The organism is Photobacterium profundum (genome assembly GCF_003026285.1).
Lineage (GTDB): Bacteria > Pseudomonadota > Gammaproteobacteria > Enterobacterales > Vibrionaceae > Photobacterium > Photobacterium profundum.
The window spans coordinates 922,744-1,038,086 of sequence record NZ_PYOD01000001.1; the positions used below are offsets into that span (position 1 = coordinate 922,744).

Genomic DNA, 115,343 nt, shown 5'->3' on the forward strand with positions numbered 1-115,343 from the left:
GATGCAGCAGTGATTGCTTCCAGTGTCTCGAAGTGATTAGCCAAATTAGCCGCAGTTGCTTCACCGACTTCACGAATACCCAATGAATAGATAAAGCGTGGCAAAGTGGTTTCTTTTGAATTCGCGAGTGAGTCAACCAGCTTCTGAGCCGATTTAGGTCCCATGCGATCGAGCACAGTTACAACCCCTGCTGATAGTTTGAATAACCCTGCAGGTGTTGTGACCATTTCGCGATCAACCAATTGCTCAATGACTTTTTCACCACAGCCGTCAACATCTAACGCTTTGCGCGAAACAAAGTGCTTCAATGCTTCTTTACGCTGTGCTTGGCAGAATAATCCCCCAGAACAACGCGCAACGGCTTCGCCTTCGACACGCTCAACGTTAGATTTACAAACAGGACAAGTCTCTGGGAAGATTATTGATAGTGCGTTAGCAGGCCGGCGAGATTCAACAACAGATACAATTTGTGGAATCACGTCACCTGCCCGGCGGATTATCACGGTATCGCCAATCATAACGCCCAAACGAGCAACTTCATCGGCATTGTGTAGCGTGGCATTACTCACTGTAACCCCACCAACAAAAATCGGCTCTAGTTTGGCGACAGGTGTAATAGCCCCTGTACGCCCCACTTGAAACTCGACATTGTTAAGTAAGGTCATTTCTTCTTGTGCAGGGAATTTATACGCTATAGCCCAACGAGGAGCACGAGCGACAAAGCCCAATTGTTCTTGAGTTTCAACATCATCTACTTTAATCACAACACCATCGATTTCATAAGATAGTGATTGACGACGCTCACCAATATCTTGGTAATAAGCAATAACATCTTTAATTGTTTTTAACTGGCGGATCTCAGGACACATTGGAATGCCCCAGCCTTTAAGCTGAACTAAGCGATCATATTGGCTATCAGCTAGATCCATTCCCTCAACAACGCCAACAGAGTATGCATAAAAACTCAGAGGGCGCGTTGCTGCAATTTTAGAATCAAGCTGGCGTAAGCTACCAGCTGCAGCATTACGTGGGTTGGCAAACGCCTTGTCTCCCTTTTTCAAAGCTCTTGCATTCAGCTCATCAAACCCTTTTTTGGGCATAAAGACTTCACCACGAACCTCTAACCGTAAAGGCCAGCCTTCACCCTGAAGCTTCAGTGGGATCGAACGAATGGTACGTACATTGGTCGTGATGTTCTCACCTGTCGCACCATCGCCACGGGTAGCTGCTTGAACCAGTACACCATTTTCATACATTAAGCTGACAGCTAACCCATCTAATTTAGGTTCACAACAGTAAGAAACTTGACCTGCAGTTATAAGACGATCTAACAGGCGTTTTTCAAATGCATGTAACTCTTCATCATTAAATGCATTGTCTAACGATAACATTGGCAGTTCGTGTTTTACCTGCGTAAAGCTGTCTAATGGCATACCGCCCACGCGTTGGCTTGGTGAATCTACACTCATTAATTCTGGATGATCAGCTTCTAATGCTAATAACTGCTGCATCATACGATCATATTCAGCATCAGGTATTTCAGGGTTATCTTCGACATAATAACGATGCCCATGATAGGCAAGTTGTTCACGCAAGGTATCAAGTTGCTGCTGAATATCGGTACTCATTTCACTACCTACCAAAACTGTCTTTGTTAAAATTGATCTTTTAGGTTTACCATTTCTGAATCCTGAATCAGTAAACACAAAAAAATAAGGCCCCTCAGAAGGAGCCTCATTACATTATTTGTCGATTAAGAATTACGCTTGAGAATACAGCTTTGCTTTATCTCGATATTGGGCAATACGATTAGGTGTTACCATCGCACGCTCATGATCGAGTACATCTGCATTCAAGTCATCCGCAATACGCTGCACGGTTTGTAACATCAAATTGAAGTTACTCGCCGCACTACCGTAGCATGGCAGCATCAAATAGAAAGACACACCAGGGGTTTCAAAATTATATCCACCATCTTCAGGGAAATTACCTGGTTGAACCATGTTTGTTGCAGAGAACAATACAGGCTCTGTTCCTGCTAAATCAGCATGTCGGTGATATACGGCGTTTTCACCAAAAATAAGATGATGTTGTTCAAGGCACTGGAATAGTTTAGCTCCTTGCAACATCTCACCATTACGAGCATGTACACTTAGTGCTATATAGCTTGGTGCTAAAACTGGCTCTGGCTCTGGCTCTGGCTCTGGCTCTGGCTCTGGCTCTGGCTCTGGCTCTGGCTCTGGCTCTGGCTCTGGCTCTGGCTCTGGCACAACATTCGCGATAACAGGCTCAGGCGCTAGAACTTTATTCTCTTCAGGTTTCACCTTTAGTTCTGATACTTCTGGAATATCAGAAATAGGGGTATTGAGTACTTCTGTGTAATCAGACACCACCGAAGCAGGCTCTGACTGAATAGGCAACTCAACGTGAATAGGTTGATCAGCAGCAATACGAACGGGTTCTTCTATTTCGACAGCCGCTGTAACCTGATCTGAAACAACACTATCGCTGCTAAACTTCGGTTCAATTTTTTCAGATGTGGCAGACATTTTAGGCAAATCAGCCATATCATCTATCACTTGAACTGAAGCAGGGCTATCCATTAAAGGATCGGCCTGAATTTTTTCACCAAAATGAAGTTCTGGTTCTTTTCTTTGTGAAGTATGTGCTGTTACTTCCTTTTCAGGTGCATTATTTATAATACGAACAGACCCCACACCATCATGATCAAAACCTTCGGTATCACGGTTAGAATCACCTAACTTACCGAGTGGCTTTTCACCAAATTTAGCGGGTTTTTCTTTTCTACTGGTCCACAATCCGTGCAAAAGAAGCGCAGAAATAGCTAGTGCACCAACAATAATAAGGACCAAACGCAATTCCTGCATATGAATACTCTAAATTAACTCGTTATCCCTGACGGGGTTAATGATAGTAAGATCTACCAGAGCTTACAAAATCAACATTGCTGATTTATAGCTGAATACTAACTAATGTACCAAAACTCAATTAATAATGAGAACACGAATGTCGCGATTCATGCAAGATAGTGCGGCTGAGCACAGAATCGGGCAAAAAATAAGCTAAAAAGACGTCATTTGCCTTCTCTTATTTTTCAGACAACGTGTTTGGTATTTGATTCCATACCGTACTGCCCGTTAACATGTCTCATAACCATGCCATCAAAACAACAATAATGTGGTGTTTTGAATGATGTATTTAGTAAGGAGAAATAAATGCCACAACCACAAATCACTCAATCTCCAGCAAGCGGAGCTGGATATTTTTTCCGTGGAATGTCGTTAGCAATACAACCGGGAACCCGTCGCTTTGTTATTTTCCCATTATTTATCAATATACTATTATTCGGTAGCGCATTTGGATTTGTTTTAAGCCAGCTGGGTGATTGGATAAATGGCTGGATAGCAGCATTGCCATCTTGGTTAGATTGGTTGTCGTACCTATTGTGGCCATTATTGGCAATTGCCACCTTAGTCATCTTTTCTTATATATTTAGTACGATCGCTAACTGGATAGCCGCCCCTTTTAATGGTTTATTGGCTGAACATCTAGAAGCTAAGTTAACCGGAGAACCCGCGCCAGATACCGGATTAAAAGATATTCTTAAAGATCTTCCCCGCATCATGAACAGAGAATGGATGAAGCTAAAATATTACCTGCCTAAAGCATTAGGGCTATTGATATTGCTTTGGATCCCTGCGATTGGCCAAACGGTAGGCCCAGTATTATGGTTTTTATTCAGTGCATGGATGATGACGATTCAATATGCCGATTATCCATTCGATAACCACAAAGTACCCTTTCCAACAATGCGCGATGCATTAAAAGTAAAACGTGGTAAGTCATTAAGCTTTGGTAGCTTAGTAATGGTTTTCACCATGACACCAATTCTAAATTTATTTGTTATGCCCATTGCCGTATGTGGTGCTACTGCAATGTGGGTTGATCATTACCGTGATCAACATAAGTTAAACTAAGTATCCATCATTAAGTATCATCATATTGACGAGGAGCTTTTCCTCTCCTCGTCTTTCTTCTTACGTCAAAATACCTACTCTTCAGCATAACTCCTCTTCATCACTCACTTGATTCAGCGTTATTCTCATTTTCAAACATTTTTTCTCCTCTTTATAACAATAAGATATAACCATTAATTACTTTCCAAAATGCTATTCGTGTATATGCTTAATTAGTCTTAGGTTATAACGCGTAGCGAAGGAACGAAAAGTATGAGCAAGATTTACGAAGATAATTCACTAACGATTGGCAACACTCCCTTAGTACGTCTTAACCGTGTTAGTAACGGTAATGTACTGGCAAAAATTGAAGCTCGTAATCCTAGCTTCAGCGTAAAGTGCCGCATCGGTTCAAACATGATTTGGGATGCTGAAAAGAACGGTACACTAAAAGAAGGCGTTGAACTTGTAGAGCCAACCAGTGGTAATACTGGTATTGCTTTAGCCTTCGTTGCAGCAGCTCGCGGATATAAATTAACGTTAACGATGCCTGAAAGCATGAGCTTAGAGCGTCGTAAGCTGCTTAAAGCCCTGGGTGCCAATTTGGTACTTACCGAAGCGCCTAAGGGTATGAAAGGCGCGATAGAAAAAGCAGAAGAAATTGTTGCATCAGATCCGAGCAAATATCTACTCCTACAACAATTTAATAACCCTGCAAACCCTGAAATTCACGAGAAAACCACAGGACCTGAAATTTGGGACGCAACTGATGGCGAAATCGATGTACTCGTTTCAGGTGTAGGTACAGGTGGAACACTAACGGGTGTAAGCCGCTTCATTAAACACCAGAAAGGCAAAGCAATTACAACGGTTGCAGTAGAGCCTTCTGAATCACCGGTTATCACTCAAACGCTTAATGGCGATGATGTAAAACCAGCACCACACAAAATTCAAGGTATTGGTGCAGGCTTCATTCCTGGAAACCTAGACTTAACATTGATTGATGAGGTCGAATTAGTTAGCTCAGAAGAAGCTATCGCTATGACACGCCGCTTAATGGAAGAAGAAGGTATTCTTGCTGGTATTTCCTCTGGCGCTGCTGTCGTTGCTGCAAATAAAATAGCTGCTCGACCTGAGTTTGCAGGAAAAAATATTGTCGTAGTGTTACCTAGCTCAGGTGAAAGGTACCTATCAACAGCACTTTTTGCAGGCATCTTCACAGAAAAAGAAAACCAACAGTGATCACATTTTAATGTGATCTATACCAAGTTGACGTTCGAAAAAGCTCCTTCAAGGGGCTTTTTTGTTGCATTTTGTTCTCAGCTTGATTATAAAACCGAAGCGCTTTATTTTAAGCATCGAAATAAAAGGGTCTTTAGACCTACATTAGTGCGACCCAAGTCAAAATATTTCATGAAAAATTGACTTGGATTAAGCTAAGACAGCGAACTGTTGGGTAGTTTATACTCCTAGATTAGCAAGCTAATGTAGCTCACGTTAAACTAACTTTCAGTTACAACGTTATTAAATAATTATTATATCGATAATCGGGGTGAAAAAATGTATCAGAAACAAGTTGAGATCACTGCAGAAAACGGCCTACACACTCGTCCAGCAGCTCAGTTCGTAAAAGAAGCAAAAGCATTTGACGCAGACATTACTGTTACTTCTAACGGTAAAAGCGCTAGCGCAAAGAGCCTATTCAAACTACAAACTCTAGGTCTTGTTAAAGGTACACTAGTAACTATCTCTGCAGAAGGCGCTCAGGCTCAAGCTGCTGTAGATCACCTAGTTGCTCTAATGGACACACTACACTAATACGTAGTTTGTTTATTACTTCCCCTAGTTTTTAGTTAATGTAAGGTAAGGCTATGATTTCAGGTATCCTGGCATCTCCGGGTATTGCTTTTGGTAAAGCACTACTATTGCAAGAAGAAGAGATTGTTCTTAGCAAAACTCCAATCTCAGCAGATCAGATCGACAACGAAATTCAGTGTTTTTTCGATGCGCGAAAGAAATCTGCAGAGCAACTAGAAGTAATCAAAGAAAAAGCACGTATCACCTTCGGTGAAGAGAAGGAAGCGATCTTTGAAGGTCACATCATGTTGCTTGAAGATGAAGAGCTTGAAGAGGAAATCATAGCTTTCATTAAAGATAATAAAGCGACAGCTGCTCTTGCTATTCATTCAATTATTGAAGAACAAGCAATGACGCTAGAGTCATTAGATGACGAATACTTGAAAGAACGTGCTACTGATATCCGCGATATCTGCAACCGTTTTGTTAAAAATGCACTTGGCATTAGTATCGTTAATCTTAGTGCTATCAGCGAAGAAGTGATTTTGGTTGCTAACGACCTTACACCTTCTGAAACAGCACAAATCAACCTAGATTACGTACTTGGCTTCATTACTGATATTGGTGGTCGTACATCACACACCTCTATCATGGCTCGTTCTCTAGAGTTACCTGCTATCGTTGGTACCAATGATATTACAACTCGTGTTCAAAACGGTGACATGCTGGTTCTTGATGCAATCAATAACCAAGTCGTGGTTAACCCAACTGAAGGCGAGCTAGCTAAATTCAAAGCTATCCGTGACAAGCACCAAGCTGAAGTTGAAGAACTTGCGAAGCTGAAAGATCTTCCTGCAATTACCCTTGATGGTAAGCAAGTAGAAGTCTGCGGTAACATAGGTACTGTTAAAGATTGTGACGGTATCAACCGTAACGGCGGTGAAGGTGTTGGTCTGTACCGTACAGAATTCCTATTTATGGATCGTGACGCACTGCCAACAGAAGAAGAACAGTACAAAGCTTACAAAGATGTTGCAGAAGCAATGCACGGCGAAACCGTCATTATCCGTACAATGGATATTGGTGGCGACAAAGATCTTCCTTACTTAGATCTTCCTAAAGAAATGAACCCGTTCTTAGGCTGGCGTGCAATTCGCATCAGCCTAGATCGTCGTGAAATTCTTCGTGATCAACTACGTGGTATTCTACGAGCTTCAGCGCATGGCAAGATTCGTATCATGTTCCCGATGATTATCTCTGTTGAAGAAATCCGTGAACTGAAAGCGGCGATTGAAGAATACAAAGCTGAATTACGCACTGAAGGTTTAGCTTTTGACGAGCAAATCGAAATCGGTGTAATGGTTGAGACGCCAGCTGCAGCAGCTATCGCACACCACCTTGCTAAAGAAGTATCATTTTTTAGCATTGGTACAAACGACTTAACCCAGTATACTCTTGCAGTTGACCGCGGAAATGAGCTTATTTCTCATCTATATAACCCGCTATCTCCAGCAGTACTGTTAGTGATCAAGCAAGTTATCGATGCTTCTCACAAAGAAGGTAAGTGGACTGGTATGTGTGGCGAGTTAGCTGGTGACGAACGTGCTACCCTATTACTATTAGGTATGGGTCTGGACGAGTTCAGCATGAGCGGAATTTCAATTCCACGTATTAAAAAAGTTATCCGTAACGCTAACTTTGCTGATGTTAAAGCTATGGCCGAGCAAGCACTTGCTATGCCAACAGCAGCTGAAATCGAAGCACACGTAGAAAAATTCATCGCAGAAAAAACTATCTGCTAATATAGCTTCAGATAGAATAATAACGCTTAGGAGCAATGACATGGGTTTGTTTGACAAGTTAAAGAAGCTGGTTTCTGACGACAGCAGCGAAGCTGGTGCTATTGAAATCATCGCACCAATTTCTGGCGAAATCGTAAACATCGAAGATGTGCCAGATGTTGTTTTTGCAGAAAAAATTGTTGGTGACGGTATTGCTATCAAGCCTTCTGGCAACAAAATGGTTGCACCTGTAAACGGTACAATTGGCAAAATTTTTGAAACTAACCACGCTTTCTCTATCGAGTCTGACGATGGTATTGAGCTTTTCGTTCACTTTGGCATCGACACTGTTGAGCTTAAAGGTGAAGGCTTTACTCGTATCGCAGAAGAAGGTCAAACTGTTAAAGTTGGCGACACTGTAATCGAATTCGATCTTGCACTTCTTGAAGAGAAAGCTAAGTCAACTCTGACTCCAGTTGTTATCTCTAACATGGACGAGATCAAAGAGCTAAACAAACTTTCTGGCGCTGTAACTGTGGGTGAAACTCCAGTACTACGCATCAAAAAGTAAGATTGTTTGACGCTTAAAAAACGCTGCCTTCGGGTGGCGTTTTTTGTTTGTGGAAATAAAAAAAGCGAGAAGTCTTCACCTCTCGCCGATACCTATTCATGTACTTCTCTTATTAAAAAATCATGAGAAATAACGCATCGTTATTTTTTTTCCCGCTTTATAAGCTATCTAACATCTCAACTGATGGTGCAAAGAAGTAAGCGCCTGTTACCGCTTTAGTAAAACGCAACATCTGATCTGACTTACCGTCAGATTCACCGTACATACTCTCTAACATCACATTGAAGTTATGTTGGCCAGAACAATAGGCAATGAAAAGTAAACCATGCTCACCTGTTACAGAGCCATATGGCAGGCTATGACGAACAATTTTTAACCCTTTACCTTCTTCTTTAATATCAACACGGCCAACATGTGACGCTGCTGGTACATCATCAAGTTCAATCGAATCAGGTTTAGTACGGCCAATCACTTTTTCTTGCGCTTGAATACTTAAGCGATTCCATGCAGGAAGGTTATGGATGAAACGCTGAACCATAACAAAGCTACCACCTGCAAACTCACCTTCTTTAATTAAGGCAACATCACTTCGCGCTTCAATTGTTTTTGGATTCTCAGTACCATCAACAAATTCCGTCATATCACGTGAATCTAGATATTTGAAACCATACGTTTCATCCAGTACTTCTATCTCTTTTGCCATAGGTTCAATAAAACGACGAAGCAGATAAAAATTCAAATCATGACGGCTAGAGTTAACATGCAAAAGAACATCACCACCCGTTGCAGGTGCAGTAATATCCCCTTTGCCTAATTCACGAAAATCAGAAAATTCAGCAGGGCAACCTTTTTCTAGCGACGTCCAAAACGATTGGCCAAAAGCAATGCTCGCACGAAGTTCGGCACCCGGTTGTTGTTCATTTAATACCGCTAGGGTTTGATGCAACGATTTACATTGCTCAATAACCGTATCTTTATTTCCTACAACTTTCATAACAACATAAAGGGAAAAAGGGCCAGCGTCTGGCAAGATTGCAGGTTGTGAGGTAGCCATTAAGTTCTCCTAAATACAAAGTATGACGAATCTAATTAATCAACTAGCGATTATAACTCGATTTAACCATTCTGCGTTGATCATTGTCAGCCACATAGTTAAGCAAAGCGATTCTAAATGGAAAGAGAATATGTCTCTGGCCAAATGACCTCAAGATAGTCGAATAATTTTAACCGGCAAGGATGAATAACGACTTATCTAAGTAGGTATAAAAAAACGCCCCACTTATGGAGCGTTATATAGATAGTGGGCCGTGAGTGACATTACACAGAGGTTACTTCAACTTGTAACTTTACTTGTTCTTTCGAAGCATCATTCGTACTTACAAACGATGTTGGCCCATTAAGACCCGTCGATAGAACTGGCGAAATAATCGTGCGCCATGCACCATCATCTAAACGTTCTTTGACAGTAAATGCGATTTTAACTTCTTCTGCAGAGTATTCTAATAACTCAGCACTACCGACCAATTCACGGTTGCTATTTCCTTCTTCTGACGACGTGCCAAAAATAACAGTCTCTTCACCAGGAAGTAATGACAGTGATGTGTTGACGCTTTGTTTTGTATTTTCGCTAGTCAACTCAAAGTTAACATCCAATAGCCAATCAGCCATTGCTAGCGGGCTTAAAAGTGCACTAAATAGTACTAAACCTTTACCCCATTCATTCATTTGGTTTACCTCTCTACAGGCTTATCTGCAAATGTATTCTGAACCCTTGTGCTTCTTATCAGGTATACGCTAAACCATAGCGTTAATAACATGATAATTGCCCTCGTCCAGCTGAATGCACCATGTGTGAGCGACAGGTGATACAGTTGCAATAAACAATCAGTTAAATAGGCAGCGAGTAATAATATTTTGCCGTGCTGCCATAATATATTCATTATTTTTTTATTTTTATATCGCTGGCCCGATAACCACATCAATAATATTGCGGGTAAACCCATTGCCATTCCGATATATAAACTATCTCTATATGGATAGAATATTGTCAATATTTGCGCACCTTGCTCGCGACTGGCACCAGCCATCACAAAAACAAACCATGCTTTAGCACTGAATGTTAGTGCCAGCCATAACATTTTCGATGGCTTCAATGTACCGTGTTTGTCATAAGCATCTATTGGATAAAGCAAAACAATTCCTCACACATTCTCTCTCTTATGAGCAATGGTGCCGAATAACCTTAAATTCAACCAAAGTCTGAAATGCACAATGTATTTATTACCCGCTCACAATAATCTATATTGCTAAATGAAGAACTTAATAGTGGTTAATTCTGTGGTACACCGCACTGTTCAATTTTTAATCTTGCTGTTTTGATCACACTTTTGTAAGAAAAACGCCAATATCATCTTTTATTCAGGCAACAAACAGAATGTAACACGTATTTTTCAGGCCAGGCAAACCCAACACAAAAACACTACAAATCAAACTGTTAACTACAAACTCAAACACATAGACACTTATGGCTTTATTTAATACTTGTTGAAATATTACTACATACCTATTCATTCTGATCGTTCAGATACACTCACACACAAGATACAGACAAGGTATAATGTCGCTTAAACAATCAAGGTATCAAACGATTGACCTTTAGGTGGAATGAGAATGAATATTCAAAAAGCAAGTAACGCTCCATCAGCAGAAACGCAAGCCGAAGCAATGCAAATAGCCAAAGCAACTCAAAAACCCGGCCAAACTAAAGAACAAACGCGTTTAGTGGCACAAGGGATCCAAAAAGGGATTGAGTTATATAAAAAACAACAAAAAGTAAAATCACGTGAGCGTGACAAGCTCAGAAAAAAAGACCTTAAAGAAAAACAACAACCCGTAGAGCCCTCTGAAACGCCTCCAGAGCAGATTGTTGAATACAAGCAACATTGGTTGCCTTGGGCATTACTTATTGCGTCATGGTTAGGTTTTGCTGCGTATATTGCGCTATAAATAAAAAACGTTTCCATTCAGTGAATACTTGCATGAACAAAGGATTGAACATGACCCCTCGTTCCTTATTACTCACAATAACTATTGCCATGGCTGGTTGTTCAAATGCTAACGGTGAAAACACCACTGCTGCCGACCGGTCACTACAAATGTGTGGTGATAAACCCAACTGTGTTTCAACACGTGACAAACGTGATGACTTTCAACTGACTGAATTTATACTCAATGAAAAAGGCCTCGCCCATTGGGCTGATATAGAGCAGCTCGCACTTTCTTTATCTGGTGCTAGTCTTGCTAAAAAAGCCCCTAATTACCTTCATATTGAATGCCGTAGTGCTGTCTTTGGTTTTGTCGATGATTTTGAATTACGCCTTCAAGGCAATGAAATCATTGTTCGATCTGAATCGCGAACAGGCTATTCTGATTTTGGTGTAAACCGAGAACGAGCAGAAGCATTCCGCACTATGTTATTAGAAAGCCACTACCTCACATCAGAGTAAAGTTCGAAGTTTAATTAAAAAACGCGCTTGATAATAATTATCATTTAGATTACCTTGTTCACTAATGAATAAGGAGCAACCAGATGGATAGACCTTCTTTTTTAGTCATCAGCTTTATTGGCTTAATCAGTATGGTGGCACTCCACCTTGGTGAAGTATGGTTAGAGGGCACGGCACTAATCGGTGTACCTTTCTTCATCGAATGGCTTCCACTCTATATTGCCTGGACAGTGATGATGCTAATCGGCTTATTTCAACGCACCTCCCAGTCAAACAACACGCATTAAAAAAGCCACGTCTTATCGACGTGGCTTTGACTTTATAACCGTTTTTGAATAACGATATGATGTATTTACACGTTTTTGTCTTTACCTAACGATAAAAGCCAAATTGAAACGGCAGCTACAGCAGCAAAGCCAGACAAGATAATAACGGGCATTGCGGCATAACCTAATACATGCCAAATCACAGATTCTAATGTACTCATACTCTACTTACCTTAGTTATTACCAGCCTTCCACACCTTGCATGTCAGGCAGTTTGTGTGCAATACCCTTGTGACAATCTACACAGGTTTTATCACCCGATGCTAACGCCGTTGAGTGTTGTTTCACACTGCGTGGACCTTGCTCAGAGAAATCCATGTACTCGAAGTTATGACAATTACGACATTCTTGAGAGTTATTCTCTTTCATTCGATGCCATTCTCGTTCCGCTAAATGACCTCGACGCTCTTTGAACTTCTCTTCTGTATCAATCGTCTTCGTTACATAATGAGCAAACAATTCTTTTGATGCTTGAACTTTACGTACAATTTTATCTGTCCAATTATGAGGTACGTGACAATCTGAACAAATAGCTCGTACACCAGAACGGTTAGAGAAGTGAACTGTTTCACGGATCTCTTTAACGATAGGTGCGTGACAACCTGAACAGAATTCCTCGGTATTGGTTGCTTCCATTCCGGTGTTAAATGCACCCCAGAATAATAAGCCACCCATGAACCCCATAAGTAAAACAACGCCAACGGCCACTTTACTCGGTGATCTCAACCTTTTCCAGAACGCTTTTATAATGTTCATATATAGCCTCTCTTATGATTGCGGCTATAACTAGCGCAGCGCGTCAACACGTTGGAAATCATTACCGACTAATGGTTTAGCATCAGCTTGAGGTACGTGACATTGCTGACAGAAGTAACGGCGTGGTGATACATCTGAAAGCACTTGGCCTTCACGTGTTTCATAGTGCGTTACACTGATTTTGGTTGCGCCCATTTCTTTCGCATTTTTCCAGCTGTGGCAAGCTAAACATTTATTGGCGTTTAATGACACTTCGTAATTGCGAATAGTGTGCGGAATCAAAGGTGGCTGATAAACGTAATCGCTATCAATTGTACCTTGGTCACGAGGGTAACGTTTAAATGCATCTGCAGGGCGCGTTGTTTCTAGCTCGCTTGCACCACGTAATGATTCAACACCACCAATACCGCCTGGATTCATCGTGATTTGATCTAAAACTTTGTGATTTTCTGTTGCTGGTGCGCTAGTTTCTTCAGCACTTTGCACCGCTCCAGCTAACAACATGCCAACAGTCATAACTGCTAAAACTAATCGTTTCATTGCTTTCTCCGCCTAATGGCTAAATTCGAGTCAAGCAGATGATTACCTATATGGGTTACAGGCAATCAACTACTAATATCATCCGATTATTTAAACTTTGGTGATTTTAATTGGGCACTTTTTGAAATCTGTCTGTTTCGACAGTGGGTCAGTAGCATCCAAAATCAGTTTATTAACCAAAACACGAGCATCGAAGAACGGTACAAATACCAATCCAGCAGGTGGACGGTTACGACCTCGCGTTTCTACTCGACAACGAACTTCACCACGGCGAGATTCCAATAGCACTTCATCACCACGGCGTAAACCGCGTTCTTGCGCATCATCAGGGTGGATAAAGCAAAGTGCATCAGGCACTGCTTTATACAACTCAGGAACACGACGTGTCATTGTACCTGTGTGCCAATGTTCAAGTACACGACCTGTACATAGCCACATATCATATTCTTGATCAGGCTCTTCTGGTGCTGGTTCAAACGGAGCAAAAATGATATTCGCTTTACCATCTGGCTTACCGTAGAAACGGAAACCTTCACCTTCCGGTACATATGGGTCAGAGCCTTCAACAAAACGCCAAAGTGTTTCTTTACCATCAACAACCGGCCAACGTAGACCACGTACTTGATGATAAACATCGTACGGTGCTAAATCGTGACCATGGCCGCGACCAAATGCTGCGTACTCTTCAAACAAACCTTTCTGTAAGTAGAAGCCTTGTGCTTTAGCATCATCGTTAAGCTCTTGTGCTTCTGAAAGCGGGAACTTATCAACCTGACCATTACGGAACAGTACTTCGTACATTGTTTTACCACGGTACTCAGGCATTTGTGCTAATAGATCTTCACCCCATACTTCTTCAATCTTGAAGCGCTTAGAGAATTCCATTAACTGCCATAAATCAGACTTTGAATCACCTTGTGATTCAACTTGCTGATACCAAGCTTGAGTACGACGTTCTGCATTACCGTAAGCACCTTCTTTTTCTACCCACATTGCTGTTGGTAAAATCAAATCAGATGCTTGTGCCGTTGCTGTTGGGTACGGGTCTGAACATACGATAAAGTTTTCTGGGTTACGGTAACCCGGTAAACGTTCTTCATTAATGTTAGGACCAGCCTGCATATTGTTATTACACATTACCCAGTAGGCATTTAGCTTACCGTCTTTCAACATGCGATCTTGAACAACGGCATGATAGCCAGGCTTTGGTGGAATCGTACCGTCAGGCAATTTCCAGATTTTTTCTGCAATAGCACGGTGCTTAGGGTTTGCTACAACCATATCGGCAGGCAGACGGTGTGAGAATGTACCCACTTCACGTGCTGTACCACAAGCTGATGGCTGACCTGTTAATGAAAATGGGCTATTACCTGGTTGAGAAATTTTACCGGTTAACAAGTGAATGTTATAAACCAGGCTGTTCATCCAAACGCCACGAGTATGTTGGTTCATACCCATTGTCCAAAGTGACATTACTTTCACTTTTGGATCCGCGTATTGCTTCGCCATTTCTATTAGTTTTTCTTCAGATACACCCGACATCTGCGATGCTTTTTCAACAGTGTACTCAGCAACAGATGCTTTGTACTGTTCGAAATCCATTGGGTGAAGCGCACCTGAGTTAGGGTGTTTTGCTTTCATCTGAAGAGGGTTATCGTCACGTAGACCATAACCGATGTCTGTTTCAGCACGTTTAAAGTGGGTATGTTTTGTAACGAAATCCCAGTTCACTGCATCGTTTTGGATGATGTAGTTTGCGATAAAGTTAGCAATAGCTAGATCGGTTTGAGGTTCAAAAATCATACCGTTATCAGCCAGTTCAAACGAACGGTGATAATACGTTGATAACACGTTTACTTTAACATGGGGGTGACTTAAACGACGGTCAGTAATACGTGTCCACAATACTGGGTGCATTTCTGCCATGTTAGAGCCCCACAGTACGAATGAATCTGCGTGCTCGAAATCATCGTAACAACCCATTGGCTCATCAATACCGAAAGAACGCATAAATCCACCTACAGCCGAAGCCATACAGTGACGAGCATTAGGATCGATGTTATTTGAACGGAAACCCGCTTTCATCATTTTTGATGCTGCGTAGCCTTCCATAACAGTCCACTGACCAGAGCCGAACATACCAACACTTGTTGGCCCCTTCTCTTTCAGTGCTGTTTTGAATTTCTCGGCCATCACATCAAATGCTTGATCCCAAGAAACAGGGGCAAAATCCCCTTCTTTATTATACTCGCCGTTTTTCATACGCAGCATTGGCGTTTGCAGACGATCTTTGCCGTACATGATCTTAGAAAGGAAATAACCTTTTATACAGTTAAGACCTTTATTTACCGGGGCTTCAGGATCACCCTGCGTTGCCACTACACGACCGTTCTGTGTACCAACGAGCACTGAACAACCTGTGCCACAAAAACGACAAGGCGCTTTATCCCACTTAATTTTTGTTTCATCAGAGCTAACAATTAAATTAGCCGCAGATGCTGGCAGGGTAATACCCGCAACAGCAGCTGCTGATGCTGCCGCGTTTGCTTTCACAAACGCACGTCTTGTCATTTTCATGAATCATCCTCAGATTGCGAATCAAAGTGTTCAATTTGGTGATACACTAAAAAAGTTATTAAAACATGTTCTAAATTATTTATTTTATCTATAGTATCAGTTACATAGCCTTGATTTTCAGTTTCCAAAACTACAATAACTTTTCCCTCAGGACTGTCGCCAGGTATTTCAGTATTCGGCATTTCCAGAATCTGAGCTTTTACCTCTTCTAAATATTCAGGTTTTACATGAACAACTAGGCTTGATATGTGTACTTCTTCTTGCGCCATAAGCTATTTCTCTTCTAATTTTTCGTGGTCATACTGATGGCAGATGCAGGGCAAACTGATAAGCAAGCGCCACAACCGTTACAAACGTCCGTATCCAATTCTGGTAATGCCACACCACCAGCTTGTAATTTGAAACGAATCGCCTGCACTTCACACATATCACCGCAGCTCCTGCACTCTATTTTGTTATGAGCAAAACAGTTGGAGGTAATCTGCGCCTTTAAATCCCAAGGCAGCTCCGTTGTAGGGCGGAACAATCTCTCAGGACATGCTTCAGCACATTGTGTACAAAAAGTACACTCACCACGATTAAAGTCGATAATGGGGAACCCACCATCGCCCTTTACAATAATCTGTGTTTCACACGCATTCATACACTTGTTGCAGCGGGTACAACTGTCTACAAATGTATCTTCATCTACAACCCATGGCATTCGCGGCAATGCTGGAGTACGACGCCGAGAAAGTAGATTTCGGCGGGAACGATCAAACATTTGCTAATACCTTTAGTAAACTAATATGAATGAAAATACATACTACGGACTATAAATGTGTGTATCGACGGTAAACACCTTAAAATGCTGTTCATAACCCGTCATTTTTTTACACAGTAAGTGTAAATATAGTCACAAATGCTTAAATACCCACTTAGGGCTAATTTGTGGGGTTAATTGTTTTGGATCAATAAAATAAAACGTCAACCCTCACACTATTCATCTACGGGATACAGCATCAAGTATGGTGTAATAGAAAATATTACCCAACTATTCTTAATGATTACATTGCCTTTCACTCAAAAAGGAAAGACTGTGCAAAACCGACCACTCAAACCAGTCACATCCACTATTGCCCGTGCGATGCTGGTTATACTGCTATTATCCGTCGCGACGACCAGCTTTGCGCTTTTAACATTAGCCTCGAGTTTAAACGATGCAGAAGCCATTAATGTTTCTGGTTCGTTACGTATGCAGAGCTACCGATTAGCTTATGATATCAATACAAACTCTACCGAATTAACTCACCATCTAGACCAATTTGAACAATCACTCTTTTCTCCCTCGATGGCAGCATTAGAGCATTGGACCGTTCCCACTAATATTAAAAAGCATTACTACGGATTGATCGATCGTTGGGAAAATTTACACCCTTTAATGCATACCCCTGAACAAGATCAATACTTGCAAGAAGTGGCTGAGTTTGTTCACCTCATTGATCGCTTTGTTTTTGAGTTGCAAGAATTCTCTGTGATCAAATTGCAGGTATTATCTGTAGCAGGCGGGATCGGCTTAAGCCTTATCTTAATAGTGGCACTATTTACTATTCACTTTACGCAGCGCAAAATTGTGTCGCCGTTAAACCAATTAGTTGCTGCAAGCGGAAAAGTACAAAGCGGTCATTTTGATATAAAGATTGATATTAAAAGTGATAACGAGATTGGTATTTTAGCTGACAATTTCAGCAAGATGTCGTCTGAGCTGGGTAAATTATACCGTGGTTTAGAAAAGAGTGTCGATGAAAAAACCCGTCGATTACAGCATGCAAACGAATCATTGCAGGTACTCTATAACTGCTCACAAGAATTGTCGGTTAGTCGTCTAACATCTCAAAATTTTTCAACCATGCTTGAAACATTGGTTGCGATAGAAGGGCTTACGGCTGCTAAACTAATCATAGATGAAACGAAGGTTGGCAATACAGAGATCATGGTTGGCACTGAAATAGATCAGCGTTGGCATTATCAAGATCTCAATATTGATGGACAAAATTTAGGGCAATTATGCTGGCAATATACACTACCCTGTCCAGATCAAACCCTTATAGATAACATTTCAAACATTTTGGCTCGGGGAATTTATTATAACCGCGCTCAAAAACAAAGTGAGCAGTTACTACTATTAGAAGAACGTGCAACAATTGCACGCGAGTTACATGACTCATTAGCTCAATCATTGTCATACCTTAAGATTCAAATGACGCTATTGAAACGTCAGTTAAAAGAAAAAGATAATGGCTGTGATAATACCAATAACATTGTGACAGATATAGATAGCGGCTTATCCGGTGCTTATACTCAATTACGTGAATTATTGAGCACGTTCCGCTTAACCATTAAAGAGGCGGATTTTGGTGAAGCATTAGTCGAAATGCTAGAACCACTCGATAATCAAACCGATGCCATACTGGTTATTGATAACCATTTGTCGTCGTTGAGCCTAGATGCACATCATCAAATACATGTTCTTCAAGTCATTCGAGAAGCGGTGTTGAATGCGATAAAACATGCTCAAGCTGACGAGATAATTGTCACTTGTAGTCAAAAAGATGAACAGGTTGATATCAAAATTTCCGATGATGGATTAGGCTTCGACCCTAAAAATGAAAAACTGAACCATTACGGCTTAGCCATAATGGCTGAAAGGGCTTCGCGCTTACATGGCAATATTAAGATTACAACAATGCTAGGCGATGGTTGTGAAGTTAACTTAACCTTTTCGCTTGAAATTTGAGGACAAAGTATGACGTGTTGGAAAATAATGATAGTGGACGATCATCCACTTATGCGACGTGGTATTGGTCAATTATTAAGCTTTGAACCAGATTTTGAAATGATTGGCGAAGCAAGCAACGGAACAGATGCTGTTGCTATGGCACATGAAAAAAACCCCGATCTTATTTTGCTTGATTTGAATATGAAAGGCATGTCTGGTCTTGATACGTTAAATGTAATGCGTGCTGAAGGTATTCTTGCCAGCATCGTAGTACTAACGGTTTCAGATAGTCGCTCTGATGTGAAAGCGCTGGTCGCTGCAGGTGCTGATGGGTACTTATTGAAAGATACTGAACCCGATGAATTAATTAGCCTGCTGAAGCAAGCGTTATGTGGGGGTAAAGCCTACAGTAATATCGTTCGAGAACACTTAGAAAGTAATACAGAGCAAGATTGCCTATTAAGCTCACTTACTGATAGAGAAACTCAAATATTACAAGAGGTTGCTAAAGGCTACCGTAATAAACAAATTGCAGATGCACTGTTTATTTCAGAAGCAACAGTTAAAGTACATATGAAAAGTTTACTGAAAAAGCTACAAGTAAAATCACGTACAGCAGCCACTGTTTTGTATTTAGAAGCACAAGGGCAGTAATGAAGAAAATATACTTTATTGGCTTACTTTCTTTTTTATTAGTGGGTTGTGAAACAACCGCCTTACACCACGATGGTAAGTCAGTTCAGGTTACATGGAATGACACTCAGCATATGAGTGAATGTGAACCCAAAGGCACCATAGTGGCCTCTCAGGGTACGTGGTACAACTACTGGTTATTGAACGATGGTGATCTAACAGAAGCCGTATTGAATAATCTCAGAAATAAAGCAGGGAAACTGGGTGCAAATACTATCCATCTATACGCCCCACAAACCTTTGGCACATCCGTCACGATGACTGCAAATGCTTACTTATGCCCTAAAACGTAACTCTTAAATTTTTATCAACACGTTTTAAAGAAAAACCGCAGTAACTGCGGTTTTCTTTTAGCAAGCAACTGAGGTGATGAGATCCTTTTCTCGATTTTCAACCCATTGCAGATCGAAAGGCCCCCAATCACTTAGCTTATAATACCCATCATTGTGTCGTTTACCATCTTGAATAAACGTAAGTTCGATACCAATACCCGGCAAAGCTTTCAATACATCTTGAATCGTACGGCGTGGCCAACCAGTTTGTTCAATCAACCTTGGTACATTTGGGCGTTCGGTATGCTCTACAAGTAATGCCAAATAAAGACGGCGAGCAAAAACTGGATTCAGTTCCATTGAGACCTCCATAATACAGAGGCTTCATTATTCCGAGATCCACAACTGGCATGTTGAGTTTGATCAATTAGATATTTAGTTTTCACCCTATACAAAGTCAAAAGTGAGACTTAGATCTCACTTGAATACGAATAGGAGTAAAAAAGTGGCATCTCAAACATCAGCCATACCACTTTATTAAGATCTAGCCTGTTTAACGATATTCAATGATATTTAAAACTTATAACCACCAGAAATCATAAACACCCAAGGGTCGATATCAGTTTTAATTGTCACATCATCAGTACCCGCTTTGAATTTCACATCAGTGCTGATGTCGGCGTACCATACCGACGCCCCAACAAACCAATCATCGTTGATCATATAATCAAGACCTGCATTGGCAGCCAACCCCCATGAATCTTCCAGTTTCAAATCACTCAGACCTGCATTTTTACCAGCAGCATTAAACTCTTCATTAAAGAACGTGGTGTAGTTGATACCTGCACCTACGTATGGACGCAGTTTACTGCCGCTGTCCATGAAGTAATACTGCAACATGAACGTCGGTGGTAACTGCTCTACTTCTGCGATTTCACCTAGTGGGCCTAAAGAGACTTTGTGCTTAAAAGGGGTAGCCGCTAGTACTTCAAAACTAATGTTATCAGTGATCATGTAACCAAACGTTAGGCCTAGTTGAGTATTTGAATCAATCTTGAATTCACCTAACCCCAGCACGTCATCACTACTCTCATTGGGTACAACCGATGCAATACCGGCACGCACAAGAAAATCACCTTTCTTATGTGCTAAAGCTTGAGGGGCTGCTGCGATACTGGCTATTACTGCTAATGTACAAAGGGTCTTTTTCATTATTATTATCTCCATTCCTTTTGAGCTGAATTTATTTTATTCAGGCTTATTTGGGGCTTCATGTTTGAACGGAGCAGAATGTAACCATTTATGAGTAGATTGTTATTGATTGAAATCAAATTATAAAAATTCGTCAAATTAAATAACTTTTGATTCGAATCAATAACTTAAAGTTGCATTTATCAGTAGTGTTTTTTCTCTCTAAAAGTGGGGTGGCATCCACCCTTAATGAGTTACCTGTGTCACATCAGTAACGTGTTAGCCTGACTCTTTTAAACGTTACTCCTATCTTCTTGAACTTAATTAACCATAAAAATAAAATGGTTAATTAAGCATCAATCAATATTCTGTGCTTAACATCAAAGAAACAAATGCAATTTCATTGGCTTGATAGTCTAAAGTTTGACTACAACACGTTAAAATTTTTCTTATTCTTGTTCAAAGGAATCATCATGACACCTGCTTTCTGGTGCATTATTATCTCGATCATTGTTAACTATCTTTGGGCTGGATTAGGAGGCTGGCTAACGATAAAACAAACGGGTAGATTCGATATTAACCAACCTCGAGTTCAAGAACGTGAATTGACGGGAACCGCAGCTCGAATGAAATCAGCGCAAGCGAACGGCTGGGAAATCATTCCTGTTTTTGCTATTTGTATTTTTATTGCCCACTTTGCTGGAGTGCCCGAAGAACAAGCCGCCCTGCCCGCTTACCTATTTGTAGCAACTCGCCTACTTTATATTCTTTGTTATGCATTCAAATTGAGCCCTTGGCGTTCGTTAATCTTCTTCACCAATATCATTGCGTGTGGTTGGCTTATTAAAATGGCTATTGCCTTTAGTTGATAAGTAGCAGCCAGACACTATCAATAGTAATATCAGTGCTTTTTATACCGACTACTAAGGTCATATTATGAGCGGTGCACAAAAGTTACTTAAAGCCACACAAGATGCAATCAAACAGAAACCAGTATTACTTGATGTATTAACTGAAAAAGAAAGGCAAAGCATTCATCAAGCCTTTACCAATGGAACACCGCTAGAACTTAATGCCGCATCGTTATTAATCATTTTTCAAGCTCCGCAGCGTTTAATCGAAGACGAACTAATACTGGCAAACGGTGTGTTGTCTGTCTATTCATGGCAAAACGAAAACAATGCAATCAGCCTCTTTACCTATTTCGATGAAACTCGCTGTCTCGTCACAATAGAAAATAACGCTATTATCGCTCAGCCAGTCACTCTAGATTCTGAAATCAGTGGGGATAGTTTTACACCTTTTACACTCACAGACGGCGAAGCAAAAAAAGTAGAGCATTTCTATCAAGAGTTTCGTCAAGATGCGAATGATGAATGGTTAAACGAATCAAAATAAGTCTGTTTTAAAAAGTGACCGCCATCACCCATTGCGAAGGTTAGCTATTCTCGCTATAAAGGAAAGCTAACAAATAACAAAAGAAAGTCAGCATTATTATGAACACAATCGCCTACGGCATTAAAAACTGCGAGACAGTTTAGATACATGAGCTGTACAAGCATTCCAAAGCTGCTGTAGCTTACCTACTGACTTACACTTCGCATCACGCTGAAGGCCAATCAGGTTAAGTAGCTTATTTGTAAAGCGATAGAAGTTACGACCTAACAGAGCACCACCATCCTTAACACCACGCACCTCACGGCCAATTACTTCTAGCCAATCTTCACGTATGAACATGGCAATAGCACGCTTAACTGTACGTATGTGAAGCCCTAGCTCTTTAGCAATGGCCGTCTGGTTGCGATAGCAAGACCAATCCTTCGACTTATCAGCATGTTTTGCAATGCTAGTCAGGACTTTCTTGTAGTTTTGGTGACGCTTAAAACGCAGGAATGAGAAATCATCGCGTAAAAATGCGACTAACTGAGTGTGTTTATGAAGAGTTTGTAGTGTATTCGCTTGTTTAGTGATCATATGTCTTCTTTTCACTAGAACACCCCGATCTGACTTTGCTACAATCACGCTCTACGCAGGTTTGATCATAGCTTGCGTATCGGTTCTTCCTGCGCTAACAGGTTTTACCGTTCGGATGTACGAGCTGCGTCAACAGTTCATCATCAAGTCTTTGGGTGTTGCTTCCGTCTTATGGCGCACCCGAAGGCGAACCCCAATAGCATCTGATTCTACTTCCCTGCAAAGCCCTATTCCAGACATACCCGTGCTTTACGCACCAATTGATCAAAATCTGATCGAATGCCTTTCTTCTCTTCTTTCAATGCATTAAAAACAAGCATTATTATTGGCTTTTTGAACAGTTCTTATTTAGGTAATTTAATAAGACGGTGTTTATTGGATCTTGCTTTGTTTAATGCTCTATTCTGTATTGTTTTATATGTCTTGTTTATGAGGGGACACTTCACGAGGGGACACTTTAGCTGTACCGAGGTGACACTTTAATTGTTATTTTCAATTTATTCAGCAACTTATCCACATACCCAGAGAGTAAAGGTAGCTGCACATATCTTTCATCCACTATACCGCACACAACGACCCGTATCCGCTATGACCTATAAATTAGGAATACTCAACTTAGACGCTAGAATGAAGAATGAACGAGCTAAAGTACCTGCATCATTCATTGTCATCATAGCGATAGCCTTAGCATCACGAAGAGAAACATAATAACGAGTAATCCACTTGCCGCCTTCACCTGTCATTTCTCGTGTCGGAACAACTACTTTAATGTTGTTCTCATCCACAACACGATTTCGCCACTTATTAAAGTCTTCTGTAATCTCAAGCTCTCCGTGCAAATCACGCAGCTCTACCACGTCTGAGCCGAAAGTTTCCTCTATAGAAAAGCTAGTAAACTTATCGTAAAAGTGTCCGATCAGAACCATATTTTCATCATTGACGTCGATAAGTCGTAAGTCTTTATTGTTAATTTTTAGTTCTGCATTTTTCATTTAAGTCTCTTTTATACAGACGTGCGAAAGCCGACCGGGGCAATTAACGACAGTCATAAGGGATTTAACACGTCTGTATTTATTTAATATTGTTTTGGGGATAGACCAGTAGATAGGTCAGGTTGTGGTGGGGTTGGCTGCGACTTTGTACATTGGCGTTCTGCCATGGTTTCCCATTCAAACGCACACCGAGCATTGAACCAGACATCTTTGTAGACGGCAGGTAGGGAACGGCTAATACCTATCGAGAGGCTGTAATCGCTGTCTTCAGTGTACCCAAGTAAGCGATTAACAAACTCTCTTTCACGTACCGCGTATTTATCAGGGAACAACGCCAGTAGTTTAGTTTCAGTATCGAGGATCGTGTACGTCTTTTCGTAAAGCTCTTTCTTATGCTCACCCCAGTAGGCCGCAATGTAAGACAAGGGAACTGTACGCTCTCGCTGCTCAATCTCGAAAGGTGTTAGAGGTCGTTTATTCCTAGCCAGCATCACGAACCTTTGCAGCTTGCTTTGTACATCTTGGCCTGTGTATCCAATGAACCATAGTTACCGTAGATAAGATCCTCTCCAATGAGGTGCATGTTCCCGCCTTCAGTTACCCATTGATAAAAGTCGTTAACCTGTTCGGGAGACATACCATGCTGTGTCATGCAACGATTACCAGCAGAATAAGACAAGGCATCCATTACGCTGTTAGCTTCTTCAATGACATTATTGGCATCATAGCTATCAGTACTTAAACCAAGTGAGCTATGGATACTGCGCAAGGTGCTCTCGTTAACTTCACCAGTAAGAGCCATATCAATTACTGAAGTTGCCATGCCACGATAACCATCGTCATTACCATTATGTATTGTGCTTAAGATGTCGGTAATCTCGCTATCAACATCGGATATATTATCGCTATGTGAGGCTAGGTTATCTTCAGCTTCACCACCTGCGTCTTCATCCACGTTAGCTTCGGGCTTATTTGGCTCTCGATACCCAGAGTCAATAAGATGTTGTTTCTCTTCCTTAGACATATTCACACCCATAAACGTTACTGGGGAATCATCAGCCATAATATTACAAGGCTCATGACTATTTGGTGTGCTGCTTGAAACCGTAGAGACAACACCTGTTGCGTCTGTTTCATTGCTTAAAGTTACTGAGTAGTACTCGCTCATTTGTATTTAACATCCTGTTCTTGGATCATCTGGTTAACTTGATTCTGTGTGTCAATTTCCATTGCTGAAGTTGCATTGGAGCTAACTATCTTCTTCAAAATCTGCTCCTGCTTAGCTGTATCTTTTAAGACACGCTCTCGTCGTTCGGCTTCTTCTGCTGCCTTCTCAGAATCCCGTTCAATAATCTGCGCCAGCTCTAGATCAAGACACTCAACGTTACACGCAAGCTGCTTCTCCAAGGCCAAAGCTGCACGGCTAATACCTGCTGCAATCTGAGGGGTAAAGACAAAGCCACGCATGTAATTAGAGAAGAGGTACGCGCTGTCTTTATGGCCTAGCGGTGCGTTCATTCCTCGCTTAAGTACGTCAAGACCGCGCTCAATTTCCTGAGTTAAATCTACTGGGTACAATGGGTAAGAGGCTGGGTCTACATCAGGATAATTCTCACTGATAAATGCCATTCCATACGCTCGCCGTTCTTGGTCTGTGGTGAAGACATTGGTGGTATTACAGTGATAGTTTGCGGCTTCTAATGCTGCTGCTCCACGTTCAGCCTTTGCCTTTGCCTTAGCTGCTTCATTATCTCGACGGGCTTGCTCTTCCTTAGCCTTCTCAGCTTCGATTAATGGCTTCGTATATTTAGACAAGGCTGCTAGTTGCTCAGCGTGTTCTGCTGTTTGCTTACGTTCAGCAGCTATGTCTTTCTCTAGTTGTTGGATTAGTTCTTTTTGGGTCATAGGTTTCTTCTTTGCTTCTTCTTTTATTTGTTTTGGTTCTTTCATTTGGAATGTCATTAGGTTTATTTCTCTTCTGTTGTTTCGTTCTGGCATGTACTAACACCAGTCATATTAAGATTTTCCATTAATTCAAAACGTACTCGGTGTCCTTTATCATCTTCTGGGTAGACGGCACGGAAGTATAAATGCTTGGCTTCAGGGCTAATCTTGTACGTTACATTGGGTTCAATGTCGTAACACTTAAGTACAAGGCGATCATTAACCGACTCTACCAAGTGGACGACACAAGGCGCTGTTGAACTTAGTGCTTGGTAGAACGACGTTACCTTTCGGCATACTGAGTATTTCAAACTTCGATTGGCGTCTACTTTGAAGCTGTAGCTAGGGTCTTTATAGATGTAAGGCTTGTTTTCCATTCGTTATTATCCTTGTTCAATTAGTTGGTTAATCGCAAGTGATACCGTTGCGTTCTCGCCGTATCTACGCTTGAACTCTTCACGGTACTCGTCAATCTTCACCAGTGTCTCTGCGCTTAGATTTACTCGCTGTCGTAGTTTTACTTCGCCATTGGTTAACTGGCGGGTCTTGATTGTTAGTGGATTATCTGTGGTCATAAAGTGGGTTCTCTGGTGTACCTTGTTGTAAAAAAATTAGTAATTAAAGATTTGTAACGGGGGTAAGACGGTATTAATAGACGTAGTGATAAGGGAGTACATCTAGACATACCGTCTCTAAATTCATCTGTAATCTTTGGCGAGGACAGATTGAACTCATTTGGTTTGCTGTGGCGAGTAGCTTAAGACACCGCAGGTTCGACGAAGCACAAGGAATGGAAAGAACCTTGGAGCAACCTGCGTCTACGTCCTGCGATGTCTTTGGAATAGTTGGAGTAGGTAGTTGGTCTACGGTACAGTTTTATTATCATCAGGATACCTTCTGACCTTAGCAGGCAACCTAATTACAAACCCGCGCCAACACTGGGCTGAGACGGTGTGGAATATTACGTGGTATGTTGAACATTATTCTGTGGTGTGGAATTGACAGACATACCTGCTTTTAATCCATTTAATTGGGAGGTAGTTAATCTCTGGAGCAACCTAATTAAAAGTGTGATGTACGTATCGTTTACAATATTCTAAATCAGTAGTGCAACCCAATTAAAATCCCCTTGATAATCCACCGCTCCCTGTGAAGAAAAACCCGCTCCTTAGATTCAAGCATGTGATAACACCGTACCTTCATCATTAGACTCATCAAAAAGTAATATCATCCGGTGAGTACCAGTATTTAAGCCCCATCACACCAATATTTAAAATCAATAACTTACCAAGGTACTCTGGTAACGTAACCTCTTCGTAAATGAGTACCTTTACAGGAAAGAGCCGATAGCTGCGCAGAGAACGCAGCCTGAAGATCACTTTAGTACCAAAGCACACAACTCACGACGAACCAAGGCTGGCCGCTAGATTATTCAAGTTAGCCTTAAGCTCATCCCGAACACGCTTACGCATCAAAGATTCACGAGTAGACATAGCTCGAATCTCTCGCTTATCACTCTTAGTCAATCCAGCGATAGGTACAGCACCACTTTGACCTTTAGCTTTATGTCTAACATATCGCTGCTGGTACTCAAGCAAGGTTTCCGCCTTAGCCTTTATTCCCGTTCTTTTATCTGTCTTACCATCCTGCTCAAACTGCTTACTTAAGACATAGAACTCCTTATCACTCTGGTGCTCAATACCTCGCATGATGTCGATAAAGATTGCAGCTATAGGCTTGATTGTCCGGTAGCCGTGGAAGCCATAGTCAGATCCCATACGGCTTCTAGTCAGGTTCTTATAGACAAAGTACAGCTCACGTCTTGCTGTCCAGTTCCAGCCTTCACGCTTTCGCAGGTAATGGCACAAGCTCCAGACTCCCATGAAGAGCTCTAAGGCTCCTTGCTCGCCCACTCTTCCCACTATGGACGAGATAATAATTCTTGCCTGTTTCTCTGGTGATAACGGTTTAACGTTCTTCCAAGATTCAGGTATGGGTGTGTTCTCGTGGATGTTCTTTAGTGTTTCCGTGTGCTTAAACAGTATGTTCTTGTACGTTTTCGCCCAGTAAACACCTGCATTGAAGTAAGCCTTATGCGTTTTCGTCGTCCACTTGTTAGGGTTTTTATGTGCAGGGTCTCCATGTGTAACTAAATGAAGCCCATGCTTGGTACAAAGATTACTTCTCACCCTTCCTTTCTTGTCTTTACGCTTAGGTTCAAAGCAATCGAAGACGGTACATATAAACTCACTCCCGTCGGTGTTCTGGTGGCTCTTTTCATATCTATCGAGAGCATCACCAAAGTGCATTGGTTTGCTCACGTCTATCTTGGTGTCAGTCATAGTTATTCTTAGTTTTAGTTAGTTGTTTAGACAGGGGGATTTCGTGTTAAAATATCTTTAGTGCGCATTGGTAGCACGGAAGAGTGGTTTGCGAATCTCGTTTTAATTGTTAACACTGTAATCATCAGCACAACAGCAATTGATCTTTACCGCACATTTAAAAACCACTTCGGAGTTCGAATCTCCACAGACAAGAAGGAACAGCTTATGAATCTAAAATGTCTTAAAGCAACGTTTATTCGTTTCATCGACAGCCTATGGTTCCGCTTACCTCTCTTTCTGCTAGGTGTGGGCGTTGCCTTCGTGCCACCAATGCGTATTAACTTATTTATTCTTAAAGCTTTTCCTTAAGAACGATTCTAATTCTTCTTAAGCGATATAAATGCTCACTTTTTACCCTTTCATATATAGCAACCGAGAGACACAGAAATACTCAGCCACAGTTTTATTCTGCGTCTGTTCTTCGGTGTTCTCGGGCATTCTTAGAGTGTTTGCGATAGGCTATACGACGTTCTCAGCACTGTTCTCGCAAAAGACGATACATTATTCGCATCTTTCTTAAGTGTTATCACAATGCTTTACAGAGACTGTCCGAGGGCGTAATTTTGAAGTGGAATCTAGGGCTGATTACTTTGATAAAGCACTAGGCAAAGACAAGATAGACAAAGGGTTATAAATTAGTCTCCGGCTCAACCTGAGATTAAGTTGAATAAGACCAAAGCTATTACTCCCTTTCTGTCTTCCCATTAAAAACCCCTCTTTGTTAGATGGTTTGTTGTAATGGTTTGTTCTATGGTTTGTTGGTGTGCATCTGGTGCACCACCCTAGTGAATCTGGTGCACTACCTCTAGTGAACGTAATGCACTAGCTGGTGAATCTGGTGCACAGGCTGGTGAACGACATGCACCAGCTAAAAGTCTCCATCATCGCAACTCAAAGCAGGAATCTTGGCTGTCTTTGTCTCCTGCCGTATCTTAACCTGAGTTAAATCCAACTTATTCATGTCTAGCTTGTACTCATTGGCCTTACCGCTTATCTGTGATCCTTTCTTGTAAGTAAGCCATGTCTTCTCTACTAGGGACTTGATAGCCTTCTTTGCTGTTCTATCAGCTATTCCAGCTTCCTTACTGATACGAGCATAAGACGGGAAGCAGACGCCATGCTTATCCATACGTGAATAGAGCGTCCACAGTACAAGCCGTTCTATTCCTGTTAGGTCTGATACTGTCATAGCGTCTCTTAAGGGAGCCATGAGATCGAAGTGGGTAGTTCTGGGCTTCTTCTTAATAGCGCTTGAATTACTGTGCGGTCTTGGGCTACTGCTTTTATTGTGCATTTTGGATGGGCTGAAAGGTTTAAAGCCTCCCTTTGGTCTTGGTTCATAATCGTAGTCGTAATCTTGCATTGGTAGGTCTCTGATTGGTCTGTTGTGGCATTGGAATTAGCCACGGAAGGAAAGACAGTCGTTTTATTGGTTCTTGACGTGTTTTATGTACAAAAAAGACGGAGCATTGCACTCCGCCTGGTCAAACATGTGAAGCCTTACTTTTCTACTTGCCCTGTTGCTTCAGGTTCCATGCAAAGGTAAAGATATCTTCCTCTGCAACTAAATAGTCAGTACCTTCCAACGTGACAACGTATAAGGCCTCGTGTATCTTCGTAAATCGCATGTCTATATCGCTCAGAATTTTCATGTAGGCGGCTTTAGTTGGTAGCTTTTGCCGCTATAGACGTCCTTAGTTGGTAGCTTTGGACGTCACTCTCTATCTTCTCAATACCGCCTCAATTGGTAGTTAAGGCATGTACTGCGTGTCTTTCGTTGTATCCGGTTCTCTATTTATTCCACTAACTCTCCTTTTCTCTGTTTAGCCTGTAACAGTTCGACCATCGTTGTGCAGTCTGTTGTCTGTGCGATGTAGTTCCGTAAACACTGTGCCTTCAGTTTCTCTCTACGCTTAAGCCAGCGAGACAAAGCACTGCGTAAAGTAGTGTGAGGTATAGGTTTACCGTTCTTCATAAGTTCATTACTCAAGTCACGAGAAGCATCACTAATATTGTTCCCGTGCTGCTGTATACGTGTGTCTATCAACCATTCGTGACCATCCAGCCATGACTTAATTACTGCCTTCTCTTGTCTACCAGAAGACTTACCTTCAGCCTTTCTACGTGCATGAGCTGCTGTAGCCCTCTCACTCCTACGCTTTGCTTCCTGTTGAGCCACAAAACCAGCACCAACAATCTGAAAGAAGATCGCAGGGTCTTCAATTGTACTCTTATCTATTGCTGCATCTGAGTAGGTAAGGTGCACCGTGATACCGCGATCATGTGCAAGTTCATCCAGAAGTCCCATAATCTGCATAGGACGACTACGACCAAGACGGGATACCTCAGTAATGACAAGATGATCGCCTGCTTGCATCTGGTTAAGTAATCCTGACAGTGCACGGTCTTCCATCTGCGTCTTACTACCTGACACCGCCTCAGTAACAACGGAATCCATAGTCATGCCAGCGTTAACTACGTACTCTTCGATGCTGTTGAGTTGTGTCTTACTCTCCTGTCTATTTCCATCAGAGATACGTACATAACCAAAGACACGACCACAGCTCTCCAGCATTGCTTCAACCTCGACATTCTGTTCCGCCGTTAACTCTTGTACCTGTGCGAAATTCTCTTCGATAGACACCATGCAACCATCAGCCTTAGTGACAACCCATTCGTTATCGTTGTAATCAGAATCCGTCAGCACTTCTAACAGGAAACCAGTACGAGCATGTAGCTTTGCGTGAGCCTTCAGCTTCAATACCTCTTCCACTTCACTTAGCACGACCTTGTTATCAGTCATGGTCTTAACCGCTTCCACTGCTGCACGTAGCTCCTTTGTCATTACAGCCTTGCTTCGACTATCTCCCTTCTGTGAATTGAAGACGTCTAATAGATTCTGGGCTGCTTCGATGTAGGTCATGGTGTCTATTCCAATATTGCTTAAAGATTAACCACACGGTTTGTTGTGTGCTTTGATGTCTTCTAGACTGCACGATATGGTATGAACTAGACAAGTAAAACAATGTGATTTAATGTAAACACTAGACCACACGGCAATACACACATAGCTTCAGCCCTTGGTATCACTGGCTTTACTGCTGTCTAGCCGTGGCTTACAGTAATCCGTCATTGGCCTAGCTATATATATGTGAGGCTTGCTTACTACTATCTTCTCTTAGAACTGACTAATCTGGAGGGGTACACGGGGGGTGAAGAGGTACAGAAGCATATAGATATCTGTATTTGGGCACGAGCTATATTTCGGATTGGGGGGAAAGGATTAAGCTGCTTTATCTTCCAGTTGTGCCTTCCGGCCTCGGCAGAAGTCTGCGGTTAAGGCAATATGCCAACCGTACTTAGACACACGGTAACGCAAGGTTGCTTCATGTATTCCAAGTTCCTCTGCTTTCTGCTTATAAATATTTCTACTCCTTGTATGAGTATTTAACTTCTTACTCATAGCATCCTCCACAGATAATCCCATTTTATCTATTCGACTTGATAAGGTTGTTGGATTTAAACCTGCGTATTCCGCTAAATCACACAAACGCCACCGTTCACCTTTGTAGTCAATATAACGTTGTGCTCGATTATTCGTAGCTTGATGCTTTGGACTTGCCCAACGAGTATTCTGCGGAGTGTAGCCTTTGTCATTATCAACACGATCTAAAGACCAAGATTCCTTTGGCTTCTCTCCCATATCTTTAACAAAAGCCTCAAATGACTCACGCCATCGGAGACAAACAGTGATACCTCGCTCTCCATAGTACTCATAACTTGGGTTGTCAGGGTTATGGCATCGTTGAATCATATTAAGCCATGTTCCATAAAGAGGGTGTTTGCAATATCCGTGCTTATACGCAGGGTGTTTACCTTCCATACAGTGCTTAATCCAAGCCCCTCTCTTACGACAAGGTAAGGTAAAGTTAGACTGTTGCTTCTCTGCTACTGTCTTACATGAAATCTTCACATGCTCACCACTAGTGATGCGCTTAGCCACTTTTTTTTGGTACTTCTCTTTGTCGCGTTTGGCCTCACACTGTTTACATCTAGCTCGATGCCGTGTTTTATTATGGTTGTCTTTACCGTTCTTATGGAATTCATTTACAGGTTTACGCGCCTTGCATTTACTGCATTGCTTATGTGTTGTCATTTTGTTCTCTTTGGATGGATTAATTGAAATGGTTTTGGCTATCGAATGACGGCCGTGGATGGTTCGACTAAATCTTTGCTGTTACTCATATTATTTTTCAGCTAATTAATTTCATTCCCTACTTACCAGCAAAATTTTGCCATATAGTAATGCACTAGTTCTAGTAAGAAATCCTCGCAATACACCACCAAGTGCATACCCAATGGGGTAAACAAAGGATTGAATGGAAAGAAGCAGAGCAAGATCAGACTATGAAACAAAAACAGTAAAAGTTATTTCATATAAGTTAATTTTACATTCAAAACAAAAAACACATGCACTAATGGGATTAAAATACTTACAAGTAGGTTAGTGCGAATGTTAACGTATGCATTATCGTATGCATTAAATCACATCTAATTTAAGTGTTAATCGTGTAAGGTAAGTTACATACCACGGAAAGCTAACTTACACCTTGGTAAGGAACGAAACTATCAATACGCAAGTTTCAGAACATCTCGACACCATACTTGATTATTGTTATGAGTAAATTAAATGAGAGAAAGCGTGAGAGTAAGGTTGCAAACCAATATGCAATAGGAGTAAGATTACGAATATTAAATCAGGAGTCGTAATATGTTTGATTCACTAGAATTTAAAAAGGTCACTACGACAGGGCGAGCTACATCGAATGACCCTGTGAGCATCACTCATAGCTTCAAGACAAAGAAGAACGAGATAATGTTCAGGTTAAGCCGTGATGTTATGGACAAATGTGATTTTAAATATCATGACAAAGTTCATATCCTATTCGCAGCAGACGATACTGTTTGTCGGATCATAAAGTCGGATCAAGCTGGAGCAGTAACATTAAGCCAGCAGATCAAAGGCAATGAAAACTCTGCGGGTTTAGTTCGTTTGACCTATAAATCGTCTCTTCCAAACTTTCTAGAAAAAGAGAGTAAAGATAAGATTCTCGATAGAGTTAGATATGTACACGAAGATGATAAAATTCAGTATGACAGTGGCGCTGTGACATTCCAGCTCAAACTTGTTGATACTGATGTAAAAGAAGAGAAATAAAAAAAGGCACCCCTAATGGAACGCCTTTTTCTAAGTCGTAAGATGATACGTCTGTTAATGTAGGTAGTGGAATACCGACTAGAGCACACTTACTAATTTGTATATTCGCAATAATAGTAACTGCTCACACAGACAAAATCAATCTTACTGTTTGTCAACACCCAAAATATGGGAGGGGCTTCTATGCCTTCAATTAGTAAGACAGGTTGTGCGTCTAAATTAGATCTACGCAATCCTATGTGTCAATGTGTGGGACGTCAGTTATGCCTTTGGTGTCCTTGTGCTTCAAATAACAGCAAACTAGGAGGATTCCAACATGACTGATAAAAAATACCCTTACGTAGAAGATGGTTATGTCTATTGCGCTCGTTTTAAACATTGGCGTTCAGGGGAATATGTTTATCCGAAGAAAGCCAAGTGTTTCCGGTTTAAAATCGGCAAGTAACTAGGACAAGACCCGTTTAACGCGGGTCTTGCCTTATCTAATCTTAAGTTACTCATTCATGTATCCAGCAATTACACCTTCCAGTAAACCAAGCCTTGTTAGTTCTTCAGCTCTTTCTGTCTTTTCCTTTAGCCTTCGCTTTGCTGCTCCTCTAGCTTGCTGTGACCTTTCAACATATGTCTTTAACTCTTTATGTCTTGGCTCAAATTCAAAGAGTAGTTCTGGTTCGTCACTTACTGTACATCCTAGCTCTAGCTCATCATGCACCTTCTCAACCAAGGTTAACGCTACGCCATGTTCAAGACCTTCCTGAAACTGTAGCTCTAAGACCTCCTGACCATAATGATCAACAAATACCATGACACCTTGGGCATGCGAGTAACACCAGAATAGATGGATAGAAGAAAAGATATTGCGCAGCTCTGCATTGAAGTCCAATCTCTTAGCAGCAATTGTCCTGACATCTCCCATATCCAAAGTAGACAAGACTTTTTCCAACTTAATCACACGTTCAAGCCTAACAGCTCTATCTTCTGTCTTAGGAAGAGCCTGTGTTCTTACGTCTTCAATCTGCTCTCTTATACCTATAATCTCAGCTTCAAGAGCAGCAGCTCGGCTAACAAAAACCTGTACTCCTTGGCCTTGTTCGATTGCAGACACGATATATTCTAAGGCTTCCTGCTTTAATTCGATGTCTCTTTGAAGCTCTGATACATGTTCATTAACCTTCCTAGTCAAATCCAAATCTGTATCACCTCTTGTGTAATGATCCATAAAAAGAGGAAATGCCTGCTTAAAGTGACGTTCAATAACAGAAGAATCCCACTGAAGGTTTAGACACTCACCACCGCCACTACTTGCTCTTGTACAGACAAAGTGGGTACTTGCAGGTGAACCATGTGTCTTTCTTCCTTTCGTAGCTACAGTCATAGGAGAACCGCAGTTCCCACACTTAATTAAAGACGTGAAAAGATTATGAGCACGCCCTTTACTGAATTGACCTGAATGATTATCTCTTTTTCTTATCGTAGACTGCACAGCTTGGAAAGAACTTACACTAACGATAGATGGGTAATAATTATTGATCGGCTCTCCAATCGGAATCCTCTTATCTTCTGAGTTCTTTTGGTGATACTGGAACTCACCTATCGCTGCACGATTTTTAAGTATTGCGGCTATAACAGCAGCTCTCCATTCAACTCCAGTCCTAAACGTTGGTACGCGGGTATCATTTAGTCTTCTCGCAATTGTCTGATAACCAGCACCGCCAGCGCACCACTTAAACATAAGCCTTACTGCCTCGGCCTTGTCTTCATCAATAACAACTTGCTCACCTTCCCACTTGAGCCAACTTGGTAAACGAGATGCTCTACACACCTTCCCTGTCTGCAATGAATCTTGCCTACGCTTCTCCCAGATAGACTTACCACGCTGACTCTTAATCATGCTCTCGTTATGTGCCCGTTCCATGTAGATAATGGACTTCATTAAGCGCATTACATCCATTTCACCACGTTTATACATTTCACCATCATGTAAAGTAACTACAACGATTCCCGCTCTAACTAAAGACTGTAACTGGTGCAAAGCCTCTTCAGGCTCAGTCCTGCTTAATCTGTCATGGTTCTCTACAAGTAAATAAGCACCCTTTGGTATCTGGCCGTCCTGTACAAGAGTAAGAAAATCGCCCAAAGCACCATTTTGTACATTCCGACCTTTGAATGCAGATATACCAAAGTCATTGAAGGCATCTTCCTGCAAAGATAAGTCTTTTTCCTCTGCGTACTTCCTTGCAGCTTCCATCTGACGTCTATAGCTATCGCCCTTCGCCTGTCTTGGTGTGGAGAATCGCAAGTATGAGTAAGCTATTTTTTTCATGTAGTGTCTATTCCATAAGTAAGGTCGTGGATATTACTCACGAGCCAATCCATGTCGAGCTTTTGACTACAAATCGAACCATTCAGACCGTACTATTTACATGGTGAATCCATGCCTCATCGTCATATATAACCTCAGTATCAAACAGTGCTGTAACGTCACTGTTAAATACATCCACGTTACCCAGATCACACTCTTGCGTCTGGTCTTGGGATAAGTCAGTATTAGGAGAATAACTAGATAGAGAAAGAGACAGCGTTTCAGCAGCCAGCTCATCGGCATTTTGCTTATAACAGACTGTCTTACCAGTAGATTCAGAGGAATAACATGACAACGATTGTTTACGGTTTATCACCCCGCGTGTGCGACACCATTAAAAAAATGAAAAAATGGCTAGAAGCAGAAAGCATTGATTACACCTTCCATGACTACCGAGTTGATGGTCTAGATCAAGCTATGTTAGAAAAATTTGAATCTCAATTAGGTTGGGAAGCAATGGTCAATAAGCGTGGAACCACCTTCCGCCAGCTAACTGACGAACAAAAAGCCAGCCTAAACCAAGAAACCGCGATTAGCTTAATGTTGGAATCACCAGCAATGATCAAGCGACCATTGCTTGTTCATAACGATAGCTATTACCTCGGTTTCAAACCAGCACAATATCAAGAAATTTTTCAGCAACTACTCTCTAAGTAATAAAGGAAACAAGGATGTCAGACAGCCCGGTAATCGCATTAGCGAAAGACCTTATGAGCCGCAATTCCGTAACACCAGAAGATGCTGGTTGCCAAGACGTGATGATTGCACGTCTAGAAAAACTCGGTTTTGTCATTGAAACGATGGTGTTCGATGATACAACTAATTTATGGGCACGCCGTGGTACACAGGCACCACTGTTTGTCTTTGCAGGTCACACCGATGTGGTTCCTGCTGGTCCATTAGAGCAGTGGCATACCCCACCGTTTGAGCCAACGATCATTGATGGCTATTTACACGGTCGTGGTGCAGCAGACATGAAAGGATCATTGGCTTGCATGATCGTTTCTATCGAACGCTTTCTTACCGAGCATCCCGATCATGCAGGTTCAATTGCTCTGTTGATTACCTCAGATGAAGAAGGACCATTCATCAATGGTACAACCCGTGTTATTGATACCCTTGAAGCACGTAACGAAAAAATTGATATGTGTATTGTGGGTGAACCATCAAGTACGCATGCAGTGGGTGATGTGGTTAAAAATGGTCGTCGTGGCTCAATCACTGGCGATCTTACGGTTAAAGGTATTCAAGGGCACGTTGCTTACCCACACCTTGCAGATAACCCTGTTCACAAAGCGTTACCCGCATTAGCTGAACTGGCCGCGACCACGTGGGATAACGGCAATACTTACTTCCCAGCCACCAGCTTTCAAATTGCTAACTTAGCGTCAGGAACTGGGGCATCGAATGTGATTCCTGGTAAGTTTGATGTGCAGTTTAATTTTCGTTTCAGCACAGAATTAACCGATGGTGAAATAAAACGCCGCGTTCACTCTATTCTAGATGCACACGGTCTAAACTATGATCTGAAATGGACACTCAGCGGTCATCCATTCTTAACGGATGAAGGCACATTGGTTGAAGCTGTCGTTGCTGCGGTCGAAGACGTGAATCACACCAAACCAGCACTGCTGACAACAGGTGGCACCTCTGACGGTCGCTTTATTGCTAGAACAGGCGCACAGGTTGTCGAGCTGGGCCCTGTTAACGCGACAATCCATAAAGTAAATGAGTGTGTGAAAGCTGCCGATCTGGAAAAGCTCACGGATATGTACCAAAAGGTCTTAGAAAAATCACTAATATGATCACAACATCCGCCCAGCAACTAACTGCTGGGCAACTCACGGGTCAAAATACTGATCACTTAGTGAGCCATCAACAACACCTTCTGCATAAAGATATGCAGCCAGCTTTTGCGGCCTTACAACAGGCTGCACAGCTCGCAGGGTTTGATTTGCAACTAGCTAGTGCTTTTCGTCCTTTTGAACGCCAATTACTCATATGGAATAATAAATTTAACGGTTTAAGACCTTTGCTTGATAGCAATAGCCAACCATTAGATGCGAGTGTGTTATCTGAATTAGATAAAATTGAAGCTATTTTACGCTGGTCTGCGTTACCTGGTGCGAGCCGACACCACTGGGGAACCGATGTCGATGTCTATGCTAAAAACTGTTTACCTGCAAATACCTCACTACAGCTAGAACCATGGGAATACCAAGCCAACGGACATCAAGCTGAACTTAATCAATGGCTAAGTGCACATATGGGTAAGTATGGCTTTTACTTACCTTACGCTGAAGATAAAGGTGGCGTTGCCCTAGAGCCTTGGCACGTCAGTTATCACCCAATAAGCCAGACCTTACAGCAACAACTTACGCTTGATCTGCTTTACCACACACTTAGTGAAAATGACGTAGCAGGAAAGTCGCAGATCCTTAAAAACCTTGATAGTCTTTATACAAGGTTCATCACTAATATTTGTGAGGTCTAAATGGAATGGTTACTCAACCCTTGGGTCATTACCGTTGTCATACTGAGTGTCGTTGTTAGCAATATTATGGCGTTGAAATACACGGCCAACATGAAGTTTGGTGATCGAGACAAAATTAAATACCTCAAAGAAAAGCACGATAAAGAACAAGCACTGCAAGATGAAGATAATAAGAAAAACAGTAACGATACTAGCAACTAGCAAAAGACAACCCACACAAAAAAGGCTTTGGTGTACTTCCCAAAGCCTTTTTATATCTGCAGTTTAGCGTTTACTCTTTTTCAATTGTGGTTATTGTGGCTATTTCTTCATTGATTTGAATTTGTTCTACTTTCTGTAGCTCAATTTGCTCAATAAGACCCAAGCTCGGGTTAAACCAACGCTCAGCAGACGTTGCAAACTCCATAGAGTCCATATCTTCGCAGTTCACATAGTAAATATTGTCTTCTTTCAGGTAAGCCGCTTCGATAGTTTCGTTTGATACCGTGAAGGTTTTGCGTACGCCAGTTTCACCCACCAGCTGTTGCCAAGCCACATTACAAGAAGCAGTATCCGGCAATCCTTGAACCCAATCGTGCTCTTCGAAATCCTCAAGCATGCTCTTTACGGATGTACCTGCTAACGTTAGTTTTAGCGAAACAGTATTCTCGCTGATATCAATATTCGGGCTCTTTTCTTTAACATCTGCACCATTCAAGCGGAAAACTGGGCTGCTATGCATCAACATCGGAATCAAGCGGCTATCTAATAAATAAGCATCCGTAACTTCATGTAGGGTACCGTCTGTACCTGCAAAGTAGAGTGTGTTGTCTACTTCACCATCATCTTGTACTTCATCTGAGTAGTAGAACTGCTGAACACCATAATTGACCAAGTCGTTGACAATGTTGATAACGTCTTCGCTGCCAGGTTCTTGTTCCAATGCCGCCAACATTTGTTCACTGTCGAGCGATTGGAAACTCAACTTCATCTCACCTTCATGTTGGCCGTCAATGCTAAACGTGTAGTTCAGTTTAGTTGCGGAGCTTGGTGCAAACTCAGAGTTTTGAATCGGGTAATTAAAAGTACTACCAGTATCTTTACCTGAGCCAGAAGAAGAAGAACCACCACCACAGCCATAAAGTGCAATTGTTACTGCTGCGATAAGCGTCATTTTTTTTAGCATAGCTTTACATTCCTTATCAAGAAAACCCAAAAAGTCGGGCTATTGTTCGAATGCCGGCATGCTAATTTTTGTGACTAAAAAGGGCAAAAAACAAAAGATAATAAAAGATAATAAAAGAAAACAAAAGCTTAATTTTATATTTATATCTTTGTTTATATTGGTTTTATATCTCGATCTACGTTAGTACAGTATTCTTCGATAAGCGCTTTCCAGCGCATGACAATATCTTTATCTTTCATACTCACACGCAATGTTTTCCACGGTTGTAAACAGGTTTCTTTAGATTCAGGCTGAGACAAACGATTGAACAGCGCTTCCGAAGGCATCACGCGCAGCAGCGCGACTAAAGATTCCATGTAGTTGAGACGAAACTGATCGAGTTTGTTCTGCTTATAGGCGATATGAGAAACGAACGTGTAGATCAACGCATTTTGAATGAGTGAATCGCCAGCCGGTGTCGTCAGCAGAGTTTTCGCTTTATCGAGGTTACCGATTTTGTAATACAAGATACCTAACCACAAACTCAATTCATCTGGCAGTACATCGAATACAGACTGAGCTTGGTTAAGGAAGTTTTCTAGTTTGGTTTTGTCTTGTTCATACAGCACAAGATGTCTGGCAATAGTGATTGCCGCAAATTCATCCGCTTGCTCTAGAGGCTCGCTAGGGAAATTGTCATCAATCAGCATCTTTTCATGCGTATCTGACAGTATCCAAACGTTTTTAGATAGTTCTGGCAAATTGAAGTATTGCGTAACATCAGTATGAATTTGGAACAGGTCACTTTGTAGGTGAGATAGACGTAATACATATTGATTGCGGAAGGCCAGTTTCCCCGTTGCTGGGTAAATCAGATTTATCTGCGCTTTAAGGATATTTTTCTCAGGGCCATCTTTCAGTTCAATATTGAGTTCGTAGTCACTCGTCTGCATGTTGCGCGCCCCCGGAAAGTAGGGTGTATCATCAATTGGGTCGAGGAAATAACTTGGAGCATCTTGGTTGGCAATATCGGTATAAGGGTATTCAATTTGTTGTTGAAGCAGTACCGCTTTGATTACTTTACGGTAATGTCTTGCTTGCGATCCAATAGCATCGATACGATTGAGCAGCAGTTCAACTTTTGGAATCAAAAGCTGATTACGAGTTTGTTGAGTTGAGATCTCTTGTTGTTGCCAAACCATGAACCCCAAAGTGATGCTACAAAGCGCTAATAGAGTACATAGTCCATAGGCGAAACGAACTCGCAAACTGTTTGGCTGGGTCATGTCTGATTGTACTATTCCAGCTTTGCGCTTCTTTGTTTTTTCAGGTGGCAATAAACAAATATTGGCAGGGTTAAGGAAGTAACCTTTACGTGGATAAGTGACAAGCAATTTAGCAGCATCGTGCTCAGGTGAATGTAGCTGTAATAGAGAGCGTAACGTGCTGATGCGATTAGTCAGAACATTCTTCGAGATGAATTTGCTTTGCCACACTGTTTCGATGATCGTGTTAACGGAAAGAGGCTGACCAACACTGGTCAGCAGCAATTCCAATAGCTCAATGGTGCGAGGCTCAAGATCTATCGTTATCGACGCCTTATGAAGAGTTTGAGTCTCTGGGTTATAGATAAGCTCGCCAATAGCAATACAGCTATTTGTTTGTTTTGCTTGTAACAGAAAGTCGCGCATACCATAACAATCATTTGGAAATGGTGAAATATTATATATTTGTTGAAGCATAAAATCTTATAAATTACGCTCCAATCATTACAGCTAGATTATGAAGCATAAGTCATATGATAGCGGAGTCATCTAAATTAGCCTAACCAAAAAGAGAAAGTGCCAAACTTTAAAGGATAGAAATATAATGCCCCTTTGTGTGGCAACAAAGGATCACTGCATAATATTGAAATGAAGTTAAAAAATCCCCAGCTTTTAAACTGAGGATTTCTGTATAATAGTCAGGCCAGTGGCAACTTTTTTATATGAGTAAAACCATTCTAGCTTGGTATAAGCATTACGTTTATGGGCGTACTAAGTAGTCAGCCTGACCTACCCACTTGTAACTTGTTAGCTCTTCTAAGCCCATAGGGCCACGTGCATGCAGCTTCTGAGTAGATACAGCAACCTCGGCACCTAAACCAAACTGCGCACCGTCTGTAAAGCGTGTAGATGCATTCACATACACAGCAGCAGAGCCTGCAGCATTAACGAAACGTTCAGCAGATTGAATATCGTTAGTCAAAATCGCATCAGAGTGGCTCGCGTTATGTTTACGCATGTGGGCAATAGCTTCTGCAACATCGGCAACCACTTTTACGCCTAACGTGAAACTTAACCATTCAGTATCAAAATCACCGTCTGCAACATGGCGCAATGCCGCCGCTTTTCCTTCAAGGAAAGAATACGCCGCATCGTCAGCAACAAATTCAACGTTACTTTTGTTTAAACGCTCTGCTAAACGAGGTAAAAAAGTCTCTGCCACTTTTTCGCTCACCAACAACGTATCCAATGCATTACACGCTGATGGGCGCTGCGCTTTGGCATTTTCAACCACATCAATTGAACGAGATATATCCGCAGAATGATCAACGTAAACATGGCTAATACCAAAGCCACCGATAATCACAGGAATGGTGCTGTTTTCTTTACACATTTTATGCAAGCCAGCACCACCACGTGGAATAATCATATCAACGTACTGATCAAGGCGCAGTAACTGCGATACTAACTCACGATCCGGTTTGTCGATGTACTGAACCGATGCCGCGGGTAACTCTGCTTTTTTCAATGCGACTTGAATAACTTTCACTAATTCCACATTAGAATGAAATGTTTCACGTCCACCACGTAAAATACTGGCATTACCTGTTTTCAAACACAATGCAGCAATATCAATCGTTACATTTGGGCGGGCTTCGTAGATAACACCGACAACGCCCAATGGCACACGACGACGGCTTAAACGCATGCCGTTTTCCAATACTCGGCTATCAAGCTCGGCACCCACAGGATCATTCAAGCTGATCACGTTACGGACGTCATTGGCAATGCCGATTAATCTGTCTTCATTCAGTAAAAGACGATCAATCAATGCCTCTGTCATTCCTGATTCACGTGCAGCATTAATATCTTTTGCATTGGCTGCTAAAATAGCGTCTTTGTTTGCCTCTAGCTCATCGGCAATGATCGCTAATGCTTGGTTCTTTTGTGCTGTCGCTACTGTCGCTAATTCGAAAGCCGCTTCTTGAGCCGCTTTGCCCATATGTTCAAGATTCACAATATTTCCTCTTTCATGCCAAGTCATCAATATACGTTACGTTGGTTTAATTACATTACTACTGTAAATAACCACTTTAAATGATGGCTTTAAATAACCACTAGATCATCACGGTGAATAGCAACAGGACCATATTCATAACCCAGCACTTTATAAATATCTTGGCTGTGCTTACCTACAATCATTGCCATATCGCGGCTTGAATAGCGACAAATACCGCGGGCTAACAAAACACCGTTGGTATCGAAAATTCGTGCTACTTCGCCACGTTCAAATGCCCCTTTTACTTCGCTAATACCTTTCGATAGTAAGCTACTGCCTCTTTCCAGTACGGCCTTAGCGGCACCAGTATCAATCACAATATCACCAGCAGGTGGGGGGCCCGCTAAAATCCAACGCTTACGACTTTCTAGTGGTGTATCTAACGGAAGAAAGCGTGTTCCTACCGACTCACCACTGGCTAAATCAGAAATCACATCGGGGCGACTACCCGCTGCAATAATCACTTCAATACCCGCACGACGAGCAACATCTGCGGCTTGTAGTTTAGTTGCCATACCGCCAGTACCTAAACCACCTACGCTACCGCCCGCCAATTTGCGCAGTGTTTCATCAATGGTATGCACTTCGCGAATAAGCTCTGCATCTGGGTTATTACGAGGATCCGCCGTAAATAAACCGGGTTGATCAGTTAATAGCAGCAGCTTATCTGCACCACCTAAAATACCCACCAAAGCAGATAAATTATCATTATCGCCTACTTTTATTTCAGTGGTAGCAACCGCATCGTTTTCATTTACAACTGGAATAATGCCGTTATCTAATAAGGCAATAAGCATATCTCGTGCATTCAAGTAACGTTCACGATCATCGAGATCGGCACGTGTTAGCAGCATCTGACCGACATGAAGACCATAAATGCCAAACAAGCTTTCCCACTCTTGAATCAAACGGCTTTGACCTACAGCAGCAAGTAACTGTTTGCTTGCCATTGTTTTAGGCAGTTCAGGATAACCTAAATGCTCTCGACCAGCTGCAATCGCACCTGATGTCACAATAATCACTTTATGACCATGGCGTCGAAGATAAGCACATTGGCGAACCAACTCAACCATATGAGCACGATCTAGCTTCAAAGTACCACCCGTTAATACACTGGTACCAAGCTTTACAACAATGGTTTGCTTGGGGGGGAGCGTTTGTTTATCCGATAAAGGCGGTGTCATAGACCCTACGTGTTTTTCAACATTCGAAAGATCGCCTTCAAGCTTTAGTGCATTAACATTTAGGTGTTTAGTATCAGCCATGGGAATAAACAAAAAGTAGATAATAAGTGTGCATTTGTTTTATCAATCCCATTGCAAGATCACAAGAGAAATGCAGCAATCATATGAAGAATTAATAAAATAAAATGGGATTCAGCTAAAAATAGAACGAAACAGTCTAAAGTACCGTTAAAATGATAAAGACCTCTTTGTCGCTAACCGCTAACAATGAAGCCTTTTAAGATCGTTTGTTTGTTATTTATTACGCAGAACCAAGTACCGCTTCTTCTAACTCAGCGCTTGCTTGTATATCCAATTGACAATCTTCTTTGACAAACTTAGTCAATTTAACATAAAAATCATCTAGTGTTTTTAGCACAGCTTCAGCATGTTTTGCCGGTAACGAACCTTTAATCCAGTTACCTTTAGCATCATAGCGACCAAAATCGTAACGGTATTCAAAGCCGATATCAGTTGCCGTTAAGACTAACCACCACCCCCAAAACTCGCGCTCTTCAGGAGATTTATTGGCACTAATACAGCTTGCTAAGCAGTCAAAGAAAAACTCACCTTCTTTGGATTGCTGTTTGCGTAAATAAGGTCCAAGCGCCGTCAGTTTCGTCATTAAACGACCATGTGGCGGAAAAATAGTATCAGTAGTCATCGCATATCCCCATCCATAGTATATGTATGTAACATCATACATAAAATACTCAACCACTTAAGTATGGTCTAACTCAGTTATAAAACCATTAAAGCCATACTAGATGCGTATTGGCAACATTTTATTTACATAATCAGACCAGACCTTACTATTTTTCTTATGCTAATTTATCTTTCAGCCATTCAATAACAGTCACCATCGAGCGATGATAACCATCATGTAGTGGTGTGTCCGGCAATGTTATTGCTTTACCGCCACGACTCGACATTTCTATTAATTGATTGTCGATTTCGCGACAAACAGGATCATTTTTTAAGCTGATTCCTAACATTGGGATATCTACTTTTCGGCGACCTAATAAACCTTGATTTTTCAACGACCACGCGGGTAAATGCGAGGTCAAACTCGATTTTGATACACCGTGTTTCCCCATACGAGAGGCAATCACATCCAAATACATACGTGGCATAGCATCCAGCATTTGAGGTTGAGTAAGCACGCTATGAATCGCACCACCTAGGCTGATACACGTTTTTAATCGTGTCGGTTCCATAAAGCCCAGTCGTATCGCGGCATTGCCACCAAAACGTAAGCCCAGCATCGCCACTTTGGTATTATCAACCCAAGGCACATCGCGAATTTGCTGTACCAATGCCTGATGAAGGCGACTAGTATCTTCGGTTAATGCCCAACGAGAGCTATGACCAACAGAAGGCATATCCAATGTCACCATGGCAAAGCCAGCCGGGCCAAAATAATCGCGGTATAAACGCCACAAGTCCGATTGCAAAGAATCTAATCCACCACTCACAATAACGGTAGGCAGCAACTTATCAGTGCGCGGTAAATGAATAAAAGCTTGGAATGTTTTACCTTCATACTTCACATCAATAGTACGTATTTGATGTGGCGTTAACGCCATGGATTCGCGATATGATTGATTTGCTTGGATCTCAGCTTGAGCTGCTAGCGTATCGCCCTTAAGGTGTGGATATGCTGCAACACTGTAATACATACTGGCTTTTAATAATGTATCAGCTGCTTTTTCTTTCTGACCCATTTCAACGTAAGCACGGGCTTTTTTTTGTAGTTTTGCCCCAACTTGCGTCCATTCATAGGTCCAGTTACCCGGTTTATATCCAATAACTGTATCCAATAATTCATCGCTAGTACGTGTTGCTGTTGAACTCGCCATCCGTGATAGAATCGCTTCCATTTCAATAGGATCAATACCTTGCCAAATCCATTGAGGCCGGCGTAAAACACGATACCACCCCTTCTCACTATCTCCATCTAATGCATTATGCACCGAGGCCGATTTTAAGTTCGCTATTTTCACCAAATTTGATGTTTCTTTGGTATTCATTCGAGGTGCAAATAACTGTTCGGACAAATTTGTTTTTGATGTATCAGACACAATGAACTCCGATATTTAAAATCAAACTACGCATTAAAGCCGGCAAAAACAAAACAAGACACTATCGTCATGATAGATTTAAGACTGCCAATGAAAACACGTAGGATCAGCATATAATTTATAGTATATCACTCAATCCTTCATTACTTTGATAGCAATCTGTAATACCAATATTGCAAAAAAAAACAGATAAAAAAAAGGCACCATCACTGGTACCTTTTTTCGCGAAATTAACTGTAATCAGCTAATCAATAATTATTTTTTTGAGATAGGCTCAACAAACGTAACAGCCATATCCCAAGGTTGCTCAATCCATGTGTCCTGTGCAATATCAACAACGTAGTCATCAATAAGGTGCTTACCAGCAGGCTTAGCACATACAGTTACAAACTTTGCTTTAGGGTACATTGCACGGATCAGTTCAGCTGTACCACCAGTATCAACAAGATCATCGATTACGATGAAACCTTCACCATCGCCGTCTGCTTGTTTAAGTACTTTCATTTCACGCTGATGATCGTGGTCGTAGCTTGAAATACACACTGTATCAACATGACGAATGTTAAGCTCACGTGCAAGAATCGCTGCGGGTACTAGCCCACCGCGACTAACAGCAATGATACCTTTCCACTGATCAGCTGGTAGCAATTTTTCAGCTAGCTGACGTGTATACATTTGCATGTTATCCCATGTGATAACGAACTTATTACTCATATCCAATGAACCTCTAAATTCAGCGATTTTATCGCCAAAAACGTTTATAAACTGTTATAAAAAAATAATTTTAGCAAGGAAAAGAGCAGAAATCACCCATACACTGATATTCACATCACGTCCCTTGCCACTCATTACTTTTACTGCAGCATAAGTGATAAAACCTAAGCCGATACCTTCTGCAATTGAATATGTTAGCGGCATAAGCAAACAAACAACAACCACTGGCGCAGCTTCTGTTAAGTCACGCCAATCAATGCTAACTAAACCCGACATCATCAGAATAGCAACATAGAACAATGCACCCGCAGTCGCATACGGTGGAACCATACCCGCTAACGGTGCAAAAAATAAAGCCAATAAAAATAGTACGCCGACAGTAACAGCCGTTAAACCGGTACGTCCACCAACTGCAACACCAGAAACACTTTCGACAAAAGATGTGGTATTTGATGTACCTAATAATGCACCAATCGATGTTGCTGTACTATCCGCTAAAAGAGCGCGATTTAGGCGAGGTAGCTTACCATCTTTATCGATTAAGTTGGCTTTCGTTGCCACACCGACTAACGTTCCTGCCGTATCAAAAAGATCGACAAACAAGAAAGCAAAAACAATTGAAATAAGCCCAACTTCCATTGCACCAGAAAAATCCAGTTGCAAGAAAGTAGGTGCAATGCTTGGTGGCATCGACATGATGCCATTGTATGACACTTCACCAAATAACACGCTTAGTGCTGTCACCGCTATAATCGCAATTAAGACCGCTGCTTTATAACCACGGTGAACCAGTGCAATCGTTAAGAAGAAACCCAATGCTGCCATTGCGGCAGGGAAACTGGTTAAATCGCCGATATGTACTAGCGTTGCTGGGTTATCGACAACAATGCCAGAGCTTTGCAGTGCTATAAATGCCAAAAATAAACCGATACCAGCAGAAATGCCGGTACGTAGTGCTAAAGGAATAGCATTAATGATCCATTCACGTACTTTCAATAAACTAAGCACGATGAAACATAGACCTGAAATAAAGACTGCCGCCAAAGCAACTTGCCATGTATGCCCCATGCCTAATACAACGGTATAGGTAAAGAATGCATTCAACCCCATACCTGGTGCTTGAGCAACAGGATAGTTAGCAACAAAACCCATGATGAAACAGCCAACCATTGCCGCTAAACAAGTCGCAACAAAGACAGCACCATGATCCATACCCGCGTTGGATAACATCGTAGGGTTAACAAAGATAATGTAAGCCATGGTTAGAAAAGTCGTCAGACCGGCTAACAATTCAGTACGAATATCCGTACCGTGCTCTTTCAGTTTGAATAGTTTCTCAAGCATTGCTCTCAATTCCTTGGAGATAATACGCAGCAGTTCAAAAAAGTTTTAAAAAAGGAAACGTTTGCGTGTCCGATTTCGGGGGCGATTATATGCCTCTAAAAACACAATTTCCAGAAAATAACCAAATCATCAGTAAATAAACTAATCAAGCGAGTAAAAAAGCACCTGACAGATCCAATTGAAAATTAAAACAACAAAAAATCAACAACTTACACCCGTCATTCAAAGTGCATTTTTTCATCAAAATTAAATTATCTTTTATAAGCAAACGTTAATATCCCTAACATATTTGTTAAAATAACGCTTCTCGATGAAATGTAATCGAATACATCTATTCGGTATCTTTTCACCATATAAATAACAAAAAATGCGATCATTACTTGGGAGGATATTGAATAGGTGAGTGAATTTATATTAATCAGTTACTTACTAGGACTTAATGGGCAAGCCCTAAACACGAAGCAAAAAAAACGCCACCTCAAAAAGAGATGGCGGCAGAATTTGGCAAATAACCAGATTTGGTTACTTAAATATTCTTAATATTTGGGGTGAACAATATGTTCGGCTAAGTAGTGTCACAACACTACTCGGCAAAATTAATAACCGAAAGAGCTCGGGTAGCTGAAGTTGCTCGTGTAAACAGAGCGGTTGTTCCAGAAGTATGCAATAGAGTCAAAAGCTTTCATTTTAATTACCTTAATCATAAGTTAGTCCAAACACATGCAACAGTTAGCATGGCTCAATTCCTTGGAGCATTTAGACCGTCGTTGGTCTCACTTAATCTCGGTTCCTTGGAGGCAATATATCGGGCTCATCCTGAGCAGTTAGTGTGTTTTATTTGTCTTCTCTAGAAGATGAACAAACTATAAACCGAACGTAATTTAATTACAATCATTTTCTTTAAGTTCGTCACACTTTTCGATAAAATCTCTTGTAGATCACCTTACATTGAAAGTTTATTACAAGATAAGCCCCCCAAAGGTTACTGGTACGCGACCAAAGCGTAACGCTGGTATTATTGATTTGTTGCCACCTTTGTGCGCCTCTATCTTAAATAACAAATAAAGACTGTCGTGAAGGTAAAAGCGAGCCTAACACAACGTTTATCATGTAAAGAGAAAGACGAATATAGCCTATATACCATGCAACAAGGTGAGCACATTGCCACTACCAGCGAGCAGCTACTTGCGAGTGCTCACAGTCTGAATACCCACATTTCACATTTTAAGATTTAGCTACCTAGCCCAATTGCACAATGGTATGCTTGGGCTAACCATGATAGTTAATTCTGCTATCATTTTGGTCGTTTATCCATCAATTACACTGGATGAAGGCCTTAGCCCAAGATTGTATAAAGGGAGTCTACTGTGTCTGAGATTAGTCAACTATCACCACAACCTGTGTGGCAATTTTTCGATCAAATCTGTTCTATTCCTCATCCATCAAAGCACGAAGAGCCATTGGCTCAACACATCATCAAATTCGCTGAAAGCGAAGGATTAGAAGTTCGTCGTGATGATGTTGGCAATGTATTCATTAAAAAGCCAGCAACACCAGGAATGGAAGACCGTAAAGGCGTTGTTCTGCAAGCACACATTGATATGGTTCCGCAGAAAAATGAAGATACTGACCATGACTTCACGAAAGATCCTATTCAGCCGTTTATTGATGGCGAATGGGTTACAGCAAAAGGAACAACCCTAGGTGCCGATAACGGTATGGGTATGGCTGCATGTCTTGCTGTTTTAGCAGCAAAAGACGTTGAGCATGGTCCACTTGAAGTCTTACTGACTATCGACGAAGAAGCTGGCATGACTGGTGCTTTCGGTCTTCAAGAAGGCTGGCTTGAAGGCGACATCCTATTAAACACGGATTCTGAACAAGAAGGTGAAGTGTACATGGGTTGTGCTGGCGGCGTAGATAGCGCAATCACACTAGAACTTGAGCGCGAAGCTGTTCCAGCAGAACATGCTGCCGTTAAGCTAGTAGTGAAAGGCTTAAAAGGCGGGCACTCTGGCTGTGATATTCACACTGGTCGTGGTAATGCCAACAAGCTACTGGGTCGCTTCTTGTTCGCCCATGCTCAAGAGCTAGGCCTCCGCCTAGCAACATTTACCGGCGGTAGCCTTCGTAATGCGATTCCTCGTGAAGCATTTGCCATCGCAACATTACCAGCAGCTAACGTAGATAAGCTGAATGAGCTATTCTCGTACTACCACTCAATTTTAGTGGCAGAGCTAGGCAAAGTTGAAACTGATATCAACCTGTTTATTGAGCCAGCTGAACTGCCTGTAGATGTATTCGCCGCAGCAACACAGACCCGTTTTAATGCTGTACTGAATGCGTGCCCTAATGGTGTTATCCGCATGAGTGATGACATCGAAGGTGTGGTTGAAACCTCACTGAACGTAGGTGTTATCACTACAGAATCTAGCAGTGTGACTATCTTATGTCTGATACGCTCGTTGATGGATTCTGGTCGTAGCAATGTTGAAGGCATGTTGAAAGCCATTGCTGATCTAGCGGGTGCACAGTGTGAATTCTCTGGCGCATACCCAGGCTGGAAGCCCGATGCTGATTCTGAAGTGATGCGTCTATTCCGTGAAACATACAAGAATATCTACGGTAATACACCTAATATCATGGTTATTCACGCAGGTCTTGAGTGTGGTCTATTCAAAGAACCATACCCGACTATGGATATGATTTCTTTTGGACCAACCATTAAATTCCCTCACTCACCTGATGAGAAAATACAGATCGCAACTGTTGATCTATTCTGGGAGCAAATGGTTGCTATCCTAAAGAACATTCCAGTTAAGAAGTAACGAGTAAAAAGATACGAGTGACGAAAGGCGAGTTCATTGGGACTCGCCTTTTTGTACCTAAGTTCTGCAGGCCAGTTTTTCTAACCTAGCATAAAAATCAAGCTCTTCGCTTTTCCTCGCCACTCGAACCTAGTTACTCAAATCTGCTTATCCATAGGATCTCAGAGCCATAGTTCTGCTCTTAAAACTAAAACCCCTCAAACGTTAATTGCTGCGCTTTCATCCCATGATCAAGCCCAACACTGATGCCTATTAAACGAATTTCTCTCCCCTTTTGACGAGTAAGAGCTTCTTTTAGCAACCCAACAAACTGTGTTTTATCTAATACGCCTAACGTATGCTCAACCGTTGTTTGTTGAAAATCGGCAAACTTAACTTTAACGCCTTGTTTCGATATATTCAGTGCCGGACGTTCTTTCTTTAATCTTCGTTCAAGTTCAGGGTATAACTTTTCAATGACTTGCCAGCATTCGCCATATTCACGAATATTCTGTGAGAACGTTGTTTCTACTCCCACAGATTTACGTAAACGTTCGACAACGACTTCTCGGTTATCGATACCTTGTGCTCGCGACCACAAAGATTGACCTAATTTTCCGAACTGCTGCAATAGTAAATGTTGATCATAAGCCTGTACGTCACGCCCGACGAATAATCCTTTTTCGTGAAGCTTTTGAATGGTGACCTTCCCTACTCCTGGGATTTTTTCTAACTTTAGGTTAGCGACAAAATCGGCCACTTCATTGGGTGTTACAACATATTGACCATTGGGCTTATTTAAATCTGACGCCACTTTAGCGATAAATTTTACCGGTGCAATCCCCGCAGACGCCGTCAAATTCAGTTCATCTTGAATTGCTCGCCGAATATCTTGTGCTATGAGTGTTGCTGAGCCGTAAAACATTTCACACTCAGTCACATCTAAATAGGCTTCATCTAATGATAATGGCTCAATTTTATCGGTATAACGCTGAAAGATAGCGCGAATATGCTGCGAAACTTCCTTATAGACCGACATACGTCCCGGAACGAGAGTAAGGTGAGGACATAGCTTCATGGCTTGCCCCGAAGGCATGGCTGAACGCACACCGTATTTACGCGCCAAGTAATTACATGTACTGATCACACCTCGTTGCTCTGAACGACCACCAATCGCAATAGGGATATTCTTCAAGGCAGGGTTATCACGCATTTCAACGGCTGCATAAAAACAGTCCATATCAACATGAATAATTTTACGCTGTTCGATCTCTACGCTGGACACTTATTTCCTCTACCCTCGCCAATCTGTAACTTACAAACCACATCAACTGTTTTTATATACAGTATCATTATAGGCTATTCAAGCAGTCAATAAAAACCAGATACATCGAAGTATCTAAACATAAGCCCGAAAAGTTACAAAAAAGTATCTTGTGAGCAAGATCTGACTCACACCACATTTCACGCTTCTTTATTCACAATACCGATGAAATTTGATAGAACTATAAATAGGACTAATTAGGTAAGGAGAACCGTTTGTTCAACAAAGTATTGGTTGTTGAAGACAGTAAAGCCTTTCGTAAATTTCTTGATGCACAGTTGCACCAAGCAGGCTTTCACGCAGTTTTCGCAGAATCGATCGCTGAGGCGAACGCAATCATTGCGAAAGACAACAACTTTTTATGCGCAGTACTCGACTATTGCCTACCTGATGGGACGGACGGCGAGATCATCGATATCGTGTTAAGTCACCACATCAAATCCGTAGTACTGACAGCACACTTCAGCCAGACCATTCGTGACAAAGTACTGTCGAAAGGCGTTATTGATTACCTACTAAAAGACAGTGCCGCTTCGGTATCTTATTTGGTACCTTTATTACAACGCTTACAGGCCAACACCCACCATAAAGCCATGGTAGTTGATGATTCAACAATGATCCGTCGTCACTTGGTCAATTTGCTTGAGCGCCAAAACCTCTCAGTAATCCAAGCTGAAAACGGGTGTGAAGCCATTAGCTTGCTAGCCGAGCATCCTGATGTCACCTTGATCATCACCGACAATGACATGCCCAAAAAAGACGGTATCACCATGACCCGTGAGATTCGTCGCATGTACAGCCGCAACCAAATCGCGATTCTAGGGTTATCGGGCAGCAGCGATAACTCCATGACAGCACAATACTTGAAAGCCGGTGCCAACGATTTCTTATACAAACCGTTTAATCAAGAAGAGTTTTATTGCCGTATTCACCATATGCTCAACATGAAAGATACATCTGACAAGCTGTATAAGATGGCTAACCAAGACACCTTGACCGGGCTATGGAACCGTCGTTATTTCTTTAACCAACAATGTGATAAAGGTTGCCAACACCGCAACATTGCCATGATGGACATCGATTTCTTTAAGAAAGTGAATGATACCTATGGCCATGATGGTGGTGACGTCGTGTTAATCCACGTAAGTCGTTTGATTCAGACCCGCTTTGAGGATGCCATTGTGGCGCGATTTGGTGGGGAAGAGTTTTGTATACAAGCATGTGGAGCATTTTCTCACTTTCAACAACGATTAGAACAATTGCGTGTCGATATCGAAGCCTTATGCATTCCTTATCTCGATAACACGATAAACGTCACTATGAGTATTGGTGCGGTATCAGGCGCAGCACAAAGCCATGCTATTGATGACATGCTGAGAACAGCCGATGATCACCTGTATTACGCCAAAGAACATGGGCGCAACCAAGTGGTGGCCCATGCTTTATAGCGATTTGGTTACCTATAAATGAAGCACTGCAACAAATTGAAAATAAAAATAAAAAAGCCTGACTCAACAGAATCAGGCTTTTAGATTGTTCGTCAGTTATTTTTCAAATAATCGTAACGTGGTAACCTACCACGCCAGTACTTCACAACTAGATAATTTGGTTCTTTTTCCAATCAGCATGACGTGCTTCTCGTGCTTCACGCTTTTTACGCGCGTCGCAAGGTTCAGGGCAGTCACACTCTTTTGCAATACCGATACCATCAAGCCCACCACAGCTACCGCTAACGCTTTTACGCTGAAAGATGTAGCCGACAGCCATCGCTACGATAACCAGTAAAAATACCGCGAAGGTTGTTAGATATACAGCCATGATTACTCTCTACTTTTTCTTCAAATAAGGTACAAAATCATCAGATAGATACTCTTTGAAGCCATTCTCCGTTTTTATTACTAATAAAATCGGTAAATTTTCTTCGTTAGCGAGTTTTATCGACTCTTCTTCACCCATAACAGAAAATGCAGTAGCATAAGCATCGGCTGTCATACTTGATGGGTGAAGCACTGTAACGGATACCACATGGTTAGCAATCGGTTTGCCTGTTTTCGGATTAATTAGGTGTGAATAACGAACACCACCTTCTTCAAAATAGTTACGGTAATCGCCTGATGTCGCCACGGCCATGTCACCTGGTTCAATAATTTCTTGTACTGAACGGCTACCATCTTCAGTTGGTTTTTCTACTGCAATACGCCAAGGTATACCTTCAAGGTTGTTACCTTTAAGGCTAAGTTCACCACCAATTTCAACCAAGTAATCAGGTACACCTAACTCATCAAAATAATCAGCTACAACATCAACACCAAAGCCTTTTGCTATTGAAGATAGATCAACATATAGGTCAGGAATATCTTTTATTAGCTTATTACCATCAACCTTAAGGTGGTGATAACCAACAATTTCACGACGCTTATTTAACTCTTCATCTGTTGGTGTTGCTTCTGGGCGAGCCTCAGGACCAAAGCTCCACAAGTTAACAATCGGGCCAACAGTAACATCATAAGCCCCATTCGTTAATTCAGATAAACGTAATGACTCTTTCACAACTTTTGCCGTATCAGCAGATACCGAAAAAGGTTCATTCGTTGTATGTTGGTTAAATTGACTGAGCTCGGAATGCTTACGATAAGTCGACATCTGATCATTCACTAATTCTAGACGACGATCAATCTCTGCCTGAATATCAGTGGCAGCGGGTAAGCCTTCCTGCTTAATCAACTTAATTGAATAGTAAGTTCCCATCGTTGAGCCGTTTAAATGAATCAACTCACGCTGATCGCCACAACCCACCAATGTCAATGTCATAACAAGCAGCATAACTGCTCGAGTAAGGAACGTCTTCATTCAACAACTCCAAAATGAAGGGATTACTTATGCTTACCAATATTAGCAACGCTTACTCTACAACATATGCGAAAGCGAGATCGTTAATATAAATAACCATAGTAAAAATATGCTTATTTTAAATGCTTATATTACGAAAATGGCTGACCCTTAACGGATCAGCCATTTTAACTATGTGTTCATGACTAATTAGCCACCGAAGTCATCCAGTAGGATGTTTTCATCTTCAACACCTAGATCTTTCAGCATGCCGATAACAGCTGCGTTCATCATAGGTGGACCACACATGTAGTACTCACAATCTTCTGGTGCATCGTGATCTTTCAAGTAGTTCTCGTAAATCACGTTGTGGATGAAGCCTGTGTAACCATCCCAGTTCTCTTCTGGAGATGGATCAGACAGTGCAACATGCCAATCAAAGTTTTCGTTCTCAGCAGCTAGCTTATCGAAATCTTCTACATAGAACATTTCACGCTTAGAACGCGCACCGTACCAGTAAGTCATCTTACGAGTAGACTGAAGACGGTGTAATTGATCGAAGATATGTGAACGCATTGGCGCCATACCAGCACCACCACCGATGAAGACCATTTCATTATCTGTCTCTTTAGCGAAGAACTCACCAAATGGACCAGAAATAGTACAATTATCACCAGGTTTTAGTGACCAAATATACGATGACATAATACCAGGTGCTACGTCAGGGTTATTTGGTGGCGGTGTTGCGATACGTACATTCAACTTAATCAAACCTTTCTCTTCTGGGTATGAAGCCATAGAGTAAGCTCGGATTGAATGCTCTTTCACAATAGATTCGTAGCGGAATAAGTTAAACTTATCCCAGTCGCCACGGTATTCTTCCGGCACATCGAAATCAGCGTATTTAATGTGATGCGGTTCAGCTTCAATCTGAATGTAACCACCCGCACGGAAAGGAACTTCCTCACCATCAGGGATTTTAAGAACCAACTCTTTAATAAAGGTTGCTTCGTTATCATTCGAAAGAACTTCACATTCCCACTTCTTCACGCCGAAGATTTCTTCAGGAAGCTCAATGTTCATGTCAGATTTAACGTTAACCTGACAAGCAAGACGCTCACCTTCACGTGCTTCGCCTTTTGTGATGTGATCAAGCTCAGTCGGTAGAATATCACCACCACCTGATTTAACTTTCACTCGACATTGACCACAAGAGCCACCGCCGCCACATGCAGACGAAACGAAGATACCGCTAGAAGAAAGAGCATTTAGCAGTTTGCCACCGGCAGCGGTTGTAATCGCTTTTTCCGGATCGTTGTTTACAGAGATAGTAATATCACCTGATGGTACCAGCTTAGATTTAGCGAAAAGAATCACTAAAACTAGAGCCAGGATAATCAAGGTAAACATCACTACGCCAAGAATAATATCCATTGACTATTTTCCTTTTATCCTGATTACAGCTGTACGCCGGAGAAAGACATAAAGCCTAACGCCATTAGACCAACAGTGATGAATGTAATACCTAGGCCACGTAGACCAGGAGGTACATCTGAATACTTCATCTTCTCACGGATACCCGCAAGAGCAACGATAGCTAGCATCCAACCCACACCAGAACCAAAACCGTAAACAACCGATTCAGCAAAGTTGTAGTCACGCTGTACCATGAAAGATACACCACCGAAGATTGCACAGTTAACTGTGATCAGCGGAAGGAAGATACCCAATGCGTTATATAGCGGCGGGAAGAAGCGGTCCAGAATCATTTCCAGAATCTGTACTAACGCTGCAATTACACCGATAAACGTGATGAAGTTAAGGAAAGTTAAATCCACTCCGTCAACAATCGCACCATCTTTCAGTAATAGGTTGTAAACTAAGTTGTTCACAGGTACAGCAATAGTCAATACGACGATTACCGCAACACCTAGACCAAAAGAAGTCTTAACTTTCTTCGATACAGCCAGGAATGTACACATACCCAAGAAGAACGAAAGTGCCATGTTCTCGATAAAAATCGAACGAACTAAAAGGCTTAGATAATGTTCCATGTTGCCCTTACTCCTTCGCTTCTACTTGTGCTGGACGAATAATACGAATTGCCCAGATCATGAAACCAATTAGGAAGAAAGCAGACGGTGCAAGCAACATCAGGCCGTTTGGTTGATACCAACCGCCATCAGAAACTAGAGGTAAAACCTCAACACCAAACAACTTGCCTGAACCTAGTAATTCACGGAAGAAAGCAACAGTGATAAGTACAAAACCGTAGCCTAAGCCATTACCAATACCATCGATAAAAGATGGAAGTGGCGCCGATTTCATTGCGTATGCTTCTGCACGACCCATTACGATACAGTTCGTAATGATCAGGCCAACAAATACAGAAAGCTGCTTAGAAATATCGTAAACAAACGCTTTAAGTACTTGGTCAACCACGATTACCAATGACGCGATAATCGCCATCTGAACAATGATACGCACACTGTTAGGAATATGATTACGTATTAGCGATACAAATAAGTTAGAAAATGCAGTAACAAACATTACCGCTAGCGTCATAACAAACGCTGTTTCTAATTTAGTTGTTACTGCCAATGCAGAACATACACCAAGAACCTGAAGCGCAATCGGGTTATTATCCAGAAACGGCGCAAACAGAATCTTTTTCATTTCTTTAGTATCAGCCATTGTTTAGGCCTCCCTCACGAACCTTAGTTAGAAACGGACCAAAGCCCATGTCACCTAACCAGAAGTCGAAGGTGTGTTGTACACCATTACCCGTCAAGGTTGCACCAGACAGACCATCTACACCGTATAGATCGCCAGCAGGAGCGCCGCCTTTAACAATACGAATTGCTGGTTTGTTGTCGTCGTTAAACAACTTCTTACCAACAAACTGAGCACGCCAGTTAGGGTTCTCAACTTCACCACCTAGCCCAGGAGTTTCACCCTGATCGTAGTAAGTAATACCCGCAACAGTGTTGCCATCAGTTTCAACAGCAACGAATGCGTACATCATCGACCAAAGACCATTACCGTGAACCGGTAAAATCAATTTTTCAATGTTGTTGTTAGCATCTTTAACCAAGTAAATCGTTGCAAGATCAGCACGACGAATAATTTTCGCCAAGTCTTGATCGCCAGACAGTTTAATTGATTGTGCTGGATCTTTTGCAGCAATACGTTGCTTATACTGAGCAGGTGTTTGTCCTGCTTCAGATTGCTCAACGAAGCTACCAGTTTTAAGATCAACAAGCTTAGGCTCGATAAACTGAGCGTAAGATTCTTTGATGTTCGTCGAATCATCCAGTAGGCCAGCTACTGAAAGGATATTTCGCTGAACGTCAAGCACTGCATTTTCTTGTTGAAGAGGGCGCAGAGCAACCGCAGCAGTTGATACTACGATTGAGCAAACAAGGCTCAATGCAACAACAACAATCAGCGTTTTTTTAATGCTATCGTTATTACTTGACATGACGTGCTAGTCTCCGTTTGATATTGCCCTGAACTACTAGGTTGTCAAATAGAGGTGCGAATAGGTTAGCGAATAGAATCGCTAGCATCATACCTTCTGGGTACGCAGGGTTAACCACACGAACCATCACAGCCATAGCACCGATCAATGCGCCGTACCACCATTTACCTTTATTGGTAAATGCCGCAGACACAGGATCTGTTGCCATGAACATCATACCGAATGCAAAACCACCTAGAACTAGGTGCCAGTGCCAAGGCATGCTGAACAGAGCATTAGTATCAGAACCAATGATGTTAAACAGAGTTGCTGTCGCAATCATACCAATCATAGTACCTGCGATGATGCGCCATGAAGCAATGCCCATGTACACAATCATTGCACCACCAAGGATGATCGCTAGCGTAGAAACTTCACCGATAGAACCTGGAATACGACCAATAAAAGCATCCATCCAAGTAATCGCGTCGCCAGTAACAACGTTGATTAGTTTTGCGTCACCACCTTGAGCCCACTGGCTTAGTGCCGTAGCACCAGTAAAGCCGTCAGCTGCTGTCCATACTGCATCACCAGAAATTTGCGCTGGGTATGCGAAGAATAGGAAAGCACGACCTGCAAGTGCAGGGTTAAGGAAGTTACGACCAGTACCACCAAAGATTTCTTTAGCTACAACAACACCGAAGGTAATACCTAGTGCTGCTTGCCAAAGTGGTAGCGTAGCTGGAACGATAAGAGCGAAAAGAATAGAAGTAACAAAGAAACCTTCATTAACTTCATGCTTACGCACCATACAGAAAAGTACTTCCCAGAAACCACCTACAGCAAACACTACTGCATAGATAGGTAAGAAATACGTCGCACCCAGTAGCATTTTACTGCCCCAGCCAGCATCTGCTGACATGGCGCCACCGAGCATTTCTGTTAACCAGTAATGCCAATCACCTGCGATGATCGAAACTAATTGATCGCCTGCATACATGTGGTTCAGTGCAACGATAGCTTGATCACCAACGTTGTACATACCCCAGAACATAGCTGGGAAAACCGCAAACCACACCATGATCATAATACGTTTTAGATCAACGCTATCACGCACATGTGAACCAGAGCGAGTCACTGTACCTGGAGTGTACATAAGAGTTGCAAACGCTTCATATAGCGCAAACCATCTCTCATGTTTACCACCTGGTTCAAAGTGATGTTCAACTTGCTCGAGTAAATTCTTGAGACCCATGAATTACCCTTCCTTCTCAATTTTGTCCAGGCACTCACGTAGCAGTGGACCAAACTCATACTTACCTGGGCATACAAATGTACATAGAGCTAGATCTTCTTCATCCAGTTCTAACGCACCCAGTAATTGTGCACTATCGCTATCACCAGCACACAAATCACGAAGAAGTAGTGTTGGTTCAACATCCAAAGGCATGACTTTTTCATAGTTGCCAATTGGCACCATTGAGCGATCACTACCATTGGTCGACGTTGTCATATTAAACAACTGACCAGGGAAGAATTGACTTAGGAAAGAACGTGTAACAGAAAACTTGTTTTTACCTGGAACAATCCAGCCTAAGAATTCTTTTTCGTAACCTTCACGAAGTGCAGATACCTGTAAATGGTAACGACCAAGGTACCCATAAGGACCTGTCGCTGAAATACCATTTAAAACAGAACCTGAAAGCACACGAATTTGGCCAGGCATTAGCTCTGAATCAGTAAGCTGCTCAATAGAAGCACCAATCTGAGTACGAACCAAACGCGGCTTATTCACAACAGGACCAGCCAATGCAATAACACGATCAGTATAAAGCTCACCCGTAAGGAAAAGCTGACCGAACGCAATCACGTCTTGGTAGTTGATGTGCCATGCAACATTTGCAGCATTAGCGCCGAATAGCATGTGAATATGCGTACCAACAAGACCAGAAGGATGTGGACCGTTAAATACGTGCTCTTCGACATTCGCTTCAGAACATCGAGGAAGGCTAGCACCTGATTTACAAACATGCACTTTATCGCTTGTTAAACGCGACAATAGCGTTAGACCAGCAACAAAAGCATCTGTTTGCTCATTGATAATAGCTTCAGGGTTAGCAGCTAGCGGATTAGTATCAACCGCTGTCACAAAGATAGCCTTTGTTTCAGAATCGATTGCAGCAACTTTGCTGAACGGACGCGTACGAAGCGCAGTCCACATACCAGACTCAACCAATTGCTCAACAATCGCAGCGCGATCTAGTTGGGATAATTGATCAGCCTTATAGCTGTTAAATGTGACTTGCTCGTCGCCTTCTACATCAATAACAACTGATTGTAGAACACGCTTAGCGCCACGATTAATTTCTGCAACCTTACCACTAGCTGGAGCAGTGAATTTAACGCCAGGGTTCTTTTTATCTTCAAAAAGAACCTGACCTTTTTTCACTACATCCCCTACGCGAGTATGCATTGTAGGACGCATACCAACATATTCTTCGCCAAGTAAGGCAACTCTTGTGATGGTATTACCATCATTTATCGCCTGGGTAGGAGTCCCTGAGATTGGGATGTCTAACCCTTTTTTTATTGTAATCATACGCACTTGCACTACATTAACGGGAAAAAGAATTTTATATTGCGCAGTTAAGACACGACTTTCCTTTGTCTGACACGGGCTCTTTTTGTAACCAGTATCGCAACATCCTATTAACCTACTTGGCACATCATTTGATGCCAAGTCGTTTTCAAGCCCGCGATTCTAGCACTAAATCACTAGATTTTGCCACGGCAAACCGCGTTAATAGGTCCAAAAATCAATTAACAACCCAAAGAGAGTACCTTTTTTGAGTGATAAGTTTGACTCAACGCACAAATGTGGGAATATCTCGATTCAACAAAATACACCCACTTACATAATTAAATTAACAGAGCGCTTACACGCTAAAAACAGTCATAATAATAGGGCAACAAAGCCCCATTTCCATTGTTAAAAAAACAGTTATCGATGTTAATCGATATTTACATCTGCATTCTCTGTAAAACGCCCATATTGCCGAACATCAATAAGAAAACGGTAATAAGAGTCATACACTTTCTTTAATGTTGGGTCTGAGTCACTTTTTTCTACTAATAATTCGTTAGTCAGTTGCTTAAGCCGAAGTAAAACGTCGTCGGGAAACACTTTCAATAACACATTATGCTCATTGAGTAAGATATCCAATGCCTGAACATTTTTTAATGTGTATTCATCCAGCATATCTTGGCTGACAGCACGTGCTGCAATCTTAATGACTTCTCTTAAGTCAACGGGCAAAGCCTGCAAAGCATCTTTGTTAATCAGGAACTCCAGATTCGTTCCTGGCTCATGCCATCCTGGGTAATAGTAGTACTTAGCTGCGTTATGTAAACCAAAGGCTAAATCATTATAAGGACCAACCCATTCTGTCGCGTCGATCGCCCCCGTTTCTAACGCTGTAAACAATTCACCGCCAGGTAAACTAACAGGAATCCCTCCTGCACGTTTCAGCACATCGGCACCGAATCCTGGTAAACGCATTTTCAATCCAGAAAGATCATCGAGAGTAGTGATTTCTTTATTAAACCACCCCCCCATTTGCGCCCCAGTATTCCCACCTGACAGTGGAACAACACCAAAAGGAGCATAGAGTTCCTGCCATAATTCAAGGCCACCGCCATAGTGAAGCCAAGCATTCATTTCTTGTGCTGTCATTCCAAAAGGAATAGAGGCGAAAAAGGGTGATGCTGGAATCTTTTTTTGCCAATAATAAGCCGCAGAATGCCCCATTTGTGCTGTACCTTTAGATACTGCATTAAAAACATCAAAACTGGGTACCAATTCCCCCGCGCCATACACTTTTATTTGTAAGCGACCTCGGCTGAGTATGTTTACTTTTTCGGCAAAATGCTCTGGGGCCTCTCCTAATCCAGGAAAACCTTTAGGCCAAGACGTCACTAACGTCCATTCAACTGTACTAATATCTTCAACATTACTTGCCGAATCATTACTATCACAAGCACTAATAAGCATCGATGCTATAAGTGCTACAATCGCTTTAACACTACGTCGCATCATCTATTACTCCTTCCGTTTGGCACACTGCAGACTATGTTTATTAGTATCAACGCTTATCAGTGCCAAACTCTTCACAAGTATAGTCAGTAATTTAGACTCTACTTACTTCCCGCTCCTTGGGAATTGCACCCAATAATACGCCAATCGGATTTCCAATGTTACTTTTCAACTCAAACTTTTAAACGAAAAAAACCGCAACAAATGCGGTTTTTATACTGAATAAATCATAACAGTCACGATCTATTACCCTAAAGAGGTATTTGTTCGTATTTCGGTTATTTAGATCCACCTTGGCATGAAGGTGATAATGGCGCACCATTTGATAACTCTTGCCATTCGCCGAGCGTGTAAGTATGAATAGCTAAAGCATGTATATCATTGGCTAACTCATGCGCGAGGGCGGAGTTCACCGCCCGGTGGCGACCAATCAAACGTGTCCCTTCAAACTGATCACTCACAACTATCACTTTAAAGTGGCTTTCAGAGCCTTCAGGTACGTTGTGCATGTAACTTTCATTTATCACTTCTAAATGAGCCGGTGAAAGTGCTTTTTGTAACTTTTCTTGAATGCGTTCCTGAATCATAACTCTTACTCACGGGTGTTTATATTCGTAAATCAACTGCTTTATTTGGCTCTTTAAATCATTACAGATTCAAAAAACAGCAGATAAAAAAGCAGTTAAATTCGATAATAGGATTGCAGTACACAGTGGTTCTGCGAAAATAGATAACTAATTTCAAACATACCTGAAAGTTACCTGTAATGAAACCTGCACTGACTCTGCATGATCGTACGTTAAAACTTAACCGTTTTCCGATACGCAAAATTGAAACTCTGCAAGCATGGGATGCTGCAGATGAGTATTTAATTAATCATACTCATGACATGGAGCTCGATCCACAGCGCCCGATTCTAATTCTGAATGACAGTTTTGGCGCTTTAAGCTGCTGGTTTGCTGAACGAGCCAATGTTACGAGCGTTACTGATTCTTTTGTGGCAAAACAAGGCTGTATAGCGAACCTAACAGCGAACCAACTGCCCAGTGTTAATATTATTGATTGCTTGGCGGAATTGCCGAAAAATCCACAATTAGTTTTAATAAAACTGCCTAAAAATAACCGCCTACTGACTTGGCAGCTACAACAACTATGTCATCTCTTACCAGAAGATTGCATTGTTATTGGCGCGGCAAAAGTAAAAGAAATTCACACTTCAACATTGAAGCTTTGTGAGAAATTTCTAGGCGAAACCAAAACATCTTTAGCTGTAAAAAAAGCCCGTTTAGTCTTTATTAAACCTAATGCTTCACTCGCAAAACCCATGCCTGAGCCTAAAACATGGGATGTGCCAGAGCATGACATCAGATTAAGTAACCATGCCAATGTATTCTCAGGTGAAAGCCTAGATATTGGGGCGCGTTTATTACTGAATCATATTCCACAAGATTATAAATATAAAGACATTATCGACTTAGGCTGTGGTAATGGTGTCATAGGTATTAAAGCTGCACGACGTAACCCACAGGCAAAAATCACCTGTGTCGATGAAAGTTTCATGGCTGCCGCATCTTGCACAGAAAATGCGAAACAGAACCTAGAAGCACCCGAGCAGCTCACCGCTATTGTTACCGATTGCCTCGCTGATATTGAACATAGCAGTGCTGATCTCGTTTTATGTAATCCACCGTTCCACCAGCAAACAACCATTACTGATCATATTGCTTGGCAAATGTTCTGTGATGCAAAGCAAGTTTTAAGACCAAAGGGGGAGTTAATCGTCATTGGTAATCGCCAGTTAGGATACGATGACAAACTTAAACGTCTATTTGGTAATGTCGAAATCATTGCGCAGAATGACAAATTCATTGTCTATCAATCTGTAAAATAGTTGAGTTCAGCTTTTTTCTATGATGAGCCACGTTAGTCTGTATCTAACATGGCTGGTTATATTTCAGTTAAGGATAAAAAGAAAAATGAAAAAGTTTTTTTTAGCAGCGTCCGTTTTTGCGTTAACAGCTTGCTCTGCACCATCAGAACCACAATTAACCCTTGCACCAACACCTGTAATTGCAACTCAACCGACCACTAACGGACAGGCGCTAAATTTAGAAAGCCGTGACTTACGTACCGCACAGTTTATTGCTGTAGTTGATAGCGGACGTCAAAATGTACAGCCATTACACGCAACACAAAATCTACGAGTTACATTGGAAGATGCCCTTGCACGTCAACTCCAGTCACAGGGCTATAAGCTAACTGACGATACACAAGACAAATTACGCCTTGATATCTTAGAAGCTATGGTTAACGTTAAACACAGCATCATGAGCCACGACCTGAGCAGTAAAATACAACTACAATTAGTGGTTGAAACGAGTAAAGGTAAATTCATTAAACGCTATTCTGGAAAGTCTGAACGTACAGGTGCAATGAGCGCATCCGTTGAGGATATGGAATTAAGCATGAATAATCTGATGACCGCGGTATTGAAAGATATTTATGCTGATGCAGAATTGAACAAATACCTTCAGGAGAACTTATAATGCAACGTTACCTTCTCGCTTTTTGTCTATTGCTGGCCTTGCCTGTAACAGCTGCGACTCAAGTATTAGTCACAACCAATCTTGGTGAGTTTACGATTCAACTGAATGAAGAAAAAGCACCAATTTCAAGCGAAAACTTTCTACGTTATGTCGAAGATGGCAGTTATGTAGACACGATTTTTCACCGTGTTATTCCAGGTTTCATGGCACAAGGCGGGGGGTTTGATCAAGAAATGAAACGCCGCGATAGTTATTCGCCAATCAAGAATGAATCAACGAATGGCTTAGAGAATAATCGAGCAACAGTTGCGATGGCACGTACACAAAACCCTGACTCAGCAACTCGTCAATTTTACATCAATTACCAAAATAATAGTTTTTTGAACGCTCAAGGTGGTCGTGCTGGTTATGCCGTATTTGGTGAAGTTGTGAAGGGCTTCTCAACTATTGAAAAAATGACTGATATACCCACCACAACTATTGGGTCTTTAGGTATGAAAGATGTTCCTCAGCAACCTATAGTTATTAAGGCTATTAAAATTATTAAATAGATTAGATAACGTCACCTGATCGTTATCTAACGTTCAGGTGACTGCTATGCTAACTCTTGTATCATCAAAGCCAGATGTTTCGTCTGAAATAATTGACAAACACATTGCCGATTATGCTCCCGCACTTGCAGTAAGTGCACTTGGCACGATGAATGGTGATGTGACCTACACTTCACTAAAAGCAACCTGTACTGAACACCTCCATGAATGGTGGAAATTATCAGTTTCTTCCGGTACGCCCGAAAATGGATATGAATCTGCCTATTGGCACCTTTTACATCTATTGGAATCTTTAGAAGAACACCAACTACTGGGTAATAGCTTTATTCAATTTAAAGTGTCCGGTTGCGCTCAATTCTTACTTGGTGTCGGTTCAATGCCTATAAAAATGCAAGGTATCAGGCCTTAGAAAGTCATGTTCACAGCCTAAGCAGAGCAATATAACGCTTACTATTTGTAAAAATGACAACTACTTAATAATAAACCGTATTTTTGACTGTCTTTTTACAGAAGTTCACAGTAGCTTACCTTTATAATTGATAGATACAGCGGCGACGCTATCAAGGGCTAGAGGTATTCATGGAACAAGCGGTAGAAGATAATAACAATCAGGGTTGGCGAGTATATCTAGAGAAAAAAGTGCTCATCATGCTGGCACTAGGCTTTTCTTCTGGACTGCCGATATTACTTGTATTTGGTACCCTGTCGTTTTGGCTTCGTGAAGCCGAAGTCAGCCGAACTGATATTGGCTTCTTTAGTTGGGTAGCACTCGCTTACGGCTTTAAATGGATGTGGTCCCCCTTAATCGATCGCTTCCCTATTCCTGTTTTTTCCCACCTATTTGGTCGACGACGCGGCTGGATGTTGTTTTCACAACTAATGATTGTGCTTTCATTATGCGGTATGGCACTCAGTAACCCTCAAGTCGATCTGGTTCAGCTCGCCATTTTTGCAGTTATTGTCGCATTTGCCTCTGCATCTCAAGATATCGTCATTGATGCCTACCGTATTGAACTTGCAACAGAACGCCTTCAAGCAGCACTTGCAGCCGCTTATATGACAGGTTATCGCCTGGCCATGATTATGGCTGGAGCCGGCTCGCTTGCATTTGCAGCATGGTTTGGTTCAGATACAGAATACGATGTAACGGGTTGGAAGTTCGCTTACTTCATCATGGCTGGCTTTATGCTGGTCGGCATTATTACAGCTCTTTGCATTAACGAACCCAGTATAGATAGTGCTGAAATTGAAAATACTGAGCGAGAATATCGTCAACAATTAATCAATGATGGTATGACTCCGAAAAAAGCCAGAATAATCGCATGGTTCTATACTGCAGCTGTTATGCCATTTAAAGACTTTTTCGATCGATATGGGCGCCATGCTTTACTGATATTAGCCTTGATCGGTTGTTACCGAATTTCTGACGTTGTTATGGGGGTAATGGCCAATGCTTTCTATGTCGATATGGGATTCACTAAGACACAAGTTGCCTCTGTCACCAAAATCTATGGTGTGATCATGACACTAGTAGGCGCTGGGCTTGGCGGTATTTTGATCAGTAAGTTCGGTACTATGCGTATATTGGCACTGGGGGCATTTTTAGCTGCCTGCACAAATTTATTGTTTATGCTCTTTACCTTTATTGGTAATAGCATTCCTATGCTTGCTATTGTTATCTCTGCCGATAACTTAAGCGCCGGTATTGCCACCGCAGCCTTCATTACTTATCTATCTAGCTTAACCAATGTCGCATTTTCAGCGACACAATATGCACTATTTAGCTCAATAATGTTGTTATTCCCGAAGTTCATTGCTGGGTTTTCAGGCATGTATGTCGACAACTTTGGTTATAACACTTTCTTCTTTACGACCGCACTGATCGGCTTACCCGTTTTACTGCTCGTTTATTTAGTGGCAACGAAAACCAAAAAGCATGATGAAGTCAGCCCCAGCCTTACTTCATAGCTCAATTCAAAGGCGATATTTACTCTAAAAATGATATTCAAAGAGGTATTCTGTTGATGCAGAATATCTCTCCTTTTTTTATAACCCAATTTCCCTTCTAAATCCCCTGTCCACTTACCTTAAAATTATGCCAATTTTATCTATCTCTGAAAAAGTTCAATTAAATGTCAAAAAAAAAACATAAAGATCACTAAAACCTTCTCTTTGAAATCGATTACAGCCGATCAAGATCACACTTAGCAAAGGATTGCGCAATCGTTACATTCCCAAAGGTGACATAAAGCAATAGAATCACTGCCATAAATACGGACAGCCCATATAAGTCCGATCATATCGACACAATTAGCGAGTATCTGATTATGCGTAAATCACTAGTAGCACTAAGCGTATTAGCAGCAACGGCACTACCTACAGTAGTAAGTGCAGCTGACTATTCTGATGACATCCACAAGAATGACTACAGCTGGTCACAGTTCAACATAATGTACGTTGTGGATGAGAAAGGCGCAGGAGCTGAGTCTAACCACGATTACCTAGAAATGGAATTCGGCGGTCGCTCGGGCATCTTTGATCTTTACGGTTACGTTGACGTTTTCAACCTAACATCAGATCCGGACAGCGACAAAGCTGGTGCAGAAAAAATCTTCATGAAATTTGCACCACGTATGTCTCTTGATGCAATGACGGGTAAAGATCTATCTTTCGGTCCTGTTCAAGAGCTTTACGTGTCGACTCTTATGGAATGGGGCGGTAATTCTGGTGTTAACACTCAGAAAATTGGTCTAGGTTCAGATATCATGGTGCCTTGGTTTGGCAAAATGGGCTTAAACCTTTACGGCACATACGACTCAAACACTAAAGATTGGAACGGTGGCCAGATTTCAACTAACTGGTTCAAACCATTCCACTTCTTTGACAACGGTAGCTTCATTTCTTACCAAGGTTACATCGATTACCAATTCGGCATGAACGATGACGAATCTTACCAGTCTAGCACTGGCGGCGCGATGTTCAACGGTATCTACTGGCACTCAGATCGCTTTGCTGTAGGTTACGGTCTGAAATTGTACGACAATGTATACGGCTTCAAAGATGGCGAAGCACTACCTTGGGCACCAAAGGCAGAATCTTCAGGTGCTGCGCACTACGTATCAGTTACATACAAGTTCTAAGAAGCCCCCCCTTCTTATTGAACATGAAAGGCGCCTATTGGCGCCTTTTTTAGTACATTTAAGAGAAAATAGCGTCAAGTTGATACTATAATTCGCAAAAATAAGACACTTATCGTTTTTAATACTCCCTCTCTTTCCAGTGTTTTTTCAGTACCTTCTTCTTTTTTGATGCCACCTGCGCAACACTTTACTTGCTTAAATTTAAGACCCTCACACAAAACTAAGAATCTACGCTAACCTTGTTTTAGATGCATTGTTCATTTTTTGACCGTACAGAACAAAGCACTACTTTAAGGCTATGTTCAAAGACAAATACAATATGAACAATGCCAAACAATGAAACAGCAACGGCATAAAAGCGAGATCTCTCCATGAAAAAAATACTCTCTACACTCAGTATTGGCTCAGCTTTAGCGTTATCTAGTACCGTTTTCGCCGTCGACTATTCCGACGATATTCACAAAAATGACTACAAATGGCTCCAATTCAACCTTATGTATGCCTATGAAGAACTACCTCGTGATCCCGATGCTCATTCTGGGCATGATTACTTGGAAATGGAGTTTGGGGGACGCTCTGGGATCTTTGATTTATATGGTTATATTGATATTTTTGATTTAACCGAAAGCAGTGCCAGCGATAAAGACGGCAAACCTAAAATGTTCATGAAATTTGCCCCACGAGTATCACTCGATGCCGTAACCGGAAAAGACCTTTCTTTTGGCCCCGTACAAGAACTCTACTTTGCAACATTGTTTAATTGGGGAGGCGGAACAGAAGCTGATTTTGAACCCAATAATTCCTTCTGGGGCATAGGGTCCGATATCAATGTGCCATGGTTTGGCAAGGTTGGGCTTAATTTCTACGGTTATTATAATATTACCGCCAAAGACTGGAATGGTTATCAAATATCGACCAATTGGTTTAAACCTTTTTATACCTTAGATAATGGTAGTTTTGTTGCTTATCAAGGTTATATTGATTATCAATTTGGTGCAGGAAGTAGCTTCCAAGGTAATTCTCAAGCCAGCCATGGTGGTGTGATGTTTAATGGTCTTTATTGGCATTCCGACCGCTATTCAGTCGGCTATGGCTTCAAATTATATAATGATGTGTATTTAATTGAAGATACAAATTCATTCGAATCAACAGGTATAAGCCACTACGTTGCAGCTACCTATAAATTCTAAGTCCCCCTCTTTCTAACCGCTCTTTTTCTGCTCTTTTTACATAGGTTCTTCATGATAATTTTCATTAAGAACCTATGTATCTTAAAAACGTAAGACGAAAGCCCTTTAAAAAGAAAAACCATCAAGCCATACCGTTATAATTCCAGCTCATGATATGATCTTAGTAATAGATAAATTTGGAATAATGCCGTGCAGATAACGATTTTAGGCGCTGGTGCCATCGGATGTTTATGGGCTTGCCGCTTAGCGAAGCAAGGTCATCACATTCACTTTTGGACAAGAACAAACAAACCATCATTCCCTATCGTATTGAATGCCTGTATTCAAACAAAAGATAGTATCCAAGCAGAAGATGGCACTCATAAAAAAAATCATATTAAAACGCCATTATCACCAGAACACTTTGATTTTACGAGCAATAACATACAAAGCATTGCCAAGAGCGAGCTTATCATTGTAACGGTAAAAGCATTCCAGGTTGAGCAAGCCTTAAACGACATAGTTGATCATACTGCACCACACACTCCCATTATGATTATGCATAACGGAATGGGAACACAGCAGCACGTTAAAACGCAGCTCATTGATCACCCTATTCTTTATGCCACCACGTCTCAAGCTGCTTTCAAGCCTAACAAAGAACAAATAAACCATACCGGATTAGGTCCAACATGGATAGGTGCTTTTAATCAATCGGCACAGGATTTCGACAGCCTTGCAGAGCTCTTTGATCAAGCTTTAGCACCTTGTGGCTGGCATCATGATATTAATGAACCGTTGTGGCAAAAGTTAGCCATTAACTGTGCGATTAATCCACTAACAGCAATTCATCAATGTCAAAATGGTGAATTAGCAAACCCTAAATTTCATAGCGTTCTCACGCAAGTTTGCCATGAAGTCGCAGAGGTCATGCAGGCAGAAGACTACGATATAACTGCAGAAAAGTTAAAGCAAACAGTCGATACCGTTATTAAGGCGACTGCGGCTAACTATTCATCCATGTATCAAGATATTTTCCAGCAAAGAAAGACTGAAATCGATTATATTACGGGTTATCTCATTACACGGGCAAAGGTACACGGCATTGCTGTACCAATGAATACCCAGCTATGGCAAGACGTTAAATTATTGGAGCAAAACCACGATGACAAATGATGATCACAACCGCACAATGACTGTTGCTGTTTGTATCGCCCCCGGTACTGAAGAGATGGAAGCGATCAATACGATTGATATTCTTTTGCGCGCAGGGTTTGATGTAACAACAGCCAGTGTTGCCTCAGACGGTGCATTAATCGTTGCTGGCTCTCGTGGTATTAAATTAGTTGCCGATGCGGCATTAGTGACGGTTGCTGATGAACAATTTGATTGTGTAGTGTTACCTGGTGGTGTGGGTGGCGCTGAGTGCTTCCGTGACAGCCCGTTACTGGTTGAGTTCGTAGAGCAGCATAAGTACGACGGTAAGCTGATTGCGGCTATCTGTGCTGCTCCTGCACTTGTTCTAGAGCATCACAACATGTTTCCGACTGCAATAATGACAGCACACCCTGCCTTCCAAGACTATATTCCTGAAGAACGTCGCCGTACTAAGCGAGTTGTATATGATGTGAATGGCAATTTGCTAACCAGCCAAGGGCCTGGCACTTCACAAGAATTTGCGTTAGAAATTATTGTTCGTTTAGCGGGTAAAGAAAAAGCGGCTGAAGTCGCGGATCCGATGGTTGTATGGCCAAATATGCATTACGACGTTTTACCAAGGATATAAAAAAAGCGAGAACCAAGGTTCTCGCTTTTTTATTTTGATGATGCTTTCAACTATGGGCGGTAAACTTTGATATTACCGTAACCATTCTCGGTCAAATATAGTGCTTGTAAGCGGCTCATTACACCACGATCACAATACAATAAGTATTCTTTGCTTTGATCAAGATCGCCAAACTGAGTCGCTAATTTATAGAACGGAAGGTGTTTTACTTCCACGCCATCAATAACAAGCGGACTTTCGTCTTCTTCATCTGGACTACGAATATCCAGAACGATTGCACCATCACCAATTTGATCAACAAGCTCTATCTCTGGTGCTTGTTCTTGGCTTTGTTTTTCAATATCTCGAATATCCATCACGCGCGCCTCTTCAATCACACGATCAAGGATAGCAAAGTCAAAATTAGCTTCTTCTTTTTCAAGCTTGGCTTTGACTGCTTTGATCGTTGGATTTTTCGAGATAACACCACAGAATTCAGGCATTGTTTTTGCGAATTCTTCTGTGCCAATATTACGAGCAATATCAATGATATCTTCTTTATCCCAATTAATAAGTGGACGAAGAATCAAACTGTCCGTCACATTATCAATCATACGTAGGTTGGTTAGAGTTTGGCTCGACACCTGACCTAACGCTTCACCTGTAACAAGCGCTTGAATACCATAACGCTCTGCAACCTGACCAGCAGCTCGCATAAACATACGTTTTAGCACAACACCCATTTGGCCGTTGTCCACTTTCTCAAGGATTTCAGCAACAACAGGTTCGAAATCAATCGAGATAAATTTAACTTTTGCTGATGACCCGTACTTTTTCCATAAGAAGTGAGAAACTTGCTTCACACCAATCTCATGGGCAGGACCACCTAAATTAAAGAAACAGTAATGAACTTTACTGCCACGCTTAATGTGCAAGTAGCTTGAAACACCAGAGTCAAAGCCACCTGAAATTAGGCTCAATACGTCTTCTTGTGTACCAAGAGGGAAACCACCTAAGCCTTTATGGCGGTGTAATACTTGATGTAGGTGATCGTAATCAACTTCAACGCGTACTGTTATATCTGGATTCTTTAATTTGACACTTGCCGATTCAACCGCTTGGTTTAGACCGCCACCAACGTAACGTTCCAGTTCAATCGACGTAAAATCATGCTGGCCACGGCGCTTAGCACGTACACAGAATGTTTTACCTTCTAGTTGTTCGCCAACAAGTTCAAGCGTTTGCTCGAAAATATCGTGCAAATCTTTAAATTCAGTCTGCTTCACTTCCAACGTATGATGAATACCTGGAGTCTGCATCAAAATCGCCAGTATTTGATCGCGATCACTGTCATCGTTTGCTGTAACTTCAATATGATAACGACGGTTATATACCGCAACGGATTCAGACACACGCTTAACCATAATGCGAATGTTGCTATCAAGAATCTTTATAAAACGTTTACGAACAGAGTCGCTTTTACAAAAGATCTCTGGATGGGGCTTAACGATAAATTTCATAACATGCTTCGCTACACTGGGCCAAATTAATACCGAACGGAATCAACGGCGCGGATTATACAGCAAGCAAGCAGTTGCTGAAACCTTGCTGTTATTGAAACCTTATAACCATAGCCGCTAAATCAAATAGACGTCACCTTTCAATCTCAAACAATTACAGAAAGATAGGTGCTCTAAAACCCCGCACCTTAAGACTAATAATAGCTATTCAGCGCTTTTCTGTATGTCTGCACTTGTCACTTCATCAGAGTAATGCGGCTTACCTTGCATGATCGAAATCTCAACGCGACGATTTACTTTCCGTTCTTCTGCCGTTTTATTGCTATTTAATGGCGCTGTATCCGCTAAACCGACCACCCGTAATCGCTTGTGATCAAACCCTTTGACTTGCTCCATTTCTTGAGCAACAGAAACTGCTCGCTGCGCAGATAAATCCCAATTTGAGCGGTATAGTTCAGAATCTAACTTCTGATTATCAGTATGACCTGAAATTCTAATAATGCCGGGAACATCTTTCACTAAGTCAGCAATCTGTCGCACTAAGGGCCGAAATTTAGGCTGTAAAAAAGCAGAACCCGCCGGGAACGCCCCTTTTTCTTTGATTCGAATAACGACTTGTTGACCAAAATTTTCAACTTCAATCGCACCATCTTGAATTTCGCGATCAAGTGCTTTTTGCATGACTTCCAATAACTGCTCTTGCGACTCAGACATCTCAGATTGATTATTTTGATTCATTTGAGTTGCCACATCAGCCGATTGCCCACCAGTTAACTTACCCGCATCACGCTTGGTGCCTCCGGCACGGTCTGATTCACCATCGTGGAAATCTAGCGTACGTTGAGTCATATCAATGGTTTGTTGCATGATAACTTCAATCGGTGTTGGCTCAGGTCGCCCAGGGCGAAATTCTTGCGCGATAACACTGGTGCCTTTAGGAATATCTTTCACTTCCAGCATATTTTGAACACCAAAAGCAAATTTCATCGAACCTGCAATCTGTTTAAATTTCAGTACATCCATCTCTGAGAATGACAACAAGAGTACAAAAAAACACATTAACAAGGTCGCTAGATCCGCAAAGGTCGCCATCCATAACGGCGCGCCAGGGGGACACTTGCAATCATCTTCTTCCATTGTGACCTCTAACCATCTACGTCTACGCCACGTTTTTTCTCATTAAGGTAATTTTTCAAGTACCCATCGATCACTCGCGGATTCTGACCATCTTGAATAGCAAGAACACCATCAAGAATTAATCGACGATTCAATTTCTCTTCGTTCTTACGTAATGACAATTTGTCAGCAATCGGTATTGCCACCATGTTCGCAACAATAGAGCCATACAAGGTGGTTAACAAAGCCACAGCCATTGCAGGACCAATTGATTTAGGGTCATCCATGTTGGACAACATCGCAACTAAACCGATTAGCGTACCAATCATCCCCATTGCTGGTGCAACATCACCAAAGGAGCTAAAAATACCCACCCCTTTTTCATGTCGCTCATTGGTTAAGCCGATATCTTTTTGTAACGTCGCCCGAACAACATCAGCATCATGACCATCAACAAGCAGATCGATACCTTTACGTAAGAAGGTGTTATCAACTTCCATTTCTTCTAACGCTAAAAATCCTCCTTTTCGCGCGGCGTCAGCCATTTCAACAATTTTAGCGATTAAGTCTTCTGGATTGTCCGTTTTGAACATGAATGCTTTCACTGCAATTTTAGCTGCACCGAAAAACTGACTAATGCTGTATTTAATCAAAACAACAAATGTGGTTCCTCCCAGTACAATCAATACCGAGGGAACATCAAAAAACATCCCTAAACTGCCACCTAGTAACATTGCCATTGCTACAAATGCGAATGAACCTACTAGGCCTATAAGCGTTGCCAAATCCACGAAAAGCTCCCCTTTTTGTGACGCATCGTATTTATTATTAAATCAACAGCGGTATTCTACAGAAGTGTACCTATATCGGCACCTTTCGTTTTTCATTTAGCTTTCTTCGTTCAAAAGACGAAAATTACTGCCTCAAACACAAAATCATGTGACATAATTTGACCCAGATTACTCTCTGCGTTACTTTTCCAACACTTAGAAAATAGTGAATGATTTATGGCCGCTAAAAAACCAGAAAATATGGCATTTGAAGCTGCATTAGATGAACTCGATTCCATTGTAAACGAGTTAGAGTCTGGTGATATTGCACTCGAAGATGCATTAAAGAAATTTGAACGCGGTATTATGCTTGCTCGCACTAGTCAGAAAAAACTTACGCAAGCAGAGCAGCGTGTAGAAATATTACTTCAAGCTGATGATGAAGCACCACTGACTGAATTTAATGAGAACAATGAATAACAATTTAACTTTATCACAGTCACTGAAACATTATCAGGATCGTAGTAACCAACATTTAGCTCAATGGCTTGAAGCGCAGCCTTTTGCCGATCAAGCATTAGTAAAAACCATGAAATATGGCACATTACTCGGCGGCAAACGCGCGCGTCCGTTTTTAACCTATATTACGGGTCAAATGCTAGGGGCTGAATGTGCCGATCTTGATACTCCTGCTGCAGCGGTTGAATGTATTCATGCTTATTCATTAATTCATGATGATCTGCCAGCGATGGATGACGATGAACTACGTCGTGGTCACCCAACATGCCACATTGCATTTGATGAAGCTTTGGCTATTCTTGCTGGAGATGCCTTACAAACACTTGCTTTCGAAATTCTAGCAGATGGTCAATTAAGTGATGACGGTAATACTCAACGTATTGCGATGATCAAAGAGCTTGCTCAAGCCTCTGGCGCTGCCGGAATGTGTGTAGGTCAAGCACTTGATTTAGAAGCAGAAGGTAAACGTGTAGATTTACAAAAGCTTGAAGCTATTCATAAGCACAAAACGGGAGCTCTTATCCGATGTGCTGTACGTTTAGGTGCTCTCGCTGCAGGTCAAAAAGGCGTAGCGGTATTGCCACAGCTAAACCAATTCGCCGACGCGATTGGTCTCGCATTCCAAGTTCAAGACGATATTCTTGATGTCACAAGTGATACTGAAACCCTAGGGAAACCACAAGGTTCAGATCTCGCGCTTGATAAAAGTACCTACCCAGCCTTACTTGGATTGGAAGGTGCACAACAAAAAACACAACAACTTTATCAAGAAGCGCTACAAGCATTGGATGCAATACCCTACAATACAACCCAATTAGAAGTTTTTGCCCGATACATTATCGAACGCAATAACTAAAATCAGTAAAAGCGCCGAAATGTTATGACTCTGGATATATCAAAATACCCTCATCTTGCCTTAGCCAATACGCCAGATGAACTACGCTTACTGCCGGTTGAAAGTTTACCGGAGGTATGTGATGAACTACGTACCTACTTGCTTAACTCAGTCAGCCAGTCAAGCGGGCATTTTGCCTCAGGTCTTGGTGCTGTAGAACTGACTGTTGCCTTACATCATGTATATAACACACCTTTTGATCATTTGATCTGGGATGTAGGTCATCAAGCTTACCCACATAAAATTCTGACTGGTCGTCGTGACCAGATGTCAACGATCCGCCAAAAAGATGGCATCCACCCATTCCCTTGGCGTGGTGAGAGTGAGTACGACGTATTATCTGTCGGTCACTCTTCAACCTCGATCAGTGCAGGTCTTGGAATGGCTATCGCCGCTAATAAAGAAGGCTTAGGCCGTAAAGTTGTTAGCGTAATTGGTGATGGTGCAATTACCGCAGGCATGGCATTTGAAGCCATGAACCATGCAGGTGATGTACATTCAGACATGTTAGTGATTCTAAATGACAATGAAATGTCAATTTCAGAAAATGTCGGCGCATTGAACAACCACTTAGCTCGCTTACTCTCTGGCAGCCTTTACACCACCATTCGTGAAGGCGGCAAGAAAGTATTAGCTGGCGCGCCACCGATCAAAGAATTGGTTAAACGCGCAGAAGAACATATCAAGGGCATGGTTGTTCCTGGCACCATGTTTGAAGAGCTAGGCTTCAACTATATTGGCCCTGTTGATGGTCATGATGTTGCTGAATTAGTCAAAACCTTGAAAAATATGCGTAATCTGAAAGGGCCACAGTTCCTTCATATTATGACAAAAAAAGGTAAAGGCTACGCACCAGCGGAAGCGGATCCAATTAATTACCATGCTGTACCTAAATTCGATCTAAGCCAAAACCCGTTACCAAAAGCGACAAATGCTAAACCGACTTTCTCGAAGATTTTCGGCGATTGGTTATGTGATATGGCAGCTGAAGATGAAAAGCTAATGGCTATTACGCCAGCGATGCGTGAAGGCTCTGGCATGGTACGCTTCTCGAAAGAATACCCAAGCCAGTATTTTGATGTCGCAATTGCAGAGCAACACGCTGTAACGCTAGCAAGTGGTATGGCTATCGGTGGATATAACCCCGTTGTTGCTATCTACTCAACATTTTTACAGCGTGGCTATGATCAATTAATTCACGATGTTGCCATTATGGAACTTCCTGTAATGTTTGCTATTGATCGTGGTGGTCTAGTTGGCGCCGATGGTCAAACTCACCAAGGTGCTTTTGATCTTAGCTTTATGCGTTGTATTCCTAATATCGTGATAATGGCACCAAGCGACGAAAATGAATGTCGCCAAATGCTATACACGGGTCATAAGCATCAAGGCCCAAGTGCGGTACGTTACCCTCGCGGTAATGGATTAGGCGCAGATATACAGCACGAAATGACCGCACTTGAAATCGGTAAAGGGATTGTTCGCCGTCAAGGTGAGAGAATTGCTATCCTGAGTTTCGGTACGATGCTGGGATATACGTTAGAAGCCGCTGAAAAATTGAATGCAACGGTGGCTGATATGCGGTTTGTGAAGCCACTTGATGAAGCGCTCATTCTAGAATTAGCCGCCAATCATGATGTATTGGTTACGGTTGAAGAAAACGCTATTGCCGGTGGTGCTGGCAGTGGCGTTATCGAGTTCATGATGAAATCAAAATGCTTAAAGCCAGTGCTTAACATTGGTCTTCCCGACCGTTTTGTTGAGCAAGGAACACAGCAAGAGCTGCATACTGCATTAGAAATTGATGCCGCTGGTATTGAAAAGCAAATTCGTGATTATATTGCTTAACTTAAGCTTTTATCGCTAAAAGGTAAGTCTCAACTTACTTGCCTTCCTCCTAGTTTCTAGCCTTTACTAGAAACTAGGGCGCTTCTCTGCCCAGCCTAATCGACCTCTCTATCTTACTCTTTTAAGCACTGCCCCTTCATAACCATTCAATTCTATATAATGCATCGGTGCACTCAACGAGCCATCGCGATTCACCCGTCGATATACACCAGGCAATGAAACGCGTAAGGGTTTTGAATTAAAATAGCTGACTTGATTACGTTCTTTAGAAGCTCGATAAACCACTAAACCACCACTGTATTGCCTTGCCATCACACCTTCATTTGGAAATTCACTGACCCAGCCAGAACGATATAACCAAAACCAGTTCGCTTTATGTAAACTCACTTTTTCTTGTCCGACTAGAAGCTTTGTTTCTGTTGTTTTTGCTTTACCTTGCTTACTTTTCCAGTAAACAGGCTTGTAGCCTTTCGGAATTTTACTGGGGTACCCAATGGAAATATCAAGCATTTTAGTCGGTTGATAAGCCCAATTTTTCGGTATACCTTGGCGATACCAGTTCGACGAGCCGTGATTATCATTATCAAACTGGGTATTATTACTGCCGTAAATAAACGTCTGATTCCAGCTATGGTAATACGTTACTTTGGGTAAATTAAAAAAGTAATATAAGGCTAAACCCGTCTCGATATCTTTATGCCATGCAATACTTGAGGTGAAATTGTTTTCGCTTCTTCCCCCTCGTGTTGTTGCCATGATTAAGCTTTTATCACCTAATTTCGCCAATGCAAAGCTATCCCACGATCGTTGCATTCGATCTAACCCCATTCCAGGGCTAAGATAATGTTCACGCAGCCATACGTCCATAATATCGCGTAACGGTGCGGGCCAAGCGGTGTACTCCCAAAGATTAAGTTCTGATATATTTGCAGCTAGCCAGCGTGTGCCAGTTTTAATTTTGACTATTTGAAGAAAGTCAGCCATCTGCTCGGCGTAAAATTTAGCTGCCTCATCATTACCAACCTTAAAAGGAAGCTCTGCAATCTGCCCGCCAGTAATTAACGTAAATTGATTTTCACCAAGCAACTTAGCCATATCATCGTTATAAGCACCGCTCAAACCTTGTCGTTGCCAATCATAATGATACCAATCACCGTATAAATCATTTATCTCAGTGCGGTTAAAATTGGTTCGATACCAACAGCTATTTCTCCACAACCCTGAGGCTGGAATTAATCTCGCTTGATGCTTAAAACGCGCACTGGCTTTTAGATTACCTCTTGTGCTGTATTCAATTTCATTAATAAATCCATCATGATTACGATCATTTTGATCATCCCAGCCAGGGAAAGATAAGGTGTTATTATCAACCTCAATCCAAGGCTTTAGACTCAAAGCAGACAGCGTTGTACCTGCTGGCCAATTTAACTTTAAGGCCCAAATTTTCAAGCCACTACTTAATACTTTCAACCCCGTGTTCATCTCACGATCTTGGTAAAAAGGGAATGATGACAGCCAAGCGGATGCTAACGTAAATTCACCTTGCCAAGTATTTTTCCGCTTTATCCACCGAGTATCTGACGAGGTCCATTTAGCGATATTGCCATCATCACCAGCAACACTTCTCATAACACTCGGAACAGTATCAGCAACTACCTCAAACTGATCAAACGGGTAAGAAGAGATCAATATTATTTCGTCTGAAGGTTTAAGGCTTAAAGGCGGTCGGGCGGTCGAAAGGTTACCATCACGAATGAGTAATAAATGAAGGGGCTGCCCTTTTAGTAAGTAATCCATCCCTCCATCAATCGAAGGAACAGATAAGACGGTATTTTCCAAGTAATGAAGATACGCATTTTCAACATCGATACCTCGTTCTGCCGTTTTTTTATTTAACCATGCGGTTTTTTCTTCAGGTCGACAGTCAAACTTCTGGGTATACATATAGCCCATAGCAATTGTTTGCAGGTTTAAAGCGACATCATCTAAACTGCCAAATACTACATCAGCATGCTGAACTTCCCACTCTTTTACCTCTTTGGCGGAATCAAACACTGATGTGGCTAACGGCTCTTCCCACACACCTGGTAATACCCAGCCAGTTGCCGTTGATGGATATACTTGGCTTAGCGCCGAGAAAGAAGTAAAAAGAAATGCAGCCCAAACAAGGTGTAACCAACCCATATCTCACCATAACCATTAGTGATTTAGTTTACATAAAGGTTAGACGAACAAATTATAGCCTGTTGATTGATTTAGCATAACGCATAAAAAAACCGCGCCATGCACGGTTTAATAATACTAGCCAACTGAAAGTATAAATACTGAAAAGCTAGCTAATATAATAATTACCAGCCAAACCAGTGGCCAACACCCCATAGGCAAATCATCGCCATAAAACCAGCAAGAATATCGTCAACCATAATGCCAAAACCACCATGCACATGCTTATCTAGCCAACTGATAGGCCATGGTTTGATCATGTCGAAGAATCGGAACAACACAAATCCTGCCAGTATCCACTGCCAACTCACTACTGGCGCAATGGCCATCGTTATCCAGAAACCAACAAATTCATCCCATACAATACTGCCATGATCATGTACTCCCATGTCATCAGAGGTTTTCTGACAAATAGTAATACCAATTACCGCAGCAACAATCGTTATTAAAATATATACCGCAAAGGGAAGTTGAACGATCAATAAATACAAAGGTATAGAGGCAACGGTACCCATTGTGCCGGGAATGATCGGAGATAAACCACTCCCAAAACCTGTGGCTAAAAAGTGCCACGGGTTTTTTAAATTTATATTATCTTTAGGATTACTCACTTTTTACTCCGCGAAATGGTCAAAACCGTGCAACTGCCAATTTAGCAGTTTATCGTTTTGGGTCAACTGAATACCTTGCCCTGGTCGCAACTGACCAACACAAGTTGCTTTAACACCTGTATGCGCTAGTGACGTATCAACTGTCCCTCGATTATGCTCTGACACAGTAAAGCACAATTCATACTCTTCACCACTGGTAAGCGCAAGTTGTTGGGCTTTTTGCCTATCACTCTCGAACGCCAGCAATTCATCAGAAAGAGGTAATTTATCAACATCAATAACGGCTGAAACCTGCGACCGTTTTAGAATATGCCCTAAATCTGAAATAAGCCCATCAGAAATATCTAATGCCGCTGAAGCGATACCAATCAATGCTTGCCCTGTAAGCACTCTAGGGTGCGCTTTATAGTGCCGTTCTAATAAGGTATTTCTTAACGCATTATCTGCAACCGTGACCTCATTAAGCAATATCGCTAACCCTGCCGCACTATCACCAAGGTTTCCGGTTACATAAATCCAATCACCTGACTTTGCCCCTGAGCGCGTGAGTGCCTTCCCTTCCGGAACAAAACCGTGAACGGTTAGGGTAATGCTTAAAGGGCCTTTCGTCGTATCACCACCAATAAGCTGCACATTAAAATATTCTGCAAGAGCAAAGAACCCTTCACAAAATTGGCTTAACCATGCTTCATTAGGTTCGGGCATGGTCAGTGCTAACGATACCCATGCAGGCGTTGCTCCCATTGCAGCTAAATCACTAAGGTTCGACGCTAAGGCTTTATGAGCAATGAGTGCAGGATCGGCATCAGCAAGAAAATGGGTTCCCGCAACAAGGGAATCCGTGCTGACAGCGAGATGGCTGCCAGTAGGCACAGAGAGTAAGGCGCAATCATCGCCAATTGCGAGGGCAACATCACGACGATTGACAGATTGGTGCTCAAAATAGCGAGCGATAAGATCAAATTCGTTACTGGCCATAATATTTTATTATTAGTTGATAGATATGATAGTAAAGAGAAAAATCAGATAGAAAAAAGGCCAGCAATTGCTGGCCTCAAAACGTCTTTTTCGATTACTTTTTGCGAAGTGTTGGCGCTGCTTTATCAAGCACACCGTTCACAAATTTGTGGCTATCTTCAGCACCGAATAGCTTAGCTAGTTCGATTGCTTCGTTGATAACTACTTTATAAGGAACATCATCGCGTTTAGTCATCTCATACATCGCTAAGCGAAGTAGAGCAAGTTCCATCTGGTCCAAATCTTGAAGTGGACGAGAAAGGTAAGGACGCATCTTGCTGTCCAATTCCTGATGGTTCTGTACAACACCATTCAAAAGATCATGAAAGTAGTTTAGATCTGTATGTGGTGCAGCAAGACTAGGTGCATCAGCCTGGTGCTCTTCTTCTTCAAATTTGTCATCAGAAAGGAACTGTTGCTCGATTTCCGCAACATTGCCTTTCGTGATCTGCCATGAATAAATTGCTTGGATAGCAAAATGACGAGCATTACGACGTGCAGCTGGTTTCACATTAACCCCCATTAGGATTCGATTTGGGACAGTACATTTACCATTTCAAGCGCGCTTAGTGCAGCCTCTGCCCCTTTATTACCAGCCTTGGTACCGGCACGCTCAATGGCTTGTTCGATTGAATCTACAGTCAGAACGCCAAATGCAACTGGAGTATTGTACTCTAGTGCGACTTGCGCCAGACCTTTATTACACTCGCCGGCAACATAATCAAAGTGTGGTGTTCCACCACGGATCACAGAGCCTAAAGCAACGATAGCGTCATAACGATCACTCTTAGCAACCTGCTGAGCAACAAGTGGTAACTCATAAGCGCCAGGGCAACGAACAACTGTAATATTGTCATCGCTTACCTGACCTTGACGTTTAAGTGCATCTAATGCACCAGCAAGTAAGCTTTCGTTAATAAAGCTGTTGAAACGTGCAATTACGATAGCAATTTTTGCGTTTGGTGCCGCGATAGCGCCTTCAATTACATTCATGGGCCTTCCTGTGACTATGTCTTTCCGATACGAGAAACCGCGGGAGTCTACCACACTTTATATAAAAGTCGCTACGGACAACCGCTGGTTTATTCGTTTGATTAAATTAAAGCCCTCTAAAGTGCTTATCGCACTTTGGGACAAAATAGATATTATTTATATTCTCGGCTGGCAATTTGCCAACCAAGCAATAATTATTCACAAATATATTCTACAACTTCTAGGCCAAAACCTGAAAGTGAATGATAACGTTGTGTACTTGATGCAAGCAGACGCATTTTTGAAACGCCTAAATCCGATAAGATCTGAGAGCCCACACCAACCTGACGAGATTGATCTTTCGGGTTCAATTTCACTTTCGGTTGTCCGTTATCGTTCGCCGCAAGGTTTTTTACTTTAGTGATAATCGTGTCATGGTTTTCTTGCTTACTCAGCACAACCAATACACCACCTTCAGAAGCAATGCGTTGCATTGCAGTTGGCAATGTCCATTGCGATGCACCTGAATGTAGAACATCTTTAAACGTGTCTTGCAAATGAACACGTACTAACGTTTCTGCATTTTCTTTCACATCACCACTACGTAATGCATAGTGAATTTCATTATCGATGGTATCACGGTACGTAATCATATCGAACTCACCAAACTCTGTTGGTAAACGACATTCTGCAATTCGTTCAATCGTGGTTTCGTTGTTATTACGATATTCAATAAGATCAGCTATCGTACCTAGCTTCAATCCATGCTTTTCAGCAAATACTTCTAACTGAGGACGACGTGCCATCGTTCCATCTTCGTTTAGAATTTCCACAATAACACTTGAAGGCTCAAGACCAGCTAAACGCGCAATATCACACCCCGCCTCAGTATGACCAGCACGGCTAAGTACGCCACCTTCTTGTGCCATTAATGGGAAAATATGTCCCGGCATCACGATATCAGAAAAGCTGGCATCTGGTGCAACAGCAGCCTGTACTGTTGTTGCACGATCTGCGGCAGAAATACCTGTTGTTACGCCAACTGCGGCTTCAATAGAAACAGTGAAGTTAGTACTAAACTGCTCAGTATTGTCTTGTACCATTAATGGTAGATTGAGTTGCTTACAACGTGCATGCGTTAACGTTAGGCAAATCAAACCACGGCCGAACATTGCCATGAAGTTAACAGCTTCTGGCGTAATTTTCTCTGCTGCAATGATAAGATCGCCTTCATTTTCACGATCTTCATCATCCATCAAGATAACCATCTTACCTTGGCGAATATCATCAATAATTTCTTTCGCAGTGCTTAAAGCCATAACAATACCCTTCTCTAATCTTTATCCTAAAAACCCAGTTCTTGCTAATAAGTCCATCGTGACTTCTGACTTTTTGTCAGCGGCTTTATCACCTAGCATTAAGCGTTCTAAATAACGGGCAATAACATCAACTTCTAAGTTAACGACACGACCAACCTGAAATGATTCCATTGTCGTTTCTGAGGCAGTATGAGGAACAATCGTTAGCTTAAATTCATCGCCACGAATTGCATTAACCGTAAGGCTAATACCATCAATCGATACTGAACCTTTTTCAGAAATATACTTTGCTAAATGCGCTGGCGCTTTCACCCAGAATTCAATAGCGCGACCAGTGTGAGTGCGTTCAATGATCTTGCCCACCTCATCAACATGACCTGATACCATATGGCCACCAAAACGGGTGGTTGGTAACATCGCTTTTTCTAAATTTACTTTCTGACCCGATTTATAGTCAGTGAATGCGGTACGCTTTAATGTCTCTAACGATAAGTCAGCAACGTAGCCTTTACCGGTTAATGCTACAACGGTTAGACAAACCCCATTTGTAGCAATACTGTCACCCAGTTTAACATCAGATAAATCAAGGTTACCTGAATCAACCGTTACCGAAATATCAGCACCTTTAGGTGTCAAAGCAGAAATTGTACCGATAGCTTCAATAATACCAGTAAACATGTTTAAAATTCCTTGGTTCGCTCAAGCGTTAAACGCGAGCAATAATACGTAAATCAGGACCAATCATACGAACATCTGTTATCTCAAGGCTAAGTACTTGAGACATCGATGTCAGTCCTTTTAAGTTAATTAAGCTACGGCTATCACACCCCATCAGTTTAGGGGCTTGGTAAATAATAAGCTCGTCAACTAACCCTGACGCTAACAATCCGCCCGCTAACTCAGCCCCCGCTTCTACCCAAATATGGTTAATATCTTGCTTTGCAAGTTCAAGCATTAGCGACGTTAAATTTAATTGCTCTGAATCATCTTCCTTTGGAATGATCACTTGAGAAACAGAGTCAGACCACGTTTCTTGCCCCATTTCAGCACGAGCTAGTAGGGTTTTCCCTGCAAGACTAAACAGTTTAAAATCGGGTGTAACTCGGTTTTTACTATCAATAATAACTCGCGTAGGTTGGCGTAAAGCGACTTCTGGGTATTCAGCGTGTACTGGCTCACCCAGTTCACTCCAGCGTACATTTAATGATGGGTCATCAGCAATAACGGTAGAGCTTGTTGATAAGATAGCACCTGCTCGAGCGCGAAAGCGTTGCACATCGGCACGAGCTTCTGGGCCTGTGATCCACTTACTATCACCATTTGATAACGCTGTTCGCCCATCAAGGCTTGCTGCTAATTTTAGCTGTACATACGGCAGCCCGGTTTTCATTCGCTTGATAAACCCGGGGTTCAATGCTTGCGCATCTGCTGCTAATAAACCCGTTTGCACCTCAATGCCCGCAATTTGCAACATTTCGATCCCACGTCCACCCACCTTAGGGTTGGGATCTACCATGGCACAAACAACACGAGAAACATTGGCATTAATTAAGGCTTGGGCACAAGGTGGAGTACGACCAAAATGGGAGCAGGGTTCAAGCGTTACATACGCAGTGGCGCCTTTCGTTTGCTCGCCAGCGGCACGCAATGCAAACACTTCAGCATGAGGCTGACCAGCTTGGTAATGAAAGCCTTCACCAACAATGGTAGAGCCTTGGGCAATAACGCAACCTACATTGGGGTTAGGTGCTGTAGTGAAGCGACCACGTTTCGCCAATTCAATGGCACGTAGCATCATGGAGTGATCAATAGATGAGAACATCGAATGCATTCTTTTAGCTTAGAGAGTAATAGCCTAGCTCGCTGATTCTTTTCGAAAGCAGCAAGCTAATACTATTCTTTTATTTTTCTAACTTGGCAATTTCTTCACCAAATTCACGAATATCTTCAAAACTACGGTAAACAGAAGCGAAGCGGATATAAGCAACTTTATCTAGCTCTTTTAATGCTTCCATTACTAAGTTACCAATCATATCTGATGGTACTTCGCGTTCACCCGTTGCGCGTAAGCGGGATTTTATCGTGTTAATAGCACGTTCTATATCATCTGCGCTCACCGGACGTTTTTCTAACGCACGCTGAATACCACCGCGAAGTTTATCTTCATTGAATGAATCACGGTTACCGTTGGTTTTTATTACTCTTGGCATCACCAATTCGGCAGTCTCAAACGTTGTATAGCGTTCATTGCACGCTAAACATTGACGACGGCGACGAACCTGGTGACCATCTGCAACTAAACGGGAATCGATTACTTTGGTGTCATTGGCACCACAAAAAGGACAATGCATCACGCCTCCTAACTTTCGTCGACTCAGTGTACCCCATTTCAAGGTTAGAAAGAGAATATAACCATGGTTTTATTTATAATCTCGTAACAAAAAGGCGGCACATTGTGGCTATTTGCTCTGAAAAGCAAAACGGCACCTAAAAAGGTACCGTTAATTTAGGCTTGAAGTACGAAGTGACTACTCTTTAATCACCGCCGCTCAAGTATTCATTAAGCGTATACAGGTAAACGCTTACAGATTTCTAATACTTTCGCTTTCGTTGCTTCGATAACTTCAGGTTTATCTGTGTTATCAAGTACATCACAAATCCAACCAGCAAGCTGCTTAGTATCTTCAACTGTGAAACCGCGGCGAGTAATTGATGGCGTACCAATACGAATACCAGATGTTACAAACGGGCTACGCGGATCGTTTGGAACGCTGTTTTTATTAACGGTAATGTTAGCTGCACCCAGTGCCGCATCCGCTTCTTTACCTGTGATACCTTTGTCGATTAAATCAACAAGGAATAAGTGATTCTCAGTACTACCAGATACAATCTTGTAACCGCGCTCTAAGAACTCGCCAACCATTGCTTTCGCATTTTCAACAACACAAGCTTGATAAACTTTGAATTCAGGCTCCATTGCTTCTTTGAAGGCTACCGCTTTTGCTGCGATAACATGCATTAGAGGGCCACCCTGACCACCAGGGAATACAGCTGAATTCAACTTCTTATAAAGAGCTTCACCGTCATTAGACAAAATTAGACCGCCGCGAGGTCCTGCTAATGTTTTATGCGTAGTTGTTGTAACAACATGTGCGTGTGGAACTGGATTAGGGTAAACACCAGCCGCAATAAGGCCCGCAACGTGAGCCATATCAACGAAGAAGTATGCGCCCACTTTATCAGCGATTTCACGCATACGTTTCCAGTCTACAACTTGAGAATACGCAGAGAAACCACCGATAATCATCTTAGGTTTGTGCTCTAACGCCAATGCTTCCATTTCAACGTAATCGATCTGACCGCTTTCATCGATGCCGTAAGGAATGATGTTATATAACTTACCAGAAAAGTTTACTGGAGAACCGTGAGTCAAGTGACCACCGTGAGCAAGGCTCATACCTAATACAGTATCACCTGCATTTAGTAGTGCCATGTAAACAGCGTTGTTAGCTTGAGAACCAGAGTGAGGCTGTACGTTCGCGTATTCAGCACCAAAAAGCTGACATGCACGATCAATCGCTAGCTGTTCTGCTTTATCAACAAACTCACAACCACCGTAATAACGCTTACCTGGGTAACCTTCAGCATATTTGTTAGTCAGCTGAGATCCTTGAGCTTCCATTACACGTGGGCTTGTGTAGTTTTCAGAAGCGATCAACTCGATGTGTTCTTCTTGGCGTGCAGTTTCTTCCTGAATGGCTGCAAAAAGTTCCGCATCATAGTCGGCAATATTCATATCGCGCTTTAGCATCTGTCTCTCCTGACTAAGGTAGGTATAACCACAATATTTGGGTAAAAACGAAAAACCGCAAAGCTAGACGCCACGTGGACGCAAACGTTTTCGTATCACCAGTAATTAACGCTGTATTTTACAGAAATTGATCTAAATCAGATACCCCTAAAATCATTTATTATTACAATTTCTTCATGTTTATTATTGATGCTGACATGAATTATTTTCATATTCCAGTAAACACATTAAGGATAGGAAACATTCACTCAATATAAATTCAAGAAAAAAACAAAAAAAATAATTTACAACTGTGTAAAAAAATTATTACAGCTTCTATTTTTTTGCTTTTACCGTACTACTTCTTTCGATGAGGTTACACGATTAGAATTGCGCCCATAAATCATAAGGAGTTTTGTTTTGAGCGGTTCCAAGCATTCATTGAATGAGAATATTATTGCCATTCTCACAGGTACATTTATCGTTGCACAGGGAATATTTTTTCTTCAACAAGCAGACCTTTTAACGGGAGGCACAACAGGGCTAGCATTACTGCTTACCCAGTTTGTTGATGTGTCTTTTGGTAAGTTATATTTCTTAATGAATACGCCATTCTATCTCATGGCGTGGTTTCGTATGGGTAAATCATTTGCTATTACCAGCATCATTTCTGGTGGGCTAGTGTCTATTATTACTGACAACCTACACCTTGTATTAGAAATCAGCCGATTAGACCCTATTTATTGTGCCATTCTCGGTGGGCTGTTAATGGGCTTAGGTATGCTAATACTCTTTCGTCATCGTACAAGTTTGGGTGGGTTCAATGTACTCGTTCTGTACTGCCAAGAAAAATTTGGTATTCCAGCGGGGAAAATGCAGATGGGAATTGATATCAGTATTTTAGTGTGTTCATTCTTCTTTGTAACACCACTTGTACTCATGCTCTCGGTATTAGGCGCCGTGATGCTTAATCTTGTATTAGCCATGAACCATAAACCAAGCCGTTACAATTCAAGCACCGCGAAAGCAAGTGGCTGATTGTTATAGAAAATAAAATAGGTTCACTTAGCAAAAAGGCTTACCATTATGGTAAGCCTTTTTTAGGACAAGATAACATATAGATATCGAATCTAATTAAATTGCATCTTCGTCTTCTTCGCCTGTTCTGATTCGAACGACACGCTCAACATCGAACATGAAGATTTTACCATCACCGATTTTACCCGTTTGCGCGGTTTCGATAATCGTTTCAATACATTGCTCTGCGACTTCATCGGTCACAACAATTTCTAGTTTTACTTTTGGTAGAAAATCGACCATGTATTCTGCACCACGGTACAATTCTGTATGACCTTTCTGACGTCCAAATCCTTTAACTTCAGAAACAGTCATACCTGTGATACCCACTTCAGCTAATGCTTCGCGAACATCATCAAGCTTAAAAGGCTTAATAACGGCTTCAATCTTTTTCATTTCTCATCGTCCTTTGCTGAGTATGGGTCTATTTATGAATACAGGTATGTCACGTATAAACCTATTAACGTTAGCGCTATTATCACAGATTCAGCACTGTAATTTAAGAGTTTTCCGTTTGTAGAATAGTATTAGAATCCATCATTCGTAATAATAAAAACACCGCAAAGAGCAACACTATGCTGTTCAGGGTGAGTATCGCAATACTTCGAAACTCGGGAGAAATAAGGCTAGGTAAAAATGGAATAATACTAATACCAAAAAACATTGTGGCTGCAGGAATGAAAAAGTACAGTGGAATAAAGCCCCACATCATACCCCTAAATAACCCCGTAGTAGCGCAGATCCCAGAAAGTAACACCAACATAGCAACAATACTCGGCACGATACCTACTTGGTTATAACTAAAGATAACCGTGAATGACTCTATATATCTGAGTAAGCAAGTAGCAACTAATACTGCCAAGATCTTAGCTGCATTGGCTACATTTTTGTGTTTAAGATCGTCTAGTCCCATATTTCATCCTTGATAAGACCTTGAAAATGCATAAAACCATGCATGTAATACAATTATACTTATTAGTAACATCTAATAAGTGTGACAGCTCTCAAAGTAAAAGTTCCATTTACCTGTGCAAGCCATTAATTCAATCATAACTGCATTAGATCAAAAAACTCACTAAATTATTAATCTTCCGATAATAAAAAACCGCCACCTAAACAAGGTGACGGTTTTAATGTGTTGAAATCAATACTGGTGATTTGACCTAATATCCATTAATCATGGATAGCCAATTTATAGATTAACCAAGATTAACTCGAGCATTACGGAACATACGCATCCAAGGACTGTTCTCATTCCAGTCATCAGGGTGCCATGAGTTAGCCACAGTACGGAATACACGCTCAGGGTGAGGCATCATAATCGTTACACGGCCATCAGTGGTTGTTAAGCCAGTAATACCATTTGGCGAACCGTTCGGGTTTGCTGGGTAGTTCTGAGTAACATTACCGAAGTTATCAAGGTAACGTAACGCAACAGTACCTGATTGCTCTATCGCATTAAGGTGCTCACCATTACGTACTTCTACACGACCTTCACCATGAGAAACAGCGATTGGCATACGAGAACCAGCCATTTCGTTGAAGAACAACGAATCACTCTTCTGTACTTCAACTAGGCTGAAGCGTGCTTCAAAGCGCTCAGATTCGTTACGAACAAAACGTGGCCACAGATCTGAACCAGGAATCAGCTCACTTAAGTTCGACATCATCTGACAACCGTTACACACACCCAATGAGAATGTATCGTTACGCTTGAAGAATGCTTCAAATTGGTCACGAGCAATGTTATTAAACAACACTGATTTAGCCCAACCTTCACCAGCACCCAATACGTCACCGTAAGAGAAGCCACCACAAGCAACAAGCCCATTGAAACCTTCTAGCTGAACATTGCCAGATAGAATATCACTCATGTGAACATCTTTGGCTTCAAAACCAGCACGGTCAAAAGCCGCTGCCATTTCAACATGAGAGTTAACACCCTGCTCACGTAGAATTGCCATTTGTGGTTTGGCACCTAAATTAATTGCCGGCGCATTAACTACTGATGCACTACTCTTTGGTGCTTTTGTAATAAATGGAGCAGCAATAAATGGGGCGGCTACATCTTCATTAATGTCGAAGGTTAACTGAGCGCTAAGGCCTGGATCACTGCTATCTTTCTTCGCTTCAAACTCTTGCAATGCACCCGCTGGGTTATCACGCATCGCTTGCATCTGATATGTCGTTTCAGCCCAGACAGTACGAAGTTCAGTGCGGCTTTGCTCAAGAACGCGCTCATTGCCATTCCAGATACGAACCACGTCTTCATCAACCACGGTACCTATAACATGGCTGCATGCTGTTAAGCCATGCGCAGCAAGTACTGATTTCACCGTATCGAGGTCTTCAGTACGAACTTGAAGTACAGCACCTAGCTCTTCATTAAAAAGCATTGCCAGTACATCGTCACATGCATCGCTTTCAGACGTATTAATGTCAACTTCAACACCAGTGTGACCCGCAAATGCCATTTCAGCCAGAGTTACATATAAACCACCATCACCACGGTCATGGTAAGCCAATACTTTTTCATTACGTATTAATGCTTGAACTGCGTAGAAGAAGCCTTTAAGTAACTCAGGACTATCAACATCAGCAGGCTTGTCACCCAGTTGCTTGTAAACCTGAGCTAGTGCCGTCGCACCGAGACGGTTTTGACCACAACCCAGATCAATCAAGATTAAACTTGATTCACCTTTATCGGTACGCAGCTGTGGCGTTACTGTTTTACGGACATCTTCAACACGACCAAACGCGGTAATCACTAACGATAACGGAGAAGTAACTTCTTTCTGCTCGCCATCTTGCTCCCACTTGGTTTTCATCGACATCGAATCTTTACCAACCGGAATAGTTAAGCCAAGAGCAGGACACAACTCTTCACCTACCGCTTTAACAGCTTCGTATAAACCCGCATCTTCACCAGGGTGACCGGCTGGAGACATCCAGTTTGCCGATAGGTTAATACGCTTCATATCGCCAATGTCAGCACTGGCAATATTGGTAATCGCTTCACCAACGGCTAAACGAGCAGATGCGCCGAAATCAAGTAGGGCAACAGGCGTACGTTCACCCATCGACATTGCTTCGCCGTGGTAAGTATCATAACTCGCCGCTGTAACGGCACAGTTAGCAACGGGGACCTGCCATGGACCGACCATCTGATCACGTGCAACTAAACCAGTTACGCTGCGATCACCAATCGTAATAAGGAACGTTTTCTCAGCAACAGCTGGTAAGCGTAATACACGTTGTGTTGCAGCTTCTAATTCGATGCCAGTGCGGTCAATTGCCTGACCTTCAACTTTCAGTGTTTTTGCGTCACGATGCATTTTTGGTGCTTTACCTAATAGAATATCCATAGGCATATCGATTGGCGTATTATCGAAATGTTCATCTTCAAGTGTTAGATGACGCTCTTCTGTGGCTTCACCAACAACGGCAAACGGGGCGCGTTCACGTTTACAAATAGCTTCAAATACGGCCAGATTTTCTGGTGCAACAGCCATAACATAACGTTCTTGCGATTCATTACACCAAATTTCTAGCGGGCTCATACCTGGTTCATCATTAGGTACATTACGTAGCTGGAATTTACCGCCACGTTCGCCATCATCGACAAGCTCAGGTAAGGCGTTTGAAATACCACCAGCACCTACATCGTGAATAAATGCGATTGGGTTATCATCACCCATCTGCCAGCAACGGTCGATCACTTCTTGGCAACGACGTTCCATTTCTGGGTTTTCACGCTGTACTGATGCGAAATCTAAATCTTCTGCTGATTGACCAGACGCCATTGATGAAGCGGCGCCGCCGCCCAAACCAATGTTCATCGCTGGGCCACCAAGTACAATTAGCTTGGCACCAACTGGGATTTCTTTTTTCTGAACGTGATCGGCACGAATATTACCCATGCCACCAGCAATCATGATTGGCTTGTGGTAACCGCGAATCTCTTCGCCATTATGCGACGTCACTTTTTCTTCGTATGTACGGAAGTAACCTAGTAAGTTAGGACGACCAAATTCATTATTGAATGCCGCCCCACCGAGTGGACCTTCCAGCATAATATCTAATGCGGTAACGATACGACCCGGCTTACCGAAGTCTGTTTCCCAAGGCTGTTCAAAACCAGGCACACGTAAATTAGATACAGTAAAACCAACCAAACCAGCTTTTGGTTTACCGCCAAGACCTGTTGCGCCTTCATCTCGAATTTCACCACCAGAACCGGTAGATGCACCAGGCCATGGTGAAATCGCCGTTGGGTGGTTATGTGTTTCTACTTTCATCAGAATATGGGCAGCTTCCTGATGGTAGTTATATTGGCGAGATTCAGGGTTAGGGAAAAAGCGCCCTACTTCTGAACCTTTCATCACTGCTGCATTATCTTTATATGCCGACAGAACGTGCTCATGATTTTTTTCGTAGGTGTTCTTTATCATCTTAAACAATGACTTTTCTTGCTCGACACCGTCGATAGTCCAATCAGCATTAAAGATTTTATGGCGACAGTGCTCAGAGTTCGCTTGAGCAAACATCATTAATTCAATATCGTTAGGATTGCGACCTAACATCGTGAAATTTTCGACTAAGTAGTCAATTTCATCTTCAGCTAATGCTAAGCCCAATTTTAGGTTGGCATCTTCCAATGCCCTACGACCACCGACCAAGATATCAACACTTTGAACCGGAGCTGGCTCTGCTTGGGCAAATAATGCGGTTGCAGAATCTACATCAGTAAAGACAACTTCCATCATACGATCATGGATCAGAGCTTTTAACTCTGTAAGTTGTGCATTCGTAAGGTCTGCTGTTACTTCGATGTAGTAAGCCGTACCACGCTCTAAACGCTTAACGTTACCTAACGCACAGTTCTGCGCGATATCGGTGGACTTAGAAGACCATGGAGAGATAGTACCAGGACGAGGAGTAACAAGGAGCATAGTGCCAGTAGGCTCATGCTCTGCGATCGTCGGACCATATGTAAGCAGGCTCGCAAGCTTGCTTTGCTCATCTGAATTCAGGGGAGCAGAGACATCAGCAAAGTGCATGAACTCGGCATAAATGCCGGACACAGGTAGATTTAACTCGCGACAACGCTCTAATAGCTTATTAACGCGAAACTCAGATAGTGCGGGTGAACCACGCAAAATTTCCATGTGCGTACTACTCTCGATTAGCTAGTTGAATGAAGGTGATATTGGCCTAACACCCAACAAATATGGGTTTATTACGTCAATGTCACCTTTACCACTTTCGCGACTTTTTAGTACTTGAAAGTGAGTACATGGATTACGATGGAGCACAGTATAAAGGAATTTTTTTTGTGACGTAACTCCTGACGCAACCGTTTGCGCGTTTTTTTTACAACAACTGTAAAAAAAAAGATTTAAACCCGTTTTGAGACACACATTAACGAATTCATACAGAGTTCAAAGCAGAGTCTCTTTGCTGTAGTGCCGACCTTTGGTATAAAGAACACCAAATAATAATGATGAGCATGTTTTGTTGAGTAATAATTCGTTAATTACAAAGTTCCGAGAGCTCTTTGCCGCCACATTGGTATTAACATTGCTTTCTGGATGCCAATGGCAAGATGATAACTTGACCGATCTTGAAAAGATCCGTGAAAGCGGTGTTATCCGAGTAGGAACATTAAATAATCAGCTGTCTTATTACATTGGTAATGATGGACCAACAGGGCTTGATTATGAATTGGCTCAGCGCTTCGCCCAAAAGCTGGGGGTAAAGCTAGAGATGCAACCTATGTTTACCCTTTCTGGTTTATTCCCCTCTCTCGAACGTGGTGATATTGATGTCGTAGCGGCAGGCCTCACTATATCTAAAGACCGTATCGCAGATTATCACGCAGCCCCTGCTTATTATTATGCTAGCCAGATTGTTGTGTATAAAAATGGACAGTGGCGCCCAAGGAAACCTGCGGATTTAGCCCTCAATAAAGGTTCGTTAAGTGTCGTAAAAGGCTCTAGTCATGAAAAACGCTTAATCGAACTGAAAGAAATTTATCCTGATTTAACTTGGGACTCGATTGAAGAAACCGACTCTGATGAGCTACTACGCTTAGTGGCGAAAGGGGAACTTGATTTTACGATTGCCGATTCTGTTGATGTTGCACTAAGTCAGCGTATTCATCCCGATGTCGCAATTGCAATGGAACTGACCGAAGATGAACCGATTGCATGGTTTGTCAACAAATCAACGGATGATAGCCTGTACGCTCTGCTCATTGAATTTTTTGGTGAAATCAAACAAAGTGGTGAATTGGCTCAATTAGAAGAAAAATATTTCGGCCATGTTGGCAGTTTTGATTATGTCGATACGCGTGCATTTTTACGGGCGATTGAAAGTAAATTGCCCCGCTGGGAATCGTTATTTAAGAAGTACGCTAATGAGTTTGATTGGCGCTTAATTGCTGCGTTGTCCTACCAGGAATCCCATTGGAACCCACAAGCCGTATCGCCTACAGGTGTGCGCGGTATGATGATGTTAACCTTACCGACAGCCAAATCAGTTGGGGTTAAAAACCGCCTAGACCCAGAACAAAGTATTCGTGGTGGTGCAGAGTACTTACGCAAAATGATTAGCCGAGTACCCGACAGTATCGAAAGCCATGAAAAAGTGTGGTTTGCGCTTGCTTCTTATAATGTTGGCTTTGGTCACATGATGGATGCGCGTCGCCTTACCCACAAGCAAGGTGGTAACCAAGATACCTGGACCGACGTCAAACAACGCCTACCCTTATTACGCCAACGTAAATACTACCAGCAAAGCCGCTATGGCTATGCCCGTGGTGATGAAGCCTTAAATTATGTCGAAAATATTCGCCGCTACTATCAAAGCATCATTGGCTATGAACAAGCGCACAGCCACGATTATGATAGTGATGATGTACAAGTAGTTGATGGCTTGCAGACAATTACCTTACCGCCCGTGCCACCAAGACAAGCTAATGTGGATGGTTCACTAAACAATGAAGCAGCAATCAGCAGTGCAGAAAATACAATAGAAGATCCCGAGCCATCACAATAAACCAGTAACAAGCAATGTGATCAATCTTCCTACTCATACAAAAACAGTCCTGTATTACTCATTATGGTAATCAGGGCTGTGTGTTTTATGACCGAAGGGTCAACTATGTAAAGTTATTGCACTAAGATGGGATCGGGATCGTACGTGATTTTCAATAAGTAGGTAACAATCAAGCCATATGCATCAACGGATGCAATGCGTTCTGTGAACAATCATTTTCACAGTTTTTCAAAAGAGAAATGCTATGAGAATATCCAAACAAAAATCGACGGCTAATAACTTTAAAAAACACATGACATCAGCGGCAACACGCCGAAAGCGCCTGAGTGTCAATATTCGTCGTAAGATTCTTTGGCGCCAACGCACTTATGTACTCTCGGCAGTACTGGCAGATTAAGTCTGCGTTATCCATGTAAGAAAACAAGAAGCCCAGTTCAATTGACCGGGCTTCTTGTTTTCTAACTAAAGATTCAAACTAGGCATTATGCCAAATCTATTAATTATCTAACGCAGCTTGGCGCGCTTTCTTTTCAGCTTTCTTTTCGGCACGACGGCGCTTAAAAAAGGCTTGTAGCTGGGCTCGGCATTCTTCATCTAATACCCCTGCCTGACAATCAACATGGTGATTCACTTCATCGTAACTGAGTAAATTCATCACACTGCCCGCGGCACCCGTTTTTAAATCACTCGCACCAAAAATGACTTTACCAATTCGACTATGCACCATCGCCCCTGCACACATAGGACAAGGTTCAAGCGTCACGTATAGCGTGGCATCTAATAAACGGTAGTTTTGAATCACCTTTCCTGCTTGACGCAATGCCATCATCTCGGCATGAGCTGTCGCGTCATGTTGACCAATCGAGCGGTTCCATCCTTCACCAACAACCCGACCTTCATATACCACTACAGCACCGACAGGCACTTCGCCTTCAGCCTCTGCTTGGCTGGCAAGTTCAATAGCACGGCGCATATATAGTTCATCATGATTTTCGTCGGTGTTATCTGTCACAAGCTTTCTCATGTCTACATTTATTAGGGCGCAAATTATACCCAAACCACCTCAAGATACTAGCTGCGGTGATAACAGCTTACATTTTCCCCTCACAGTACAGCCTCATTTCAGTGACACTTTCACGCTTGTATTCAAACAAACATTACATTGTTTCACCTGAGTAAAAGTGATTTGCTATTTAGCCTAATTATCATCGAGCCAGAAATAAATATAATATCTCCCATCGGAACAAATGACGAAAAACGATATTTATTCGTCACTATAAGAATTCTCACCTACTGTGTATAAGTGGGAATACTATCAAAAAATAATAGGCCTGATTACTCACGTTGTGATTAGCCTAAATAGAGAGAAATAAAATGTCTGATCAATTTATCAAATCTAAAGCTGCTATCGCATGGGGGCCAAAACAACCTCTATCAATTGAAGAAATCGATGTAATGCTACCGCGAGCAGGCGAAGTATTAGTACGTATCGTTGCGACTGGTGTTTGTCACACTGATGCATTTACCCTTTCAGGCGACGATCCTGAAGGTATCTTCCCTGTGGTACTAGGCCATGAAGGTGGCGGTATTGTTGAACAAATTGGTGAAGGCGTAACAAGTGTTCAGGTTGGTGATCACGTTATCCCTCTTTACACTGCAGAATGTGGTGAGTGTAAGTTCTGTAAATCAGGTAAAACAAACTTATGCCAAGCGGTGCGTGAAACTCAAGGTAAGGGGTTAATGCCAGACGGAACAACTCGCTTCTATAAAGATGGCCAGCCTCTTTTCCATTACATGGGTTGTTCAACGTTCTCTGAATTCACTGTCTTACCTGAAATTTCACTAGCAAAAGTGAATAAAGAAGCCCCACTAGAAGAAGTATGTTTACTGGGTTGTGGTGTAACAACCGGTATGGGTGCTGTACTTAATACTGCAAAAGTAGAAAAAGGCGACACAGTTGCTATCTTCGGTTTAGGCGGTATTGGTTTATCTGCAATTATTGGCGCGAAAATGGCTGGCGCTAGCCGTATTATTGGTGTTGATATCAATGAAACTAAATACGAACTTGCGAAAAAGTTAGGTGCGACAGACTGCATCAATCCAACTAAATTCGATAAGCCAATTCAAGACGTTATTGTTGAAATGACTGACGGCGGTGTTGATTACTCATTCGAATGTATTGGTAACGTAAACGTAATGCGTTCAGCACTTGAGTGTTGTCACAAAGGTTGGGGCGAATCTGTCATCATCGGTGTTGCTGGTGCAGGACAAGAGATCTCAACCCGTCCATTCCAACTAGTGACTGGGCGTGTATGGCGCGGGTCTGCATTTGGCGGTGTTAAAGGTCGTTCAGAGTTACCAGAAATCGTTGAACGTTACATGGCTGGCGAATTCGCACTGGATGACTTCATTACTCATACTATGGGTCTTGAAGGTATCAATGATGCATTCGACCTAATGCACGAAGGTAAGAGTATTCGTAGTGTTATTCACTTCGATAAGTAACCTGTAGATCAAACGTAACGGCGATTATAACGCACGTTCTAATTGAACTATTCAAGCGCTGCTCTGGCAGCGCTTTTTAATATCTACTTAATTAAAGGCTATCCAATGACTTTAGAGAATGTCAGCTCCAACAAAAGTTTTGGCGGTTGGAACAAACAATATACTCACCGTTCGACTGCATTAAACTGCAATATGCGCTTTGCCATTTACTTACCACCGCAAATTGCCAGTGGTAAAAAAGTACCAGTACTGTATTGGTTGTCAGGCCTAACATGTACCGATGAAAACTTCATGCACAAAGCAGGCGCACAACGCCTAGCTGCTGAATTAGGTATGGCTATTGTTGCCCCAGATACGAGCCCACGCGGTGACGATGTTGCTGATGATGCCGATGGTAGCTATGACTTTGGGTTAGGTGCCGGCTTTTATGTCAATGCCACGCAAGCGCCCTTTAACCGTCATTACCAGATGTATGATTATGTAGTTAACGAACTGCCTGCTCTAATTGAAGCAAACTTCCCTGTAACCCAACAACGTGCTATCAGCGGTCACTCTATGGGGGGGCATGGTGCATTAACGATTGCACTGAAAAACCCAGCACGCTTTAGTTCGGTATCGGCATTCAGCCCAATAGTGAACCCTATGCAATGCCCATGGGGACAAAAAGCATTCAGTGGTTACCTAGGTAAAGACACCGAACAATGGAAAGCCTACGACACAACTGAGCTCATGAAACACACGGATGCTCGACTACCTGCATTAGTTGATCAAGGCGATCAAGACAATTTCATGGCAGAACAGTTAAAGCCGGAAGCATTGGTCACTGTGGCCAAAAGTGTCGGCTACCCATTAGAACTACGCATGCAAGAAGGCTACGACCACAGCTATTTCTTCATCGCGAGCTTTATTGAAGATCACTTACGCTTCCACGCTAAGCACTTTGCTTAATCACTGATCTTTACCAGCAAGACTAAACAGATACTTAGTTTAAGTTGGTATAAACAATACAAATAAAAAAGCCTCGCATGCGAGGCTTTTTTCATTATAGAGCTAGAAATAACAGGCCAGCTCTAACGCATATAACTGATATTACATGCTGTATGTATATGGCGCTTGAACACCTAAAGGAATACCTAGTGCCCAATATGCTAGCAAGAAGATAGTCCAACCAATCAACATCGCGATTGAGTAAGGCATCATCATTGACGCAAGCGAACCAATACCAGAACCCTTCACATAACGCTGCATGTAAACCACAACAAGTGGGAAGAATACCATCATAGGTGAAATGATATTAGAAACAGAATCACCCACACGGTAAGCCGCCTGAGTAAGCTCCGGTGAGATGCCAACAGCCATTAACATTGGTACTAAGATAGGACCAATCAATGCCCACTTAGCCGATGCCGAACCCACTAACAAGTTAACAAACGCTGTTAGTAAAATCATACCAACAATTGTCACCTGTCCCGGTAAGTTCATTGCATGAAGCAATTCAGCACCAGAAAGTGCAAGTAATGTACCTAAGTTAGATTGCGTAAATGCAACTAAGAATTGAGCAATAAAGAATGCCATTACCATGAAGCTGCCCATGCTGCTCATCGTTGTAGACATAGACTTTATAACATCGTCACTTGATTTAAAGGTACCAGCAACTTTACCGTACACCACGCCAGGAATGACGAATAGAATAAAGATTAGCGGTACAATCGACTGCATTAACGGTGCATTGAATGCAGTGATATCACCAGTCGGCGAACGAAGTGGCGACGTTTCAGGAATAACAGACGCAACCAATACCACGATACCAGCGATCATTGCCCAGCCAGCACGAGAGAAAGCTTTACTTTCTACTTCAGTAAAAGAGCCCATATCCGGCGCTTCTTCTGCATCTTCATCGATTGCAGTATTTGCCAAGCGTGGTTCAATCACTTTATCTGTTACATACCAACCAATACCCACAACAAGTATTGAAGATAGACCGGTAAACAGTAAATTAGACAATGGATTTACGATATAAGTAGGATCTAGAATTTGCGCCGCAGACTGTGTAAAGCCGGCTAATAAAGGATCAATCCCTGATGGAATAAAGTTCGCAGAGAAACCGCCCGATACCCCCGCAAATGCAGCCGCAATACCCGCAAGAGGATGACGCCCAGCAGCGTGGAAGATAATACCACCTAGTGGAATAACCAACACGTAACCCGCATCAGCAGCCGTGTGAGAAACGATTGCCACCAAGATTAACATTGGTGTTAATAATTTCGCAGGCGTGAAATTAAGCATCTTCTTAAGGCCAGTATTGATAAAGCCTGATGCTTCAGCAACACCCACACCCAACATCGCCACTAATACGATGCCTAAAGGTGCAAAGCCGGTAAAGTTCTTAACCATATTTGCTAAGAAGCTGGCAAATGACTCACCGGTTAATAAATTCTTCACTTCAACAGCTTGACCCGTAACTGGGTGAATAAACCCAAAATCAAACTGAGCAAAAACGGCAGAAAGGATCCAAACAATGATTAATCCCCAGAAAAACAATAAAGCGGGATCGGGAATTTTGTTACCTGTTGTTTCTATTGCATTCAAAAAGCGGTTCATTGCACTGCTAGGTGCAGGAGGCATTTGATCTGTTGCTTGCTTACTCATGGGAACTCCATGGAAAATGATGTTGTTATAGATTCGTGACGGTGTCTTTACCACTTTTTACCGTGGCGTATTTATCTTATCGTCCGTTAATCTGTTTGCTTCACCGTTACGATGAAAGTTACCGGTAGATTGTAATGAAAAATGACAAATAAAAAGCTGGTTTAACCATGTAATAACAAAACCTAGCAATACTATATTGTAAATAAATATTAATGCGATACATTTATCCAACAAAATAAGCACACTTTGTATTTGTAAACTCAACACCGAATATCATGTGTTACTACATCTAAATAATATAAATAGTGTAGCTGAAAACAAAAAGACACCCGAAGGTGCCTTTTCTTATGTTCATTCTAGTTTTCAGTGTTTCATGTTACTTTTTTCGATAAAAGTTCATTTCACCGCACTTAATATATTGCACGATAAAATGAAGCTAAAACGAAAATCATTCCCACTCGATAGTTGCTGGTGGCTTACCAGAAATATCATAAACAACACGTGAAATGCCATCAACTTCGTTAATGATACGGTTAGAAACCTTACCTAAGAAATCGTATGGAAGGTGTGCCCAGTGCGCAGTCATGAAATCAATCGTTTCAACAGCACGCAGTGATACAACCCAGTCATATTTACGACCATCACCCATTACGCCAACCGAGCGTACTGGTAAGAATACCGTAAATGCTTGAGACACTTTATTATAAAGATCTGCACTGTGTAGTTCTTCAATGAAGATAGCATCTGCACGACGTAGTAAGTCACAGTACTCTTTCTTTACTTCACCTAGAACACGTACACCTAGACCTGGTCCAGGAAACGGATGACGGTAAAGCATATTGTACGGAAGACCTAGTTCTAGACCAATCTTACGTACTTCATCTTTAAACAATTCGCGTAGAGGCTCCACTAATCCCATTTCCATATCATCTGGCAGACCGCCAACATTATGGTGAGATTTAATCACATGCGCTTTACCATTTTTAGAAGCAGCAGACTCGATAACGTCAGGGTAAATCGTCCCCTGAGCTAACCACTTAGCATTTTCTAGCTTCTTCGATTCTTCATCGAATACATCGATAAATACGTGACCGATAATCTTACGCTTCGCTTCAGGATCGTTCTCACCTGCTAATGCGTTTAAGAAACGATCTTCAGCTTTAACATGTACGATGTTCAAACCAAAATGGTCACCGAACATCTCCATTACTTGCTCGCCTTCGTTTAAACGAAGCAAACCGTTATCAACAAATACACATGTTAGTTTGTCACCGATAGCACGGTGAAGCAGCATTGCCACAACGGATGAATCAACACCGCCGGATAAACCTAGAATAACTTCATCATCACCCACTTGCTCTTTAATGTTAGCAATCGCGTCTTCGATGATGTTTGCTGATGTCCAAAGGTTCTCACAACCACACACGTTAAGAACGAAGTTCTCAATAATGCGCATACCTTGACGAGTATGTGTTACTTCAGGGTGGAACTGAACACCATAAAAACGCTTTTCTTCGTTTGCCATCGCTGCAAATGGGCAGGTGTCTGTTTCTGCAACTTTCACGAAACCATCAGGGATCTCAACAACTTTATCGCCGTGGCTCATCCATACATCAAGTAATGGTGCGCCATCTTCAGCAATTGCATCTTCAATATTTTTAAATAGGCCTGTTGGTTCTACAACTTTAACTTGTGCATAGCCAAATTCACGTTCAGTAGAACCTGCAACTTTACCGCCAAGCTGCTCAGACATTGTTTGCATACCGTAGCAAACACCAAACACAGGTACACCGGCTTCAAACACATATTGTGGAGCACGAGGTGAACCGTCTTCAGTCACACTTTCAGGGCCACCAGAAAGAATAATACCGTTTGGATTGAAGTCACGAATATCGGCTTCATCAACGTCCCAGCTCCAAAGCTCACAATAAACACCGATTTCACGGATACGACGTGCGATTAGCTGAGTATATTGAGAACCAAAATCCAGAATAAGGATACGCTGGTCATGAATATTAGTAGATGTAGTCATTATCGAGAAGTCTCAAAAATAATTGAAAATAGTGGGGGCTAAAAACGCCCCCGATGTTATACAAATTTTTCGCTTAGGCAAACGTTTTCGTCATGATTGAATAATCAATGAACGAATACACTAAAAACACATTTAAGCCATGCGGTAATTTGGTGCTTCTTTGGTAATTGTTACATCATGCACGTGTGATTCTTTGATGCCAGCACCAGAGATACGAACAAATTCAGCTTTAGTGCGTAAGTCGTCAATCGTCGCTGAACCAGTAAGGCCCATGCTTGAACGAAGTCCACCCATTTGCTGATGCACGATTTCTTTAATGTGACCTTTGTAAGCAACGCGACCTTCGATTCCTTCTGGAACCAATTTATCTGCTGCATTATCAGTCTGGAAATAACGGTCTGAAGACCCCTGAGACATCGCGCCAAGCGATCCCATACCACGGTAAGATTTGTAAGCACGACCTTGGTATAACTCAACTTCACCCGGTGCTTCTTCAGTACCAGCGAACATTGAACCAACCATGACACATGATGCGCCAGCAGCAATCGCTTTACACATATCGCCAGAATAGCGAATACCGCCATCAGCAATAACTGGGATACCAAACTCAGAGGCAGCATCAACGGCATCAGAAATAGCAGTTAACTGAGGAACACCCACACCTGTCACAATACGCGTTGTACAGATTGAGCCAGGGCCGATGCCGACTTTAACAGCATCTACACCAGCATCGATTAGGGCACGAGCACCTGCAGCAGTTGCTACATTACCACCAATAATTTGTAGTTCAGGGAAAGCTTCACGGGTTTCACGAATACGCTGTAAAACGCCTTCAGAGTGACCGTGAGATGAATCGATAAGAAGAACGTCAACACCAGCTTCTGCTAATGCTTTAACGCGCTCTTCGTTACCAGCACCAGCGCCAACAGCAGCACCAACACGTAGACGACCACGCTCATCTTTACATGCGTTAGGTTTGCGTTCTGCTTTTTGGAAATCTTTTGCAGTGATCATACCTTTCAGTTGGAAGTCATCATTAACCAGTAGCACTTTCTCTACACGGTATTCTTGCATGATAGCTTCAACGTCTTCACGAGAGGCACCTTCTTTTGCTGCCGCCAATTTTGTTTTTGGCGTCATCACATCTTCAACCTTCATAGAAAGGTCAGTGACAAAACGTACATCACGGCCAGTGATAATACCAACAAGTTCGTTGTTATCAGACACTACCGGATAGCCAGCAAAACCATTTTCAAGGGTAAGTTGTTTTACATCTGCAATCGTTGCAGTTGGCTTCACTGTTACTGGTTCAGACACAACACCAGCTTCGAACTTTTTAACCATGCGAACCTGGTTAGCTTGTTGTTCGATAGACATGTTTTTGTGAATAAAGCCAATGCCACCTTCTTGAGCTAACGCGATCGCAAAACGACCTTCAGTTACTGTGTCCATTGCAGCAGAAACCATAGGAATGTTTAGCGAAATCTTTTTCGTTAACTGGGTGCGCAGATCGGCAGTGTTAGGGAGAACCGTAGAGTGTGCTGGAACCAGCAAAACATCATCAAAAGTTAAAGCTTCTTGTTTGATACGTAACATTGCAATATCTCACACCGTGTTAGGGGTTAAAGGAGGATAAAATATTGCGAACAAATTATACGTATGAAGCAATCGTTTGGCTACTAAAAAATTTAAAAAAATAATTGACACTTTTATCTTGATACGTAATATATTTCGGTTAAGTTTCCGGTGTTGCGGTCAATCGTGTATACCAAAGATCTGTCTATAGATCTGCCAGTACACTTTCATTCACTTCCTGCACACCACTTTGTCTTTCGACAGTAGGTATTTCACTTCGTGACTCTATTCACTCAGACGCAATCTAACGATCGTATATTTACCGTTTCTAGCCTTAACGCTGAAGTGCGCTTATTGCTTGAAAATGAGATGGGCATTGTATGGCTCGTCGGTGAGCTATCTAATTTATCTATGCCTGTTTCGGGTCATTGGTATTTCACCCTCAAAGATTCGCGTGCTCAAGTGAAATGTGCCATGTTTCGGGGCAACAATCGCCGCGTTACATTTAAGCCAGCCAACGGCACACAAGTTCTGGTAAAAGCACGTTTATCATTGTACGAACCACGTGGTGATTATCAGCTCATTATCGAAAGTATGCAGCCTGAAGGTGATGGTCGATTACAGCAACAATTTGAACAACTTAAAATGTCGCTGGCAGCGGAAGGGTTATTTGCTCAAGTATTGAAAAAACCACTACCCGAACAACCTAAAAGAGTCGGTATTATCACCTCTAAAACCGGTGCTGCATTGCATGATATTTTAAATGTTTTACACCGCCGCGATCCCAGCTTACCTGTCGTTATTTATCCCACTATGGTGCAAGGCGATGGATCTGCTATTTCGATTGCTCAAGCTATTGGTCGAGCTAATGCACGCCAAGAATGTGATGTCTTGATTGTAGGTCGAGGGGGTGGTTCGCTAGAAGATTTATGGGCATTTAACGAAGAGATCGTGGCACGTACAATTGCCGCTAGTCAGATCCCAATTGTGAGTGCTGTCGGCCATGAAGTTGATGTGACTATTGCCGACTTTGTGGCTGATATGCGCGCACCTACCCCATCAGCAGCTGCTGAATTAGTGAGCCGTGATATCACCCACCAAACACAAAAAATACAACAAAAAAACCAGCAGCTTAAAAACGCCATTCACACTTATCTATCTAAGCGTGAAGCGAAAACAGTTCAACTCACCCATCGCTTAGAACGCCAACACCCTCAATTGCGTCTTAATCAACAGCAACAGCACCTTGATGATATTTCTAGCCGTTTAGAGCTCGCAATGGGGCGATTACTGTCAAGTCATCATCAACATGTAGAGCGTATAAACTACAAATTATCACTGCACTCACCAGTGCAAACGATTAAAAATAATCAAACCACATTAGACCAAAGAAAACGCCGTTTACTCGATGCGATGGATCACCGCTTATTAAATGCTAATCATAAACTAGCACTGGCAGCCGAAAAGTTAGAGACTGTAAGCCCATTAGCAACACTCAGCCGTGGCTATTCAATAACTAGAGATGCTAAAGGTAAAGTGATTCGTCATATTGACCAAGTGAAACCTGGCGATAAGTTAGTAACCAAAGTGACTGACGGTGAAATACATTCAACAGTGAGTGAGTAACTTCTTCCTTACTCGCAATCGAGATCAAGAATAGATGTAAATAGGTGTAGGGTTTAGATGGGTATCAATACTTACATTTTATAAAAAACGCCGCAAGATGCGGCGTTCTATACAGTCTGATTTTACACGGTGTATAGATAATTATTGCATAGATTCGAAGCGTATTGTGATACGCGATTTTGACTTTAATTCATTGCAAAAATTACAAAAATAACTGGCAGAACCGCACGCTTGAAGCTTTTCCATTTCATGTTCACAGTCAGGGCAAAAAGCATGTTTCTTGACTGTGTGTTGGCAAAAATCACAATAATACCCGTCGTCTTTCCAGCTCAATTCGCTCTGACAATCGGGGCAAACATTATCACTCATAACCTTCCCTTTCTTTCAAATCGTCCACCTACATGATGAGTGATCATATAATCAAGCACAAATAAAATTATTAAGTCTAGATCGATCCTTTGATCCAACGCATAAGCAGACTTTATCTCGATCATGATCACATAAAAAACAAATAATGAAACCGGTTTCTGTAACCGGTTTCATTATTGCGATATTGTCTCTCTGTTCATCACATTTCGTTTCATGATCTAAAGGTAAGCTTGCTATGTCGACCAATAAAATCAGCTCAGCGTTTCCTGATAACTTTTTATGGGGAGCGGCATCTGCCGCTTATCAAGTGGAAGGAGCCCATAACATAGATGGAAAAGGGCCGTCCATTTGGGATGATTTTTCTCATCAACCAGGCACCACCCACGAAGGAACAAATGGCGACGTAGCTGCAGATCACTATCATCGATTTAAAGAAGATGTGGCATTAATGGCCGAGATGGGCATGCAAAGTTATCGATTTTCGATCAGTTGGCCTCGTCTATTTCCAAACGGTCGTGGGACGGTAAATAAAGCAGGGGTTAAGTTTTATAGCGATTTAATTGATGAATTAATTAAACATGGCATTAAGCCCATGATAACCCTGTACCATTGGGATTTACCTCAAGCATTACAAAATATTGGTGGCTGGGAATCACGTGAAACGGTAGAAGCATTCGAACAGTATGCGGCATTATGTTATCAAGAATTTGGTGATCGCGTTTCACTCTGGTCCACCTTCAACGAAACACTAATTTTTATCGGCATGGGTTATTTTACAGGGGCTCACCCTCCAGGATTAAGCGATCCTAAGCGAGGAATTCAAGCGTGCCACCATGTTTTTATCGCGCATGCTAAAGCGGTTAAAACTTTCCGTGAATACCAACATCAGCAACGCATACCACAAGACGGACAAATCGGCTTTGTTAATGTCATGCAACCGCATGACCCCATCACCGACAAACCAGAAGATATTGCCGCATGTAAAATGGCGGATGATCTGCTAACACACTGGCTTTATGATCCGGTATTAAAAGGTGAATACCCTTCACATATTCTAAATGTGACTCAGTTAACATGGGGCGTACCTGTATTTTTACCAGAAGATGATGATTTACTTAAAAACAATATCTGTGATTTCATCGGAGTGAATTACTACAAGCGAGAATGGGTAGCAGCCAACCCAGATATTAGTAATACCAAAATAAATACAACAGGTAACAAAGGTTCAGGTCAAGAGTTTGGATTTAAAGATTTATTTAAATTTGTTCGTAATCCAAAATCAACATATACCGATTGGGATTGGGAGATTTACCCTGAAGGTTTATGTGTTGGAATGCTGCGTTTAAAAGAGCGATACGGTGATATTCCGTTCTACATAACTGAAAATGGTTTAGGTGCAAAAGATCCGATCATTGATGGTGAAATTGTTGACCAACCTCGTATTGATTACCTATCAAGTCACATTGACGCTGCTGAATCGGCGATTAAACAAGGAATTGATCTTCGTGGATACTACCCATGGTCTTTCATTGACTTACTGAGTTGGTTAAACGGTTACCAAAAACAATATGGTTTTGTATACGTCGACCGAGAAAATAATTTGCAGCGAAAACGTAAGAAGTCTTTTTTCTGGTATCAGGAAGTGATTAAATCAAATGGTGCTAAACGTTAACCGCCTTGTTCAAGCGTGAGCCTGCATCTTGAGGTAACTTAGGTATAATCGCCCGACTCTGTTCGGGCTTTTTATTAGCTCTAATACAGAACTAAAAAAACAACAGCGATAAACATCTCGTTTAATATATTGATTTCAACCTCGTGGAAATTGAACCAATGGCAACCATCAAAGATGTATGTAAATTAGCAGGCGTTTCAAAAGCCACAGTTTCCCGAGTATTAAATAGTACAGGGCAAGTCAAAAAATCCACGGCAGACGCCGTGTATCAAGCAATTAGTATCTTAGATTATAAACCAAACAGCCTTGCACGTGCTCTAGCCACTAACAGCACGAATACGATTGGCTTAGTCGTTTCTGCTTTTGAAGGTGCATATTTCAGTAGTTTATTACGTCAAGCATCGCAAACTGCGTTACAAGCAGGTAAACAATTACTGATCATGGATGGTGGGCATAGTAGTACAAGCGAACAATTGGCTATCGAGAGCTTAGTAGAACGTAAAGTCGATGCAGTCATTCTTTATACACGCCAAATACCTGAAACTGTACTCAAACAGTTGATGAATGATCTTTCCATTCCTCTGATTATCATTAACCAACAAGTGGAAGGTTTTGAAGATCGTTGTATCAGCTTTAATCAGTATGAAGCCGCCCAGCAAGCAGCAGAATATCTTTTAAGCAAAGGGCATAAAGAATTTGCCTGTATTACTGGACCTGAATCTTCCATTAACTCCCGTTTACGCCTACAAGGGTTTCAAGACACCTTAATCAAGCACAATCTACCAACTTGCACGGCTTATCATGGTGATTATTTTACCCAAAGTGGTTATCACGCTTGTAATGAGTTACTTGCCAGTAAGCAATCTTTCACTGCTATTTTCGCCGCCAATGACAATATGGCAATGGGAGCTATTCGGGCATTACACGATGCAGGGTTACAAGTACCTCAAGATATTTCAGTATTAGGCTTTGATAATGATCCAGCGGGTGAGTTCACTATTCCGAGTTTAACCACAATCATGCTTCCGGTAGAAAAAATGGCATATACCGCTATCAAGCAGACACTACAATTGCTCGATAATCGAAAGATCAGCCCTATTGCTCTATTTTCAGGCAGCTTGATCGTTCGAGAATCAGTTGATCATTTATGAAAAGGATTGTGATCAGCGATCTGGTACCAAAAGAACATTTATGAACACGCATCCCGAAAGCATAAGTTACAAGTTCTGCATATGGATTTTAAACAGCATAATAAACTTTAATTTGGTGATTTAAGTGAAAGATCCAGATACAACTGTATATTCAATTAATTATCAGCAATAGATAACAGCCCCCTCTATTTACAGGCTTTTTGCTTTCAACAGCCAGATCGCCTGCTAATATTTGGTCACTTTTTTTATTGATTTCTCATTCCTTTATTTTTAAAAATTAAAAAAATCGCCTTCCGGCGACCTTTAATCAGTATAAAACGCTACAAAGGGATATTATCTAGGGTTTTGTGTGGGTAACCATTATCAATTCTTGATCGCTAACGTGTTCGAACTGCACAAATAGCGCACTGTATTCAGAAAGAGATTGTATATGAGAGCCACCACATGGAATTTCAATGACTTCCTCCTCACCTAAATCACATTGCCAGTAACGTGAATCCGTTAACTGCACACCTTCACGGCGCATCACTACCGCTGCACCACTATGGCGCCAAATTTCTAGCTGCTGATTAATGAGATCAGTTAACGCGACTAAATTGGCCAGCATATCAGCCGTATTGAGCCCACGTTTGCGCAATGTTTTGCCCAAACGATAGGTATCCGTACTTTTATCTTCACTCACAATGCTTTGCTGCTGAGCATAACTATGAAAATCATAATGGCCTAATTCATCTTTACGTGAGGCATCTTTACGCCAATAGTCGCTATGTAGCACTTTATTGAGTGCTAAAGAGGACAGGTGCCCTGCGCTATGCCCACGACTTAATGCCTGTTGATAAGCCCTATCAACCGACAAGATGACAGTATCTCCTTTTCTCCATTGAGCGTCTTCAGCAATATGATGTACCACAACAAACGCCCAACCCGGCACATCACGTTTAACGGGAATATCTGTACCGACATAAAGCGTGCTCGTCGCTAAATCAACGGCACCAGTAAAACAACCAGTCACATCAAAGCAACGATCTCCCAAGCCAATAGTGCCTCTATCTGCAGGGTGATCAGGCCAAATATGACTAACAGGATGAAAACAGGTTCGATCTGTTACGACGTATACACCACGTGAAGTCGCTGGTTCACATAACTGAATTTCAGCTTCTGTTCGCCATTCTGGCACCGTAAATAACACATGAGTTGGTGTGACATCAGACATATTTGAGCCTTTCCTTATTATGGTATAAGTACCAGATAAAAAAATACCCAACGCAAGGCTGGGTATTTCAATCGATTCGCTATTAATAAAACAAATTACTTACGGCGACCGTGAAGCATTCCCGTCAAACGCTTACGCTGACGTTCTTGAGAAACAGTTAATTTCTGCTTCGTTGTTTCAAATGGGTTTTCACTATTCTGGAATTGAATACGAATTGGTGTACCCATCATTTCTAATGAACGACGGTAATAGTTCATTAGGTAACGCTTGTATGATGCTGGCAACTCATTAACCTGATTACCGTGAATAACGATAATTGGTGGGTTGTAGCCACCCGCATGCGCATACTTTAACTTCACACGACGTCCACGAACCATTGGTGGCTGGTGATCATCTTGAGCCATTTGCATAATACGTGTTAGAAGCGATGTACTAATACGCTTAGTTGCTGACTGATATGCTTCAATAACTGAATCATATAAGTGACCAACACCTGTACCATGCAATGCTGAAATAAAGTGAATACGGGCAAAATCAATGAAACCTAAACGGCGATCTAATTCTGATTTAACGCGCTCTTTCACTTCATTATCAAGCCCATCCCACTTGTTAACAGCAAGTACAAGTGAACGACCTGAATTAAGAACAAAACCTAATAGGCTTAAATCTTGATCCGAAATATTTTCACGAGCATCAATGATAAGCAAAACAACGTTCGCATCTTCAACCGCTTTTAGGGTTTGAATTACAGAGAATTTTTCAACCGCTTGGTTCATATTCTTACGACGACGAACACCAGCAGTATCGATTAGAACGTATTCTTGTCCATCACGTTCCATTGGAATGTAGATAGAGTCTCGCGTCGTACCTGGCATGTCATACACAACAACACGTTCTTCACCAAGAATACGGTTAGTTAGTGTTGATTTACCTACGTTAGGACGACCAATGATCGCTAACTTAATAGGCTGCTCTTGAAGACGTTTGTAAGCTGCTTCTGCATCTTCTTCCGTCAGATCTGCTTTTTCGATATCTTCAACTGAAGTTAAATCAATTAGACCTTCTTCGTCATTATCTTTCAATGATTCTGCAAATGGGGCTAATGCACGCTCCATCAAGGCTGTTACACCACGGTTATGTGCTGCAGCAACTTGATACATCGCATCAACGCCTAGCTTCCAGAATTCAGCACAAGCACTATCAGCATCAATACCATCAATCTTGTTTACAACAAGAAAGGTTGGTTTTTCACGGCTACGAAGGTGTTTTGCAATCGCTTCATCAGACACAGTCAGACCTGCACGACCATCAACAAGAAACAGTACGACATCTGCTTCTTCAATAGCTGCTAATGACTGTTCAGCCATTTTTGTTTCAACACCTTCTTCAGTGCCATCAATACCGCCGGTATCAATAACAATAAATTCGTGCTCTTCTAGCTCAGCTCTGCCGTATTTACGATCCCTTGTTAGGCCAGGAAAATCAGCTACCAGCGCATCCCTTGTGCGGGTAAGACGGTTGAATAACGTCGATTTACCTACGTTAGGGCGCCCAACTAGGGCAACAACAGGAATCATAAGTACCTCTTACTTTTTAGTGTCTTACAGACAATTGTCCCATTCATTCTTGCCTCCAGCTGACATTATCGTACAGCCTTCATCCGACAATAATATGCGAATAGGTATAACAACAACGGCTCCTGACTGTTTGAAACAGCAGGAGCCGACAAAAATTTCACTGCATTATACCGACTAATTACGGCATTTGCATTTTGTTGATTTTACCATCACGAGTCACAACTAGATAGCCATCATCTAAAGCAATTGGCGGTATAGCAAAACCACTACCATCTGTTGCTTGTTGAGCAACAAACTCACCAGTGTAGGGGTCTAACCAATGAAGATAACCTTCACTGTCACCTAATACTAAGTAACCAGAAATCACAGCAGGAGCACTTAGTAAGCGATATTCCAGATCTTTATTTTGCCAAAGTTCTGTGCCACTACGTGTATCTACTGCAACAATGTGATCTTTGTCTGTTACTAAGTATAACTGGCTACCATCAATAGCGAAATCTGTAGCTGATGAGTAAGCTCGCTTCCAAGCAACTTGACCACTACGCAGTTCAATTGAAACTAACGCACCGTTGTAACCTAAAGCATATAAACGCTCACCGGCAATAACAGGGCTTGCATCAACATCAACTAAACGATCTATCTCTGTAGCACCTTTTGGTGAACCAATAGGTTGCTGCCATAGCATTTGACCAGTATTCATCAATGCACCAGCAAGACGACCATTGGCCTGTCCCCAGAAAATACCGCCTGAAATCGCTACTGGTGAACTATCACCACGCAATGTCAGTGTTGGTACTTCACTGCTTAGCTGCCATTTTGCTTCACCGGTTTCAGCATCAAGCGCTTGCAACACACCACGGCTGGTATTAACTACTACCATGCCATTATCAACAAGCGGTTTTGCGAGTACTTCGCCTTCAACTTTTGTACGCCAAATTTCTTCACCGGTTTCTTCATCCAATGCAATGACATCCGCATTTTCAGTACCAATGAATAATTTACCGTAAGAAAGCGTAATACCACCAGAAAGCTTAGCCGTTACGTCGCCTTGTAAGTCTTGTTGCCAAATCACTTTACCGTTTTCAGGATCAAGTGCTTTAACAAGACCATTTCGATCAGCCGCAAAAATTTTGCCATAACCGATAGCTGGAGATAATCGAGAGAAGTAACCTTCAACGCCATCACCAATGGTCTGACTCCAGACTTGTGTTGATGCAATTGTATTCTCAACAACAGGTAATGGTGCCATCTGATTCGTATCTTCTTCACTAGCACAGCCAGCAAGAACACCAAGCGTTAGCGCAACAGTTAAAGCTCGCTTAAACACTTTTTGCATAGTCATCCGCCTTACTGAGCTAGATCATCAAGCTTCATCTGCAATGCAGGCGAGGCACCAAGTTGCTGTGCACTTATGTAAGCGTTACGAGCAGCAATAATATCGCCTTTAAGCAATAAGATATCACCGCGCAGCTCAGCAATTTTTGACTGCCAGCTTGTCGCTGTTACTTTATCAAGCTCAGCAAGCGCTTCATCGAATTTCTGTTGCTCTGCATAAATACGTGCAAGACGCGTCTGTGCAAGAGGCAAGATTGCTTGATCTTTAGTTTGGCTAATAGCCCAAGTTAGCTGCTTAATAGCACCATCTAAATCACCAAGCTCGACTTGTGTTTTCGCCAGTTGAAGTGCCGCAAGTACTGAGTACTGGCTGCTTTCATTTGCCGAAATAAACGCTTGTACATCAGCCACAGCATTTTCGCTGCCACTATCGAGAGTCGTCATTACCTGTGAATAAGCATCAGATGTCAGTTCTTTTGTTGTTTGAACTTCACCTTGGTAATAACGCCAGCCATAAAGACCACCCAAACCAATCACAGCACCAAGAACAACGGCTTTGCCGTTCTCTTTCCACCATGATTTAAGTGCTTCAACCTGTTGTTCTTCGGTCTCGTAGACTTCCACTTCCTGTCCTCTCTTAAATCAATTCAGCCAGCTTTGCTGCTACTTCATCCTGTGCCATGGTTGTTTGCTCACCACCACGGAGATCTTTTACTACCACAGTGTTATCAGCGATTTCATTCTCACCAAGAACCAGTGCAATAGCTGCGCCTACGTTATCAGCACGTTTAAATTGCTTTTTAAAATTACCGCCACCGAAGTGGTTCATAACACGTAAGCCGGGAACATTTTCGCGCAGCTTTTCAGCCAGTTTCATTCCAGCCATCATAGTGCCTTCACCAACAGTAACGACATAAGCATCAACTGAGCGACGAACGTCTGCCAGTTCAAGTGTTTCCATCAGTAAAACTAAACGCTCAACACCCATAGCAAAACCAACTGCAGGCGTTGCTTTGCCGCCAAGTTGTTCGACTAAGCCATCATAACGACCACCGCCACAAACAGTACCTTGAGCACCTAGGCTTTCAGTAATCCATTCGAATACAGTACGGTTATAGTAATCTAAACCACGTACAAGGCGTTCATTTACTTGATATTCGATACCAGCAGCGTCTAATAGTTCACATAAACCAGCAAAATGTGCTTTAGAATCGTCATCTAAGTACTCAGAAAGCTTCGGTGCGTCGACCAAAATTTCTTGTACTGCTGGATTTTT

Annotated in this window: 113 protein-coding genes (2 of these 113 only partly in view); 41 read left to right on the plus strand and 72 right to left on the minus strand. The window is 41.9% G+C overall.

The window, feature by feature from the left end; genetic code table 11:
- Both ligA and zipA read right to left on the minus strand, forming a co-directional pair.
- Window positions 1-1,628, minus strand: partial view of an NAD-dependent DNA ligase LigA gene (gene ligA / locus C9J48_RS04040; RefSeq protein WP_036803297.1) — the 5' portion only. It extends 388 nt beyond the left edge of the window; the window shows 1,628 of its 2,016 coding nt (coding positions 1-1,628); it begins with the start codon at window positions 1,626-1,628; its stop codon lies beyond the left edge, outside the window.
- Between the two features lie 132 nt (window positions 1,629-1,760).
- Window positions 1,761-2,888 carry a cell division protein ZipA gene (gene zipA, locus C9J48_RS04045; RefSeq protein ID WP_006230928.1) on the minus strand — a complete coding sequence of 376 codons (1,128 nt, stop codon included), beginning with the start codon at window positions 2,886-2,888 and terminating at the stop codon, window positions 1,761-1,763.
- A gap of 348 nt (window positions 2,889-3,236) precedes the next feature.
- Between zipA and cysZ the strand changes: the two genes are divergently transcribed.
- The 5 genes from cysZ to crr all read left to right on the plus strand — a co-directional run bounded on the left by cysZ (window position 3,237) and on the right by crr (window position 8,126).
- Window positions 3,237-3,998, plus strand: coding sequence for a sulfate transporter CysZ (gene cysZ, locus C9J48_RS04050; RefSeq protein ID WP_006230927.1), 762 nt, complete (start codon window positions 3,237-3,239; stop codon window positions 3,996-3,998).
- Window positions 3,999-4,250: 252 nt separating this feature from the next.
- Window positions 4,251-5,219, plus strand: a complete 969-nt coding sequence (cysK, locus tag C9J48_RS04055; protein WP_006230926.1) for a cysteine synthase A — start codon at window positions 4,251-4,253, stop codon at window positions 5,217-5,219.
- Between the two features lie 318 nt (window positions 5,220-5,537).
- Window positions 5,538-5,795 carry an HPr family phosphocarrier protein gene (locus C9J48_RS04060; protein WP_006230925.1) on the plus strand — a complete coding sequence of 86 codons (258 nt, stop codon included), beginning with the start codon at window positions 5,538-5,540 and terminating at the stop codon, window positions 5,793-5,795.
- A 53-nt stretch (window positions 5,796-5,848) separates the two neighbouring features.
- Window positions 5,849-7,576, plus strand: a complete 1,728-nt coding sequence (ptsI, locus tag C9J48_RS04065) for a phosphoenolpyruvate-protein phosphotransferase PtsI (RefSeq protein WP_006230924.1) — start codon at window positions 5,849-5,851, stop codon at window positions 7,574-7,576.
- Between the two features lie 40 nt (window positions 7,577-7,616).
- Window positions 7,617-8,126 (plus strand): PTS glucose transporter subunit IIA, encoded by a 510-nt coding sequence (crr, locus tag C9J48_RS04070; protein ID WP_006230923.1) that lies wholly within the window; start codon window positions 7,617-7,619, stop codon window positions 8,124-8,126.
- Between the two features lie 157 nt (window positions 8,127-8,283).
- Here the strand turns inward: crr and C9J48_RS04075 are convergent, their stop codons facing one another.
- From C9J48_RS04075 to C9J48_RS04085, 3 genes are all read right to left on the minus strand, one after another.
- The gene (locus C9J48_RS04075; protein WP_006230922.1) at window positions 8,284-9,180 is read right to left on the minus strand and encodes a Dyp-type peroxidase; all 897 of its coding nucleotides are present in this window, start codon (window positions 9,178-9,180) and stop codon (window positions 8,284-8,286) included.
- Window positions 9,181-9,443: 263 nt separating this feature from the next.
- On the minus strand, window positions 9,444-9,851 hold the full coding sequence (locus C9J48_RS04080) for a hypothetical protein (RefSeq protein ID WP_006230921.1): 408 nt from the start codon (window positions 9,849-9,851) through the stop codon (window positions 9,444-9,446).
- 5 nt (window positions 9,852-9,856) lie between these two features.
- Window positions 9,857-10,318, minus strand: a complete 462-nt coding sequence (locus tag C9J48_RS04085) for a DUF2919 domain-containing protein (RefSeq protein WP_006230920.1) — start codon at window positions 10,316-10,318, stop codon at window positions 9,857-9,859.
- A gap of 478 nt (window positions 10,319-10,796) precedes the next feature.
- Between C9J48_RS04085 and C9J48_RS04090 the strand changes: the two genes are divergently transcribed.
- The 3 genes from C9J48_RS04090 (at window position 10,797) to C9J48_RS04100 (ending at window position 11,919) form a co-directional block, all read left to right on the plus strand.
- Window positions 10,797-11,132: a DUF2956 domain-containing protein gene (locus C9J48_RS04090; protein WP_006230919.1), complete on the plus strand. Its 336-nt coding sequence runs from the start codon at window positions 10,797-10,799 to the stop codon at window positions 11,130-11,132.
- Window positions 11,133-11,182: 50 nt separating this feature from the next.
- Window positions 11,183-11,632, plus strand: a complete 450-nt coding sequence (locus C9J48_RS04095; RefSeq protein WP_006230918.1) for a DUF1499 domain-containing protein — start codon at window positions 11,183-11,185, stop codon at window positions 11,630-11,632.
- Between the two features lie 83 nt (window positions 11,633-11,715).
- Complete coding sequence (locus C9J48_RS04100) at window positions 11,716-11,919, plus strand: hypothetical protein (protein ID WP_006230917.1); 204 nt, start codon at window positions 11,716-11,718, stop codon at window positions 11,917-11,919.
- Window positions 11,920-11,984: 65 nt separating this feature from the next.
- On the opposite strand, the gene C9J48_RS04105 is transcribed toward C9J48_RS04100, so the two are convergent.
- The 6 genes from C9J48_RS04105 to napF all read right to left on the minus strand — a co-directional run bounded on the left by C9J48_RS04105 (window position 11,985) and on the right by napF (window position 16,594).
- Window positions 11,985-12,119 carry a TIGR02808 family protein gene (locus tag C9J48_RS04105; protein ID WP_006230916.1) on the minus strand — a complete coding sequence of 45 codons (135 nt, stop codon included), beginning with the start codon at window positions 12,117-12,119 and terminating at the stop codon, window positions 11,985-11,987.
- A gap of 19 nt (window positions 12,120-12,138) precedes the next feature.
- Window positions 12,139-12,714: a NapC/NirT family cytochrome c gene (locus tag C9J48_RS04110; RefSeq protein ID WP_006230915.1), complete on the minus strand. Its 576-nt coding sequence runs from the start codon at window positions 12,712-12,714 to the stop codon at window positions 12,139-12,141.
- Between the two features lie 30 nt (window positions 12,715-12,744).
- The gene (locus C9J48_RS04115; RefSeq protein WP_006230914.1) at window positions 12,745-13,254 is read right to left on the minus strand and encodes a nitrate reductase cytochrome c-type subunit; all 510 of its coding nucleotides are present in this window, start codon (window positions 13,252-13,254) and stop codon (window positions 12,745-12,747) included.
- A 90-nt stretch (window positions 13,255-13,344) separates the two neighbouring features.
- Window positions 13,345-15,831: a periplasmic nitrate reductase subunit alpha gene (napA, locus tag C9J48_RS04120; RefSeq protein ID WP_006230913.1), complete on the minus strand. Its 2,487-nt coding sequence runs from the start codon at window positions 15,829-15,831 to the stop codon at window positions 13,345-13,347.
- Complete coding sequence (locus C9J48_RS04125) at window positions 15,828-16,100, minus strand: chaperone NapD (RefSeq protein WP_006230912.1); 273 nt, start codon at window positions 16,098-16,100, stop codon at window positions 15,828-15,830. Before C9J48_RS04125 ends, napA begins: the two co-directional genes overlap by 4 nt.
- A gap of 14 nt (window positions 16,101-16,114) precedes the next feature.
- Window positions 16,115-16,594 carry a ferredoxin-type protein NapF gene (gene napF / locus C9J48_RS04130; protein WP_006230910.1) on the minus strand — a complete coding sequence of 160 codons (480 nt, stop codon included), beginning with the start codon at window positions 16,592-16,594 and terminating at the stop codon, window positions 16,115-16,117.
- A gap of 315 nt (window positions 16,595-16,909) precedes the next feature.
- Between napF and narQ the strand changes: the two genes are divergently transcribed.
- From narQ to C9J48_RS04145, 3 genes are read left to right on the plus strand one after another with little or no spacing between them, the layout of a single operon-like run.
- Window positions 16,910-18,607, plus strand: coding sequence for a nitrate/nitrite two-component system sensor histidine kinase NarQ (gene narQ, locus C9J48_RS04135; RefSeq protein WP_006230909.1), 1,698 nt, complete (start codon window positions 16,910-16,912; stop codon window positions 18,605-18,607).
- A gap of 9 nt (window positions 18,608-18,616) precedes the next feature.
- Window positions 18,617-19,243 (plus strand): response regulator, encoded by a 627-nt coding sequence (locus tag C9J48_RS04140; protein ID WP_036803293.1) that lies wholly within the window; start codon window positions 18,617-18,619, stop codon window positions 19,241-19,243.
- Entirely contained in the window at window positions 19,243-19,575 is a 333-nt protein-coding gene (locus tag C9J48_RS04145) for a DUF4156 domain-containing protein (RefSeq protein WP_006230907.1), read from the plus strand. Before C9J48_RS04140 ends, C9J48_RS04145 begins: the two co-directional genes overlap by 1 nt.
- Window positions 19,576-19,632: 57 nt before the next feature.
- On the opposite strand, the gene C9J48_RS04150 is transcribed toward C9J48_RS04145, so the two are convergent.
- Both C9J48_RS04150 and ompW read right to left on the minus strand, forming a co-directional pair.
- On the minus strand, window positions 19,633-19,914 hold the full coding sequence (locus C9J48_RS04150) for a winged helix-turn-helix domain-containing protein (RefSeq protein ID WP_006230906.1): 282 nt from the start codon (window positions 19,912-19,914) through the stop codon (window positions 19,633-19,635).
- 213 nt (window positions 19,915-20,127) lie between these two features.
- Window positions 20,128-20,766 carry an outer membrane protein OmpW gene (gene ompW, locus C9J48_RS04155; RefSeq protein ID WP_006230905.1) on the minus strand — a complete coding sequence of 213 codons (639 nt, stop codon included), beginning with the start codon at window positions 20,764-20,766 and terminating at the stop codon, window positions 20,128-20,130.
- 452 nt (window positions 20,767-21,218) lie between these two features.
- Between ompW and C9J48_RS04160 the strand changes: the two genes are divergently transcribed.
- Window positions 21,219-21,614 (plus strand): MAPEG family protein, encoded by a 396-nt coding sequence (locus C9J48_RS04160; protein ID WP_006230904.1) that lies wholly within the window; start codon window positions 21,219-21,221, stop codon window positions 21,612-21,614.
- Between the two features lie 67 nt (window positions 21,615-21,681).
- A complete protein-coding gene (locus tag C9J48_RS04165) occupies window positions 21,682-22,143 on the plus strand; it encodes a hypothetical protein (RefSeq protein ID WP_006230903.1) in 462 nt (153 codons plus the stop codon).
- Between the two features lie 120 nt (window positions 22,144-22,263).
- On the opposite strand, the gene C9J48_RS04170 is transcribed toward C9J48_RS04165, so the two are convergent.
- The 8 genes from C9J48_RS04170 to C9J48_RS04205 form a co-directional block, all read right to left on the minus strand.
- Window positions 22,264-22,734, minus strand: coding sequence for a helix-turn-helix domain-containing protein (locus C9J48_RS04170; protein WP_131541642.1), 471 nt, complete (start codon window positions 22,732-22,734; stop codon window positions 22,264-22,266).
- Between the two features lie 578 nt (window positions 22,735-23,312).
- Window positions 23,313-23,711 carry an antA/AntB antirepressor family protein gene (locus C9J48_RS04175; RefSeq protein WP_006230901.1) on the minus strand — a complete coding sequence of 133 codons (399 nt, stop codon included), beginning with the start codon at window positions 23,709-23,711 and terminating at the stop codon, window positions 23,313-23,315.
- Between the two features lie 83 nt (window positions 23,712-23,794).
- Entirely contained in the window at window positions 23,795-24,202 is a 408-nt protein-coding gene (locus C9J48_RS04180) for a hypothetical protein (RefSeq protein ID WP_006230900.1), read from the minus strand.
- The gene (locus tag C9J48_RS04185; RefSeq protein WP_006230899.1) at window positions 24,202-24,879 is read right to left on the minus strand and encodes a hypothetical protein; all 678 of its coding nucleotides are present in this window, start codon (window positions 24,877-24,879) and stop codon (window positions 24,202-24,204) included. Before C9J48_RS04185 ends, C9J48_RS04180 begins: the two co-directional genes overlap by 1 nt.
- Window positions 24,876-25,661: a hypothetical protein gene (locus tag C9J48_RS04190; RefSeq protein WP_131541641.1), complete on the minus strand. Its 786-nt coding sequence runs from the start codon at window positions 25,659-25,661 to the stop codon at window positions 24,876-24,878. The genes C9J48_RS04185 and C9J48_RS04190 overlap by 4 nt, the downstream gene beginning before the upstream one ends.
- Window positions 25,662-25,678: 17 nt before the next feature.
- A complete protein-coding gene (locus tag C9J48_RS04195; RefSeq protein ID WP_006230897.1) occupies window positions 25,679-26,032 on the minus strand; it encodes a hypothetical protein in 354 nt (117 codons plus the stop codon).
- A gap of 6 nt (window positions 26,033-26,038) precedes the next feature.
- Complete coding sequence (locus tag C9J48_RS04200; RefSeq protein WP_006230896.1) at window positions 26,039-26,230, minus strand: hypothetical protein; 192 nt, start codon at window positions 26,228-26,230, stop codon at window positions 26,039-26,041.
- 825 nt (window positions 26,231-27,055) lie between these two features.
- The gene (locus C9J48_RS04205; protein ID WP_131541640.1) at window positions 27,056-27,976 is read right to left on the minus strand and encodes a hypothetical protein; all 921 of its coding nucleotides are present in this window, start codon (window positions 27,974-27,976) and stop codon (window positions 27,056-27,058) included.
- Window positions 27,977-28,204: 228 nt separating this feature from the next.
- Here C9J48_RS04205 and C9J48_RS27805 point away from each other — a divergent pair, with 228 nt between their 5' ends.
- Window positions 28,205-28,348 (plus strand): hypothetical protein, encoded by a 144-nt coding sequence (locus tag C9J48_RS27805; RefSeq protein WP_006230894.1) that lies wholly within the window; start codon window positions 28,205-28,207, stop codon window positions 28,346-28,348.
- Window positions 28,349-28,907: 559 nt separating this feature from the next.
- Here the strand turns inward: C9J48_RS27805 and C9J48_RS04210 are convergent.
- The 3 genes from C9J48_RS04210 to C9J48_RS04220 all read right to left on the minus strand — a co-directional run bounded on the left by C9J48_RS04210 (window position 28,908) and on the right by C9J48_RS04220 (window position 32,195).
- Window positions 28,908-29,402 (minus strand): helix-turn-helix domain-containing protein, encoded by a 495-nt coding sequence (locus C9J48_RS04210; RefSeq protein WP_006230893.1) that lies wholly within the window; start codon window positions 29,400-29,402, stop codon window positions 28,908-28,910.
- A gap of 432 nt (window positions 29,403-29,834) precedes the next feature.
- Window positions 29,835-30,962 carry a recombinase family protein gene (locus C9J48_RS04215; RefSeq protein ID WP_006230891.1) on the minus strand — a complete coding sequence of 376 codons (1,128 nt, stop codon included), beginning with the start codon at window positions 30,960-30,962 and terminating at the stop codon, window positions 29,835-29,837.
- 360 nt (window positions 30,963-31,322) lie between these two features.
- Entirely contained in the window at window positions 31,323-32,195 is an 873-nt protein-coding gene (locus C9J48_RS04220; RefSeq protein ID WP_006230890.1) for a hypothetical protein, read from the minus strand.
- Between the two features lie 615 nt (window positions 32,196-32,810).
- Between C9J48_RS04220 and C9J48_RS04225 the strand changes: the two genes are divergently transcribed.
- The gene (locus C9J48_RS04225) at window positions 32,811-33,257 is read left to right on the plus strand and encodes a hypothetical protein (RefSeq protein WP_006230889.1); all 447 of its coding nucleotides are present in this window, start codon (window positions 32,811-32,813) and stop codon (window positions 33,255-33,257) included.
- A 493-nt stretch (window positions 33,258-33,750) separates the two neighbouring features.
- Here the strand turns inward: C9J48_RS04225 and C9J48_RS04230 are convergent, their stop codons facing one another.
- Entirely contained in the window at window positions 33,751-35,580 is a 1,830-nt protein-coding gene (locus tag C9J48_RS04230) for a recombinase family protein (protein WP_006230888.1), read from the minus strand.
- 82 nt (window positions 35,581-35,662) lie between these two features.
- Window positions 35,663-35,914 carry a hypothetical protein gene (locus C9J48_RS27725; RefSeq protein ID WP_131541639.1) on the minus strand — a complete coding sequence of 84 codons (252 nt, stop codon included), beginning with the start codon at window positions 35,912-35,914 and terminating at the stop codon, window positions 35,663-35,665.
- Here C9J48_RS27725 and C9J48_RS04235 point away from each other — a divergent pair.
- Genes C9J48_RS04235 through C9J48_RS04250 form a run of 4 tightly spaced genes read left to right on the plus strand, consistent with a single transcriptional unit; the run spans window position 35,908 to window position 38,314 of the window.
- The gene (locus tag C9J48_RS04235; RefSeq protein ID WP_006230886.1) at window positions 35,908-36,276 is read left to right on the plus strand and encodes an ArsC family reductase; all 369 of its coding nucleotides are present in this window, start codon (window positions 35,908-35,910) and stop codon (window positions 36,274-36,276) included. The genes C9J48_RS27725 and C9J48_RS04235 overlap by 7 nt on opposite strands.
- A 14-nt stretch (window positions 36,277-36,290) precedes the next feature.
- Window positions 36,291-37,424, plus strand: a complete 1,134-nt coding sequence (gene dapE / locus C9J48_RS04240) for a succinyl-diaminopimelate desuccinylase (protein ID WP_006230885.1) — start codon at window positions 36,291-36,293, stop codon at window positions 37,422-37,424.
- On the plus strand, window positions 37,421-38,113 hold the full coding sequence (locus C9J48_RS04245; RefSeq protein WP_006230884.1) for a M15 family metallopeptidase: 693 nt from the start codon (window positions 37,421-37,423) through the stop codon (window positions 38,111-38,113). The genes dapE and C9J48_RS04245 overlap by 4 nt, the downstream gene beginning before the upstream one ends.
- Entirely contained in the window at window positions 38,114-38,314 is a 201-nt protein-coding gene (locus tag C9J48_RS04250; RefSeq protein WP_006230883.1) for a DUF2897 family protein, read from the plus strand. It begins immediately after the preceding gene.
- Window positions 38,315-38,384: 70 nt separating this feature from the next.
- Here the strand turns inward: C9J48_RS04250 and C9J48_RS04255 are convergent, their stop codons facing one another.
- The 9 genes from C9J48_RS04255 to vcdP all read right to left on the minus strand — a co-directional run bounded on the left by C9J48_RS04255 (window position 38,385) and on the right by vcdP (window position 48,647).
- On the minus strand, window positions 38,385-39,278 hold the full coding sequence (locus tag C9J48_RS04255) for a hypothetical protein (RefSeq protein ID WP_006230882.1): 894 nt from the start codon (window positions 39,276-39,278) through the stop codon (window positions 38,385-38,387).
- A gap of 152 nt (window positions 39,279-39,430) precedes the next feature.
- A complete protein-coding gene (locus tag C9J48_RS04260) occupies window positions 39,431-40,948 on the minus strand; it encodes a winged helix-turn-helix domain-containing protein (RefSeq protein ID WP_036803453.1) in 1,518 nt (505 codons plus the stop codon).
- A 334-nt stretch (window positions 40,949-41,282) separates the two neighbouring features.
- Entirely contained in the window at window positions 41,283-42,539 is a 1,257-nt protein-coding gene (locus C9J48_RS04265; protein WP_006230880.1) for a glutamate-5-semialdehyde dehydrogenase, read from the minus strand.
- Between the two features lie 89 nt (window positions 42,540-42,628).
- On the minus strand, window positions 42,629-43,765 hold the full coding sequence (gene proB / locus C9J48_RS04270; protein WP_036803451.1) for a glutamate 5-kinase: 1,137 nt from the start codon (window positions 43,763-43,765) through the stop codon (window positions 42,629-42,631).
- A gap of 301 nt (window positions 43,766-44,066) precedes the next feature.
- The gene (gene crl / locus C9J48_RS04275) at window positions 44,067-44,468 is read right to left on the minus strand and encodes a sigma factor-binding protein Crl (RefSeq protein ID WP_006230878.1); all 402 of its coding nucleotides are present in this window, start codon (window positions 44,466-44,468) and stop codon (window positions 44,067-44,069) included.
- Between the two features lie 157 nt (window positions 44,469-44,625).
- A complete protein-coding gene (gene frsA, locus C9J48_RS04280) occupies window positions 44,626-45,885 on the minus strand; it encodes an esterase FrsA (RefSeq protein ID WP_006230877.1) in 1,260 nt (419 codons plus the stop codon).
- Between the two features lie 255 nt (window positions 45,886-46,140).
- A complete protein-coding gene (gene gpt / locus C9J48_RS04285; protein WP_006230876.1) occupies window positions 46,141-46,599 on the minus strand; it encodes a xanthine phosphoribosyltransferase in 459 nt (152 codons plus the stop codon).
- A gap of 54 nt (window positions 46,600-46,653) precedes the next feature.
- Window positions 46,654-47,943: an NCS2 family permease gene (locus tag C9J48_RS04290; RefSeq protein ID WP_006230875.1), complete on the minus strand. Its 1,290-nt coding sequence runs from the start codon at window positions 47,941-47,943 to the stop codon at window positions 46,654-46,656.
- A 596-nt stretch (window positions 47,944-48,539) separates the two neighbouring features.
- Window positions 48,540-48,647 (minus strand): small protein VcdP, encoded by a 108-nt coding sequence (gene vcdP / locus C9J48_RS28470; protein ID WP_483875170.1) that lies wholly within the window; start codon window positions 48,645-48,647, stop codon window positions 48,540-48,542.
- A 663-nt stretch (window positions 48,648-49,310) separates the two neighbouring features.
- Between vcdP and C9J48_RS04295 the strand changes: the two genes are divergently transcribed.
- Window positions 49,311-50,771, plus strand: coding sequence for an aminoacyl-histidine dipeptidase (locus C9J48_RS04295; protein ID WP_006230874.1), 1,461 nt, complete (start codon window positions 49,311-49,313; stop codon window positions 50,769-50,771).
- Window positions 50,772-50,958: 187 nt separating this feature from the next.
- Here C9J48_RS04295 and dinB read toward each other — a convergent pair whose 3' ends face one another.
- Window positions 50,959-52,035 carry a DNA polymerase IV gene (gene dinB, locus C9J48_RS04300; protein WP_006230873.1) on the minus strand — a complete coding sequence of 359 codons (1,077 nt, stop codon included), beginning with the start codon at window positions 52,033-52,035 and terminating at the stop codon, window positions 50,959-50,961.
- A 254-nt stretch (window positions 52,036-52,289) separates the two neighbouring features.
- Between dinB and C9J48_RS04305 the strand changes: the two genes are divergently transcribed.
- The gene (locus C9J48_RS04305; RefSeq protein WP_006230872.1) at window positions 52,290-53,522 is read left to right on the plus strand and encodes a diguanylate cyclase; all 1,233 of its coding nucleotides are present in this window, start codon (window positions 52,290-52,292) and stop codon (window positions 53,520-53,522) included.
- A gap of 148 nt (window positions 53,523-53,670) precedes the next feature.
- On the opposite strand, the gene nqrM is transcribed toward C9J48_RS04305, so the two are convergent.
- From nqrM to bolA, 10 genes are all read right to left on the minus strand, one after another.
- The gene (gene nqrM, locus C9J48_RS04310) at window positions 53,671-53,892 is read right to left on the minus strand and encodes a (Na+)-NQR maturation NqrM (protein WP_006230871.1); all 222 of its coding nucleotides are present in this window, start codon (window positions 53,890-53,892) and stop codon (window positions 53,671-53,673) included.
- A 9-nt stretch (window positions 53,893-53,901) separates the two neighbouring features.
- Window positions 53,902-54,924: an FAD:protein FMN transferase gene (locus C9J48_RS04315; protein ID WP_006230870.1), complete on the minus strand. Its 1,023-nt coding sequence runs from the start codon at window positions 54,922-54,924 to the stop codon at window positions 53,902-53,904.
- A gap of 189 nt (window positions 54,925-55,113) precedes the next feature.
- The gene (gene nqrF, locus C9J48_RS04320; protein WP_006230869.1) at window positions 55,114-56,337 is read right to left on the minus strand and encodes an NADH:ubiquinone reductase (Na(+)-transporting) subunit F; all 1,224 of its coding nucleotides are present in this window, start codon (window positions 56,335-56,337) and stop codon (window positions 55,114-55,116) included.
- A gap of 23 nt (window positions 56,338-56,360) precedes the next feature.
- Window positions 56,361-56,957, minus strand: coding sequence for an NADH:ubiquinone reductase (Na(+)-transporting) subunit E (gene nqrE, locus C9J48_RS04325; RefSeq protein WP_006230868.1), 597 nt, complete (start codon window positions 56,955-56,957; stop codon window positions 56,361-56,363).
- Between the two features lie 7 nt (window positions 56,958-56,964).
- Window positions 56,965-57,597, minus strand: a complete 633-nt coding sequence (locus C9J48_RS04330; protein WP_006230867.1) for an NADH:ubiquinone reductase (Na(+)-transporting) subunit D — start codon at window positions 57,595-57,597, stop codon at window positions 56,965-56,967.
- A complete protein-coding gene (locus C9J48_RS04335; RefSeq protein WP_006230866.1) occupies window positions 57,590-58,384 on the minus strand; it encodes a Na(+)-translocating NADH-quinone reductase subunit C in 795 nt (264 codons plus the stop codon). Before C9J48_RS04335 ends, C9J48_RS04330 begins: the two co-directional genes overlap by 8 nt.
- A complete protein-coding gene (locus tag C9J48_RS27810; RefSeq protein ID WP_006230865.1) occupies window positions 58,374-59,618 on the minus strand; it encodes an NADH:ubiquinone reductase (Na(+)-transporting) subunit B in 1,245 nt (414 codons plus the stop codon). The genes C9J48_RS04335 and C9J48_RS27810 overlap by 11 nt, the downstream gene beginning before the upstream one ends.
- Before the next feature lie 3 nt (window positions 59,619-59,621).
- A complete protein-coding gene (locus C9J48_RS27815) occupies window positions 59,622-60,962 on the minus strand; it encodes a Na(+)-translocating NADH-quinone reductase subunit A (protein ID WP_006230864.1) in 1,341 nt (446 codons plus the stop codon).
- A 411-nt stretch (window positions 60,963-61,373) separates the two neighbouring features.
- Window positions 61,374-62,459 carry a TRAP transporter substrate-binding protein gene (locus C9J48_RS04345; RefSeq protein ID WP_006230863.1) on the minus strand — a complete coding sequence of 362 codons (1,086 nt, stop codon included), beginning with the start codon at window positions 62,457-62,459 and terminating at the stop codon, window positions 61,374-61,376.
- Window positions 62,460-62,734: 275 nt separating this feature from the next.
- On the minus strand, window positions 62,735-63,043 hold the full coding sequence (gene bolA / locus C9J48_RS04350) for a transcriptional regulator BolA (protein ID WP_006230862.1): 309 nt from the start codon (window positions 63,041-63,043) through the stop codon (window positions 62,735-62,737).
- 179 nt (window positions 63,044-63,222) lie between these two features.
- On the opposite strand from bolA, the gene C9J48_RS04355 reads away from it, so the two are divergent.
- The 9 genes from C9J48_RS04355 (at window position 63,223) to yajL (ending at window position 71,648) form a co-directional block, all read left to right on the plus strand.
- Window positions 63,223-64,347: a methyltransferase gene (locus C9J48_RS04355; RefSeq protein ID WP_006230861.1), complete on the plus strand. Its 1,125-nt coding sequence runs from the start codon at window positions 63,223-63,225 to the stop codon at window positions 64,345-64,347.
- 85 nt (window positions 64,348-64,432) lie between these two features.
- The gene (locus C9J48_RS04360) at window positions 64,433-65,002 is read left to right on the plus strand and encodes a YajG family lipoprotein (RefSeq protein WP_006230860.1); all 570 of its coding nucleotides are present in this window, start codon (window positions 64,433-64,435) and stop codon (window positions 65,000-65,002) included.
- Window positions 65,002-65,553: a peptidylprolyl isomerase gene (locus tag C9J48_RS04365; protein ID WP_006230859.1), complete on the plus strand. Its 552-nt coding sequence runs from the start codon at window positions 65,002-65,004 to the stop codon at window positions 65,551-65,553. The genes C9J48_RS04360 and C9J48_RS04365 overlap by 1 nt, the downstream gene beginning before the upstream one ends.
- A gap of 46 nt (window positions 65,554-65,599) precedes the next feature.
- Window positions 65,600-65,962 carry a hypothetical protein gene (locus C9J48_RS04370; RefSeq protein WP_006230858.1) on the plus strand — a complete coding sequence of 121 codons (363 nt, stop codon included), beginning with the start codon at window positions 65,600-65,602 and terminating at the stop codon, window positions 65,960-65,962.
- A gap of 170 nt (window positions 65,963-66,132) precedes the next feature.
- Entirely contained in the window at window positions 66,133-67,521 is a 1,389-nt protein-coding gene (locus C9J48_RS04375; RefSeq protein ID WP_006230857.1) for an AmpG family muropeptide MFS transporter, read from the plus strand.
- 359 nt (window positions 67,522-67,880) lie between these two features.
- Entirely contained in the window at window positions 67,881-68,693 is an 813-nt protein-coding gene (locus C9J48_RS04380) for a nucleoside-specific channel-forming Tsx family protein (RefSeq protein WP_006230856.1), read from the plus strand.
- Between the two features lie 371 nt (window positions 68,694-69,064).
- Window positions 69,065-69,883, plus strand: coding sequence for a nucleoside-specific channel-forming Tsx family protein (locus C9J48_RS04385; protein WP_006230855.1), 819 nt, complete (start codon window positions 69,065-69,067; stop codon window positions 69,881-69,883).
- A gap of 189 nt (window positions 69,884-70,072) precedes the next feature.
- Window positions 70,073-71,038 carry a 2-dehydropantoate 2-reductase gene (gene panE, locus C9J48_RS04390; RefSeq protein ID WP_006230854.1) on the plus strand — a complete coding sequence of 322 codons (966 nt, stop codon included), beginning with the start codon at window positions 70,073-70,075 and terminating at the stop codon, window positions 71,036-71,038.
- Window positions 71,028-71,648, plus strand: a complete 621-nt coding sequence (yajL, locus tag C9J48_RS04395; RefSeq protein ID WP_006230853.1) for a protein deglycase YajL — start codon at window positions 71,028-71,030, stop codon at window positions 71,646-71,648. The genes panE and yajL overlap by 11 nt, the downstream gene beginning before the upstream one ends.
- Before the next feature lie 50 nt (window positions 71,649-71,698).
- Here yajL and thiI read toward each other — a convergent pair whose 3' ends face one another.
- The 3 genes from thiI to pomA form a co-directional block, all read right to left on the minus strand.
- Complete coding sequence (gene thiI / locus C9J48_RS04400; protein ID WP_006230852.1) at window positions 71,699-73,147, minus strand: tRNA uracil 4-sulfurtransferase ThiI; 1,449 nt, start codon at window positions 73,145-73,147, stop codon at window positions 71,699-71,701.
- A gap of 204 nt (window positions 73,148-73,351) precedes the next feature.
- Window positions 73,352-74,284 (minus strand): flagellar motor protein MotB, encoded by a 933-nt coding sequence (locus C9J48_RS04405; protein ID WP_006230851.1) that lies wholly within the window; start codon window positions 74,282-74,284, stop codon window positions 73,352-73,354.
- Window positions 74,285-74,292: 8 nt separating this feature from the next.
- On the minus strand, window positions 74,293-75,054 hold the full coding sequence (pomA, locus tag C9J48_RS04410) for a flagellar motor protein PomA (protein WP_006230850.1): 762 nt from the start codon (window positions 75,052-75,054) through the stop codon (window positions 74,293-74,295).
- Between the two features lie 216 nt (window positions 75,055-75,270).
- Between pomA and xseB the strand changes: the two genes are divergently transcribed.
- The 3 genes from xseB to dxs are packed head-to-tail and all read left to right on the plus strand — an operon-like array spanning window position 75,271 to window position 78,295.
- Entirely contained in the window at window positions 75,271-75,513 is a 243-nt protein-coding gene (gene xseB / locus C9J48_RS04415) for an exodeoxyribonuclease VII small subunit (protein ID WP_006230849.1), read from the plus strand.
- Window positions 75,506-76,408 carry a (2E,6E)-farnesyl diphosphate synthase gene (gene ispA / locus C9J48_RS04420; protein WP_006230848.1) on the plus strand — a complete coding sequence of 301 codons (903 nt, stop codon included), beginning with the start codon at window positions 75,506-75,508 and terminating at the stop codon, window positions 76,406-76,408. The genes xseB and ispA overlap by 8 nt, the downstream gene beginning before the upstream one ends.
- Before the next feature lie 24 nt (window positions 76,409-76,432).
- On the plus strand, window positions 76,433-78,295 hold the full coding sequence (dxs, locus tag C9J48_RS04425; RefSeq protein ID WP_006230847.1) for a 1-deoxy-D-xylulose-5-phosphate synthase: 1,863 nt from the start codon (window positions 76,433-76,435) through the stop codon (window positions 78,293-78,295).
- Window positions 78,296-78,403: 108 nt separating this feature from the next.
- Here dxs and C9J48_RS04430 read toward each other — a convergent pair whose 3' ends face one another.
- The 10 genes from C9J48_RS04430 to glyA all read right to left on the minus strand — a co-directional run bounded on the left by C9J48_RS04430 (window position 78,404) and on the right by glyA (window position 88,248).
- Window positions 78,404-80,479, minus strand: a complete 2,076-nt coding sequence (locus tag C9J48_RS04430) for a hypothetical protein (protein WP_006230846.1) — start codon at window positions 80,477-80,479, stop codon at window positions 78,404-78,406.
- 164 nt (window positions 80,480-80,643) lie between these two features.
- Window positions 80,644-81,129 carry a phosphatidylglycerophosphatase A gene (pgpA, locus tag C9J48_RS04435; RefSeq protein ID WP_006230845.1) on the minus strand — a complete coding sequence of 162 codons (486 nt, stop codon included), beginning with the start codon at window positions 81,127-81,129 and terminating at the stop codon, window positions 80,644-80,646.
- A 3-nt stretch (window positions 81,130-81,132) separates the two neighbouring features.
- The gene (thiL, locus tag C9J48_RS04440) at window positions 81,133-82,107 is read right to left on the minus strand and encodes a thiamine-phosphate kinase (protein WP_006230844.1); all 975 of its coding nucleotides are present in this window, start codon (window positions 82,105-82,107) and stop codon (window positions 81,133-81,135) included.
- Window positions 82,108-82,201: 94 nt separating this feature from the next.
- Window positions 82,202-82,669, minus strand: a complete 468-nt coding sequence (nusB, locus tag C9J48_RS04445) for a transcription antitermination factor NusB (protein ID WP_006230843.1) — start codon at window positions 82,667-82,669, stop codon at window positions 82,202-82,204.
- Window positions 82,669-83,139, minus strand: a complete 471-nt coding sequence (ribH, locus tag C9J48_RS04450; RefSeq protein ID WP_006230842.1) for a 6,7-dimethyl-8-ribityllumazine synthase — start codon at window positions 83,137-83,139, stop codon at window positions 82,669-82,671. The genes nusB and ribH overlap by 1 nt, the downstream gene beginning before the upstream one ends.
- Before the next feature lie 194 nt (window positions 83,140-83,333).
- Window positions 83,334-84,437, minus strand: a complete 1,104-nt coding sequence (ribBA, locus tag C9J48_RS04455; protein ID WP_006230841.1) for a bifunctional 3,4-dihydroxy-2-butanone-4-phosphate synthase/GTP cyclohydrolase II — start codon at window positions 84,435-84,437, stop codon at window positions 83,334-83,336.
- A gap of 21 nt (window positions 84,438-84,458) precedes the next feature.
- A complete protein-coding gene (locus C9J48_RS04460; RefSeq protein WP_006230840.1) occupies window positions 84,459-85,115 on the minus strand; it encodes a riboflavin synthase in 657 nt (218 codons plus the stop codon).
- A 28-nt stretch (window positions 85,116-85,143) separates the two neighbouring features.
- Window positions 85,144-86,259, minus strand: coding sequence for a bifunctional diaminohydroxyphosphoribosylaminopyrimidine deaminase/5-amino-6-(5-phosphoribosylamino)uracil reductase RibD (gene ribD, locus C9J48_RS04465; protein ID WP_006230839.1), 1,116 nt, complete (start codon window positions 86,257-86,259; stop codon window positions 85,144-85,146).
- Window positions 86,260-86,338: 79 nt separating this feature from the next.
- Window positions 86,339-86,788 carry a transcriptional regulator NrdR gene (nrdR, locus tag C9J48_RS04470; protein WP_006230838.1) on the minus strand — a complete coding sequence of 150 codons (450 nt, stop codon included), beginning with the start codon at window positions 86,786-86,788 and terminating at the stop codon, window positions 86,339-86,341.
- Between the two features lie 209 nt (window positions 86,789-86,997).
- Window positions 86,998-88,248: a serine hydroxymethyltransferase gene (glyA, locus tag C9J48_RS04475; RefSeq protein WP_006230837.1), complete on the minus strand. Its 1,251-nt coding sequence runs from the start codon at window positions 88,246-88,248 to the stop codon at window positions 86,998-87,000.
- Window positions 88,249-88,647: 399 nt separating this feature from the next.
- Between glyA and C9J48_RS04480 the strand changes: the two genes are divergently transcribed.
- Window positions 88,648-89,265, plus strand: coding sequence for a DUF6198 family protein (locus tag C9J48_RS04480; protein ID WP_006230836.1), 618 nt, complete (start codon window positions 88,648-88,650; stop codon window positions 89,263-89,265).
- Window positions 89,266-89,361: 96 nt separating this feature from the next.
- Here the strand turns inward: C9J48_RS04480 and glnB are convergent, their stop codons facing one another.
- From glnB to purL, 3 genes are all read right to left on the minus strand, one after another.
- On the minus strand, window positions 89,362-89,700 hold the full coding sequence (glnB, locus tag C9J48_RS04485) for a nitrogen regulatory protein P-II (RefSeq protein WP_006230835.1): 339 nt from the start codon (window positions 89,698-89,700) through the stop codon (window positions 89,362-89,364).
- Between the two features lie 103 nt (window positions 89,701-89,803).
- Entirely contained in the window at window positions 89,804-90,217 is a 414-nt protein-coding gene (locus C9J48_RS04490) for a hypothetical protein (RefSeq protein ID WP_006230834.1), read from the minus strand.
- A 286-nt stretch (window positions 90,218-90,503) separates the two neighbouring features.
- Window positions 90,504-94,472: a phosphoribosylformylglycinamidine synthase gene (purL, locus tag C9J48_RS04495; RefSeq protein WP_006230833.1), complete on the minus strand. Its 3,969-nt coding sequence runs from the start codon at window positions 94,470-94,472 to the stop codon at window positions 90,504-90,506.
- Between the two features lie 346 nt (window positions 94,473-94,818).
- Between purL and mltF the strand changes: the two genes are divergently transcribed.
- Window positions 94,819-96,363, plus strand: a complete 1,545-nt coding sequence (gene mltF / locus C9J48_RS04500; protein WP_006230832.1) for a membrane-bound lytic murein transglycosylase MltF — start codon at window positions 94,819-94,821, stop codon at window positions 96,361-96,363.
- A gap of 244 nt (window positions 96,364-96,607) precedes the next feature.
- A complete protein-coding gene (locus C9J48_RS27820) occupies window positions 96,608-96,760 on the plus strand; it encodes a hypothetical protein (protein WP_165481774.1) in 153 nt (50 codons plus the stop codon).
- Window positions 96,761-96,859: 99 nt separating this feature from the next.
- On the opposite strand, the gene tadA is transcribed toward C9J48_RS27820, so the two are convergent.
- Window positions 96,860-97,387 carry a tRNA adenosine(34) deaminase TadA gene (gene tadA, locus C9J48_RS04505; protein ID WP_006230831.1) on the minus strand — a complete coding sequence of 176 codons (528 nt, stop codon included), beginning with the start codon at window positions 97,385-97,387 and terminating at the stop codon, window positions 96,860-96,862.
- 350 nt (window positions 97,388-97,737) lie between these two features.
- Between tadA and C9J48_RS04510 the strand changes: the two genes are divergently transcribed.
- Window positions 97,738-98,868, plus strand: coding sequence for an S-(hydroxymethyl)glutathione dehydrogenase/class III alcohol dehydrogenase (locus tag C9J48_RS04510; RefSeq protein WP_006230830.1), 1,131 nt, complete (start codon window positions 97,738-97,740; stop codon window positions 98,866-98,868).
- Window positions 98,869-98,973: 105 nt separating this feature from the next.
- Entirely contained in the window at window positions 98,974-99,816 is an 843-nt protein-coding gene (gene fghA, locus C9J48_RS04515) for an S-formylglutathione hydrolase (RefSeq protein WP_006230829.1), read from the plus strand.
- A gap of 141 nt (window positions 99,817-99,957) precedes the next feature.
- On the opposite strand, the gene C9J48_RS04520 is transcribed toward fghA, so the two are convergent.
- From C9J48_RS04520 to guaB, 3 genes are all read right to left on the minus strand, one after another.
- A complete protein-coding gene (locus C9J48_RS04520; protein WP_006230828.1) occupies window positions 99,958-101,517 on the minus strand; it encodes an AbgT family transporter in 1,560 nt (519 codons plus the stop codon).
- Window positions 101,518-101,965: 448 nt separating this feature from the next.
- Window positions 101,966-103,549, minus strand: a complete 1,584-nt coding sequence (guaA, locus tag C9J48_RS04525) for a glutamine-hydrolyzing GMP synthase (protein ID WP_006230827.1) — start codon at window positions 103,547-103,549, stop codon at window positions 101,966-101,968.
- 132 nt (window positions 103,550-103,681) lie between these two features.
- On the minus strand, window positions 103,682-105,145 hold the full coding sequence (guaB, locus tag C9J48_RS04530; protein WP_006230826.1) for an IMP dehydrogenase: 1,464 nt from the start codon (window positions 105,143-105,145) through the stop codon (window positions 103,682-103,684).
- A gap of 258 nt (window positions 105,146-105,403) precedes the next feature.
- On the opposite strand from guaB, the gene xseA reads away from it, so the two are divergent.
- A complete protein-coding gene (gene xseA / locus C9J48_RS04535) occupies window positions 105,404-106,750 on the plus strand; it encodes an exodeoxyribonuclease VII large subunit (protein WP_006230825.1) in 1,347 nt (448 codons plus the stop codon).
- A 141-nt stretch (window positions 106,751-106,891) separates the two neighbouring features.
- Here the strand turns inward: xseA and C9J48_RS04540 are convergent, their stop codons facing one another.
- Window positions 106,892-107,119 carry a zinc ribbon domain-containing protein gene (locus tag C9J48_RS04540; protein WP_006230824.1) on the minus strand — a complete coding sequence of 76 codons (228 nt, stop codon included), beginning with the start codon at window positions 107,117-107,119 and terminating at the stop codon, window positions 106,892-106,894.
- A gap of 235 nt (window positions 107,120-107,354) precedes the next feature.
- Here C9J48_RS04540 and C9J48_RS04545 point away from each other — a divergent pair, with 235 nt between their 5' ends.
- Window positions 107,355-108,791 carry a GH1 family beta-glucosidase gene (locus C9J48_RS04545; protein WP_006230823.1) on the plus strand — a complete coding sequence of 479 codons (1,437 nt, stop codon included), beginning with the start codon at window positions 107,355-107,357 and terminating at the stop codon, window positions 108,789-108,791.
- Between the two features lie 158 nt (window positions 108,792-108,949).
- Window positions 108,950-109,942, plus strand: coding sequence for a LacI family DNA-binding transcriptional regulator (locus tag C9J48_RS04550; RefSeq protein WP_006230822.1), 993 nt, complete (start codon window positions 108,950-108,952; stop codon window positions 109,940-109,942).
- A gap of 337 nt (window positions 109,943-110,279) precedes the next feature.
- Here C9J48_RS04550 and C9J48_RS04555 read toward each other — a convergent pair whose 3' ends face one another.
- The 5 genes from C9J48_RS04555 to hisS all read right to left on the minus strand — a co-directional run.
- Window positions 110,280-111,155 carry an alanyl-tRNA editing protein gene (locus C9J48_RS04555; protein ID WP_006230821.1) on the minus strand — a complete coding sequence of 292 codons (876 nt, stop codon included), beginning with the start codon at window positions 111,153-111,155 and terminating at the stop codon, window positions 110,280-110,282.
- A gap of 95 nt (window positions 111,156-111,250) precedes the next feature.
- A complete protein-coding gene (gene der, locus C9J48_RS04560) occupies window positions 111,251-112,732 on the minus strand; it encodes a ribosome biogenesis GTPase Der (RefSeq protein ID WP_006230820.1) in 1,482 nt (493 codons plus the stop codon).
- 178 nt (window positions 112,733-112,910) lie between these two features.
- Complete coding sequence (gene bamB, locus C9J48_RS04565; protein ID WP_006230819.1) at window positions 112,911-114,068, minus strand: outer membrane protein assembly factor BamB; 1,158 nt, start codon at window positions 114,066-114,068, stop codon at window positions 112,911-112,913.
- Window positions 114,069-114,079: 11 nt separating this feature from the next.
- Window positions 114,080-114,691, minus strand: coding sequence for a YfgM family protein (locus C9J48_RS04570; RefSeq protein WP_006230818.1), 612 nt, complete (start codon window positions 114,689-114,691; stop codon window positions 114,080-114,082).
- Window positions 114,692-114,704: 13 nt separating this feature from the next.
- Window positions 114,705-115,343, minus strand: partial view of a histidine--tRNA ligase gene (hisS, locus tag C9J48_RS04575; protein ID WP_006230817.1) — the 3' portion only. Its footprint extends 630 nt past the window's final position; 639 of the gene's 1,269 nt are visible here — the last part of the coding sequence; the start codon falls outside the window, past its right edge; the stop codon is at window positions 114,705-114,707.

What these genes read in the sequence shown, in the direction of transcription:
- zipA (WP_006230928.1), bottom strand. Translation starts at nt 2,888, where the DNA reads ATGCAGGAATTGCGTTTGGTCCTTATTATTGTTGGTGCACTAGCTATT.
- cysZ (WP_006230927.1), top strand. Translation starts at nt 3,237, where the DNA reads ATGCCACAACCACAAATCACTCAATCTCCAGCAAGCGGAGCTGGATAT.
- cysK (WP_006230926.1), top strand. Translation starts at nt 4,251, where the DNA reads ATGAGCAAGATTTACGAAGATAATTCACTAACGATTGGCAACACTCCC.
- C9J48_RS04060 (WP_006230925.1), top strand. Translation starts at nt 5,538, where the DNA reads ATGTATCAGAAACAAGTTGAGATCACTGCAGAAAACGGCCTACACACT.
- ptsI (WP_006230924.1), top strand. Translation starts at nt 5,849, where the DNA reads ATGATTTCAGGTATCCTGGCATCTCCGGGTATTGCTTTTGGTAAAGCA.
- crr (WP_006230923.1), top strand. Translation starts at nt 7,617, where the DNA reads ATGGGTTTGTTTGACAAGTTAAAGAAGCTGGTTTCTGACGACAGCAGC.
- C9J48_RS04075 (WP_006230922.1), bottom strand. Translation starts at nt 9,180, where the DNA reads ATGGCTACCTCACAACCTGCAATCTTGCCAGACGCTGGCCCTTTTTCC.
- C9J48_RS04080 (WP_006230921.1), bottom strand. Translation starts at nt 9,851, where the DNA reads ATGAATGAATGGGGTAAAGGTTTAGTACTATTTAGTGCACTTTTAAGC.
- C9J48_RS04090 (WP_006230919.1), top strand. Translation starts at nt 10,797, where the DNA reads ATGAATATTCAAAAAGCAAGTAACGCTCCATCAGCAGAAACGCAAGCC.
- C9J48_RS04095 (WP_006230918.1), top strand. Translation starts at nt 11,183, where the DNA reads ATGACCCCTCGTTCCTTATTACTCACAATAACTATTGCCATGGCTGGT.
- C9J48_RS04100 (WP_006230917.1), top strand. Translation starts at nt 11,716, where the DNA reads ATGGATAGACCTTCTTTTTTAGTCATCAGCTTTATTGGCTTAATCAGT.
- C9J48_RS04105 (WP_006230916.1), bottom strand. Translation starts at nt 12,119, where the DNA reads ATGAGTACATTAGAATCTGTGATTTGGCATGTATTAGGTTATGCCGCA.
- C9J48_RS04110 (WP_006230915.1), bottom strand. Translation starts at nt 12,714, where the DNA reads ATGAACATTATAAAAGCGTTCTGGAAAAGGTTGAGATCACCGAGTAAA.
- C9J48_RS04115 (WP_006230914.1), bottom strand. Translation starts at nt 13,254, where the DNA reads ATGAAACGATTAGTTTTAGCAGTTATGACTGTTGGCATGTTGTTAGCT.
- napA (WP_006230913.1), bottom strand. Translation starts at nt 15,831, where the DNA reads ATGAAAATGACAAGACGTGCGTTTGTGAAAGCAAACGCGGCAGCATCA.
- C9J48_RS04125 (WP_006230912.1), bottom strand. Translation starts at nt 16,100, where the DNA reads ATGGCGCAAGAAGAAGTACACATATCAAGCCTAGTTGTTCATGTAAAA.
- napF (WP_006230910.1), bottom strand. Translation starts at nt 16,594, where the DNA reads ATGTTTGATCGTTCCCGCCGAAATCTACTTTCTCGGCGTCGTACTCCA.
- C9J48_RS04140 (WP_036803293.1), top strand. Translation starts at nt 18,617, where the DNA reads ATGACGTGTTGGAAAATAATGATAGTGGACGATCATCCACTTATGCGA.
- C9J48_RS04145 (WP_006230907.1), top strand. Translation starts at nt 19,243, where the DNA reads ATGAAGAAAATATACTTTATTGGCTTACTTTCTTTTTTATTAGTGGGT.
- C9J48_RS04150 (WP_006230906.1), bottom strand. Translation starts at nt 19,914, where the DNA reads ATGGAACTGAATCCAGTTTTTGCTCGCCGTCTTTATTTGGCATTACTT.
- ompW (WP_006230905.1), bottom strand. Translation starts at nt 20,766, where the DNA reads ATGAAAAAGACCCTTTGTACATTAGCAGTAATAGCCAGTATCGCAGCA.
- C9J48_RS04160 (WP_006230904.1), top strand. Translation starts at nt 21,219, where the DNA reads ATGACACCTGCTTTCTGGTGCATTATTATCTCGATCATTGTTAACTAT.
- C9J48_RS04165 (WP_006230903.1), top strand. Translation starts at nt 21,682, where the DNA reads ATGAGCGGTGCACAAAAGTTACTTAAAGCCACACAAGATGCAATCAAA.
- C9J48_RS04175 (WP_006230901.1), bottom strand. Translation starts at nt 23,711, where the DNA reads ATGAAAAATGCAGAACTAAAAATTAACAATAAAGACTTACGACTTATC.
- C9J48_RS04180 (WP_006230900.1), bottom strand. Translation starts at nt 24,202, where the DNA reads ATGCTGGCTAGGAATAAACGACCTCTAACACCTTTCGAGATTGAGCAG.
- C9J48_RS04185 (WP_006230899.1), bottom strand. Translation starts at nt 24,879, where the DNA reads ATGAGCGAGTACTACTCAGTAACTTTAAGCAATGAAACAGACGCAACA.
- C9J48_RS04190 (WP_131541641.1), bottom strand. Translation starts at nt 25,661, where the DNA reads ATGAAAGAACCAAAACAAATAAAAGAAGAAGCAAAGAAGAAACCTATG.
- C9J48_RS04195 (WP_006230897.1), bottom strand. Translation starts at nt 26,032, where the DNA reads ATGGAAAACAAGCCTTACATCTATAAAGACCCTAGCTACAGCTTCAAA.
- C9J48_RS04200 (WP_006230896.1), bottom strand. Translation starts at nt 26,230, where the DNA reads ATGACCACAGATAATCCACTAACAATCAAGACCCGCCAGTTAACCAAT.
- C9J48_RS27805 (WP_006230894.1), top strand. Translation starts at nt 28,205, where the DNA reads ATGAATCTAAAATGTCTTAAAGCAACGTTTATTCGTTTCATCGACAGC.
- C9J48_RS04210 (WP_006230893.1), bottom strand. Translation starts at nt 29,402, where the DNA reads ATGCAAGATTACGACTACGATTATGAACCAAGACCAAAGGGAGGCTTT.
- C9J48_RS04215 (WP_006230891.1), bottom strand. Translation starts at nt 30,962, where the DNA reads ATGACCTACATCGAAGCAGCCCAGAATCTATTAGACGTCTTCAATTCA.
- C9J48_RS04220 (WP_006230890.1), bottom strand. Translation starts at nt 32,195, where the DNA reads ATGACAACACATAAGCAATGCAGTAAATGCAAGGCGCGTAAACCTGTA.
- C9J48_RS04225 (WP_006230889.1), top strand. Translation starts at nt 32,811, where the DNA reads ATGTTTGATTCACTAGAATTTAAAAAGGTCACTACGACAGGGCGAGCT.
- C9J48_RS04230 (WP_006230888.1), bottom strand. Translation starts at nt 35,580, where the DNA reads ATGAAAAAAATAGCTTACTCATACTTGCGATTCTCCACACCAAGACAG.
- C9J48_RS04235 (WP_006230886.1), top strand. Translation starts at nt 35,908, where the DNA reads ATGACAACGATTGTTTACGGTTTATCACCCCGCGTGTGCGACACCATT.
- dapE (WP_006230885.1), top strand. Translation starts at nt 36,291, where the DNA reads ATGTCAGACAGCCCGGTAATCGCATTAGCGAAAGACCTTATGAGCCGC.
- C9J48_RS04245 (WP_006230884.1), top strand. Translation starts at nt 37,421, where the DNA reads ATGATCACAACATCCGCCCAGCAACTAACTGCTGGGCAACTCACGGGT.
- C9J48_RS04250 (WP_006230883.1), top strand. Translation starts at nt 38,114, where the DNA reads ATGGAATGGTTACTCAACCCTTGGGTCATTACCGTTGTCATACTGAGT.
- C9J48_RS04255 (WP_006230882.1), bottom strand. Translation starts at nt 39,278, where the DNA reads ATGCTAAAAAAAATGACGCTTATCGCAGCAGTAACAATTGCACTTTAT.
- C9J48_RS04260 (WP_036803453.1), bottom strand. Translation starts at nt 40,948, where the DNA reads ATGCGCGACTTTCTGTTACAAGCAAAACAAACAAATAGCTGTATTGCT.
- proB (WP_036803451.1), bottom strand. Translation starts at nt 43,765, where the DNA reads ATGACACCGCCTTTATCGGATAAACAAACGCTCCCCCCCAAGCAAACC.
- crl (WP_006230878.1), bottom strand. Translation starts at nt 44,468, where the DNA reads ATGACTACTGATACTATTTTTCCGCCACATGGTCGTTTAATGACGAAA.
- gpt (WP_006230876.1), bottom strand. Translation starts at nt 46,599, where the DNA reads ATGAGTAATAAGTTCGTTATCACATGGGATAACATGCAAATGTATACA.
- C9J48_RS04290 (WP_006230875.1), bottom strand. Translation starts at nt 47,943, where the DNA reads ATGCTTGAGAAACTATTCAAACTGAAAGAGCACGGTACGGATATTCGT.
- vcdP (WP_483875170.1), bottom strand. Translation starts at nt 48,647, where the DNA reads ATGATTAAGGTAATTAAAATGAAAGCTTTTGACTCTATTGCATACTTC.
- nqrM (WP_006230871.1), bottom strand. Translation starts at nt 53,892, where the DNA reads ATGGCTGTATATCTAACAACCTTCGCGGTATTTTTACTGGTTATCGTA.
- C9J48_RS04315 (WP_006230870.1), bottom strand. Translation starts at nt 54,924, where the DNA reads ATGAAGACGTTCCTTACTCGAGCAGTTATGCTGCTTGTTATGACATTG.
- nqrF (WP_006230869.1), bottom strand. Translation starts at nt 56,337, where the DNA reads ATGGATATTATTCTTGGCGTAGTGATGTTTACCTTGATTATCCTGGCT.
- nqrE (WP_006230868.1), bottom strand. Translation starts at nt 56,957, where the DNA reads ATGGAACATTATCTAAGCCTTTTAGTTCGTTCGATTTTTATCGAGAAC.
- C9J48_RS04330 (WP_006230867.1), bottom strand. Translation starts at nt 57,597, where the DNA reads ATGGCTGATACTAAAGAAATGAAAAAGATTCTGTTTGCGCCGTTTCTG.
- C9J48_RS04335 (WP_006230866.1), bottom strand. Translation starts at nt 58,384, where the DNA reads ATGTCAAGTAATAACGATAGCATTAAAAAAACGCTGATTGTTGTTGTT.
- C9J48_RS27810 (WP_006230865.1), bottom strand. Translation starts at nt 59,618, where the DNA reads ATGGGTCTCAAGAATTTACTCGAGCAAGTTGAACATCACTTTGAACCA.
- C9J48_RS27815 (WP_006230864.1), bottom strand. Translation starts at nt 60,962, where the DNA reads ATGATTACAATAAAAAAAGGGTTAGACATCCCAATCTCAGGGACTCCT.
- C9J48_RS04345 (WP_006230863.1), bottom strand. Translation starts at nt 62,459, where the DNA reads ATGATGCGACGTAGTGTTAAAGCGATTGTAGCACTTATAGCATCGATG.
- bolA (WP_006230862.1), bottom strand. Translation starts at nt 63,043, where the DNA reads ATGATTCAGGAACGCATTCAAGAAAAGTTACAAAAAGCACTTTCACCG.
- C9J48_RS04355 (WP_006230861.1), top strand. Translation starts at nt 63,223, where the DNA reads ATGAAACCTGCACTGACTCTGCATGATCGTACGTTAAAACTTAACCGT.
- C9J48_RS04360 (WP_006230860.1), top strand. Translation starts at nt 64,433, where the DNA reads ATGAAAAAGTTTTTTTTAGCAGCGTCCGTTTTTGCGTTAACAGCTTGC.
- C9J48_RS04365 (WP_006230859.1), top strand. Translation starts at nt 65,002, where the DNA reads ATGCAACGTTACCTTCTCGCTTTTTGTCTATTGCTGGCCTTGCCTGTA.
- C9J48_RS04370 (WP_006230858.1), top strand. Translation starts at nt 65,600, where the DNA reads ATGCTAACTCTTGTATCATCAAAGCCAGATGTTTCGTCTGAAATAATT.
- C9J48_RS04375 (WP_006230857.1), top strand. Translation starts at nt 66,133, where the DNA reads ATGGAACAAGCGGTAGAAGATAATAACAATCAGGGTTGGCGAGTATAT.
- C9J48_RS04380 (WP_006230856.1), top strand. Translation starts at nt 67,881, where the DNA reads ATGCGTAAATCACTAGTAGCACTAAGCGTATTAGCAGCAACGGCACTA.
- C9J48_RS04385 (WP_006230855.1), top strand. Translation starts at nt 69,065, where the DNA reads ATGAAAAAAATACTCTCTACACTCAGTATTGGCTCAGCTTTAGCGTTA.
- yajL (WP_006230853.1), top strand. Translation starts at nt 71,028, where the DNA reads ATGACAAATGATGATCACAACCGCACAATGACTGTTGCTGTTTGTATC.
- thiI (WP_006230852.1), bottom strand. Translation starts at nt 73,147, where the DNA reads ATGAAATTTATCGTTAAGCCCCATCCAGAGATCTTTTGTAAAAGCGAC.
- C9J48_RS04405 (WP_006230851.1), bottom strand. Translation starts at nt 74,284, where the DNA reads ATGGAAGAAGATGATTGCAAGTGTCCCCCTGGCGCGCCGTTATGGATG.
- xseB (WP_006230849.1), top strand. Translation starts at nt 75,271, where the DNA reads ATGGCCGCTAAAAAACCAGAAAATATGGCATTTGAAGCTGCATTAGAT.
- ispA (WP_006230848.1), top strand. Translation starts at nt 75,506, where the DNA reads ATGAATAACAATTTAACTTTATCACAGTCACTGAAACATTATCAGGAT.
- dxs (WP_006230847.1), top strand. Translation starts at nt 76,433, where the DNA reads ATGACTCTGGATATATCAAAATACCCTCATCTTGCCTTAGCCAATACG.
- C9J48_RS04430 (WP_006230846.1), bottom strand. Translation starts at nt 80,479, where the DNA reads ATGGGTTGGTTACACCTTGTTTGGGCTGCATTTCTTTTTACTTCTTTC.
- thiL (WP_006230844.1), bottom strand. Translation starts at nt 82,107, where the DNA reads ATGGCCAGTAACGAATTTGATCTTATCGCTCGCTATTTTGAGCACCAA.
- nusB (WP_006230843.1), bottom strand. Translation starts at nt 82,669, where the DNA reads ATGGGGGTTAATGTGAAACCAGCTGCACGTCGTAATGCTCGTCATTTT.
- ribH (WP_006230842.1), bottom strand. Translation starts at nt 83,139, where the DNA reads ATGAATGTAATTGAAGGCGCTATCGCGGCACCAAACGCAAAAATTGCT.
- ribBA (WP_006230841.1), bottom strand. Translation starts at nt 84,437, where the DNA reads ATGGCTTTAAGCACTGCGAAAGAAATTATTGATGATATTCGCCAAGGT.
- C9J48_RS04460 (WP_006230840.1), bottom strand. Translation starts at nt 85,115, where the DNA reads ATGTTTACTGGTATTATTGAAGCTATCGGTACAATTTCTGCTTTGACA.
- ribD (WP_006230839.1), bottom strand. Translation starts at nt 86,259, where the DNA reads ATGTTCTCATCTATTGATCACTCCATGATGCTACGTGCCATTGAATTG.
- nrdR (WP_006230838.1), bottom strand. Translation starts at nt 86,788, where the DNA reads ATGCATTGTCCTTTTTGTGGTGCCAATGACACCAAAGTAATCGATTCC.
- glyA (WP_006230837.1), bottom strand. Translation starts at nt 88,248, where the DNA reads ATGCTAAAGCGCGATATGAATATTGCCGACTATGATGCGGAACTTTTT.
- glnB (WP_006230835.1), bottom strand. Translation starts at nt 89,700, where the DNA reads ATGAAAAAGATTGAAGCCGTTATTAAGCCTTTTAAGCTTGATGATGTT.
- C9J48_RS04490 (WP_006230834.1), bottom strand. Translation starts at nt 90,217, where the DNA reads ATGGGACTAGACGATCTTAAACACAAAAATGTAGCCAATGCAGCTAAG.
- purL (WP_006230833.1), bottom strand. Translation starts at nt 94,472, where the DNA reads ATGGAAATTTTGCGTGGTTCACCCGCACTATCTGAGTTTCGCGTTAAT.
- C9J48_RS27820 (WP_165481774.1), top strand. Translation starts at nt 96,608, where the DNA reads ATGAGAATATCCAAACAAAAATCGACGGCTAATAACTTTAAAAAACAC.
- tadA (WP_006230831.1), bottom strand. Translation starts at nt 97,387, where the DNA reads ATGAGAAAGCTTGTGACAGATAACACCGACGAAAATCATGATGAACTA.
- C9J48_RS04510 (WP_006230830.1), top strand. Translation starts at nt 97,738, where the DNA reads ATGTCTGATCAATTTATCAAATCTAAAGCTGCTATCGCATGGGGGCCA.
- fghA (WP_006230829.1), top strand. Translation starts at nt 98,974, where the DNA reads ATGACTTTAGAGAATGTCAGCTCCAACAAAAGTTTTGGCGGTTGGAAC.
- C9J48_RS04520 (WP_006230828.1), bottom strand. Translation starts at nt 101,517, where the DNA reads ATGAGTAAGCAAGCAACAGATCAAATGCCTCCTGCACCTAGCAGTGCA.
- guaA (WP_006230827.1), bottom strand. Translation starts at nt 103,549, where the DNA reads ATGACTACATCTACTAATATTCATGACCAGCGTATCCTTATTCTGGAT.
- guaB (WP_006230826.1), bottom strand. Translation starts at nt 105,145, where the DNA reads ATGTTACGTATCAAACAAGAAGCTTTAACTTTTGATGATGTTTTGCTG.
- C9J48_RS04540 (WP_006230824.1), bottom strand. Translation starts at nt 107,119, where the DNA reads ATGAGTGATAATGTTTGCCCCGATTGTCAGAGCGAATTGAGCTGGAAA.
- C9J48_RS04545 (WP_006230823.1), top strand. Translation starts at nt 107,355, where the DNA reads ATGTCGACCAATAAAATCAGCTCAGCGTTTCCTGATAACTTTTTATGG.
- C9J48_RS04550 (WP_006230822.1), top strand. Translation starts at nt 108,950, where the DNA reads ATGGCAACCATCAAAGATGTATGTAAATTAGCAGGCGTTTCAAAAGCC.
- C9J48_RS04555 (WP_006230821.1), bottom strand. Translation starts at nt 111,155, where the DNA reads ATGTCTGATGTCACACCAACTCATGTGTTATTTACGGTGCCAGAATGG.
- der (WP_006230820.1), bottom strand. Translation starts at nt 112,732, where the DNA reads ATGATTCCTGTTGTTGCCCTAGTTGGGCGCCCTAACGTAGGTAAATCG.
- bamB (WP_006230819.1), bottom strand. Translation starts at nt 114,068, where the DNA reads ATGCAAAAAGTGTTTAAGCGAGCTTTAACTGTTGCGCTAACGCTTGGT.